The sequence below is a fragment of the Sphingomonas sp. GW821-FHT12D09 genome, from assembly GCF_058807215.1.
Genome location: NZ_JBXAQL010000003.1, coordinates 500,345 through 608,312 on the forward strand (window position 1 = coordinate 500,345; position 107,968 = coordinate 608,312).

The following is a 107,968-nucleotide window of genomic DNA, read 5'->3' on the forward strand; positions in this document are numbered from 1 at the left end:
CAGGTCGCGGTTATAGACCGCGTCTGCGTGATAGTAGAAACCGCTGACATAGGCGTTGAAGCCGTCGCGATCGAGATCGCCGGTGCCGGCAGTGACCGAGAAGCGCTGGGTGGCGGCAACGCCGTCCTGCGAGACGCCAGCTTCGGCGCGGGCCGAAACGCCCTGGAAGCTGCGCTTGGTGATGACGTTGACCACGCCGGCGATCGCATCGGCGCCGTAGCTCGACGAAGCGCCGTCCTTCAGCACTTCGACGCGGTCGATGATGTCGTCCGGAATCGTGTTCAGGTCGACGAAGTTGCGCGTCGCGTCGTCGGCCAGCGGATAATAGGCGGCGCGCATGCCGTCGAACAGCACCAGCGTCGAGTTGCTCGACAGGCCGCGCAGCGAGATCGCCGAGGCACCGCCGGCGAACGCGCCATTGGCCGTGAAGCTGTTGGTGAGCGCCGGGCCGTTATTGGCAGAGAGGCGCTGCAGGCCGTCCTGGACGGTGCTGATGCCGCGGGCATCGAGCGAATCCGCGGTGACGGTGGTGACCGGCGAGGCCGTGATCTTGGTGCGGAACAGCGAGCCGGTGACGACGATTTCGGGGGCTTCGTCGGTCTGCGGCGCGGCCGGAGCGGCCTGGCTGTCGGTGGCGGTGGGAGCGGTGTCCTGCGCGAAGGCGGGGACGGCGACCAGGCTGGCCAGGGTGAGTGCCGAAAGGGCAGTCCCGGCACGGAGCGTGCGGGCGAGATTACGCGTGAACATGGTACCCTACTTTCATACTGCTCCCCGGGCGAACATTGCCGGGGGACGAACACGCGCACGCCTGACGACGCGCGCGGGGGACCGATGCGAGCGGGAGATTCACACGTAAAGCAGAGGGTTTCATGACAGCATGGTTTCGCTTCAGCCTGTATCCGCAAAGGCACGGATCTTGGCTGAAACGTTTCCGCCGCGTTGCAATGTAACAGCTTTGTTTCGGCCCGGCGGCTGGCTGTCGCCGTCCGGGCCCGACTCGCCGGACGTTATGCCTTGAACAGGGCCGCGGCTTGCTCGGTGGCGGCGCGCGTATCCGCCACCAGCCGTTTCACTTCGCCCGCGACCACCGCGAAGCCGCGCCCGGCATCGCCGGCGCGCGCCGCCTCGATCTCGGCATTGAGCGCGAGCAGGTTGATGCGCGACGCAATCTCCTGGATCGAGCCTACGATCGCAGCGAGCTGGGCCCTGGCCTCGGCCTCGTGGGTGCGCGCTGGCGTGATGTCGGTGGCGATCTTGATCACCTTCTCGACTCGGCCGGCCGGATCGACGACCGGCGTGTAGGTCGCCTCCATCCAGATCTCGCGCCCGCCGCGTGCGCGCCGGCGGAACTCGCCCGACTGGAACTCGCCGCGTGCCAGTGCCTGCCAGAAGGCGGCATAATCGGGGCTGGCGACGTACGCCGCTTCGCACAGGATGCGGTGCGGAAGACCGATCAACTCGTCGGCGGCATAGCCGGTGGCCGCGAGGAAATTGGCGTTGGCGTGGAGGATCGTTCCGCGGGCATCGAACTCGGCAACGAGAAGCGAACGGTCGATGGCATCGAGCTTGCCCTGCTGGGCGGTCAGGTCTGGCATATACATGGAAGCGCCAGCGCTAAGCCAAGGATTCCCCTACGTCATGCGCCTGGACGCGCATCCTACTCAAAATGGCGAGTTCAGCCCAGGCGGCGGATCAGCTCCTGCGCCCCGGCGGGCGCGCGCACCTTGCCGCCATGGATGAAGAAGACGAAAGTCTCGCGCGGGGTGACCGGCGGATCCTTGTCCTCGACATAGGGGAGCCCTTCGGGCCGGCCGCCAGACGCCCAGGTCCTTGCCGCCTCGGTCCAGCGCGGCAGCGCGTCTTCGGGATAGCAGAAGGGATTGTCGTCCTCGCCGGCTTCCAAGCGGGCGTAGACGAAGTCGCCGGTGATGTCGGCGATCGCGGGATATTGCGGCGAATCGGCATAGACGATCGCGACGCCGGCCTTGCGGCACAGGTCGATGAACTCGGGGACGGCGAAGCTTTCATGGCGGACCTGGACCGCGTGGCGCAGCTTCACGCCTTCATGCGTGTGCGGGAGCAGATCGAGGAAGGCGCCGAAATCCGCGGCGTCGAACTTCTTGGTGGCCATGAACTGCCACATCAGCGGCCCGAGCCGGTCGCCCAGCTCGATCACGCCCTGGCCGACGAAGCGCGCGACCGATTCGCCGGCTTCGGCGAGCACCTTGCGATTGGTGCAGAAGCGCGAGCCCTTCACCGCGAAGACGAAGCCATCGGGCACGGTCTTCGCCCAGCCCTCGAACGTCGCGGGCTTGAAGGTGGAATAATAGGTGCCGTTGACTTCGATCGCGGTCAGCTGGCGGGAGGCATATTCCAGCTCCTTCTTCTGGGAGAGCTTCTCCGGATAGAAGGTGCCGCCCCGCCAGGGCTCGAAGGTCCAGCCGCCAATGCCGACTCGTATGGGTGCCGTGTTCATGCGCGGACCCTAGCCGCTCTGCGCGGCGCCGCCAGCCCGAAGGCAGCTCTCAAAGGCGGATCAGCGGACCCGCGACCAAGTCTGCGCCTTGCAAATGATGCCGAACAGCACGCAGCCCTTGCCGACCATCTTGTTGCCGTCCTGGAATTCGATCGTGCCCGAGAAGGTCTGGCGGATGTCGGGAACGAACACCTTGCCAGTCCACTTGCCCGGGCCCGAAGGCTTGAGATCGCGGAACAGGCGGGTCCCGATCAGGTTGTCGGTGCCGCCGCGCTTCGCATCGGCGATAGCCTTGTCGCTCGCCCAGGTGATCGTGCCGCATACCGCACCGCCGCACTGGTCGATGCGAACATGGACGCTGTTGCTGGGATTGCGCCATTCGCTGGCGATCGGCGCCACGTCGGGCGGAGAACCGGCCGATGCGGGGACTGCGACAGAGAAAAGCACGAACGCGGGCAGAATCGCCCGAATGAATTTACCGAACATGATGGGGCTTCTTGCGGTTGGAACCTGTATGCCGCCTGAAATGGAAAGCCGGCCGTTTCAGGACAAGATCATGTTCGGGAAACGCAGCGTTCGCGAATCCGTCGATTCAATTCACTATGGGATTCGAGACCAGGTCTGCGACTTGCAGCCGACGCCGAGCAACAGGCAGCCGCGGCCGATCATCTTGTCGCCCTCGATCGTCACGGTGCCCGAGAAGGTCTTGCGGATATCCGGCACATATACCTTGCCCCGCCAGCGATTCGGCCCGTCCTTGTAGAAATTGCGGAAGATCTGGGTGCCGATCAGGTTTTCGGCGCCGCCGCGCTTCGCATCGGCCAGCGCCTTGTCGCTCGCCCAGATCACCGTGCCGCAGATCGCACCCTTGCCGCAGGGCTCATAGCGGATGTGCACGCTGCCCCGCGGATTGGCCCAAACGCCCTCGATTCCGTCCGGAAGCGGGGCAGCAGAGAGGAGGAGAGCGGCGCCCAGCGCCAGGACGAGCCGTGCGATCATTATGCGCCTTCTGTCATCCGACCCGGCGTCTGCGCAAGCCATCCAAAAGGGTAGTCGCAGCCGAACGCCGTCCGGCTTCGGGAAGGATTTCGGAGTTTCTCGGATAACCGCCTGAAAACGGTTGAGAAACGCTGGAGCGGGCGAAGGGATTCGAACCCTCGACCCCGACCTTGGCAAGGTCGTGCTCTACCCCTGAGCTACGCCCGCTCGGCGTTCTAGACCGGGGCGGCAAGCGCACCGGGCTGGGTGAGGCGCGGCCACTAGCACCGGGTTTGGGGGTGGGCAACCCCATGCGCACAACTTTTTTAGAGGCTTGGCGCATCGCGCGTGAAAGCCCACATAACGCGCTGACCCTAATCGTGCATTTCAGGAGCGCTATCTTGGCTACGCTTGGACTCACCCCCGCGGAGAAGGAAGCCGTCGACGCGTTCCGCCGCGATGTCGTCGAGCCCTCGATGACCGCCCTGGTCATCATCGATTTCTGGGCCGAATGGTGCGGCCCCTGCAAGGCGCTGACACCGGTGCTGGAAAAGGTCGCCGCCGACTATGCCGGCAAGGGCGTCGCGCTCGCCAAGGTCGATGTCGACGCGAATCAGTTCATCGCCAACCAGTTCCAGGTCCGCTCGATCCCCACGGTCTATGCGATGTTCCAGGGCCAGCTGGTCGCCGACCTCAGCTCGGCGCGGACCGAATCGCAGCTGCGCACGATGCTCGACCAGATCCTGCGCCAGCTGCCGGTGGAGAGCAGCGATGCCCAGGCCGAGGCCGAGCTGGAGCCGCTGATCGCAATGGGCGAACAGGCACTCGCCGAGAATGACGCGGAACGCGCGCTCTCGATCTTCGAGCAGATCGCCGAACTCGCGCCGGAGCATGCCCAGGTGATCGCCGGCCGTGCCCGGGCGCTGCTGGCGCTGGGCCGCACCGACGAGGCCGAAGCCGTGCTCGCCACCCTGCCGGAAGATGCCAAGGGCGCCGAGATCGACCAGGCCCGCGCGGCGATCGCGCTGGCGAAGGAAGCCCAGCCAGTCGAAGACCTGTCCGGCCTGGCCGCCCAGGCGGCGACCGGCGACATGGAAGCGCGCTACGAGCTGGCCGGCGGCCAGATGGCGACGGGCGACCGCGATGCCGCCGCCGAGACCCTGCTCGCGATGGTGCAGGACGACCGCGAGTGGAACGAAGGCGCCGCCCGCCAGCGGCTGCTCAAGCTGTTCGAGGCGGTGGGGCTGGAAGACCCCTGGGTCTCCGCCCAGCGCCGCAAGCTCTCCGCGATCCTGTTCGGATGAAGCCTTCGGGGAAGATCACGCGCCTTTCGGTGTTCCCGCTGGGTGGCGCGTTGCTCTTGCCCCGGATGCATCTGCCGCTGCACATCTTCGAGCCGCGCTACCGGGCGATGGTCTCCGACGCGCTCGCCCGGGACCGGCGGATCGGGATGATCCAGCCGCGCGACGCGAGCAATCCGCCCGGGCTGTTCGAGATCGGCTGTGTCGGCCGCATCGCCGAAGTCGAGGCGCTCGACGACGGGCGCTTCGACATCGTGCTGGAAGGCCTGGCGCGCTTCACGATCGTGCGCGAGCTCGACGTCACGACGCCGTTCCGCCAGGTCGAGGCCGAGCTGGAAGTGCTCGGCGAGAGCGAGATCCTCGCGTTGGCCGAGCGCGCCGCGCTGGAGATCGAATCGCGACGCTTCGCGGAAGGTCTTGGCTATGCGGTCGACTGGGAAGCGGTCTCGCGGCTCGACGACGAATCTCTGGTCAACGGCATCGCCCAGATCGCACCGTTCGACCCGGCTTCGAAGCAGGCATTGCTCGAGGCCGATTCGCTGAGCGAGCGCTCGGAGCTGATCGTCCAGCTGATGCAATTCTATGGGCGGCACGACGGCGACGAGGTCGGGACGCTGCAATAGCCGTTACCGCCGATACACGCCGGTGAAGCTCACATTGACGCCGCCGCAGCGCAGATTGTCGCGGGCGACCAGATAGGGTCCGAGCAGCCGCATCGCGACGCGGCAGCCTGGATCTTCGGAATCGGCGAGTTCAAGCCGGCCGCCGCCCGGCGCGGGCAGGTCCGCGCTGAAGCCACCATAGTTGACGCCGCCGCGCTTCACCCGTTCGGGATCGTGCGAACCCCAGGTCGCATTGCCGCTGAAGTGGAGCGTGCCCGTCCGCGCGCCGGGGGTGATGTCGATGGCCGATTCCCAGACGCTCCAGCTGCCGAGCCAGTCGGCTGTGCGCGGCGGTGCCACGGCCACATGGCGTAGCGCGGCGCTCTCGATCCAGCCTTCGGCCGGCCGGTTGGCGCCCGGGGCCAGATACGTAACCCGGGTGAGCGGGCCCCTGGCTTCCCAGGCGATCAGCCTGTCGCCGGCGACGACATAGCCGCGCCGGCGACAGGCAGCGGTGAGGGTCGGGCAGCCACTCCGCTCGTCACCGTCATGGAAATAGCGTTTCGGGCCGGGGACGATCTCGACCAGGTCAGCGGCGATCGGCCCAGGCGCATCGGTTTGGAGTAACAAGGCCAGCAACACGAGCATCGGCGGCTCCCGGGAAAGCTAGGCAGTGATGCCCTGCAGAAGCTTGGGCACGTCGCCGCTTTCGCCGCGGGCCTCGGCCATGAACCAGTCCTTGAGCGGCGGCAGCTTGTCGACCGCGGACAGCCCGAAGCGGCGGACGGCGCTGGCGGCCTTGCCGGGGATGCCAAACAGCCGGGTGAGCCCGTCGGTGGCGGCGGCGACCATGAAGGTGTCGAGCCCGCGCCAGCGCTGGTAGCGCGCGAGCAGCTGCGGATCGCCCATGTCGAGGCCGAGCCTCTTTCCATCCACCAGCACCTCGACCAGCGTGGCGACGTCGCGGAAGCCGACATTGACGCCCTGGCCGGCGATGGGGTGGATGCCGTGCGCGGCGTCGCCGACCAGCGCCAGCCGGTCGCTGGTGATCCAGGCAGCGTGGTGGAAGCCCAAGGGGTGGCTGAAGCGCGCGGTGAGCGGGCCGAGCTTGCCGAGGAACCCACCCATCCGCTTCTCGGCCTCGGCCAAATAGGCGCGCTCGGAGATCTTCATCATGCCGGCGGCATCGCGGGCGTTGACCGTCCACACCACCGCCGAGCGATGGCCGTTCTCGTCATCGAGCAGCGGCAGGATCGCGAACGGTCCCTCGGGATAGAAGATCTCGAAGGCGATATTCTCATGGCTGCGTGCATGGCCGAGCGTGGCGACCATGGCGGCATGATCATAGCTCCAGCGCGCGGTGCTGAGGCTGGCGGCTTCGCGGGTGGGCGAGTTGCGGCCCTCGGCACCGATCAGCAACTGGGCGTGGACCGTCGTGCCGTCGCTGAGCTGGGCGGTGACGCCGAATTCGTGGCGTTCCACGTGGAAAGCCCGGGTCTGCATGCGGACATCCGCCAACGGCGCGGCGACCGCGGCTTCGTAGAGCGCGGTGCGCAGGATTCGGTTCTCGAACATATGGCCGAGCGCGCCATCGCCTTCGCCCGGAGCGAAATCGAGCTTGCCGGGCGCCAGCCCGTCCGAGACGCGGATGCCCTGGATCGGGCAGCCCTTGCCGGCCAGCCGCCCGGCGACACCGATCGCTTCGAACATGCGCATCGGCGCGCTGGCGATCGCAGAGGCGCGGCCGTCATGCTTCGCTGCAAGGATCGTCGCCGGATCGGCGGGATCGATGACGATCGAGGAAATGCCATGCGCATCGAGCGCGGTAGCCAGCGCCGAGCCGACCAGCCCGCCGCCGAGAATGAGGACATCTGCGCTATCCATGGGAGTGCCGTAGCGCCTGTCTCATCGTTCGTCATCCCCGCGCAGGCGGGGATCCAGCGTAACAGAGCGACGTCCTTCGTGACTCTGTATCCCCGCCTGCGCGGGGATGACGAATAAGGTGGTGCGGCGGGCCCGGATCCATAGGAACGTGCGGGGAACGCTTGACGGCGGAGTCCCGGCAGGCGATTAACCGGGTTGCACCCCCTGAAATTCTGGAGGCTGGGCCATGGCGTCCCGGGCACAGGCGCCGATTTGGCGCGAAACAATGAAGGCCGGCGCGCGCCGCAGCGGCGCGGTGATCGGCGGAGCAGCCCTGTTTCTGGGCGTGCTGGCGCTCGGCGTCGCGCTGGGCAGCTATCAGCCGACCGATCCGTCCTGGAATACCGCCGCGGCAGGCCCCGCGCGCAACTGGATGGGCGAGCCCGGCGCATGGACCTCTGACTTCCTCTATGCGCTGTTCGGCCCCGCGGTGTGGCTGTTCCTGCCCGTCGGGCTGATCGTCGCCTTTCGCCTGCTCAAGGACCGGCCGACCGGCAATTGGGCGACGATGCTGCGCGGGGTGGGGATCGGCGTGATCTTCGCCGCCACCGCGCTTGCCTTCTTCTCGACCGACGCGGTGCTCTCGCTCGCCGGCGGCTGGGGCGGCATCATCGGGCTCAGCATTGCCGGGCTATTCAACTGGGCGATCGGCTTTGCCGGCGATCCGGGCGTGAGCTGGTGGGCGGGACGCGGGCCAGGGCTGGTCTGCGGCCTGATCGGCCTGTTTATCTGGTGGCGCAGCCTCGACTTCACGTTGCCCGAGCGTGCCATCCGCATGCCCAGCATCCCGAGCCTGAAGGGGCCGGGCAAGACCCAGCTACTGGGCGCGCCCGAGCCGCGCGAAGCGCGTGAGCGCGAGGTGGCGGAGCCGAAGATCCGCGAGGGCCGCGAGCCGCGCAAGACGGTGGTGCCCGACAATCGCCCCGGCCCGGTGATCGCCGACCGCATGATCGCGCCATCGCCGGCGCGGACCAAGCCGCCGGCTCAGACCAGCCTCGACTTCAAGGACAGCTACCAGCTGCCCCCGATCGACCTGTTGAAGGCGCCGCCGGTCAACAAGAATGCCGGGATCGACAAGGCCGCGCTGGAGCGCAACGCCCGGCTGCTCGAAAGCGTGCTCGACGATTTCAATGTCAAGGGGCAGATCGTCGAGGTCCGGCCCGGCCCGGTCGTCACCATGTACGAGCTCGAGCCCGCCGCCGGCATCAAGGCGAGCCGGGTGATCCAGCTCGCCGACGACGTGGCGCGCAACATGTCCGCCACATCGGCGCGCATCGCGACGATTCCGGGGCGCAGCGTGATCGGCATCGAGCTGCCCAATGCGGTACGCGAGCCGGTCAACCTCCACGAACTGATCGCCAGCCAGGCCTTCGAGGACCAGGGCGCGACGCTGCCGCTGGTGCTGGGCAAGAATATCGGCGGCGATCCCGTCATCGCCGATCTGGCGCCGATGCCGCATCTGCTCGTCGCCGGCACCACCGGCTCGGGCAAGTCGGTCGGCCTCAACTCGATGATCCTGTCGCTGCTCTACCGGCTGACGCCCGAGCAGTGCCGGATGATCATGATCGATCCCAAGATGCTCGAGCTGAGCATGTACAAGGACATCCCCCACCTCCTTGCCGATGTGGTGACCGAGCCGGCCAAGGCGGTGCGCGCGCTCAAATGGGCGGTCGAGCAGATGGAGGACCGCTACCGGATGATGGCGCATGCCAATGTCCGCAGCCTCGCCTCGTTCAACGACAAGGTGCGCCAGGCCAAGGCCAAGGGCCAGAAGCTCGGCCGCAAGGTCCAGGTCGGCTATGATCCCGACAGCGGCAAGCCGATCTACGAGGAAGAAGCGCTCGACCTGCAGCCACTGCCGCAGATCGTGGTGATCGTCGACGAGCTCGCCGACCTGATGATGACCGCGGGCAAGGAAGTGGAGTTCCTGATCCAGCGGCTGGCGCAAAAGGCGCGCGCGGCGGGCATCCATCTTATCATGGCGACGCAGCGCCCCTCGGTCGACGTCATCACCGGCGTGATCAAGGCGAACTTGCCGACCCGCCTCTCCTTCTACGTCGCCAGCAAGATCGATTCGCGCACCATCCTGGGCGAGCAGGGCGCCGAGCAGCTGCTCGGCAAGGGCGACATGCTCTATATGCCCGGCGGCAAGCAGCTCGTCCGCGTGCACGGCCCGTTCGTCAGCGACGATGAAGTGCAGGCGGTCGCCGATTTCTGGCGCAGCCAGGGGACGCCCGACTATATCACGGCGGTCACCGAGGAGCCCGAGGATGGCGGGTTCAGCCTCGACGGCGCACCCGAGGGCGACGATTCGCCGGAGGACCAGCTCTATCGCCGTGCGATCCAGTTGGTGGCGGAGAGCCAGAAGGCTTCCACCTCGTGGCTGCAGCGCCAGTTGCGCGTCGGGTACAACTCCGCCGCGCGCCTGGTGGAGCGGATGGAGAAGGACGAGCTGGTCTCGCGTCCCGACCATGTCGGCCGCCGCGAAGTGTTGATGGATACCGACGGGCGCCAGCTCTAGAGGATCGAATCACAGGCTCTACGGGTTCAGGAGGCATTCAAGCCCCTGCCCCCAGGGGCATTCCCCCGCAATCTGGAGAATGACACGTGTTTGCACGGCCCCTCGCCTTCAGCCTCGCGCTCGCCGCGCCCGGGCTGGTCTCGGCCGCCGACCCCGCGAATGCGCTCGTACAGGTGCAGCAGCATCTTGCCGGCGTGACGTCGATGACCGCCGGCTTCGCGCAGACCGACCGCAATGGCCGCACGCTCACCGGCACGATGACGCTGAAGCGTCCCGGCAAGATCCGCTTCCAATATCAGAAGGGCGTGCCCCAGCTGATCGTAGCGGACGGAAGCAGCCTCTATTTCATCGATTATCAGGTGCGCCAGGTCGATCGCTGGCCGATCGGCAACTCGCCGCTGGCGGTGCTGCTCAATCCGAAGAAGGACATCACCAGGTTCGCCAAGCTGGTGCCGACGGGCAATCCCCAGCTGGTCTCGATCGAGGTCCATGACAACGACCATCCCGAATATGGCCGGATCACGATGATCTTCCAGAAGAACGGCGCAGCACCGGGCGGGCTGATGCTCCAGGGCTGGGTGGCGCTGGATTCGCAGAATAATCGCACCACCATCCGGCTGTCGAACCAGCAGTTCAACGCGCCGGTGAGCGACGGGGCGTTCCGCTGGAACGATCCAAGGAAGCAGGGGCCGCGCTAAGCTGAACACCGTTCATGCTGGCGACAGGAAGCGGCGCCTAGAACCTGTCTTGCGGATGTGAGGGCGTACCCGGGATTTTCCCCCTGTTGCTCGGGATCTTCACACCCCGCCTGCGTGACGAACGCTAGGTCGGCCCTCGTTCCAATGCCCCCGGAGCGAGGGCCTTTCCTTGTCCGGTGCCGAGGCACTGGCAGAGTTGGCAAACACCTCCTAAATCCGGCGCGATGAAGATCGCCTCCTGGAACATCAACTCCGTCCGCTTCCGCATCGAGATCGTCGAGCAGTTCCTGCGCGAAGAGGCTCCCGATGTGCTGTGCCTGCAGGAAACCAAGGTTATCGACGGGGACTTCCCCGAAGGGGCCTTCCGCGCGATGGGCTATGACTACATCATCAAGCACGGCCAGCGCATGCACCACGGCGTGGCGATCATCGCCCGCGTGCCGGTGGTGGAGGACGACCGGTTCGACTGGCAGGCCAATGGCGAGGCGCGGCATGTCGGCGTGCGGTTGCCGAACGGCGTGCGGCTCGAGAATGTCTACGTCCCTGCCGGCGGCGATATCCCCAACCGCGAGCTGAACCCCAAGTTCGGCCAGAAGCTCGATTTCCTCGAGCGGATGATCGGCTGGTCGCAGGGGCTCGACGTCCCCTCGATCCTGACCGGCGATTTCAACGTCGCGCCGCTGGAGAGCGATGTGTGGAGCCACAAGCAACTGCTCGACGTGGTCAGCCATACGCCGATCGAAGTCGAGACGCTCGCCCGGCTCCAGGCGGCGAACGACTGGGTCGATCTCGGCCGGCATTTCGTGCCGGCGCCGGCACGCTATTACAGCTGGTGGAGTTACCGGGCGAAGGACTGGGCGGCATCGGACCGCGGCCGCCGGCTTGATCATATGTGGGCGAGCCCGGATGTGGCGGAGAAGGCAGTGGCGCATAAGGTATGCGAGCCGTGCCGCTCATGGCTCAAGCCTTCCGATCATGTGCCGCTGATCACCGAGTTCGCCTTTTGAGCGCGCACGCCGCCGCCCGCGCGGTCGATGCGCTGCGCCGCGGCTGGCCCGTGGCGATCGGAGACCTCGCATTGCTGGCGGTGGAGACGGCCGATGCGAAGCGGCTGGAGGCGTTCGACCAAGGCGGCCAGGCGGACCTGCTGCTTTCCGCCGGGCGCGCGGCGACGTTGAAGCTCGCGAACCAGCGCGATGCCGCCACGCCCGACGCGCCCGTGCTGGTCGAACGCGCGCCCTGGCTCGATTTCGATACCGCGACGGCGCTGGCCGACCCGCAGTTCGACTTGGCGACGCCCTTGAAGGGGCCGTTCCGGGCGATCCCCCTGGTCGAGCGCGAGCTGGCCGCCGCCGCATTGCGCCTGGCCCGGGTCGCGGGGCTGCTGCCGGCCTTCTTCGTCCGCGCCGCCGCGGGCGAGGAGACGATCACCCCGGCCGATATCGACGCACATGAGGACGCGGATCGCCTGCGCATCGTCGCCCGGGCGCATCTGCCGGTTGCCGATGCCGAGGACAGCGAGATCGTCGCCTTCCGCACGGACGAGATGCCCGGCGAGCATGTCGCGCTGCTGATCGGCGAGCCGGGCGGCAATCCGCCGCTCGTCCGCCTGCACAGCGAATGCCTGACCGGCGACGTGCTCGGCAGCCTCAAATGCGATTGCGGGCCGCAGCTCCAGGCGGCGATCCGCGAGATCCGGGCGAGCGGCTGGGGAATCCTGCTCTATCTGCGCCAGGAAGGGCGCGGTATCGGGCTGATCAACAAGCTGCGCGCCTATGCGCTGCAGGACCAGGGCTTCGACACGGTCGACGCAAATACCCGACTCGGCTTCGCGGTCGATGCGCGCAACTTCGCGACCGCCGCCAAGATGCTGTCGCTGCTCGGCCAGCGCCAGGTGCGGCTGCTGACCAACAATCCGGACAAGGTGGCGGCGCTGGAAGCGGCGGGGATCAAGGTCGCCGAGCGCGTGCCGCACCTCCTGCCGCCCAATCCGCATAACGAGCGCTATCTCGCCACCAAGCGCGATCGCACCGGGCACCAGTTCTGAGGTACTTTCTCGACACCGAGTTCAACGGTTTCGGCGGGGCGCTGATCTCGCTGGCTTTGGTGCCGGAGGATGGCGGGCTGCCCTTCTATGCAGCGCTGCGCTGCGCCGATCCCACGGACTGGGTGGCGGAGCATATCCTGCCGGCGCTGGGCGCGTCGCCGATCAGCCGCGAGGCGATGGGGCGCGCCTTTGCGGACTATCTCGGCGACGATCCCGATCCGCTGCTAGTCGCCGACTGGCCGGAGGACATCGCGCATGCCGCAACGCTGCTGATCGCGGCACCGGGACGGCGCCATCCGATCGACCGGATCCGCTTCGAGCTATGCGACGCCTTTGGCTTCGACAGCGCGGCGCTGAGCAAGCGGCCGCACAATGCGCTGAGCGACGCCATGGCGTTACGGGATTATCTGCTCGCCCGGGAGGCGAAGGGGTTTTAGGCGACCAGCCGCTGAACCTCGTCGAAGTCATGCGCGATCAGCCTGACGCCCAGCGCACGCAGTCGCTCGGCATGATCGGGCGCGCAATGCGATCCAGCGCACAGGCCGATCACATCGGCGCCGGATGCCACCGCGCCGGTGACGCCCACCGGCGAATCCTCAAGGATCACGCAGCGCTCGATCGGCACGCCCAGGGCCGCCGCGGCGTGGAGATACAGGTCCGGTGCCGGCTTGCCGCGCGTCACATGCTCGCGGCCGCTATAGATATGGTCGCCGAACGCCGCCCGGATGCCGAGATGCTCGAGATGGCGGCTGATCCATTGGGTCGAGCTCGACGAGGTGATCGCCCGGGGCAGAGATGCCGGCAGTTCCTCGACGAAGCGGATCGCGCCGGCCACCGCCGGCAGGCCCTCGGCCAGCACGCGCGCGTCCTCTTCGGCGCGAATCGCATGGAAGTCGTCGGGGATCGCGCGGCCGATCCATTTCTCGACGGCACCGAGAAAGTCGGCGCCGGCCAGGCCCATGAAGTTCGCCATCGAATCTTCGGGACTTGTCGGGTGGCCGATGCTCGTCAGGTACGCGGCGATCTGCCGGTTGCCGGCCGCTTCGCTCTCCAGCAGGACGCCATCGAAATCGAACAGGATCGCATCGTACTTCATGCGCGGGTTCCAAAAAGTGCAGTGCCGACGCGGACATGCGTCGCGCCGATCGTGACGGCGGTCTCGAAATCGCCCGACATGCCCATCGAGAGGCCGGTCAGTCCGTGATCGCGGGCGATCTTGGAGAGCAGCGCGAAATAAGGCGCCGGCTCAAGTTCGAAGGGCGGGACGCACATCAGGCCCTGCACGGGCAAATCGGCGGCGCGCGCCTCGGCAAGCAAGGCGGGCAGATCGGCGACGGAGCAGCCGCCTTTCTGGTCCTCGTCGCCGATATTGACCTGGAGGAAGCAGGCGGGGCGCTTGCCGGCCTTGTCCATCGCCTTGGCGAGTGCGCCCACCAGCGCGGGGCGATCGACCGAATGGATCGCGTCGAACAGCGCTACGGCCTCGTCCGCCTTGTTCGACTGGAGCTGGCCGACCAGGTGGAGCGCGATGCCGGGAGTCGTCTCGCGCAACTTCGGCCACTTCGCCTCGGCCTCCTGCACGCGGTTCTCGCCGAACACGCGCTGCCCGGCATCGATCAGCGGCTGGATCGTCTCGGCATCCTGCGTCTTGGAGATGGCGATAAGCGTGATGCTGTCGGGTTCGCGGTCGGCGATCTTCGCGGCACGCACGATTCGGGCGCGCACATCGGCAAGGCGCTGGCTGGCTTCGTCTATCGGCATGACCCGCGCTATAGGCAGGGCGATGTGCCGCCGCCACCCCCTCCCGCGCCTTTGGCTGATGACCGACGAACGCATGGGGGAGGCCCTGTGGGACGCTCTGGCGCGGCTGCCGCGTGGCAGCGGCGTGGTGTTCCGGCATTATGGTCTGCCAGCTGTGGAACGGCGGGCGCTGTTCGCCAGGGTGCTGCGGATTGCCAAGCGGCGACGGCTGGTGCTGGTCCGGGCGGGTGCGGAGCGGATGCGCGGCGAAGCGGGAGCGCATGGCCGCCGATCGCGGGGCCTGCATACCGCGCCGGCGCACAATCGCCGCGAAGCCGTCGCGGCGTTGCGCGCAGGTGCCGATGCGCTGTTCGTCTCGCCCGCCTTCCCTACCCGCTCGCATCCCGGTGCACGGGCGCTGGGCCGCGCAAGATTCGGGTTATTGGTGCGCGGACTCGAGGTGCCGGTGATCGCGCTGGGCGCAATGGATGCAGCCAAGGCCAGAAGCCTCAGGCAGTTCGGGATTCACGGCTGGGCGGCGATAGATGCCTGGGCCAGAGCTTAGGGATTTAGGCCTTAGATCCCGGCCTCCGCCGACGTGGCGGCTCCGCCGTCAGAAGCGGAAGGCAGTGCCCACATAGACTGCCTGGCTCTCGCGACGGCTCTCGTTGAGCTTGGGCAGGCGATCATCCTCGCTGCGATAGCGCACGCCGGCAGTCACATCGAGGTTGCGGGTCAGCGAATAGCTGCCGCCGACATCGATCGAGTAGCTCGGCTTGTCGCCGATCAGCACCGGGGTGTTGGCCAGCGGACGATCGGCAGTGGCGCTGACCCGGCCGCTCACGCGCTTGCCCGTGTAGCTCACGCCGATATCGGCGCGCTCACGGCTGCCCGGCTGATCGACCAGCTCGACGCGGGTCACGTCGCCCGAAACGGCGAGACGCTTCCAGCCGACCGAGAGACCGAGATTATAGGAGATCGGCGCGAGATTGACCGGTGCCGCCGAAGCGACTTCGCGCGCCACGTCGCGGCTGCGCGTGGCACGGCTCGAGCTGGCGCGGACCGCTACCGTGACGCCGCGGGCATTGCCGCGCGATTCGGACGGGGTGAAACGGAAGGCCCCTTCGGGCAGGCCCGAACGGGCGAGCACGGCGGCGAGCTTGGGATCCGCTGCGGCAGGGGTGAAGGTACCGATGTCACCGCGGGCCGGCAGCGCCGCGCGCTTGGCAACGGCCGCACGCTCGTTCTTGCTGGTCTGGGCCTGAATCGAAGGCGCGAGCAGGAGACCGGCAGCGCAGAGCGCCCCCAGTGCAATTCCTGTCCTCACGTGCCCGACTCGCATCAGCATGTTCCCCTAGATAATTTGCCCTACCATGATTCAGAACCGAGGTTCCACCGGTGGTACAAATTTCGTCACGGTGTTGCCCAAGACCCACAGAATCCGGTTTTTGCCGGCTTAACCAGACTGTCTCAACGCGCGAAACGCGTCGCGGCTTCCCGCCTTGCTCCCGCCACATGAGCCCCTATAGATGCTCCGGACTTTTTTTCCTGGTAGGAATGTGACGATGAACCGCCTGTTGCGCACCGCGATCCTGGGGTCGCTCGCTCTTTCGATGGCCGCGTGCGGCGGCCACAACAAGCGGCCCGAGGCCGATCTCGCCGCGTCCAAGGTGACCACGATCGGCGTGAATTCCTATCTGTGGCGCGCCAGCCTCGATACGCTGAGCTTCATGCCCCTGCTCCAGACCGATTCGAACGGCGGCGTGATCGTTACCGACTGGTATGTGAATCCGAATGTCCAGACCGAGCGGATGAAGGTGACCGTGACGATCCTCGACCAGGATCTGCGCGCCGATGCGCTGCGCGTGGCCGCGCTTCGCGAAGTCAACCGCAGCGGCGCCTGGGTTGCAGCACCGGTCCAGGCCGCGACGGTGCAGAAGCTCGAGGACATCATCCTCACCCGCGCCCGTGACCTCCGCCGCGCCGCGGTTGCCACCAAGTAATTCATAATGGCGGTTCCTGCCTGCTCTCCCGCCCGGCGAAGCAGGCCGGCATCGCGAGAGAATAGCAGGAAATGATTTGTCTCGCTTCAACCCGTTGAAGGCGGATGCGACGTGGCAGAAGGTGTGGGAAGAGAACCGCACTTTCGCCGCGCGTGACGATTCGCCCAGGCCCAAGAGCTTCGTCCTGGAGATGTTCCCGTATCCGTCGGGGCGCATCCATATGGGCCATGTCCGCAACTACACGATGGGCGACGTGCTTGCGCGCTTTCGGCGGATGAAGGGCATGGAAGTGCTCCACCCGATGGGCTGGGATGCGTTCGGCATGCCGGCCGAGAATGCCGCGATGGAGAAGAAGGTCCATCCGGGCAGCTGGACCCGCGCCAATATCGCGACGATGAAGGCGCAGCTGAAGCGGCTGGGCTTCGCGCTCGACTGGACCCGCGAGCTCGCCACCTGCGAGCCCGATTATTACGGCCACGAACAGGCGATCTTCCTCGATTTCTTCGAGAGCGGGCTGGTTTACCGCAAGGAATCGGCAGTCAACTGGGATCCGGTCGACATGACCGTGCTCGCCAATGAGCAGGTGATAGACGGCCGCGGCTGGCGCTCCGGCGCCCTGGTCGAGCGGCGCAAGCTGAGCCAGTGGTTTCTCAAGATCACCGCGTTCGCCGACGACCTGCTGGAGGGCGTGCGTGGGCTCGAGCATTGGCCGGACAAGGTCAAGCTGATGCAGGAGAACTGGATCGGCAAGTCGGAAGGCCTGCAGTTCCACTGGACGCTTTCGGACGGCGAATCGCTCGAAGTTTACACGACTCGGCCGGACACGATCTTCGGCGCGAGCTTCATCGCGGTGGCGGCGGACCATCCGATCGCGCAGAAACTGGCCGCTTCGAACCCGGAAGTTGGCGCGTTCATCGAGCGGTGCAAGCAGGGCGGCACCACCGCGGCCGAGCTGGAGACGCAGGAGAAGCTGGGCTTCGACACCGGCCTCACCGCGACGCATCCCTTTGATAACGCTTGGCAAGTACCGGTCTACATCGCCAATTTCGTGCTGATGGACTATGGCACCGGCGCGGTGTTCGGCGTGCCGGCACACGACCAGCGCGACTTCGAGTTCGCGAGCAAATATCGGCTTCCGATCCGTCGCGTCGTCTCCGAAGGCGACAAGACCGAGTCCGCATTCCACGATGCGGAGGCCTATACCGGCCCGGGCACGCTGGTGAACTCGCACTTCCTCGACGGGATGGATGTCGCCGATGCCAAGCGCGCGGTGATCGCCCGCGCCGGGGAAGGCGGCTGGGGCAAGGGCCAGACGGTGTGGCGCCTGCGCGACTGGGGCGTCAGCCGCCAGCGCTATTGGGGCACGCCGATCCCGATCATCCATTGCGAGAGCTGCGGCGTCGTGGGCGCTCCCCGCGAGTCGCTGCCGATCGTGCTGCCCGAGGACGTGTCGTTCGACATTCCCGGCAATCCGCTCGACCGGCACCCGACCTGGAAGCATGTCGACTGCCCCAAATGCGGCGCACCCGCACGGCGCGAGACCGACACGCTCGACACCTTTGTCGATTCCTCCTGGTATTTCATCCGCTTCGCCAGCCAGCCCATGGACAAGCCGTTCGACAAGTCGGTGGCCGAGCAATGGCTGCCGGTCGGCCAGTATATCGGCGGCGTCGAGCATGCGATCCTGCATCTGCTCTATGCGCGCTTCTTCACCCGCGCGCTGCGCCATATCGGCAAGCTCGACGTGGCCGAGCCGTTCCAGGGCCTGTTCACCCAGGGCATGGTGACGCACGAGACCTACAAGTCGCTCGACGGCCGCTGGCTCTCCCCGCAGGAGATCCGCAAGGACAGCGCCGGCGCAGTGGAGCTCTCCTCGGGAGACGTGATCGAGATCGGCCGCATCGAGAAGATGTCCAAGTCGAAGAAGAACACCGTCGACCCCGAGCCGATCGTCGACCAGTATGGCGCCGATGCGGTGCGTTGGTTCATGCTCTCCGACAGCCCGCCCGAGCGCGACCTGGAGTGGAGCGAGAACGGCATCGAAGGCGCCTGGCGCTTCGTGAATCGGCTCTGGAGGCTGTTCGACAGCCTTTCGGACGCGGAAGTTGGCACCGGAGAGGACGCCAAGGAAGATCGGGACCTCGACAAGCGCCTGCACCGTACGATCGCCGGTGTGGCCGAGGATGTCGAGGCGCTGACCTTCAACAAGTCCGTGGCAAAGCTCTACGAACTCGTGGGGGCCATCGAGAAGGCGCAACCTTCGGCGTCCAGGACGTCTGCAATCCGCACCCTCGCCCGCATCGTCGCGCCGATGGTGCCGCATATCGCCGAGGAAGCCTGGGCCGGGATGGGCAATACCGGCCTGATCGCCGACGCCGAATGGCCCGAGGTGGACCCTGCCCTGCTCGTCGACGATGAAGTGACGATCGCCGTGCAGGTGAATGGCAAGCTGCGCGATACGCTGTTAATGCCGAAGGGCGCGGCCAAGGATTTGGTCGAGGCCGCGGCACTTGCCAGCGAGAAGATCGTTCGAGCGCTCGAAGGCAACCAACCAAAGAAGGTGATCGTCGTGCCCGATCGTCTGGTGAATATCGTCGCATGAAGCGTGTAGCGCTCCTCGCCGCCGCTGCCCTGGCAGTTTCCGGGACCCTGTCGGGCTGCGGCCTGCGCCCGCTCTATGGCGGCGGGCCGGACGGCGCGGTGCGCTCCACCCTCGCCGCGATCGAAGTCGCCCCGATCCAGGGCCAGTCGGGCTGGCTGGTCTCCAATGCGCTCAAGGACCGCCTCGATCATGGCGGCACGGCGCGCTTCCGGCTCGACGTGCAACTCGATGACCAGATTTCGGGCCTGGGCGTGCGGCGCGACGACTCGGTGACACGTGAGCGGCGCATCCTGCGCGCACGCTATCAGCTGGTCGATCTCAGCAACGGCAATGTCGTGCTCGACGCCACCGCCGGCTCCGATGCCGGTATCGACGTGGTCGGCAGCGAATACGCCACGATCGCAGCCGAGAAGACGGCGCTCGAGCGGCTTTCCGGCATCGTCGCCGACCAGATCGTCGCGCGCGTCGCCCGCTATGCGCAGACCGCGCCCGCGGCGGGCGGCCAGTGAAGGCCAACGCGACGCAGATCCGCGCCGCGATCGAGAAGCCCAAGCCCGAGACGCGGCTCTATCTGTTCCACGGCCCCGACGAAGCCGGCGCCGCCGATCTGGCCACGAAGCTCGGCCAGGCGTTGGGTCCCGATGCCGAGCGCGTCGATCTCGACATGAAGGCCCTGCGCGAACAGCCTGGACGGTTGGCCGACGAAGCCGCATCGATGTCGCTGTTCGGCGGCACTCGCTTTATCCGGCTGCTCGGGGCCGAGGAAGGCGCGGCCGAGGCGATCGGGCTGCTGCTCACCGCCGAGCGGGCCGGCAATCCGGTGGTGGCGATCGGCCCCGGCCTCAAGGCGAGCGGCAAGCTGGTCAAGTCGGTGATCGCCGCGCAGAACGCCTATGCCCATGCCTGCTACGTGCCCGAAGGCATGGACGCGACGCGCTTGGCGGCGAATGTCGCGCGTGAGCACGGCCTGCGCCTGATGGGCGACCTGCCCCAGCGGCTGGCATCGGCCTGCGCCGGCGACCGCGCGATCCTGGCCCGAGAGATCGAGAAGCTGGCTTTGTACCTCGATGCCGCCCCGGAGCGGCCCAAGGACGCCGATGGCGCGGCACTCGATGCGATCGGTGCCGACCTGGGCGATTCGGACCTGAGCGACGCGATCGGCGCGGTGGTCGATGGGCGGGTGCGCGATATCGGCACCGAGCTTGCCCGGCTGGGCGAAGGCATCGGTGTGCCGCTAATGCGCCAGCTCGCCCGCCGGCTGCAGGGCATGGCGGACATGCGGATCGATCTCGACCGCGGCGGCGATCTCGAAGAAGTGCTTGAAAAACATCGCGTTTTCTTCCGGGAAAAGGCCGCGACCGGCCGCGCGCTGCGCCGCTGGAACGGCGTGCAGCTGGCCCGCGCGATCGACCGGGTACGCGAGGCCGAGCGGGCGCTGATGCATTCGGGCAGCGCCGGCGAAGTGCTGGCCGATGCCGAGGCGGTGACGATCGCCCGCCAGGCGGCGCGGGCGAAGGGTTAGCCATTTCCCGTCATCCCCGCGAAGGCGGGGGAAGACGGATTAAGGTGCATGCGCGTGGTACGAGATCCCGGCTTTCACCGGGATCGCGGCATTACCGTCAGATTCGCTCGCCGGTGAGCCGCTGGCAGACCATGTCGAGCTGGTCGAGGGTCGAATAGGTGAGCGTCAACGTGCCCCCCTTGGCGCTGTGCGCGATCTTGATGTTGAGGCCAAGGACGTCGCCGAGCTGCGATTCGAGCGCCATGATATCCGCATCGCGGATCTTGGGATCGCTGCCCTTGCGCTTGGCATTCGGCTTGGCGTGGCGCGCCAGCTTCTCCGTCTCGCGCACCGACAGCCCCTTGCTCGCGACCTCGCGCGCGAGCTTCTCCGCCTCGGGCGCACCGATCAGCGCGCGGGCATGGCCCATGTCGATATCGCCGAGCACGACCATCGTACGCACGCCCTCGGGCAGATCGAGCAGGCGGAGCAGATTGGCGATATGGCTGCGCGACTTGTGGACGAGTTTGCCCAGCGCTTCCTGGCTGTGGCCGAACTCGCGGATCAGCCGGGCATAGGCCTCGGCCTCTTCGATCGCATTGAGGTCCTGGCGCTGGATATTCTCCACCAGCGCGATTTCCATCGTCTCGGTATCGTCGAAGTCGCGAACGATTACCGGGACTTCGTGCAATCGGGCGCGTTGCGCCGCGCGCCAGCGGCGCTCGCCGGCGACGATCTGGTAATTATGGCCGAAGGGGCGAACGACGATCGGCTGGATCAGCCCGCGCTGCTTGAGCGACTGGGCCAGCTCTTCGAGCGCCTCCTCGTCGAAATGGCGGCGCGGCTGGTCCGGATGCGGTACCAGCGAACTGACCGGCAGCATGCGCAGGCCCGAATTCGCCTCGGGCGTGCCCGAGACCGGCGCTTCGGGGACATTGTCGCCAAGCAGCGAGGAGAGCCCGCGGCCAAGGCCGGGGCGTGGCTTGCGGGATGCTTCGGTCATGCGGCTTTCTTGAGCTTGGGCAGGCGATCGATCACTTCGCGGGCAAGGGCGATATAGGCCTCGGAGCCGGGGCAGCGATGATCGTAGATCAGGGCCGGCAGGCCGTGGCTTGGCGCTTCGGAAAGGCGGACGTTGCGCGGGATCACCGTGTCGAACACGACGCGGCCGAGCACGGCGCGGACATCGTCCGAAACCTGGTCGGTAAGCCGGTTGCGGCGATCGTACATGGTGAGCACCACGCCGAGGATCGACAGGCCGGGGTTGAAGCGGCTGCGGATACGCTCGACCGTATTGAGCAGTTGGCCCAGGCCTTCGAGCGCGAAGAACTCGCACTGGAGCGGCACGAGCAGCGCATGCGCGGCGACCATCGCGTTGACCGTCAGCAGGCCGAGCGAGGGCGGGCAATCGATCAGGATCACGTCCCAGCGCTGCGCATGATGGCGCGCGATCGCCGCGTCGAGCCGGTGGGTGCGCGCCTCAAACTCGATCAGCTCGATTTCGGCGCCCGACAGATCCTGCGTCGCGGGGACGATATCCAGGCCCGGCACCTTGGTGGGCGAGGCGACATCGACCAGGTCGACATCGGTGACGAGCAGATCGTAGCTCGAATGCTCGCGCTCGGCGCGGCTGATGCCGAGGCCGGTCGAGGCATTGCCCTGGGGATCAAGGTCGATCAGCAGCACACGCTGGCCGGTCGCGGCGAGCGCGGTGCCGACATTGATCGCCGTGGTGGTCTTGCCCACCCCACCCTTCTGATTGGCGATAGCGATGACGATCATCTCGGGCGTACCTTTCGCGCGACCACGATACCTGATTCAGGCGAGGTGATGCTTGGTTCCACGTGAAACACACCCTGCCATTTCGTACGCGCGGCTTCTACCTCCGAATGCGCGCTGCGGCCCTTGGGAAGCAACCAGATTGTGGACGATTCTGTGCAATGGGTTGTGGATTTGAACAAATCGGGCAGCGAGGCGACGGCGCGGGCAGAGACGATCGAGGCTTTATGCCTCGGCTTGTAGCCCTCGATCTTGCCATGCTCGACGGTGGCGCGATCGCCGATGCCGAGCTTCTCGACGGCGGTTCGAAGGAATTCAACCCGGCGGATTCGCGGCTCGACCATCACCACCGGGCGATCGATCAGCAGCGCAACGACAAGCCCGGGCATTCCAGCGCCGGTGCCGACATCGACCCACGCACCTTCTCCCGAGTCGGCTGCAAGCGGGATCAGCTGTGCGGAATCGACGAAATGGCGGGTCCACAGTTCATCAAACGATGCCGCGGAGATCAGGTTCTGCCGCACCGATTCTTCGCGCAGGATCGCCTCGAACCGCTGTAGCTGCGTTTCACGTGAAACATTGAAATGTGCACGGATCCAATCGCGTGCTTCGTCTTCGGTCATGCCGCGCGTCGTCTCGCGTGAAGGAGGATGGCGGACAGCGCCGCCGGAGTGATACCACGAATGCGCGCGGCTGCACCGATTGTCTCAGGGCGCGAGGCAGTGAGCTTCTCGACCATCTCGTTGGAGAGGCCGGCGATCGCGGCGAAATCCATGCCCGCGGGCAGCTTCACGGCGTCATTGCTGCGCAGCTGGGCGACTTCGGCTTCCTGGCGCTCCAGATAGGGGGCGTAACGGGCATCCTCGATATACTCGGCGAGCAGGGCAGGATCGGCGTCCGGATGGACGTCGAGATGCTCCAGCTCGATACCAGGGAAACGCAGCCAGTCGCGCGCCGGCCGGCGGGCGCCGTCCCGGGCGACCGGGGCACCACGGCTGCCAAGCGCACTGGCAGTGCGCTCGGTGGCGAAGATCCGGTCGAGCTCCGCCCTTCCTTCCTCCCGGGCGCGAAGCCAGGCCAAGCGTTCCGGGCCGAGGCAGCCCAGGGCCGCAGCGATCGGGCCAAGGCGGGTGCCGGCATTGTCCGCACGCAGGCGCAGGCGGAACTCGGCGCGGGCGGTGAGCATCCGGTACGGCTCGGTAACGCCCTGCAGGACGAGATCGTCCACCATGACGCCAAGATAGGAAGTCGCTCGGTCGAGAGTCAGGGGGACAAGGTCACAAGCATGGGCAGCGGCGCTGAGGCCGGCGACGAGCCCCTGCCCCGCCGCTTCCTCATAGCCGGTAGTGCCGTTGATCTGCCCAGCGCACCACAGGCCCGGGATAGCGGGCAGGCCCAGCGTGGCGTCGAGTGCCCGCGGGTCGATATGGTCATACTCGACGGCATAGCCAGGCGTGACGATCACCGCCTGCTCCAGGCCCGGGATCGAGGTCACCATCGACACCTGTACATCGACCGGCAGCGAGGTCGACATGCCGTTCGGATAGATCAGATGCGTGTCGAGGCCCTCGGGCTCGAGGAAGATCTGGTGGCCGTCGCGGTCGCCGAAGCGGTGGATCTTGTCCTCGATCGACGGGCAATAGCGTGGACCCTGCGCGTCGATCGCGCCGGTGAACAAAGGCGAGCGGTCTAGGCCCGAGCGGATCGCGTCGTGCGTGGCGTGGGTGGTCCGGGTGACACCGCAATGGAGCTGGGGGAGGACGCGGGCAGCAGTGAGGGGCGACATCGTCCAGGGGTCGCGGTCCGAGGGTTGCTCCTCGATCCGTGCCCAGTCGACCGTGCGGCCATCGAGGCGCGGCGGGGTGCCGGTCTTCAACCGGGCCATGGGAAGGTCGAGCGCGCGTAGCTGTTCGGCCAAGCGGATCGCGGAGCCCTCGCCTACCCGCCCGCCGGTCTCGCGCTCCTCGCCGCGGAAGATGCGGCCGCCGAGGAAGGTGCCGGTGGCGAGGACCACTGCGCGGCAATTCAGCGACGTGCCATCGGCCAGACGGACGCCGGCGACCTTGCCGCCCTCCAACTCCAGCGCTTCTGCCTCACCCGCTACAAGGTAGAGATCGGGCTGCTCGGCCAGCATCTTCTGGATCGCCGCGGCATAGCGAACCCGGTCGGCCTGGACGCGCGGGCCCTGGACGGCGGTGCCCTTGGAGCGGTTGAGCATACGGTAATGGATGCCCGCGGCATCGGTGGCGCGGCCCATCAGGCCGTCGAACGCATCGACTTCGCGGACGAGATGGCCCTTGCCAAGACCGCCGATCGCCGGGTTGCACGACATCGCCCCCAGCTTCGTCAAATCGAAGCTGAGCAGCGCCGTGCGCGCGCCGCGGCGGGCCGAAGCGGCGGCCGCTTCGGTGCCGGCGTGGCCGCCGCCGATGACGATGACGTCGAAATCCATTGTCCGCGCGCTACAGAATCGCGCGCCGCGCGTCAAAACCGTTCCACGTGGAACAGCCTATTTGCCGATGCAAAAGCGCGCGAATAGCGCGTCGAGCATCGCTTCGACCCCTGCCCGGCCGGTGATCGCGTCGAATGCACGCATGGCGGAACGGAGATGCTCGGCGATCAGGAGCAAGTCGCTCTCCTGCCCGACCGTGCGCAGGGAAGCCGCAGCAGCCTGGCAAAGTTCCCGCTGGCGTGCGTTTAGCGCCATCTGATCGGGCGGCGGTAGCAAGCCAGCGGCGAGGCCTGCCATCGCTTCCCATAGCCCCTCCATGCCCTCGCCCGTGCACGCTGATAGCGATGTTCGGCCCGCCTCCCCCACTCTCCCCGGCAGGTCGGCACGGGGATTGAGCCAGAGAAGATGGTCATGCGCAGGCGGCGCCTCGTCCCCGAGCCAGAGCAGGATATCCGCTTCCGCCTGGGCAGCTTGGGCGCGGGCGATGCCGATCGCTTCGATCGCATCGCCCGGCGTCTCGGCCAGGCCCGCGGTGTCGATCAGCAGCCAGGCGATTCCGCCGCGCACTACGGGCGCCTCGATCCGGTCGCGCGTGGTGCCCGAGATCGGCGAGACGATGGCGGCATCGCGCCCGGCCAGGGCATTGAGTAGCGACGACTTGCCGGCATTGGGCGGGCCCGCGAGCACGACGCGGATGCCATCGCGCAGCCGCTCGACCGGCGGGCGATCCGCCACCGCTTCGATATCCGCTGCCAGCGCCGCGGCTCCGGAGCGGATCGCCGGGAGCAGCGCCGCATCCGCGACGTCATCCTCATCGCTATGATCGAGCTCGGCCTCAACCCGTGCGGCGAGCGCGAGCAACCGGTCGGTCCAGCCTTCCACTGCACGCCGCACCGCGCCCTCCGCCGACCGGATCGCGGACCGGCGCTGCGCCTCAGTCTCGGCCATCAGCAAATCGCCGAGGCCCTCGGCTTCGCTCATGTCGATCCGGCCATGGAATAGCGCCCGCCGAGTGAACTCGCCTGGCTCGGCCGACCGGAACCCCGGTCGGGCAGCGAGCGCCGCCTCGACCGCACGGACCACGGCGCGCCCGCCGTGAAGGTGGAATTCGGCTAGATCCTCGCCTGTCGCACTGCGCGGTCCGGGAAAGCATAGGACGAGCGCGCGATCGAGCAGCGTGCCGTCCGCCGGATCATGCAGCGCCCGCACCGCGGCACGGCGCGGCGCCGGCAGATCGCCCGAGAAATCGCGCACCACTGCGAACGCCTGCGGGCCGCTGACGCGCAGCACCGCGATCGCGGCGGGCGGTGCGCCGCTGGAAACCGCGTAGATCGTGTCCATTACTTCGCGGTCTTGCTCCCGGCGTCGAACATCGCGCGCCACATGCCCATGCCTGCCTCACCCATCGGCGACCAGCTTTGCAGCATCTGCTGGAACGCTTCGGGGCTGGCCTGCTTGTCGATGGCATCGACCATCATCGAGACATAGCGCTCATGCACCGGCGCGAGATCGGGCAGCCCCATGGCGCGGCGAGCTTCCTCGGGCGTGCACTCCACCTCGACATTGATCTTCATGGCCGTCTCCGTTGCGCGCGCCGCATCGCGGCTGCTAATCCAAAGCCATGTATGCGCGCGACCATGGTGTGATCGCAACGCCCATCGGGCCGGTCCGGGTCGTGGGCGGCGAAACTGCGCGCGTCTCGGTTCAGATCGGCGAAGGTTCACCCTGTCCGGGCAGTGACCCGCCCGTCCGCCTAACGCTCGCGCAGCTCGAAGCCTGGCTCGCCGGGGAGCGTCAGGATTTCGGCCTGACACGCACACCTTTGCCCACTCCACGTGGAACAGCGCTGCGCCACGCGATGATGGCGATCCCCTATGGCGAGACGCTGAGCTATGGCGCGTTCGCCTGGCGGACCGGCTCCGGCACGCGCGCTCGGGCAGATCTGCGCGGACCTTTCCTATCCTCGCCCTGCCACCATGTGCTCGCCGATGGCGGCAAGCTCCGGCAATCATTCGGGTGGCTACGGGCCCAAGATCAAATCCTGGCTGCTCGAGCATGAGCGCCGCCTCTCCAAAAGGACCCTAGTATGAGCGAGATGATCAGCATCGGCACGATTGACGGCAGCGGCAACTTCCAGGCCTATGTCGCCAAGCCCGAAGGTACGCCCAAGGCCGCGATCATCGTGATCCAGGAGATATTCGGCGTGAACCCTGGCATCCGCCAGAAGTGCGACGATTGGGCCGCGAAGGGCTATCTGAGCCTAGCCCCAGACCTGTTCTGGCGCCTTGAGCCCGGCATCCAGCTCGACGCCGATGTGCCCGAACAATTCCAGCACGCGCTGGGACTGATGGGCAAGTTCAACCAGGACGCCGGCATTCGCGACATCGAGGCGACGATCCGGGCGGCGCGCGCCATGCTCGGCGAGGACGGCAAGGTCGGCGTGGTCGGCTTCTGCCTGGGCGGGCGCCTGGCGTTCATGACCGCGACGCGGACCGACAGCGATGCCAGCGTCGGCTATTATGGCGTCGGCATCGACAATCTGCTGGGTGAGAAGCACGGCATCTCGCGCCCGGTACTCATGCACATCCCGCAGGCCGATCACTTCGTCAGCCCCCAGGCGCAAGAGGCGATGCATGCGGGGCTGGACGATCATCCCAAGGTCACGCTGTTCGATTATGCCGGCGAAGACCATGGCTTTGCCGATACCTTCGGCAAACGGCGTTCGGACGAAGCAGCCAAGCTCGCCGATGCGCGGACGGCGGAGTTCTTTGCGAAGAACCTGGGCTAAGCATCGATAATATAATCTGAAAGGGGAAGATATGCGGGGATTCGTCGCCCTGAGTCGCACAGCCTGCGCGCTCGCCATCTGGCCTGCGCTCGGCGCTGCGCCTCCGTCCCCGCCCCCGACCCTCGACGCCGTGCTGGCGCGCTGGGACCAGGATGAACATCCCGACCTGCGCGGCGTCGTGGTGCTGCATCACGGAAAGCCCGTCGCCGAACGATATTATAACGGCGCGACCGCGGCCGAACTTCACGACATCCGTTCGGCCGGCAAGAGCATCACTGCCCTGCTTGTCGGCATCGCGATCGATCGCGGCGCGGTTCGATCGGTGGACGATCCCGTCGCGCGCTACTGGACGGATGCGGCCGGCAGCGCGATCGGCCCCGTGCCGCTGCGCGATGTGCTGACCATGCGCTCGGGCCTTGCCGCATTCGATGAGGACCCGGCCTCACCCGGCAACGAAGACCTGATGGACGCGTCGCCCGACCCGCTCGCCTTCGTTCGCGCCGTCCCCGGCGAGACCGCGCCGGGCACGCGCTATCGCTACAATTCCGTCACGGCCTATGTCGCTGGGATCGTAGTGGCGAAGGCGGCCGGCCAGACCATGGCGAGCTTCGCCGGACAGCGGCTGTTCGCGCCGCTCGGCATCACACAATCGCGCTGGGACGCCGACGCCTCCGGCATGACCAAGGGCCAGGGCAATCTCCGTCTCGCCACCCGCGATCTGGCGCGCATCGGCGAGATGGTCCGCAACCAGGGTCGGTACCAAGGCCGCCGGATCGTCAGCGCGGGCTGGGTATCGGCAATGCTCGCGCCGCGCGTGAAAATCGCCGCCGAAGATCCCTATGCCGACCACTATGGCTATTTCTGGTACCGCAAGGCGCACCGGATCGACGGCACCGCGATCACCGTGTCCTTCGCCTCGGGCAATGGCGGCAACAAGATCTATATCGCGCCGGCATGCGACCTGGTGGTGGCGATCACTTCGTCCGCCTATGGGCGCGGCTATGGCCAGCGCCGCTCGGAAGCGATCCTGAAGGCCATTCTCGCGGCAGAGGTCTCTGCGGGCAATTGCCGGTCCGGATAGCCTCAGAAGAAGCTGGTGATACCCGGCGTCTCGGGGGTGCCGACCCAGCCTTCATGGATCATGCGGACTGCGACGAAGACGATCACCGCCAGGCCGAAATAGGCGATCCACGGATAGCGGTTTATCAGGCGCGCGATGAAGTTGGCGGCGAGGCCCATCAGCGCGACCGAGAGCAGCAGGCCGACGACCAGGATGCCGGGATGCTCGCGCGCCGCACCCGCAACGCCCAGGACGTTGTCGAGGCTCATCGACACATCCGCCACGGCGACGGCCCAGGCGGCCGCGGCGAAGCTCCTGGCGGGCTTCAGGCCTGATTCGACTTCGTGCGCATTCGCCCCGCCCTCTCGAATCTCTCGCCAGAACTTCCAGCTCACCCAGAGGAGCAGCAATCCGCCGGCGAAGATCAGGCCGACAATGCCCATCAGCCAGCTGACGACCAGCGCGAAGATGATGCGCAGGACCAATGCGGCACCGATGCCGATCAGGATGACCTTCTTGCGCTCGTCCGCCGGCAAGCCCGCCGCCAGCGCGCCGACGACGATCGCATTGTCGCCGGCCAGCACCAGGTCGATCATCAGCACCGAGCCGAACGCGGCCAGCGCAGCCGGCTCGGTGATATTCGAGAAATCCGCGACGATGTGGTGCCAGATGTCGAGCGGGGAACCGATTCCCGAGGCGGCGGCGCTGAGGAGCATGTCGAGCATTGCCAAGCCCTAGCGCGACGCGGGCGGCATGCAAGCTTTGGCAGGAACGCAAGCACATGGCGGAAAAAAGAAAAGGCCGGGCATCGAGCCCGGCCTTTCCTAACCCACCCCTTGCCCCTCCCTTGGAAGGGAGGGGTTTGGAAGGTCACTGATTCATGCTGTCGAAGAAGTCCTCGTTGGTCTTCGAGTCCTTCATCTTGTCGAGCAGGAACTCCATCGCGTCGATGGTGCCCATCTGCATGAGGATGCGGCGCAGGACCCACATCTTGGTTAGCTTGGCCTTGTCGACCAGCAGCTCTTCCTTGCGGGTGCCCGACTTGCCGACGTCGAGCGCCGGGAAGATGCGCTTGTCCGCCACCTTGCGGTCGAGGACGATTTCCGAGTTACCGGTGCCCTTGAACTCTTCGAAGATGACTTCATCCATGCGGCTGCCGGTGTCGATCAGCGCGGTCGCGATGATCGAGAGCGAGCCGCCCTCCTCGATGTTGCGCGCGGCGCCGAAGAAGCGCTTCGGGCGCTGCAGGGCGTTGGCGTCGACACCGCCGGTCAGCACCTTGCCCGAGCTTGGAACCACGGTGTTGTAGGCGCGGCCGAGGCGAGTGATCGAGTCGAGCAGGATTACCACGTCCTTCTTGTGCTCGACCAGGCGCTTGGCCTTTTCGATCACCATTTCAGAGACTTGCACGTGGCGCTGGGCCGGCTCGTCGAAGGTCGAGGAGATCACCTCGCCCTTCACCGAGCGCTGCATGTCGGTGACTTCCTCGGGACGCTCGTCGATGAGCAACACGATCAGGAAGACTTCGGGATGATTGTCGGTGATCGCCTTGGCGATGTTCTGCAGCATCACCGTCTTGCCGACGCGCGGCGGGGCGACGATCAGCGTGCGCTGGCCCTTGCCCTGCGGGCTGACGATGTCGATGACGCGCGCCGACTTGTCCTTCTGGGTCGGGTCGAGCTGGTCGAGCGTCAGCTTGCTCTCAGGATAGAGCGGCGTGAGATTGTCGAAATTGACCCGGTGACGGACCGCGTCGGGATCGTCGAAATTCACCGAGACCAGGCGGACCAGCGCGAAATAGCGCTCGCCGTCCTTGGGGCCGCGGATCTCGCCTTCCACCGTATCGCCGGTGCGCAGGCCGAACTTGCGGACCTGGTTGGGCGATACATAGATGTCGTCGGGGCCGGCGAGATAATTCGCCTCGGGGCTACGCAGGAAGCCGAAGCCGTCGGGCAGCACTTCGATCGTGCCCTCGCCCATGATCTGGTCGCCATTCTCGGCCTGCGCCTTGAGGATCGCGAAGAGCAGGTCCTGCTTGCGCAGCGTCGACGCGCTCTCGACGCCCAGTTCCTCGGCCATCGAGACCAACTCGGCGGGCGGGGTCTTCTTGAGTTCCTTGAGGTGCATTTGGAGTCCGGATGTTGATCTGGGGGGAGCGTCGGTCGGCGGTAAGGTCGCGCGCGAAGTACGATGCTTGGAGGAGGGATGGCCCGGTGACCCGGTCCACAGCGTCGAATTAGGAGTGGCCCACCCCCAAGTCAACCGGGATCGGCGGTCTGGGATACGCTTTTGCGACGGGCTTCAAGTTGCGGGCGACGAGAATCTGGCGCAATTTTGTTACGCCAGCGCTCAGAAGGGCTTCACCACCGCCAGGATGACGATGAGGATCACGGCGAGCGCAGGGAGCTCGCCGATCATGCGCAGGCGCCGCGGCGCGAGTTTGCCCTGACCCGCGGCGAGCTTCTTCGAATAGCCGACCGCCCAGCCCTGATAGCCCGAAAGCAGCAATACGATCAGCAGCTTGGCATGGAGCCAGCCGAGCCCGGCCCCGCCTTCGAACAGGCCGATATTGGCAGCGAGCGCCAGGCCGAGCAGCCAGACCATGACGATCGAAGGGCTGAGGATCATCTTGCGGAGCAGCGCCTCGCGCTTCTCCCAGGCGGCCGCCTCGGGCGTGCCCAGCGCTTCCTGGTGATGGACGAGATAGCGCGGCAGCAGGAAGAGGCCGGCCATCCAGAAGATCACGAAGATGATGTGGAACGCCTTGACCCAAAGATAGGCATTACCGAGCCAGCCCGCCATCACTTATCCCCTGATCCGCTTCAGCAGTTGCTCGACATGTTCGATCGGCGTGTCCTGCTGGATGCCGTGGCCGAGATTGAAGACATGCGGGCGGGTTGGGAAGGCCGAAAGGATGCGGTCGACTGCGCGTTCGAGCGTCTCGCCGCCGGCGATCAGTGCCAGCGGATCGAGATTGCCCTGCACGGGCATGCCTTCGGGAAGCACTTCATCGGCCCAGTCGGGATCGACGGTCTCGTCGAGCCCGAGCGCATCGACACCGGTCTCGCGGGCATAGGCCGGGAGCTTGCCGCCAGCACCCTTGGGGAATCCGATCACGGGCGCCTTGCCCTTCACCGCAGCGGCGATGCGCGCGGTCGGCGCGATCACCCAGCGCTCGAACTGCTCGGGCGAAAGGCTGCCGGCCCAGCTGTCGAACAGCTGCACCGCCTCGACACCCGCGTCGATCTGCGCGGTGAGATAGTCGATCGTGCAATCGGCGATGCGATCGATCAGGGCCTGCATGAGTCCGGGATCGTTGTAGGCAAGGCGGCGTGCCTCGGCCTGCTCGCGGCTCCCTTGGCCGGCGATCATGTAGGTAGCGACGGTCCAGGGGCTACCTGCAAAGCCCAGGAAGGTCGTCTTGGAGTCGAGGGCGGCGCGTACCTGCCGGACGGTGGCATAGACCGGCTGCAGGGCCTCTGGACGCGATTCAAGGCCATCCAGGATGCCGCGGGCGGTCACCGTCGGGGCCAAGCGCGGGCCTTCGCCGGTTTCGAACCAGAGCTTCTGGCCGAGCGCCATCGGTACCATCAGGATGTCGGAGAACAGGATCGCCCCGTCCATGCCGAAGCGGAGGATCGGCTGGAGGGTGATCTCGGCCGCGGCGTCCGGGTCCAGCGCGAGGGCGAGGAACCCGCCTTTCTCGACCCTCAGCGCGCGATATTCGGGCAGATAGCGTCCGGCCTGGCGCATAAGCCAGATCGGTGGGGTCTCCTGTCGAACGCCCTTCAGCGTCTCGAGCAGCGGCTTGGGGGCAGGGACGGTCAGGGCCTCATCCTAATACTAGTAAGAATGAATCTAGAGATTGTTGGAGTTAGTAGGGGCGTGAAAGCCGGGGCTTATGCGCTCGTCCGCGACTTGCCAACAGATTGACTCCAACCGCCCCACGGGAGTCCGCGGATTCGCCGGCTCCATCCCCGTTTTCCACAGACTGTGCATCGGAACGACAATCTGGGGACGCGGTTGTGGACGAATCACGAGCGAGAGTCCCGGATTTGACTCGATTGGTTCGTGCGGCCGGTTGCGCTAGTGACTGTGGGGCATGTTCTCCACAGATTCACCAACGGTGTGATGCGCCTACACCTTCACCTCCTCTCCGACTCCACCGGCGAAACGCTGGAGAACATCGCCAAGGCGGCGCTCGCCCAGTATGACGATGTCGAGACGCTGCGCCATTTCTGGCCGATGGTGCGCAGTGAAGCGCATCTCGAGCGGATCCTCCAGGAGATCGCGCAGAACCCCGGGCTGGTGCTGTTCACCCTGGTCAATCCCGAGACCCGCCGCACCCTCGAGAGCCGCTGCCGCGCCATGGGCCTGCCGGCGATCGCGCCGCTCGATCCGGTCAACCACGCACTCTCCAACCTGCTGGGCCAGGAAGCCAAGGCGCGCCCCGGGCGGCAGCACACATTGGATGCCGCCTATTTCGCGCGCGTCGATGCGATCCAGTTCACCATAGCGCATGACGATGGCCTGCTCGCCGAGGATTGGGAAGAAGCCGACATCCTGCTGGCCGGCGTATCGCGCTCGTCCAAGACGCCGACGTCCATCTACCTGGCGAACCGCGGCTACAAGACCGCCAACATCCCGATCGTGGTCGAATCACCGCCGCCGCCCGAGCTGTTCGGGCTCAAGCATCCGCTGATCGTCGGCCTCACCACCAGCGCCGACAGGTTGATCCAGATCCGCCGCAACCGGCTGCTCTCCCTGAACCAGGCGACCGAGACCAGCTATGTCGAGCAGGACGCAGTGACGCGCGAAGTCGCCTTTGCCCGGCGGATGTTTGCCGACAATGGCTGGCCGGTGATCGACGTGACGCGCCGCTCGATCGAGGAGACCGCCGCGGCGATCATCCAGCTCTGCAACGAGCGCACATTGGAAAAGGGCAGACAGTGAAACTAGTTCTCGCGTCGCAAAGCGCCTCGCGCCGCGCGATGCTCAACGACGCCGGCGTGCCGCATGAGGCCGTGACGGCACAGGTCGACGAAGCATCGGCCAAGGAATCGCTGCTCGCCGATGGCATCTCCCCGCGCGACCTGGCCGATGCGCTGGCCGAGCTGAAGGCGCTCAAGGTGTCGGGCCTGGTGCCAAGCGCCCTGGTGCTGGGCGGCGACTCACTGGTCGCGCTCGACGACGGCTCGTTGCTCGACAAGCCCGAGAGCCGCGAACAGGCTGCCGACCATCTTCGCCGCATGTCGGGCAGGACGCACGATATCTACAGCGCGGCAGTGATCGCCGAGGGCGGCCGCGCGGTGTGGCGCCATGTCGATCGCGCCAAGCTCCATGTCCGCCCGCTCTCCGAGAAATTCATCGGGCAATATCTCGATGTGGAATGGCCCGCGATCGCCGGCTGTGTCGGCTGCTTCCGGATCGAGGGGCCGGGCGTCCAGCTGTTCAGCCGCACCGAGGGCAGCCAGTTCACCATCCTCGGCATGCCGCTGCTGCCGATCCTCGACTATCTGCGTACCCGGGGGATTTTGACGTCATGACTGCCTATGCCGAAGTGATCGGCGATCCCATCGCCCAGTCCAAGTCGCCGCTGATCCACGGCTTCTGGCTGAAGCAACTCGGCATCGAGGCGGAGTACCGCCGCGCCCATGTCACGCCCGAGCAGCTCGCCGGCTATTTCGAATCGCGCCGCGACGATCCCGATTGGCGCGGCTGCAACATCACGCTTCCGCACAAGGAAGCCGCGCTGGAATTCGTCGAGGATCGCGGCGGCATCCGCCGGTCGATCGGGGCGATCAACACGGTGCTCCGGGCCGAGGATGGCGCGCTGATCGGCACCAACACCGATGCCGGCGGCTTCTATGCCCCGATCGCCGGGCTCGATCTCGACGGCAAGCACGCCGTGGTGATCGGCGCGGGCGGCGCGGCGCGGGCGATATTGTTCGCGCTCTCGAAGATCGGCATCGGCCGGGTGACCCTGCTCAACCGCAATGTGTTGAAGGGTGCCGCGCTGCTCTCCAGCTTCGGGATCAAGGGCGATGCGCTGCCGCTCGGCACCAAACTGCCCCCGGCGGCCCTGCTGGTGAATGCCAGCGCACTTGGCATGGTCGGTCAGCCGCCGCTCACGATCGACTTGTCGCCGCTACCTGAGGATGCGGTGGTCTATGACGCAGTCTATGCGCCGCTAGAGACCGAACTGCTCGCCCAGGCGCGCGATCGCGCGCTCGATACGGTGGACGGGCTCGAGATGCTGGTCGGCCAGGCCGCGCTTGCCTTCGAGCTGTTCTTCGGCGCCGAGCCCCCGCGGGACCGCGACGAGGAGCTGCGCGAGCTGCTGCTTCAGTGAGTGATCCTCTCTCCGTCATCCCGGCGAAGGCGGGGATCCAGAGTCGCAAGGGACATCGCTCCGTTACCCTGGATCCCCGCCTTCGCGGGGATGACGAAAAGGGAAAAAAACGATGATCGTTCTCGGCCTCACCGGATCGATCGGCATGGGCAAGTCGACCGTCGCGGCGATGTTCCGCGACGAAGGCGTACCGGTGTTCGACGCCGACGAGGCGGTGCATGCGCTGCAGGGGCCCGGCGGCCGGATCGTCGCGGCGATCGAGGAGACCTTCCCCGGGACCACCGGCCTGGACGGGGTCAACCGACCGGCGCTGCGGGCCCGGGTGTTCGGTGACGAAGCCGCCTTCGCCTGGCTCGAATCGATCGTCCATCCCGCGGTCGGCGAAGAGCGCGAGGCTTTCCTGGCGCGCCACGCCGAGTCGGACCTGGTGGTGCTCGACGTGCCCCTGCTGTTCGAAACCGGTGGCAATTCGCGAGTCGACCGAGTCGCGGTGGTATCCGCGCCGCTGGACGTCCAGCGCGAACGCACGCTTGCCCGGCCCGGCATGACGGCGGAGCGCTTCGAGGCAATCCTCGGCCGCCAGATGCCCGATGCGGCCAAGCGCGCCCGGGCCGACTTCGTGATTCCGACGGGTGGTTCGCTGGACGAGACGTGCGCCGCGGTGCGCGATGTCATCGCTTGCCTCAAGGCGTCCACGGGAGGATAAGTGACAAATGCGTGAAATCGTGTTCGACACCGAAACCACCGGGCTCAGCTTCTCGGGAGGCGACCGGCTGGTCGAGATCGGGTGTGTCGAGCTGGTCAACCGGGTGATGACCGGGCGCCATTTCCACGCCTATGTGAATCCGCAGCGGCCGATGCCGATCGAGGCGTTCAACGTCCACGGCCTGTCGGAAGTGTTCCTCTCGGACAAGCCGCTGTTCCACGACGTGTGCGAGGACCTGCTCGAGTTCATCGGCGACAGCCCGATGATCGCGCACAACGCCAATTTCGACTTCGGCTTCATCAATGGCGAGTTGACCAAATGCGGCCGGCCGATCGTCGATCTTTCGCGGATGGTCGATACCCTCGCAATTGCGCGCGTGAAGCACCCCGGCGCCAAGCATACGCTGGACGCGCTATGCTCGCGCTACGGCATCGACCTGACCCAGCGCACGCTGCACGGCGCCTTGATCGACGCGTCGCTGCTGGCGCAGGTCTACGTCGAGCTGACCGGCGGGCGGCAGATTACCTTGGGGCTGGCGGTGGACACGCCGGTGATGCGCGAGACCCTGGCAGAGGCGCCGATGCGGGTACATGTGCGCCCTGCGCGACAATTTGCGCCTAGCGTGGCGGAACTTGAGCGCCACGCAGCCTTTCTCTCTAAGATGGAGGAGCCGCTCTGGGGCGCCGCCGCAGCCAGTTGAACCCGGCTTTGGCCCGGATCAAAGGGCTGGGACCCCGCCCCAGCTAGCGTCCTCGCAATAGCGGAGGTGAAGATGGACATCCGGGTTTCTGGGCATCAGGTCGAAACGGGCGCTGCGCTCAAGGCGCAGGTCAACGAACGGCTCCAGGGGATTGCGGGCAAATATTTCTCGCGTGCCATTTCCTCCCAGGCGACCTTCGGCAAGGGTCCGCACGACAATGGCTTCACCTGCGACATCGTGATGCACGTGACCCAGGGCTTGGTGCTCAAGGCGACGAACAAGGGCATGGAGGCGCATGGCGCCTTCGACGGTGCCGCCGACCGGATCGACAAGCAGCTGCGCCGCTACACGCGCCGGCTAAAGGATCGCCAGGCCGGCGTGGTCAGCGCGCTGGCCGAGAACGGCGCCTATGACAACAATGCCGGCTACACGCTCTTCCAGGAGCATGCCGAGGAGGAAGAGCCGGCCGATGCGCCGCTGATCATCGCGGAAACGCGCGTCGATGTGCCCGATGCCACTGTTTCGGACGCAGTTATGATGCTGGATCTCCGGCACACCAATGCGCTGCTGTTCCGAAATAGCGCGACGGGCGCCCATAACATGGTCTATCGGCGCGGCGACGGGACGATCGGCTGGGTGGAACCCAATCGCGCGGCCTGAGTATTAGGCAGGCCCTTGGGGGGCGGACCTCAACTGGACTATCGATGACGACGATCACTGAATTGCTCGTGCCGGAGGCTGTGCTCTCCGGCGTGAGTGTTGCGAGCAAGAAAGCGCTGTTCGCAGCGCTGGGGGCTGCCGCCGCCGAGGCCTATGGTCTCGACGCGCGCGCCGTGGCGGAAACGCTTGCCGAGCGCGAGAAGCTGGGTTCGACCGGCTTCGGCGCCGGCATCGCGATTCCGCATGGCAAGCTCGACTCGATTCGCCGCGTGTGCGGCGTGTTCATGCGGCTGGAGAAGCCCGTCGATTTCGGCGCGGTGGACGAGCTTCCCGTGGACCTGGTCTTCATGCTGCTCTCGCCGGTGGGTGCGGGTGCCGATCACCTGAAGGCGCTGGCCTGTGTTTCGCGCGCGCTGCGCGACAAGGGCATTGCCGCCAAGCTGCGCGGCGCGGGGTCGCGCGATGCGCTCTATGCGCTGCTCGCCGGCGTGGAGGCGCGTGACGCTGCCTAACGAGATTCGGCCCGAAGCGATGGGCCCCGAGGCCACCGGAGCGGAGGCGCATTTCCGGGCGCTGGAGTCGCTTTACGCCGCGGCACCGATCAACCAGCTGTTCGATTCGGTCCTGGAGATTCCGGAGTCCGGCGTCGCGCGCATCCGCTTCACCATCGACGAACGCTATTTCCACGCGGCCGGAGCGGCGCATGGCACGAGCTATTTCAAGATGCTCGACGATGCCGCCTTCTATGCCGTGAACAGCCTCGTGACCGACCGCTTCATCCTGACCACCCAGTTCAACCTGCTGCTCACCAAGCCGCTCGGCCCAGGGCCGGTGGTGGCGGAAGGACGCTGGGTGAGCGGACAGCGTCGCGTGTTCGTCGGCGAGGCGCGGCTGATCGATGCGACCGGCGAGGAAGCGGCGCGCGGTACCGGCACGTTCATGCGCTCGCGCATCCCGCTTTCCTCGCTGCCCGGCTACACCAAGGGATGATGCCGCGGCTGGCCACCGGCATGCTGGTCAACGCGTTGATCCGGCGGGCCGAGGGTGCGGGGGGCGGTGCGATGGTGCTTGCCAAGGGCGATGCGACGGCAGGCGCGATCCTGTTGCTGCTGGTCGAGCGCGGGGCCAATCCCCGCTTCGTCGAGCGGGGCCTGGGCGCGGACGGGAACGCCGCGCTGATCCCCGCCGGGCCTCGCGAATTCGCCGATGACACCGAGGTCACCGGCTATTGGCGCCGCCGCCGCGGCAACGATTCAGACCTATGGGTGGTTGAACTGGACATCCCGGAAGGGGAACGCTTCGCCGCTGAAACGCTGGCGGCGAATTGACTTTGCGGGCGCGCGCGGCGAAAGGCGCCTCCACTATCAATCGCGTTGTGCTGCCCGGGGTGTGAAGTCGGTCGGTTACGCAGTCGGGGGGAAGTCCGGCGGCCCATAGATAAACAGGGCCGGCCGCGCGCCAACCGCACAGTAACGAAGTTTGATGAAGCTCATTCACCGCGTCGCGGCTTTCGCGACGGCGACTTTTTGCGCAGGTGCGCTTGCGAACGCCGCCACGCTCGATGTGACGCTGAACCAGGATACGCCGGTTCAGATGGTCAACACGCTGGAACACCAGGTTGTTCCCACCCCGGCCCCCCAGGCCGCGCCGCTCCCCATCAAGGGGGAGTTCGTCCAGCAGATCCCCAATGCGGATGCGGACGATGATGATTTCGACTCGCTCTCCGAAGCCGTGGCAGCGCAGGACGCGCCCGCATCGCTCGATAGTGAGCTCAATTGCCTTGCCGTGAGCGTCTATTACGAAGCGAAGAGCGAGCCGCTGGCCGGCCAGCTCGCCGTGGCGGACGTGGTTCTCAACCGCACCGAATCGGGCCGCTTCCCGCGCTCGGTCTGCGGTGTCGTGACTCAGCGCGGCCAGTTCTCCTTCGTGCGCAGCGGCAAGCTGCCGACCCCGCCGGCCAACGGCCAGTGGAAGAAGGCGCTCGCGGTCGCCCAGGTCGCGATGAAGGAACAGTGGAATTCGCCGGTTCCCGAAGCGCTCTATTTCCATGCGCGCTATGTGAAGCCTAGCTGGAAGCGCCCGCGCGTCGGCTCGGTCGGCAATCACGTTTTCTATCGTTGATCGCTTCCAGGCGCCCGCGCCGAAGCCCAAAAAAGCGCGTCGCGGGCTTCCCCGCGTTCGCCTAATGTTCTAAGCAGCCGGGGATGAACTCTCCGGCTGTTTCGATTCAGGAAGACCCGTTGCCAGATGGGCCATTGATCGCCGCCGATGTCGCGCGCGGCGTCACCCGGCTGCTGCTCCGCCACGATTGTGTCGCGCTCGCCGAAGTGCCGCTCGAGGGTGGGCGCCGTGCGGACCTGATGGCGATCGATTCGCGCGGCAACATCGTCATCGTCGAGATCAAGGTGTCGCGCGCCGACTTGCTCGGCGACGGCAAATGGACCGATTATCTCGCGCATTGCGACCGCTTCTTCTGGGCGGTGCCCGCGGGGTTCGACATGCGCCCGTTCGAGCAGGAAGGCTTCCTGCCCGCCCGCGCCGGGATCATCGTCGCCGATCGCTATGATGCCGCGGTGATGCGCGAGGCGGCGACCGTGCCGCTGCCGGCGCCCACCCGCAAGAAGTGCACCCTGGCCTTTGCCCGGCGGGCGGCGCGCCGGGTCATCCAGATCCTCGATCCGGACGCCGAAGCGAGTTTCTAGAGCTTGGGGCCCGCAGGCGCGAGCGCGCCGCCCGACTTGGAGCCCTTGGGCGCGTCGGCGAGCAGCTTGGCGATCTGCGTGTAGCGCGTCTCGTCCCGGGCATAGTCGCGCGCAGACTTGCCGGTGACATTGTCGGTCCGGTCCGGATTGGCGCCGGCGGCGAGCAACTGGCGGACGACTTCGATGTCATGGACCTGGACGGCGCGGATCAGCGGCGTTTCGCCGCTCGAATTCGCCTGGTTCACATTGGCATTATATTTGAGCAGGATCGTCACGCCTTCGCCCCAGCCGCGCTCCGCGGCGATGAGCAGCGGCGTATTGCCGCGAGCGTCCTGCAGGTTCGGGTTGATGTCGTCCTGCTGGAGCAGCACGCGCAGATAGGTGGAATCGTTACGCCGCACCACGATGTGCAGCGCACCGTCGCCGGTCTGCTTGTCCTTGGTGTTGACGATGCGGAGCGACTTGTTCTCCAGATACTTGTTCACCTTGGTGCCGTCCGTCTCGCGGATGGCGTTCAGGAAATTGTAGCTGTCGGAGAATTGCTGGGCCGATGCCGGCGCGGCGGCGAGCATCAGCAGTGCGGCGCCGGCGGCACCGAATACGCGAACCATCATGTCTTTGCCCAAACCCCATTGCGGCAGTGCTTGCAAGCCTCGGACTATCAGATCATGGCTGGCGATACCATGAGCAGGATATTTCAAAGCTTTGCGCCTTTGCTGCTGCCGATGCTACTGGTCGTGTCGGGCTGCAGCGGCGCATCCGAGGAGCCGCCGCTCGCCGGCGCGCGGATCGGCGGCCCGTTTACCCTCACCAACCCGGCCGGCAAGCCGGTGCGCGACAGCGATTTCGCCGGCAAATATCGCATCGTCTATTTCGGCTATACCTATTGCCCGGACATCTGCCCCACCGACATGCTCAAGATCGGCCAGGCGATGAAGCTGCTCGACAAGCAGGCGCCGGCCAAGGCGGCGAAGATCGTGCCGATCTTCATCACCGTCGATCCCGAGCGCGATACCCCGCAGGTAGTGGGCGAGTTCGTCCGCAACTTCGATGACCGGGTGATCGGCCTCACCGGAAGCCCGGCGGCGATCGCGGCGGTCGAGAAGCAATATGCAGTCTACGCGAAGAAGGAGGCGCCCGGTGCGGGCGGCGGCTATCTGGTAGGTCACAGCCAGATAGCCTATCTAATGGACCGGGACGGCAAGCCAATCACGTCGCTGCCGATCGAGAAGGACGCTGCCGCCCTTGTGGAGCAGCTCGACCATTGGGTGAAATGACCGGTAAATTCTGGGAAGACCTGCCGCTGGAAAAGCTCGACCGTGCGCAATGGGAAGCCCTTTGCGACGGCTGCGGCAAATGTTGCATCCACAAGCTGGAGGATGAGGAGACCGGTGAGCTCCTCGCCACCAATGTCGCCTGCCGCCTGCTCGACCGGCGAATGGGGCGCTGCTCGGACTATAAGCACCGCCACGCCTATGTCGCCGAATGCGTGCGGCTCAATTCGAGCAATGTAAGCAAGATCGAGTGGCTGCCTTCCACTTGCGCCTATCGCCTGCGCGGCGAAGGCAAGCCGCTGCACGACTGGCATTATCTGGTGAGCGGCGACCCCGAGTCCGTCCATGCCGCGGGCCAGTCGACGCGCGGCTGGACCGTGAGCGAGGACGATGTCATCGACTTCGAGCATCATCTGGTGGACCGCGAGCTTTGAGCGAAGCCGAGATCGAGGTCGTCCGTCACGCCAGAGCGCGGCGGATGCGGCTCTCGATCGATCCGCGCAGCGGCAAGGTGAAGCTCACTTTGCCCCCGCGTGCTTCGCTGAAAAAGGCCATGGACTGGGCGCGCGAGCAGCAGGGCTGGATCGCGGTGCAGCAGGCCAAGATGCCCGAGGCGCGGCCGTTCGAGCCTGGTGCGAAGATCCCGCTCGGCGATGCCGAGGTCGAGATCGTCTGGCCCGCCCCCGGTGCCGGCCGCACCCCACGGCTCGACGGCGATCAATTGCTCTGCGGCGGCCCGCGCGAAGGACTGGAACGGCGCATCGAGCGCTGGTTCCGCCAGGCGGCGCTCGACCTGCTGAGCGAAGAGACCGCCGAATATGCCGAGCGCGCCGGGGTGAGCGTCACCAAGGTCTCGATCGGCGATCCCCGCGGCCGCTGGGGCAGCTGTGCGTCGTCAGGCCAGATCCGTTACAGCTGGCGGCTGTTGCTCGCGCCCAGCCATGTCCGCCGCTCGACCGTGGCGCATGAAGTGGCGCACCGCATCCACATGAACCATTCGCCGGCCTTCCACCGCGTGGTGGCGGAGCTGTTCGAAGGCGATCCCGACCGTGCGCGCATGTGGCTGCGGCGGAACGGCGCCGCGCTGCACTGGTACGGGCGATAAGCGTCTAGCCCTAGGTTCGTCCTCCCCGCGAAGGCAGGGAGGACAACCAATCTGTCAGTCAGAAGGTTACTGTTCGCCCCGCGGCGCCTCATTGCGCGGTGCCGGCGCCGGCTGGCGGGGCGCATCGCGCGGAACGTCCCGCGGATCGCGCTGGGCAGGCGCCGGTGCCGGCGTCCGCTTGCCGGTCATCCGGTCGATCCAGTCCTGGTCGAGCTGCTCGTCGCCCTGGCCCTGCTGTTGCCCCGGCACCGGCTGCACCTGTTGCTCGGTGCCATCGCTGCGCGGCTGCTGGTCATCAGATAGCGGATTGCCGTCCTGGTCGACGAACATGCCGTTGTCCGGCTCGCCATAGGCCGAATTCTCTTCGTCGAGCTGATACTCGGGCAGTGTCACCTGGGTGTCGAATGCCTCGGCTGGCCGCTTCGCCACTGCCTTGACCATGAAGTCGTGGAAGGCGCGCGCCGGCGCCGTGCCGCCCTGCAGGCCGGGAACGACCTTGGCATCGTCGCGGCCCATCCACACGCCGGTGGTGATCCCGCTCGAGAAGCCGACGAACCAGCCATCCTTGTTCGACGTGGTAGTGCCGGTCTTGCCCGCGACCGGGCGGCCGATCTGCGCGGCGCGTCCGGTGCCGGTGGCGACCGCCGTCTGCATCAGGTCGGTCATCTGCGCCGCCACATAAGGCGCGACCAGGACATGGCTGGTGTCGACTTCATGCTGGTAGATCACCGCGCCGTTCGCCGTGACGCGGGTGATGCCATAGGGCGTCACCGCCACGCCCTTGTTCGCCACCGAGGCGAAGGCGCGGGTCATGTCGATCAGGCGGACGTCGGACGTGCCGAGCACCATCGCCGGGTGCGTGTCCACCGGCGTGGTGATGCCGAAGCGGCGGGCCATGTCGGCAATAGCGCCAAAGCCGACTTCCTGGCCGAGCTTCGCCGCGATCGTGTTGACCGAATAGGCGAAGGCGGTGCGGATGTTCATCTCGCCACGGAACGCGCCCGAGCTGTTGCGGGGCGACCAGCCGTTGATGGTCACCGGCTCGTCGACGACCAAGTCGTCGGGCTTATGGCCGAATTCGAGCGCGGTCAGGTAGACGAACAGCTTGAAGGCCGAGCCCGGCTGGCGCGTTGCCTGGGTCGCACGATTGTAGATCGACGCGACATAATCCTTGCCGCCGACCATCGCGCGGACGGCGCCGTCGCGGTCGAGCGCGATCAGCGCACCCTGCGCGTTCTTCGGGGCGTTGGTGCGGATCGCGTCGTCGGCGGCGCGCTGCATCGACAGGTCGAGCGTGGTCCACACTTCGAGCGGCGCCTCGGTCTCGTCGATCAGCACTTCGAGCTGGGGCAGCGCCCAGTCGGTGAAGTAGCGCACGCTGTTCTGCTTAGGCTCGGGGGCGAGCGCGACGGTGTGCGGATCGGTCGCCTTTGCTTGCGATTCGGTGATCTTGCCGGTCTCGGCCATCAGGTCGAGCACCACGCTGGCGCGGCCGATCGCGGCCTCGGCATCGGCGGTGGGCGAATAATGCGAGGGTGCCTTGACCAGGCCGGCGATCACCGCCGCCTCGGCCAGGGTCAGGTTGGTCGCGGGATGGCCGAAGAACTTCCGGCTCGCCGCGTCGATGCCATAGGCGCCGCCGCCGAAATAGACCTTGTTGAGATAGAGCTCGAGGATCTCGTCCTTCGAGAATTTCCGCTCCATCGCCAGCGCGATCACGCCTTCGCGCACCTTGCGGCCGAGATCGTACTTGTTCGACAGGAAGATGGTGCGCGCCACCTGCTGGGTGATGGTCGAGCCGCCCTGCAGGCGCCGGCCCTCGTCGTGCAGCTGCTTGGCGCGCCAGAAGATGCGGGCGACGCCGACCGGATCGACGCCCCAATGCGATTCGAAACGGCGATCCTCGGTCGCGATGATCGCGTCCTTCATCACCTGCGGAATCTTGTCGTACTTGATCCACTCGCCATAGCTCGGCCCGAGCGAGACGAGCACGGTGCCGTCGGCGGCATGGACGCGGATCATCTGGCCGCTCGGCGACCGCTTGAGCTCGTCGAAGCCGGGCAGCGTCGACTTGGTCGAATAGACGGCGATCAGCAGTGCGATGAAGGCGAGCAGCGCCACGCTGCCGCCGCCGATCAGCGACCAGAAGACGACGCGCTTCCAAAAGGCGAGGTCACGCCATTTGGACCTGCGGATGACTGCGGGCAGATTGGATGCCATCGGGGGGGTCGATTAAGCCCTATTCGGCCTGGTCACAAGGATCAGGCGCCGGTGGAGTCGCTAGCCGAGGGCGGGTTGCCGCCACGTGAACGGAAATCGAGGCTCACCGAGTTGATGCAATAGCGCAGCCCCGTCGGCGGCGGGCCGTCGGGGAAGACATGGCCCTGATGCCCGTCGCAGCGCGCGCAGCGCACTTCGACACGGCGCATGCCATGGCTGGTGTCGGCATGTTCGGAAACATTGGCCGAGTCGATCGGCTGGGTGAAGCTCGGCCAGCCCGAACCCGAGTCGAACTTGTCGAGGCTGTCGAACAGCTCGAGCTTGCAGGCGGCGCAGACATAGACGCCGTCGGCCTTGTTGTCGGTATAGCGGCCGGCAAAGGCGCGTTCGGTACCCGCCTCGCGCAGCACGTGAAACTGTTCCGGGGTCAGGCGCTTGCGCCACTCGGACTCGGGGAGGTTCAGATGCTCCATATCCCTCAGCATGTGTGCGCGGTCGGGGTCCGCGTCAATCCGGGTTCGCGCGGAAGCGGGCCAAACCGGCGTTGACCTTCAATTGCCGCTTCAATTCCTCGGCCGGCGGCGCCCAGAGAAAGCCGAAGCTGACGGCACCCTGCTTCGACTCGACGACGTGGTGCAGCCGGTGCGCCTGGACGATTCGCTTCATATAGGTCGAGCGCGCCACGTAGCGGTGCCTGAGTCGCTGATGGACGATCACGTCGTGGAAGCCGAAATAGATCGCGCCATAGCCGGCGATCCCCGCCCCGATCCAAATGAAGCCCGGCCACCAGCCCGCCTGCACGCCGCCATAAAGCAGCACGATCGAAGGCACGGCGAAGATCACCGCATAGAGGTCGTTCCACTCGAACCAGCCGCCGCGGGCGCGGTGGTGGCTGGCGTGGAGGAACCAGCCGGGCCCATGCATCACCCAGCGGTGCATCGCCCAGGCGAAGGCCTCCATCGCCGCGATGGTCGCGCAGAACAGGGCAAGGCTGATCCAAGGGGGCATGGGCTCTAGATAGGCGCTCGCGCTCAGAAGGCGAAGGTGCCGTCGCATTGGGTCGGCGTCAGCGTGTATGCCGCGAAGACCTTCTCGCTGCCGTCCGGCTTGCGCGCGGTAATCGTCCATCGCCAGCCCTTGCCCCGCGGCTCGAAGCGGTTGGCATAGAGCGCGTCGGGATAGGCATAATCGATCGCGATCGTCCCCTGCGTCACCTGCCCCTTGCCGACGGCACTGTAGCCGGCGCCGAAACTGTCCATCCACCAGGCGCTCAGCTTGTGGCCGTCATGGTCGCCGATCGTGATCGCGGCGTCATAGGGATCGGCGGGATCCAGCCCGTGCGACTCGAGCAACAGATAGCGCCCGCCCAGCCGCCAGGCGCCGCGCACGCGAGTCGCGACTCGCTTGCCCATCACTTCGCCGGGCGCGTCCCAGCAGCCGCCGAGCTTGTCGAGTGCGGCATGGGCGGAGTCGGGAGCGAGGAGCAGCGCGGCGACAAGGGCGAAAATCATGGGGCCAGCGCTAGCGGCGTCGCTCCCGGAGCGCTATAGCATCGCGTCTATTGCAATTATGTCGCACTCGCATTTACGTGGAAAAGATTTGGATTCGCGCGCGCGTCGTGCTTAAGGCACGCGCAAACCCCCTTCCCGCCACAACCACAAGGGCGCGCTCCCCATGAACATCCATGAATATCAGGCCAAGGAACTGCTCGCGAAGTATGGTGCGCCGATCGCCGCCGGCTTTGCCGCCTTCACCGTCGAGGAGGCCGTCGAGGCCGCCAAGAAGCTGCCTGGGCCGCTCTATGTCGTGAAGTCGCAGATCCATGCCGGCGGCCGCGGCAAGGGCAAGTTCAAGGAGCTCGCGCCGGAGGCCAAGGGCGGCGTCCGCCTCGCCTTCTCGCTCGACGAAGTCCGCGCCCATGCGACCGACATGCTCGGCAACACGCTGGTGACGATCCAGACCGGCGAGCATGGCAAGCAGGTCAACCGCCTCTACATCACCGATGGCGCCGATATCGCCAAGGAGTTCTATCTGGCGCTCCTCGTCGATCGCGCCACCAGCGAAGTCGCCTTCGTCGTCTCGACTGAAGGCGGCATGGACATCGAGGAAGTCGCGCATTCGACGCCCGAGAAGATCCACAGCTTCTCGGTCGATCCCGCGACCGGCTTCATGCCGCACCACGGTCGTGCCGTTGCCGCGGCGCTGGGCCTGACCGGCGATCTCGCCAAGCAGGCCGCCAAGGTCGCCTCGTCGCTCTACGCCGCGTTCCTCGCGACCGATGCCGAGCAGATCGAAGTCAACCCGCTGGCGCTGACCGAGCAGGGCAACCTCCTCGTCCTCGACGCCAAGGTCGGCTTCGACGGCAACGCGATGTTCCGCCACAAGGACCTGGCCGAGCTGCGTGACGAGAGCGAGGAAGATCCCGCCGAGCTCGAAGCCTCGAAGTACGACCTGGCGTACATCAAGCTCGACGGCGACATCGGCTGCATGGTCAACGGCGCCGGCCTGGCGATGGCGACGATGGACATCATCAAGCTGAACGGCATGTTCCCGGCCAACTTCCTCGACGTCGGCGGCGGCGCTTCGAAGGAGAAGGTCACCGCGGCGTTCAAGATCATCCTCGCCGATCCGAACGTGAAGGGCATCCTGGTCAACATCTTCGGCGGCATCATGAAGTGCGACATCATCGCCGCCGGCATCGTCGCCGCGGCGAAGGAAGTGAACCTCGCGGTGCCGCTGGTCGTCCGCCTCGAGGGCACCAACGTCGCCGAGGGCAAGGAAATCCTCGCCAATTCGGGCCTCGCCATCGTTCCCGCGAACGACCTGGGCGATGCCGCGAAGAAGATCGTCGCCGAAGTGAAGAAGCTCGCGGCCTGAGCGATCCGACTGGCTGACAGTCGTCACCGATAGAAGGGCGGAAGAGACCGGCGCTGGTTTCTTCCGCCCTTTTTCGTCAGCGCGGGCGAGTCGACGAAACACCCTTCTCGCTGATGCTCTTCTCCGTCGCCGGTGCGACCGTCTTGGCCGTGGTCGGAGTCATCGACAGGCGCGACGGCATGGTCCCGGTCATCAGCTTGGCATCCGCCGCGGGCGCGGCGTCGTTGCGGCGGCCGCCGGTATAGGTCCGGCCCTTGCCTTCAGCGGCTTCGGCCTGGCTGGTGGCGGGGCAATTGCCCTCAGATTCGGGCGCGGCGGTCTTCCCGGTCGGATTGGAGCCGCCCTTCACTATGACCCCCTTGATCGGCTGGCCCGGCGTGCAGCGGGCATAGCTCGACGAAACAGCGCCGCCCGGCTTAGCCACCGTCGAGGACGCGGCGGGCGTCTTCTTCTCGGCAGCAGCAGGAGCATCCTGTGCGAAGGCCGGAGTCGCAGCCACGATCACCGCCATCATGGCGCAGAGCGCTATGTCATATTTCCCCATATTCCCTCTCCTTTCTGCATGAAGCTGCAGCTTCTCTCCTGAATTTGCGGTGAACTCGTGGCACCACCGTAACAAGGCGGTTCGACCCGCATTTTCGAGCTTTGGGTATGCTGGAAGCGCTTTGGGGCTGGACTTGAATCGATTCTCGGGCATTAGCGATTGGCATTGCCGATCTTCCAGCGATGGAGAGGATTTCGATGAAGGTGCTGGTGCCGGTCAAGCGTGTGCTTGACTATAACGTGAAGCCCCGCGTGAAAGCGGACGGGACGGGCGTCGATCTGGCGAACGTCAAGATGAGCATGAACCCGTTCGACGAGATCGCGATCGAGGAAGCCGTGCGCCTGAAGGAAAAGGGCGCGGCGACCGAAGTGGTCGTGGTCACGATCGGCGTCGCCAAGGCGGAGACCGACGTGCTGCTCACCGCGCGCGCCATGGGCGCCGACCGCGCGATCCTGATCCAGACCGATGACGAGATCGAGCCGCTGGCCGTCGCCAAGCTCCTCGCCAAGGTCGCCGAAGAGGAGCAGCCCGGTCTGATCATCCTCGGCAAGCAGGCGATCGACGACGATTCGAACCAGACCGGGCAGATGCTGGGTGCGCTGCTCGGCTGGCCGCAGGGCACCTTCGCCTCGAAGGTCGAGCTGGGCGGCGAGGGCGTACAGGTTACCCGCGAAGTCGATGGCGGCCTCGAGACGGTCGATCTGAAGCTCCCCGCGATCGTCACCACCGATCTGCGCCTCAACGAGCCGCGCTATGCGACTCTGCCCAACATCATGAAGGCCAAGTCCAAGCCGGTCGCGAAGAAGACCGTAGCGGATTACGGCGTCGACGTGGCCCCGCGCCTCAAGACGCTCAAGGTCGTCGAGCCGGCCAAGCGCTCGGCGGGCATCAAGGTGGGCTCGGTCGACGAGTTGGTCGAGAAGCTCAAGGCTCTGGGAGTCGCGAAATGAAGACGCTGGTTTGGGTCGAGCACGACAATCAGAACCTCAAGGACGCCACCCTCGCGGTGGTCACCGCCGCGGCGAAGCTGGGCGAAGTCCATCTCCTCGTCGCCGGCAAGGGCGTCGACAATGTCGCCAAGCAGGCAGCGGCGATCGAGGGCGTGGGCAAGGTCCATGTCGCCGACGACGCGGCCTATGAGCATGCGCTGGCCGAGAATGTCGCGCCGCTGATCGTCAGCCTGATGGCTGATCACGACGCGGTCCTCTTCCCCGCGACCACCACGGGCAAGAACGTCGCGCCGCGCGTCGCCGCAGGCCTCGACGTGATGCAGATCTCGGACATCCTCTCGGTCGAGGGTGCGGACACCTTCACCCGCCCGATCTATGCCGGCAACGCGATCGCCACCGTGCAGACCAGCGACAAGAAGCTGGTGATCACCGTGCGCGGCACTGCCTTCGCCAAAGCCTCGGCCACCGGCGGTTCGGGCACGATCGAAGCGGTGGCCAGCCAAGGCGACAAGGGCCTGTCGAGCTTCGCAGGTGCGGAGATCGCCAAGTCCGAACGTCCCGAGCTGACCAGCGCCAAGGTGATCGTCTCGGGCGGCCGCGCGCTGCAGAACTCCGAGAACTTCCATGACGTAATCGAGCCGCTTGCCGACAAGCTCGGCGCCGCAGTCGGCGCCTCGCGCGCCGCGGTCGATGCCGGCTATGTCCCGAACGACTATCAGGTCGGCCAGACCGGCAAGATCGTCGCCCCCGAAGTCTATATCGCGATCGGCATCTCCGGCGCGATCCAGCACCTCGCCGGCATGAAGGACTCCAAGACGATCATCGCGATCAACAAGGACGAGGACGCCCCGATCTTCCAGGTGGCGGACTATGGCCTGGTCGGCGACCTGTTCAAGGTCGTGCCGGAGCTGACCGAAAAGCTCTGAGGCCGGTCGTTCCAAGAAAAATGGAAGGGGCGTTCCTGCGGGAGCGCCCCTTTTCATATGCAGGGCGCGCTATGCGCCCGGTTCTGCTCGGGCGGCTTCCAGCGTCTGCACGTCGAGAACGCGATCGGGGGTGAGGCGCTCGATCGGTTCGCGCGCACTCGCGATCATCCCGCCCACCGAAGCGAGGCTGGAAGCCGGAAGATAGCGGATGCCGTCGGACCAAGGCCTGGCCAACGGCGTCACGGTATCCAGCGCGACGATACCCTTCACGGTCGCCTTCGGTTTCTGCCCACCGAAGCGAGCGAGCAGGCCGACACGCGGGGCATCGTCGACCACCAGAACCGCATCGGCGGCGGGCGGAATCACGGTCGGCACGCCTAATGTCCATACGAAGGTGCGCTGCGCCGCGCCGCCATCGGCGAAGAGCATCAGCGAAGGCACGAATATGTCTTCGCTGAGTTGCCGCTGCAGCGTCGCCCGCGCGAAATTCCAGCGCCATGCCGCATCATTGTCCGCCATCGGCAAAGTAGCGGGTGGTTCGATGCTGTGCTGGAAGATCGTCTGATATCCGAACTGGTTGGCGCGGCGCCATCCGGCCATGAACTCCGCCTCGGTGCAACCGTCGGCGCCGCGCTGCGGATCGTACAGGAAGAAATCGGCTTCGAGATTCAGGGCTGCCAGTTCGGCTGCGGCCTCGCGTACGAAGAAGTCCGGCCGGAAGACGTTCAGCACCAGCGCGAAATGCCGGCGCGCGAAGCATGGGTCGGCGGCTGGCTCTTCATCCGCTTCCTCGGGATCGGGCTCGACGAGCTCGAATATGAAATACACGCCGCTGTCGGGGTTCTGGTAGACCGCCTGCCCCTGCGCGATCTCGTAATGCAGTCGCCCCGCGAAAAGCCGCTCGAAGCTCGGCAAGTCGATATCGCCGCCATCGCGCGCGAAGAAATACAGATCGAAGCTCATCGAAATCCCCCCGCTCCAAGCTGGGCGAAGGGCGCGGCGCAAGCAAGCCTGTCGGCGCTTCTAGTCCGCCCCCATCGGCCGCGGCGGCGTGACTTCCCGAAGCGGCAACGGCGGCACGGTGGAGAGCTTCGCTGCAATTCCCAGCGCGATCAGCGTCAGCACCCCGCAATAGAGCGCCACCCCGGTCCAGCCCCAGCCGGTCCAGGCGACGCCGCCCGCCGAGCCGAGCAGGCTCGATCCCAGATAATAGAAGAACAGGTAGAAGGCCGCCGCTTGCCCGCGGCTCGCCCGGGCGCGCCGGCCGACCCAGCTCGAGGCGATCGAGTGCGCGCCGAAGAAGCCGATGGTGACGATGCCGATTCCCGCCACCACCAGCGCGAGCAAATGCGACGCGGTCAGCGCGGTGCCGATCAGCAGCATGGCCGTCGGGATCCAGAAGATCAGCCGGCGCCCGCGCTTTTCCGCCAGGTGCCCGAACCAGGTCGAGCTCACCGAACCCAATAGATAGAGCAGGAAGATCGCACCGATCGCGGCATGGCCCAGGCCGAAGGGCGGGGCGAGCAGCCGGAAACCGACATAATTATAGACGGTGACGAACACGCCCATCAGCAGGAATGCCTCGGCATAGAGCAGGGGCATTGCGCGGTCCTTGAACAGTTCGCGCCCGGCGGCGAGCACGGCGGTCGGATGGACCGGCTGCGCCACGAAGCGGCGTGACGGCGGGGCGAGGCGGCGGAAGCCCTCGGCCATGGCCAGTCCGACCAGTCCGACGACGATCAGCCCCCAGCGCCAGTCGACCAGGCTGGTGACCAGGCTCACGCCCAGCCGCCCGGCCATGCCGCCGATCCCGCTGCCGGCGATATAGAGCCCCATCGCCGGTCCCACCGAGTGCGGCTCGATCTCCTCGCTGACATAGGCCATCGCTACCGCGGGCATGCCGGCGAGCGCGATGCCGGTGAGGAAGCGCAGCACGAGCAACGCGTCCCAGCCCGGCGCCAGCCCGGTGAACATAGTCAGCAGCCCAGCAGCGAACATCGCGAACACCATCAGCGGGCGCCGGCCGAGCTTGTCGGAGAGCATGCCGGCGAACACGATCGCCACGGCGAGCGGCCCGGTGGCGATCGAGATGGCCAGGCTCGCCACTTCTGCGCTCAACCCGAATTCGCTGGCGAAGAGCGGCAGCAGCGGCTGCGCCGAATAGAGCAGCGAGAAGGTCGAAAAGCCCGCGAACAGCATCGCAATGGTCAGGCGCCGGTATCCGGGGGTGCCGCGCGTATAGCCGCCAGGTTCAGTCATGACTGGCCAACGCGCCTGCGCCCTTCCGGTGCAGCGCGCACCTGCATTTTTCGCAGCCAGCCCTCCAAAACGCGCAAGCCTCCATAGGTACACTTATAGGAGATGCCGGTTGACGCTGCAGTGCAGCATGGCCACTTGCACGAAATGCACGCACCCGCTCCCCATACCCATGCTGTCGGCCTCGTCCATTTCGCCCTGGCGATGGGCGGCTTCGCGATCGGCACCACCGAATTCGCGACGATGAGCCTGGTGCCCTACATGGCGCAGGGATTGGGCATCGACGCGCCGACCGCGGGCCATGTCATCAGTGCCTATGCGCTGGGCGTGGTGGTCGGTGCGCCGCTGATCGCGGTCGGCGCGGCGAAGCTCTCCCGGCGGCTGGTGCTGATCCTGCTGATGACCGCCTTCGGGCTGTTCAACACGCTGAGCGCCCTGGCTCCCGATTATCACTGGCTGCTGCTGTTCCGCTTCCTTTCCGGCCTGCCGCACGGCGCCTATTTCGGCATTGCCGCCTTGGTCGCCGCCTCGCTGGTGCCGGCGAACAAGCGTTCCCAGGCGGTCGGGCGGATGATGCTCGGCCTCACCGTGGCGACGATCCTCGGCGTGCCGCTCGCCAACTGGCTGGGCCAGGCAGTCGGCTGGCGCTGGGGCTTTGTGGTGGTCGGCGTGCTCGCGCTGGCGACGGTGGCGTTGGTCGCCCTGCTCGCCCCGCGCGATCCGCCCCAGCCTGGCGCGAGCCCGCTCAAGGAGCTCGGCGCGCTCGCCAATGGCCAGGTGTGGCTTACCCTGGGGATCAGCGCGATCGGCTTTGGCGGCATGTTCTGCGTCTACACCTATGTCGCCTCGACGATGCTCGAAGTGACCAGGACCTCGCCGGGCATGATCCCGATCGTTCTCGCGATCTTCGGCTTGGGCGCGACGCTCGGCAGCATCATCGTGCCGAAGTTCGCCGATCGCGCGCTGATGCCCACCGGCGCGGTGCTGCTGCTCGGCAGCGCCGTTGCCCTGGCGCTCTATCCGTTCGCGGCGCGCCAGCTGTGGAGCATCGCGCTCGACATCTTCGCGATCGGCTTTCTCGGTGCATTGGGTGCCGTCCTGCAGACCCGGCTGATGGACGTGGCGGGCGAAGCGCAGGGCCTCGCCGCGTCGCTCAACCATTCGGCATTCAACTTCGCCAATGCGCTCGGCCCCTGGCTGGGCGGCCTCGCCATCGCCGCCGGTTATGGCTGGACGTCGACCGGCTGGGTCGGGGCGCTGCTTTCGCTTGGCGGGTTCGGCGTGCTGGTGGTAGCGGTGCTGGTCGAGCGCAGGACGAAGTAACCGGCCAGCGCCGACAGGATCGAGCCGGCGAGCACGCCGATCTTCACTTCGTCGCTCAGCAATGCGTTGTTCGGAAAGGCAAGCCCGCCGATGAACAGGCTCATCGTGAAGCCGATCCCGGCGAGCAGCGCCATGCCGTAGATCTGGCTCCAGCGTGCCTCAGGGCGCGGCGCGATGCCGGCCTTCACCGCCACCCAGATGCTGCCGAACACGCCCACTTGCTTGCCGAAGAACAGCGCCAGCGCGATGCCGAGCGGCAGCGGCGCGATCAGCACCTCGGGTCCCAGGCCGGTCATCGACACGCCGGCATTGGCAAAGCCGAACAGCGGCACGATGGCGAAGGCCACCCAGGGGTTGAGCACATGCTCCAGCTGGTGGCCGACACCGCGCGGGATCGCCATCGCCGCCGCCACTCCCGCGATCGTCGCATGCACGCCCGAGGCGAAGACGAGCAGCCAGAGCAGCACCGCCAGCCCCAAATAGGGCCAGGCCCGAGTCACCCTTGCGCGGTTGCACCCGGCCATAACGGCGAGCACCACGCCCGCTCCGGCCAGCGCGAGCAGGTTGAGCTTGGCGGTATAGGCGACCGCGATGATCAGCACCGCGCCCATGTCGTCGACGATGGCGATCGTGGTGAGCAACAGCTTGAGCGAGGTCGGCGCGCGCTTTCCGAGCAGCGCCATCAGCCCCATCGCAAAGGCGATGTCGGTCGCCGCCGGGATCGCCCAGCCGCGCAGCAGTTCCGGCGTGCCGCCGGCAACCGCGAGGTAGATCAGCGCCGGCACCGCCATGCCCGCCACCGCGGCGATCACCGGCAGGGTCCGTTGCGACCAGCTCGACAGCCGGCCGGCCGTCACCTCCGCCTTGATCTCCAGCCCTACGAGCAGGAAGAACGCCGCCATCAGCGCGTCGTTGATCCAAGCATGCGCATCGAGCGGCCCCAGTTCCACGTGGAGCATGTGGAAATAGGCGGGCGCCAGCGGCGAGTTCGCCACCGCCAGCGCGCATGCCGAGGCGACCATCAGGGCGATCCCGCCAGCCGCTTCGCTGGCGATGAAGTCCCGCATGGTCGAGCGCAGGCTCATGTCCGGGCGAGCGCCTCGGCGATCAGCTTGCGGCTATTCTCGATACCGTAGAGCGCGATGAAGCTGCCCATGCGCGGGCCCTGCTCGCTGCCCAGCAGCGTCTCGTAGAGCGCCTTGAACCAGTCGCGCAGATTCTCGAACGCGCCCGATTTGCCGATCTCGTAGACGATGTTCTGGATGTTCTCGGCCGAGGCGTCCTCGGGCAGTGCCGCGAGCTGTTCGTCGAGCTGGCGCAGCGCCCCCGCCTCGGCTTCGCTCGGCGGGCGCCGTTGTAGAGTCGGCTCGACGAAGTCGCGGGCATAGCGGATCGCATAGCCCACCATGCGGTCGAGCTCGGGATGCGATTCGGGCGACAGGTCCGGCGAATAACGGCGCAGGAACCCCCAGATCGTCTCGCGATTGCCCACCCCCGGCAGGCTGACCAGGTTGAGCAGCAGCCCGAAGGTCACCGGCAAAGTCTCGGCCGGCACCTGCCCGTTATGGATATGGTGCACCGGGTTGCCGAACTTCTGCGCGATCTCCTGCGTCGGATAGTTCGCGCGGAACTGCCAATATTCCTCGATCGCGCGCGGGATCAGCCCGAGATGCAGCGACTTGGCCTTTTTCGGCTCGCGGTAGATGTAGAACGACAGGCTCTCATCCGGCCCATAGGTCAGCCACTCGTCGATCGACAGGCCATTGCCCTTGGACTTGGAGATCTTCTCGCCCTTGGCGTCGAGGAACAGCTCGTAGATCAGCCCCTCGGGCTTCCGCCCGCCGAGCACCTGGGCGATCTTGCCGCTCTGAATGCCGCTGTCGATCAGGTCCTTGCCGTACATCTCGTAATCGACGCCGAGCGCCGCCCAGCGCATGCCCCAATCGGGCTTCCACTGAAGCTTGGCCTGGCCGCCGAAGATGGACTGCTCGATCGTCTCGCCTTCATCCTCGAAACGAATGATCCCGGTCTCGGCATCCACCACTTCCACCGGCACCTGCAGCACGACGCCGCTCTTCGGGCTCACCGGCAGCACCGGCGAATAGGTCGCCGCGCGTTCCGCCCGAAGGGTCGGCAGCATCACGTCCATGATCGCCTGATAGTTGCGCAACACCGTGCGCAGCGTCGCGTCGAACCGGCCCGAGCCATAATATTCGGTCGAGGAGGCGAATTCATATTCGAAGCCGAATCGATCGAGGAATTCGCGCAGCATCGCATTGTTGTGCGCCGCGAAGCTGTCGAACTTCTCGAACGGATCGGGGATGCGCGACAGCGGCTTGCCGAGATGTGCGGCGAGCAGCGCCTGGTTCGGAACATTGTCCGGCACCTTGCGCAGCCCGTCCATGTCGTCGCTGAACGCGATCAGCCGCGTCTTGTGGCCGGTCATCTCTTCATAGGCGTGGCGCACCATGGTGGTGCGCAGCACTTCCTGGAAGGTGCCGATATGCGGCAGGCCCGAGGGGCCGTATCCGGTCTCGAACAGCACAGGCGATGCGTCGGGCTTGCCGTCCGGATAGCGTTTGACGAGCTTGCGGGCCTCTTCATAGGGCCAGGCCTTGGACTCGAGCGCGGCGGCGCGCAGGGTAGCTTCGTCTGTCATGATCGCCTGCGCGTGCGCGAACGGGCGGATTTTTGCAAGCTACCCTGCGCGAAGCGTCACTCGATCGTCACGCCCACCACGCGCCAGGCATCGCCCTCGCGCTCGAGCGTGACGGTCTCCATCGCCTCGGCCTTGTTGGCGAAGCTCGTGCGGAACTTCACCACCTCATAGCCAAAAGGCGGCGCGGGAAGATTTTCCTGGCTGAGGAAGCTACGCGAGATCGTCGCGCCGAGCGGTACGCGCACCTTCTGCGACGTCGCGGCCCAGACCTGCACGGTGTTCAGCTTGCGGAACGCCGCGCCGGTCGTCCGGTAGCTGTCGTCCCATTTTCCCTGATCCACCAGGGTCAGGAACTGGCGTGCCGCGTCCACCACCTTCGCATCCGGTGCGGTGCGGGAAAGCATCGGCGTCTGCGCCGTGGTGGAGGCGACATGCGGCAAGGCGGTGAGAGCCAGCAGGCCAAGAGCGAATGTCATGAGGACGACTCCGATGAGGATCCAGGGATGGCGATGCGCCAGCCCCACGCCGCGGTTCGGCGTGGCGGCCTGATCCATCGGGGGATGCGCCGCGTCTTCCCCGATTCCCCTGTCCCCAAGCAAATTGTCCCCAGGCAAAACGGGAGTCGCCAGACCGGCAGCGTCGCCTTCGGCCGCCAGCAACAGCCGCGCCGCCTCGCGACTGCTCGACACCGCCAGCTTGCGCCGCGCATCGCGCAGCCGTTCGTTGATCGTATGGACGGAGAGATCGAGGCTGCGCGCGATCGACTTCGCGTCATGGCCGCGGACGATCAGGCGGAGCGTCTGCTTCTCCTTTTCGGTCAGCGCCCAGAAGCCGGTTTTGACCTGCATGTTCATACCCTTGCCGACCTAGGCCAGTCGAACGCGTCGCAGCTACCCCGAAAAATTCGTATCTCCGCGCGGAATATGCAGGGACCTCGCGACAGGATTCTTGCCTCTTCCAAAATAGGATTTCGCCTGAGATAGACTCGTGGATGGACGAGTCGCACAAGATCATAATCCCGTATTTCACGCCGGTCCCGCTGGCGCGCAACCGCAAGGATGGCTGGACGCCGGCGCGCCAGCGCATCTTCCTCGCCGCGCTTCTCACCACCGGCCTGGTCTCCCGCGCGGCCAAGGCGGCGGAGATGGGCGTCACCTCCGCCTATGCCCTTCGCAAGCGCAAGGGCGCGGAAAGCTTCGCCGCCGCCTGGGACCAGGTAGAGCGCACCGCGCGCGACCGGGCGCTGTCCTATGTCATCGAGCATGTGATGCACGGCGAAACCTGCCCGCGCTTCTATCGCGGCCGCTTCGTCGGGACGATCCACAAGGTCGATCAGAAAGTTGCGCTCGCCGCCGTCCGCGCGATGTTCACCGAGCCGCCCGGACGGTGTCGCGACGGATGGCGGCCCAAAGTGAAATGATTTTGCCCGACTCCCTTCACTTTACCGAGCGCGGCACAGGCATTTCGTTGCTCTTTCGTTCCGCCTTGGGCAGTAAGGGCACGTGACCGCCCTTCCCGAGACCCCCGATGATCACCGCACAGCCAGGCGTGCAGGCGCCGCGCTCTGGGAAGGCCGGCAGGCGCTGACGGCAACGCTAGCGCTGCCGTTTATCGTGATGGTAGTGAGCTTTCCCCTCTGGGGCATCGCGCTGGCCACCGTCCTCGAGCCTTCGGTTGGGTCGGTCTTCGCATCGTTGCGCGAAACCTGGGGGCAGGATCTGCCCAATCCGCAGCTCTCGCGATCGGCGCATATCGCCTTGCTGGTGATGCTGATCGTCCCGCCGCTCGTCGCGCTTGCGACGTTGGTCGAGGGGCTGCGGCTGCGCTACCGGGTGGACCGTCTGGGCGTGGAAGTCTGGCGGGGCACGCGCCTTCGCCAGCGGATTCCGCTGAAACAGATCGGCCATGCCGCGCTGCGCCCCTGGATCGGCATGTCCACGCTAAGGGTTCAGCGCGCGCCGCGAGGCAAGATCGAGATGAAGCTGCGCGCGGGCGAGGCCGAGCGCCTCCGCGCGGTGCTGCGGAGCCTCGACGTGGCATGCGGTCGCGCCGGACCGGACCCGGTTCCACCGCTCGCCGCGGATGAGACGGTGCGCTGGCAGGGCCGACCCGGCGTCGCGACGCTCGAATGGGCGCGCGTGCTGCTCGCCCATATCGTGCTGCTGCCGGCGCTGATCTTCGCGCTGCTGCTCCACGCAGTCTGGAGCAGCAATCCTCCGATCGCGTTCGGCATCCTCCTATCGCACGGCGCGTTGCTCGTGTTCGGCCTGCCGGGGGCGGTAGCGCTGGGCGCCTATGGCGACCGGCTGCTCGCCTGGCGGCGCGATGCCGCGGGCAATGTCTTGGTTACGGACCGGCGTATCGCCTGGCAGGCGGCAAGTTCGGGCCGGCTCTACCGCGAGATCCCGCTGCCCGAGCTGGTCGACGCTTCGATCGTCGAGGAAAAGAGCGATCGCGCCTGGGTGGGACTGACCGTCCGCCGCGGGAGCGACAATGTCCGGGAGGAGAATCTGCGCGGCATTCCCGATGCCGACGGCTTCCTCGCGGCCCTGCGTATTCCCGCATGAGCCTGCCCTACCCCGCCCTCCACGCCAGTCATGGCGGCGTCTGGCTCGCCACGCCGGAGGAGACGCGCGCGATCAGCCGGGGCGAGGCGATCCGGATCGCGGCGGACACCCCGGTGGTCCTGCTCAACGCGCCGCTGATCGGCCAAAGATTGGGCTATTCCGAGCTGTCGGGGCTCGACCTGCTCGAGCTGTTCGCCTTCCTGCGTCCCGCGCAGTTCATGGTGCCGACGCCCAAGGGCCTTGCCCGCGTCACCGGGCTCGAACCGCCGGCCGAGGACGCCGAAGTCGCCGGTTTCCTGCGCCAGGCGGCCGAGGCGTTGCTCACGCTGGCCAAGGGCGACTGGCCCGAGCGCGAAGGTGCCTGGCACGGCGTGCAATCGCTGTTCCGGCTGCGCTGGCCTTGGGCGCCCGCACTTTCCCAGGCGATCGCCAAGCCCGAGCGCGCCGAGCGCTGGCTGTTCTCCCGCCTCCCCGAATGGACCGAGCAGCCGCCGCGCGTGCCGCCGCGCACCGTGACGCTGGCCGATACGGACATCGCCGATCGCCTCGCCCGCCTCACCGGCAGCGAGGCCGAGCGCCGACAGGGCCAGCGCGACTATGCCGCCGCCGCCGCCGGCGCCTTTGCCCCGCGCGACATGCGCGAATCGCCCAATGTCGTGCTGGCCGAGGCAGGCACCGGCATTGGCAAGACGCTCGGCTATCTCGCCCCCGCCTCGCTCTGGGCAGAGCAGGCCGGCGGCGCGGTGTGGGTGTCGACCTTCACCAAGGCACTGCAACGCCAGCTCGGCCATGAAGGCGAGCGGCTGGTGCCCGATCCAGAGCTGCGCAAGAAAAAGATCGTCACGCGCAAGGGCCGCGAGAATTACGCCTGCCTGCTCAACCTCGAGGATGCGCTGCAGGGTGGCTTCACCGGGCGTGCCGCAATACTCGCGCAGCTGGTGGCGCGCTGGGCGGCCTATACCGCAGATGGCGACATGATCGGCGGCGACCTGCCTGGCTGGTTGCCCACCCTGTTCCGCCGCAACGGCTCGACTGCGCTTACCGATCGCCGCGGCGAATGCATCTATGCCGGCTGTCCGCATTATCGGAAATGCTTCATCGAGCGCGCCGCCCGTGCGTCGGCCGATGCGGATATCGTCATCGCCAACCACGCGCTGGTGATGGTCAACGCGGCGCGCGGCCGTGAGACCGCCAGCCGCCCGACGCGCTATGTCTTCGACGAGGGGCATCATCTGTTCGATGCCGCCGACGCGATGTTCGCCGCGGCGCTCACCGGGCAGGAAGCGATCGAGATCCGCCGCTGGGTGACGGGGCCCGAATCGGGCTCGCGCGGAAGGCGCCGCGGGCTCGCCGCCCGGCTTTCCGATGTCGCCAGCTATGACGAGGAAGGCGGCCGCGCGATCGTCGACGCCGTCGATGCCGCGCGCGCCTTGCCGAGCGACGGCTGGCTCCAGCGGTTGAACGAAGGCGAGCCCTTCGGTCCGGTCGAGCATCTCCTCGCGGCGGTGCGCGGCCTCGTCTATGCCCGCGACACCAACGGCGCCGCCGACGCCGGCTATGGGCTGGAAACCGAGCTGGCCGAGCCCGATGGCGTCTTGGTCGAGGCGGCGGGGCCGGCGGGCGAAGCGCTCGACGCCCTGCTCCGCCCACTCGTCCATCTCGGCCGCCGGCTCGAGGCGGTGCTCACCGAGGCGCCCGACTGGATGGACAGCCAGGCGCGTGCCCGGATCGAAGGGGCGGTCGCTTCGCTCGGCTGGCGCGCCGATACGGTCGGCGCCTGGCTCGCCTTGATCGCGCGGATCGGCGGCCCGGCCGATTCGGCGTTCGTCGACTGGCTCGCGGTCGATCGGGTCGAGGGACGCGAATATGATGTCGGTTTGCACCGCCATTGGCTCGATCCGTCCAAGCCTTTCGCCGAGACCGTGCTCAAGCAGGCGCATGGCGCGCTGGTCACTTCGGCGACGCTGCGCGCCGGCGGCAATTGGGAGGTCGCCGAGGCGCGCTCCGGCGCGGTCCATCTGATGCGCCCGGCCCAGCGTTTCGAGGCCGTCAGCCCGTTCAACTATGCCGAGCAGGCCGAAGTGCTGATTGTCACCGATGTGAAGCGCGGCGACATGCCTGCGCTTGCAAACGCTTATGCCCGGCTGATCGTCGCGGCGGAGGGCGGCACGCTTGGCCTGTTCACTGCGATCCGCCGCCTGCGCGCCGTCCATGCCCGCGTCGCCGATCGGCTGGCGCGTGAAGGCCTGCCCCTGCTCGCCCAGCATGTCGATCCGATCGATACCGGCACGCTGGTCGATATCTTCCGGGACGATCCGCGCGCGTCGCTGCTCGGCACCGATGCGCTGCGCGACGGGGTCGATGTGCCCGGCGATTCGCTGCGGCTGGTGGTGATGGAGGGGATTCCCTGGCCCAAGCCGAGCGTGCTCCACGCCGCGCGGCGGCTCGCCGGCGGCGGCACCGCCTATGACGACCGCATCGTCCGCGCGCGCCTGGCGCAGGCGTTCGGCCGGCTGATTCGGCGCGCCGATGACCGCGGCACCTTCGTGCTGCTCTCCGCCGCCAGTCCGTCGCGGCTGCTCGACGCCTTTCCCGTGGGCACGCGGGTGACACGGGTCACCCTCGATCAGGCAGTCGAGCGGGTTCTGCTTTCCTTGTCCGCCAAGCTGGGGCAAGAGGCCCCCGCGAACGCCTGACCGGGGATTCCATGAAGACGCTCACCCTGCTCCGCCATGCCAAATCCGGTTGGGACGATCCCGTCGCGCGCGACTTCGATCGCCCGCTCAATCCCAAGGGCCAGCGCGCCGCCGCGATGGTCGGGCGCCACATGCGCGCCGAGGGTCTGGAGTTCGACCATGTCCTCGCCTCGCCGGCGGTGCGCGTGATCGAGACGCTGGCGCAGGTCGCCACCGGCTATGGCAGCGATCTCGCGCCGCATTGGGACCAGCGGCTCTACCTCGCCTCGGAAGGGACCTTGCTCGATCTGGTCCATGAACTGCCGGGCGGCGCCGATCGCGTGCTGTTCACCGGGCACAATCCCGGGCTGGAGGAACTGGTGCTGCGCCTCGCCGGCGAGAATGGCCTGCGCGATTCGGTCGAGGTGAAGTTCCCCACCGCGAGCCTGGCCGAAATGCGCTTCGACGTGCCGAGCTGGGCGGATGTGACGCCGGGGACTGGCGAGCTGGTCCGCTTCACCCGTCCGCGGGACCTCGATCCGACATTGGGGCCGGACTACAACTAGCTCAGCTGTCCTCGTCCAGCGCCTGGGCGAGCGAGTCGCGGACTGCCTGGAGCCCTTTCCTGTCCTCGCTCGAGCCTGCGGTGGCGGTCCCCGCAGCGGCGCGGGCAGTAAGGCTTCCCTTTTCCGCCACGAGCAGCTTCTGCACGCCGCGGATCGTGTAGCCCTGGTTGGAAAGCAGGTCGTGGATGCGCCGCACCAGCGCGACATCCTCGGTCCGGTAATAGCGGCGATTACCCGCCCGGGTGAGCGGGCGCAGCTGGGGAAAGCGCGTTTCCCAATATCGCAGGATATGTTGGGGGCGCCCGATCTCCTGGGCGAGTTCGCCTATCGTCCTCAGCGCGCCAGCAGCCTTTTCTGGCCCTGGCATCGCCGCGTTCCTCAGTCAGCCGAGACGATGCGGTCACGCATCATCTGGCTGGCTCGGAAGGTGAGGACGCGGCGTGGGGCGATCGGCACTTCGACGCCGGTCTTGGGGTTGCGGCCTACGCGCTCGCCCTTGTCGCGCAGGATGAAGCTGCCAAAGCCGGAGATCTTGACGTTTTCGCCCTTGGACAGCGCTTCGCACATATGGCTGAGGATCTGCTCGACCAGCCGCGCGGCATCGGCACGCGAGAGTCCAACTTCGCGATGGAGCGATTCGGCGAGATCGGCTCTGGTCAGCGTGCCCGCAGCGATCATGCTGCAACTCCCCCTTGCATCCAACTGTGTCGAGTCGGTCGTATCAGATTGTTTCGACACAGCAAACGGGAACATTGTGGTTCCGAAATGATTATCTGCGATTTCGCGCAGACGTTAGAAACGCACTACAGCGGCGCCCCAGGTAAAGCCGCCACCCATCGCTTCCAATACCAGCAGGTCTCCTTGCTGGATACGCCCGTCGCGCACCGCCGTATCGAGCGCGAGGGGGACAGAGGCGGCAGACGTGTTGGCATGTTGATCGACCGTGACGATCACCTTCTCGGCGGGCAGGTCCAGCTTGCGCGCGGTCGCGTCGAGGATGCGGGCATTGGCCTGGTGCGGCACCACCCAGTCGACGTCGCTCGCCTGGAGCCCCGCGAGCGCAAGTGATTCCGACATCACGGAGGCAAGATTGACCACTGCGTGGCGGAACACTTCGCGGCCCTTCATGCGCAACTTGCCCACCGTCTGGGTGGTCGAAGGGCCGCCATCGACATAGAGCATGTCGTTGTAGCGGCCATCGGCATGGAGTTTGGTCGCCAGGATGCCGCGACCGCCTTCGTCCGCCGTGTCCTGGGCCTCGAGCACGATCGCGCCCGCGCCGTCGCCGAACAGCACGCAGGTCGCGCGGTCTTCCCAGTCGAGGATGCGGCTGAACGTCTCGGCGCCGATCACCAGCGCGCGCTTGTGGACGCCGGCGCGCAGCATCGAGTCGGCGACCTGCACGGCATAGAGGAAGCCCGAGCAGACCGCGGCGACGTCGAACGCCACGCAGTCGGGGATGCCGAGCATCGCCTGCACCTTGGTGGCAGTGGCGGGAAAGGTCTGGTCCGGCGTCGCGGTGGCGAGGACGATCAGGTCGATGTCCGCGGCGGCGATGCCTGCCTTGGCCAGCGCGGCCTTGGCGGCCTCGGCGGCCAGCGTGCCGGTCGTCTCGTCCGGCCCCGCGATGTGGCGGAAACGGATGCCTGTGCGCTCGACGATCCACTCGTCGCTCGTATCCACTTCCTGGGCGAGTTCGGCGTTGGAAACGCGGCGGGGTGGCAGGGCGGAACCCGTGCCGATGATGACGGAACGCAGGGTCATCTTGAGGTGTCTAGGCCGCCTTTGCTTCGAAGTTCCCGAGATCCTCGGCGATGCGGCGGTTGAGATCGTCGCGCAGCATCTTAGCGGCGAAACCGATCGCAGTGTCGACGCCGAGCTCGTTGGCGCTGCCATGGCTCTTCACGACGATGCCGTTCAGGCCGAGGAAGACTGCCCCATTATGGTTGTTGGGATCGAGATGCGTGCGCAGCAGCTCGGTCGCCGGCTTGGAGATCAGGAAGCCGATCTTCGAGCGAGTCGAGCTGGAAAAGGCGCGCTTGAGCAGGTCCGCCACGAAGCGGGCGGTGCCTTCGATCGTCTTCAGCGCGATATTGCCCGAGAAGCCGTCGCACACGATCACATCGACATCGCCGCGCGACAGCTTGTTGCCTTCGATGAAGCCACGGAAATCGAGGCGAAGATGCTTGGCATCGCGCAACTCGGCCGCGGCGTCGCGAATCGAGTCGGTGCCCTTCATTTCTTCGGTGCCGATATTGAGTAGCGCGACTCGGGGATTTTCCAGGTCGAGCGCAGTACGCGCATAGGCGGCGCCCATCACTGCGAACTGGACGAGGTTGCGTGCATCGACTTCGGTGTTGGCACCGAGATCGAGCATCACCGTATCGTTCTCGCCCAGGCTCGGCAGTAGCGCGGCCAGCGCGGGCCGATCGATCCCCGGCATGGTGCGCAGCGAAAGCTTGGCCATTGCCATCAGCGCCCCGGTATTGCCCGAGGAGACGGCAGCGCCAGCCTTGCCCTGCTTGACCAGGTCGATGGCGATTCCCATCGATGTCGTCTTGGCGCGCCGAATCGCCGCGCTCGGCTTCTCATCCGAGGCGACGACGCCGGGTGCGTGGACGATTTCAGAGGCGGCCGTCAGGTTCGGGTGGCTCTGCAGACCCTCACGAATCTGCGCCTCGTCACCGACGAGGATGAACTGCATGCCCTCGAACCGACGGCGCGCGCGGGCAACACCGGCGAGCATCACCGCAATTCCCTCGTCACCGCCCATCGCATCGACGGCGATTCGAGAGGAATTCGTCATGCCCGCATGCCCCCGCGCGATTCGGCCCAATCGTTGCCGATTAATCTTCGGCCGAAACGATCTCGCGGCCGTTATAGTGGCCGCACGAACCGCACAGGATGTGCGGACGCTTCAGCTCGCCACAGTTCGGGCACTCCTGGAACGCCTGCGGCGTCAGGGCGTCATGAGCACGACGCATGCCACGCCGCGACGGCGAGGTCTTTCTCTTGGGAACGGCCATTTCGGCACCTTCTAACGAAACCAAAGTCAAAATCGCGATACGCCCACAGGGTCCAGCGGGCAAGCGACGGAAGATCCGGCGCTCGCCGGACCAGGGAACGGTCACGAAAGCGAGTGCGCGCGTATAGCGATTCTTGCAGGGGAAGCAAGGGAGTGTAGGGAGGTATCCTCTGGAGGGGATACCTTATATGATCCTATTACCCGTAACGCTCTGCACCGCCGGCGCCGCCGCGGTCATCAATTTCTGGCTCGGCTTGCGAATCAGCCGGCTGCGACTCGCCGAGAAGATCTTCGTCGGCGACGGCGGCGACGATCGACTCGTCCGCCGGATGCGCGCGCAACTGAACTTCGCCGAATATGTGCCGCTGATTCTCGTCCTGCTCGCGCTGGTCGAGCTCGCGGTCGGCACAAGCATCTGGCTGTGGGGCGTCGGCGCTGCGCTGATCCTCGGGCGTATCTGCCACGCCTTCGGCATGGACGGCTGGGGATTGGGGCGCCGCATCGGCATCGCGCTCACCATGCTGACCATGCTCGGCCTCGCCGCCTATGGTATCTATATCGCCCAAAATCCCCTGGCGCCCGTCACCGTCTTCAAGATCGGGCCGAAGAACTAGGCCTTCGCGAGCACCGAATCGGCCACGAAGGGATTCGTCTTCCGTTCGTGGCCGAAATTACTGAGCGGCCCATGGCCCGGCACGAACACCGTCTCGTCGCCGAGCGGCCAGAGCCGGGTGGTGATCGCGTCGATCAAATCCTGGTGGTTGCCCATCGGAAAGTCGGTGCGGCCGATCGAGCCCTGGAACAGCACGTCGCCCACCGTCGCGAGCTTCGATTCGGGATGGTGGAAGACGACATGGCCCGGCGTGTGGCCGGGGCAGTGATAGACGTCGAGCGTGAGATTGCCGACGGTCACCTGGTCGCCATTCACCAGCCAGCGATCGGGCTCGAACACAGTGCCGCGGATGCCATAGTTTCGCCCGTCCTCGTCGAGTCGCGAGATCCAGAAGCGGTCGGCCTCGTGCGGCCCTTCCAGCGGCACGCCCAGTTCCTTGGCGAACTCGCCGGCGGCGCCGCAATGATCGATATGGCCATGGGTGACCAGGATCTTCTCGATCGTCACGCCGTGCTGCTTGGCGGCGGCACGCAGCTTGTCGAGGTCGCCGCCCGGATCGACGAAGGCGCCGCGCATCGTCTCGGTGCACCACAGGAGCGAGCAGTTCTGCTGGAGCGGCGTGACCGGGATCACGGCGGCGCGCATCGGGGGATTGGACATGGGGCGGAGATAGGGCGCGCGCTCTTGCGCCGCAACATGGGCTTGCCGTGGCGGCCACGGGGTTGCATGCGGAGCCCGGCATGACCTTGCCCGACACTCCCTTCGTGCTGCTCGACGACGCCCGGCCGGGCGGCGCGGGTGCGCGACTCTATTATAAAGCGCAGGAAATCATCCGCGCCGATGCGCCGGGCGAGGTCGCGAACACGCTCGCCAATCTGCGCGCCGGCGATGGCCATCTCGCCGGCTTCCTCAGCTATGAAGCTTCGCCGGGCATCGAACCGCGCGCGGTAGCAAGGGATGCGACGGCCCCATGCCTGTGGTTCGGCCGTTTCGAGATTCGCGAGACGGTGGACCTGGAGACGCTGCTTCCCGATCCCGCCGGCGCCTGGGCCGGTGCGCCGATCCCCCGGATCACTCGCGCCGACTACCAGGGCCAGTTCGTCCGCATCGCCGACTATATAACCGCCGGCGACATCTATCAGGCCAACCTCACCTTCCGCGCCGACGTGCCGTTCGCCGGCCACCCCGCCGCGCTCTACGCGCTGCTTCGCACGCGCGCGCGTGCGGGATATGGCGCGCTGGCCTTCACCGGTGCGGCCTGGATCCTCTCCTTCTCGCCGGAGTTGTTCTTCACGCTCGACGCGACCGGTTTCACCGTGAAGCCGATGAAAGGAACCGTCCGCCGGGGTGCCACGCCGGCCGAGGACGATGCCCTCGCCGCCGATCTCGCCGCCGATCCCAAGCAGCGTGCCGAAAACCTGATGATCGTCGACCTGATGCGCAACGACCTGACCCGAGTCGCTCGCCCGGGCAGCGTGCGCGTGCCGTCGCTGTTTCAGGTCGAGCGCTATCCGACGGTCCACCAGATGGTCTCGACTGTCGTAGCGCAACCCGCCGACGGCGTGACGGCGATCGACGCGCTCTCCATGCTCTTCCCCTGCGGCTCGGTCACCGGCGCGCCCAAGCTGCGCGCGATGGAAGTGATCGCCGAGGTCGAGAAGGATGCCCGCGGCGTCTATACCGGGGCGATCGGCGCGATCGAGCCCGACGGTTCGGCGCTGTTCAACGTCGCTATCCGCACGCTCACCATAGATCAGGGGGCGACACGCGCGCTGCTCGGGTTAGGATCGGGCGTGGTTGCCGATTCGAACGCTGGTGAGGAATGGGACGAGTGCCTGGCAAAGGGCGCCTTCGTCACGGCCGACGAACAGCCCTTCGACCTGATCGAGACGATGCGCTTCGATCCGCTTGCCGGCCTGCCCCTGCTCGAGCGCCATCTCACGCGGATGAAGGCCAGTGCCCAGGCCTTCGGCTTCGAGTTCGATCGCCATTCCGCGCGTAACGAGCTGCAGGCCGCCACCTTCCGTCTCCGCGCGCCCGCGCGCGTGAGGCTGCTGCTCGCCCCCTCCGGCGCCATCGCCATCGGCATCGCGCCCTTACCAGAGGCGCCGGCCGGCCCGGTCCAGGTCGCGATCCAGTCGCGCAAAGTCGCGCGGGACGACTTTCGCCTCGCCCACAAGACCAGCCGCCGCCGTTTCCATGACGAAGCGCGCAAGCAGTCGGGCGCCTGGGAAGTGCTGTTCACGGACGAAGCGGGCTATCTCACCGAAGGCAGCTTCACTTCGATCTTCGTCGAGCGAGACGGCACATTGGTAACCCCGCCGCTCGCCCGCGGCCTCCTTCCCGGCGTGCTGCGCGCCGAGCTGATCGAGAGCGGCCGCGCGGTGGAAGGCGAGCTCACTCCAGCCGATCTCGCGGGCGGCTTCTACGTCGGGAATGCCCTCAGGGGATTGGTTTCAGCCGTAACGGTTGCGGAAGCGTAGAACGGGGCCCTATAGGCGCGGCGTCTCCCTACCGGAAAAGGCGTATTCATGCAGACCTCGGCCGCGCTCAATCGCATCCAGCCCTCCGCCACGCTCGCGATGACGAGCCGGGTGTTCGAGCTGAAGCGCGCCGGCATCGACGTGATCGGCCTGGGCGCCGGCGAGCCCGATTTCGACACGCCCGACTTCGTCAAGGAAGCCGCGATCGAAGCGATCCGCGCGGGCAAGACCAAGTACACCCAGGTGGACGGCACGCCCGAGCTCAAGCAGGCGATCGTCGCGAAGTACGCGCGCGACAACGGCCTCAGCTACGCCGAGAACCAGATCAGCGTGAACTCGGGTGGCAAGCACACCTTGTTCAACGCCTTTTGCGCGACGATCGACGCGGGCGACGAAGTGATCATCCCGGCCCCCTATTGGGTGAGCTACCCCGACGTCGTCGAGTTCGCCGGTGGCAAGCCGGTCTTCATCTCGGCCGGCGCGGAGCAGGGCTACAAGGTCAAGCCCGAGCAGCTCGAAGCCGCGATCACCGCCAAGACTAAGTGGGTCGTGCTCAACTCGCCGTCCAACCCGACCGGCGCTGCCTATAGCGCCGCGGAGCTCAAGGCGCTCGGCGAAGTGCTCGAGCGGCACCCGCATGTGCTGATCTATGCCGACGATATGTACGAGCACATCCTGTACGACGGCTTCGAATTCGCCACGATCGCCCAGGTCTGCCCGTCGCTCTACGATCGCACGCTGACCGCCAATGGCGTGTCCAAGGCCTATGCGATGACAGGCTGGCGTATCGGGTATGCCGGCGGCCCGGCCTGGCTGATCAAGGCGATGGGCAAGCTCCAGTCGCAGTCGACCTCGAATCCGTCGAGCATCTCGCAGGCCGCTTCGGTCGCGGCGCTGAACGGCGACCAGAGCTTCCTCGCCGAGCGCGTCGCCGCCTTCCAGGGCCGTCGCGATCTCGTCGTGTCGATGCTCAACCAGATCAACGGCATGACCTGCCCGCGTCCGGAAGGGGCCTTCTACGTCTATCCCGAGTTCAGCCAGCTGATCGGCAAGACCACGCCCAAGGGCGCGAAGATCACCACCGACGAGGAGATGGTCACCTATCTGCTCGACGATGCGCGCGTCGCGGCGGTGCACGGTGCGGCGTTCGGCTTCTCGCCGGCGCTTCGCATCAGCTATGCGACGTCCGAGGCTTTGCTCACCGAGGCTTGCGGCCGAATCCAGGAGGCCTGCGCGGCCTTGCGCTGAGGCCCGACAGGCACGACATTGCGGCCATGCTCAAATGGTCGCTTCCTGTTGCCGCGCTTCTCGGAGCCGCGCTGTTCTTTTCGTCCGCCTCGGGCGCCGTCGAACGCGCCGTGCCGGTGCCCGTGCCCGCGCTCGACGTGAAGCCGAGCAAGGGTGAGCAGGTCGCCGTGTTCGCCGGTGGCTGCTTCTGGGGAATGGAAGCGGTCTTCCAGTCGGTGAAGGGCGTGCATTCGGTGACCTCGGGCTATGCCGGCGGCACCGCTAAGACCGCCACCTATGCCCAGGTCTCGACCGAGCGGACCGGCCATGCCGAGGCGGTGCGCATCGCCTATGATCCCAAAAAGGTCAGCTACGGCACGCTCTTGCGCGTCTATTTCTCGGTAGCGCACGACCCGACCCAGCTCAACCGCCAATATCCCGATAGCGGGCCCAGCTACCGCTCGGCGATCTTCCCGCAGGACGAGGAGCAGCGCAGCGTCGCCGCAGCGTACATCGCGCAGCTGACCAAGGCCAAGGCGTTCGCCAAGCCGATCGTCACCAAGCTGGAGACAGGCGGCTTCTATCCGGCGGAGGCCTATCATCAGGACTTCTTCTGGCGGAATCCGACGCATCCCTACATCGTGCGCTGGGACAAGCCCAAGGTGGCGGCATTCCGCAATGCGTACCCGATGCTGGTGAACTGAGAATATCGCCGTCATCCCGGCGAAAGCCGGGACCCAGGGTTTCTCTGCCGGGTCGTTCGTGACTCTGGGCCCCGGCTTTCGCCGGGGTGACGGGATTATATAAGCCCCAGCCCGGCCAATTCCCCCATCAGCGCAGGTGGCAGCTCGTCCATTCCCGTCCCGGCTTCACCCAGGTCCAGCGGCGCGTCCGCGCCTTCCAGATAGCGCCAGCCCTGGTGCGCCCGCTTCGGCCGTGCGGCGACGAGAATCAGCCGCGGCTCCATCAGGATCGCGGTGCGCCCGCCCTCGGCCTCGCCGAAGCCGACGATCGGGGTGCGTCCGATCAGCTGGTGTTTGAGGATCCAGAACAGCGAGCCCTCCCCGCCGATTTCCTCGTGCCGCTTGGGCAGATAGCGGGTGGTCAGCCCCCAGGTTCCGCCGCGCGAGGCGAGGCGCTGGGCGAGATACTCTACGGAGTCGCAGCCAAAGGCGACTTTGGTCAGGTGAAGTGGCACGCGTTTAATCTGGTGCGTGCCGGCGCCGGGATCAACCGACCAGCCCGCTCGCGCTGGCGAGGCCGAGGAACGCGAGGAACCCCATCGAATCGGTGGTCATCGTCACGAAGATCGAGCTGGCCACCGCCGGATCGGCCTTCAGGCGGTCGAGCGTCAGCGGCACCACCACCCCTGCCAGCCCGGCGATGAAGATGTTGGTCATCATCGCCGCCGCGATCACGCCGCCCAGCGCGGCATGGTGATAGAACAGGCCCACCGCCGTGCCGATCACCACCGCTACGGTGACGCCGTTGAGCAGCGCGATCGAGATCTCGCGCTGGATCGCACGCAGCGTGTTCGACTGGGTCAACTGGTTGGTGGCGAGCGCGCGCACCGTCACGGCCATGGTCTGGGTGCCGGCATTGCCGCCGACGCCCGCGACGATTGGCATCAGTGCCGCCAGCGCGACCATCTTCTGGATCGTGCCTTCGAACAGGCTGATGATCGTCGCCGCCACCAGCGCGGTCAGCAGATTGGTGAGCAGCCAGCGCACCCGGCCCTTGTACGAATCGAAGACCGGCTCGTTGATGTCGCCTTCGCCGGCACCCGAGAGCAGCAGCGCGTCCTCGCCCGCTTCCTCGGAGATGATGTGGACCATGTCGTCCACCGTGATCATGCCGACTAGGCGCCCGCTCGGATCGATCACCGCCGCGGAGATCAACGCGTATTTCTGGAAGCGCAGCGCCACTTCCTCCTGGTCCATGTCGACCGGGATCAGCGTCTGCTCGCGCTTCATCACATCGCCCATCGCGACGACACGCGGCGTGCGCAGGATCCAGGAGAGCTGGCAGGTGCCGACCGGCTTGTGCGCCGGATCGACCACGAAGATCTCCCAGAAATCAGTGGTGAGGTCCTCGTTCTTGCGCAGATAGTCGAGGACGTCGCCGACGCTCCAATGCTCGGGCACCGCGATCAACTCGCGCTGCATCAGGCGGCCGGCGGATTCCTCGGGGTAGGAAAGCGCTTCCTCGATCGCGGCGCGGTCGTCCGGATCGAGCGCGCGAAGCACTTCGCGCTGATCCTCGACGTCCATGTCCTCGATGATCGCGACGGCGTCATCGGTATCGAGCTCGGCGGCGAGGTCCGCGACCTGGGTGGCGGTGAGCGATTCGACCAGCGCCTCGCGCACCCAGTCGTTCATCTCCGCCAACACGTCGCCATCGATCAGGTCGGCGATCGCGGCGACCAGCGCGGCGCGCTCCTCGCTTGGGGCGAGTTCGACCAGGTCGGCGATGTCGGCGGGGTGGAGCGGTTCGGCCAGTTCGTGCGCGCGGGCGGAGTCGCCGGCATGGACCGCCTCGAGCACCGCATCGACGAACTGCGGCCGCAGCCGGTCCTCCGCATCGAGCTGGGGCTCGGGAGCCAGGCTATCCGCTTGAAGTTCGGTCTCGCTCATCGTCCGACCTCCCTGTTTGGCCCCTGTCCCGGCGCTGCCACCCTATCCGCCGATTTGCAAGTCGCCGGAAGGCCGCTTAGGTGCAGTGCAAATTGTTCTCAGGAGTATTCACGTGTCCGAACCCACCAAGCTCGTCCTCACTCTCGATACCGGTGACGTGCATATCCAGCTGCGTCCCGACCTCGCGCCCAAGCACGTCGAGCGCATCGCCACGCTCGCGGACGAGGGTTTCTATGACGGCGTGATCTTCCACCGCGTGATCGACGGCTTCATGGCCCAGGGTGGCGACCCCACCGGCACCGGCATGAGCGGCTCGAAGCTGCCCAACCTCCCCGCCGAGTTCAGCCGCGAGCCGCACGCCCGCGGCGTCTGCTCGATGGCGCGCACGATGGACCCGAACAGCGCCAACTCGCAGTTCTTCATCTGCCTCGACGACGCGACCTTCCTCGATGGGCAGTACACCGTCTGGGGCGTGGTCACCGAAGGCATGGAGCATGTCGATGCGCTTCCCAAGGGCGAGCCGCCGCGCGAGCCCGGCAAGATCGTCAAGGCACGCACCGAGGCGTAATGCCAACTTGATTCCCCTCCCCGCAAGGGAGGGGCTAGGGGTGGGTAGTGTCCTGGAGATACTGAGAACGCCCGCGTGACCTCAACGTATCGCGTGCCAGGACCCACCCCAACCCCTCCCTTGCAGGGAGGGGCCTTGGATCACTCCACGCTCTCCGCGTGCAGTGTCGCGATCAGCCAATCGTGGAACAGCTTCACCGGCCGCGTGGTCAGCGCGCGCGGGCGGCAGACGAACCAGTAGCTGTAATCGCTCTCCACGGTCAGGTCGAACAGCTGGACCAGCCGCTCGTCGCGCGCCGCCTCGAAATGCGATTCGAGCATGAAGGCGACGCCCAGACCCTGCGCCGCCGCCTCGAGCATCAGCGTGCCCGAATCGAAATGGTCGACCGCGGCCGGCTCGATCTCCAGGTGCGACAGGCCTGCTGCCGCGCGCCACGCCGTGAACGTGTCTGCCATGTCGCGGTGCACCAGCGCGGTCAGCTTCGACAATTGCTCGGGCTTGGTGATCGGATCGGGGCCGTCGAGCAGCGAACGCGCGCCGATCACATAGACGCGGTTGCGGTCCAGCCGCTTCGAATAGAGTGTCGGATCGATGTCGCGCGCCACCACGATCGCCGCATCCAGCCCGTCGCCCAGCCGCGCCACCGCATGCGCGCCGGTATCGACGTCGAGGTGCAGTTCGGGATGCCTGCGCTTGAGGTCGCCCATGTGCGGCATCAGCCGCTGCGTCGCGAACAGCGGCAACAGGCCAAGGCGCAGGCGCAGCAGTTCGGTGCCGCTGGTCATCATCTCCACTGCATCGGCCATGGTATCGAGCGCCGGGGCGATCATGCCGAGCAGGCGGTCGCCATCGTCGTTGAGCTTGAGCGCCTGGTGGCGCCGCTCGAACAGCGGCTTGCCGATGAAGCGCTCGAGCGCTTGGACGCGCCGGCTGAGTGCGGGCGAGGATAGCGCAAGCTCCTCGGCGGCGGCCTTGATCGAGCCCAGGCGCGCCACCTGCACGAATGCCTCGATTGCCGTCAGCGGGGGAAGTCTCCGCATATCGCTCCCTTTATGTTGCGCTGCGTCATTACCCTTGGCGTGCGTTTCGCCCCACGCCAATGCCCTTTTGGGTGTTAGGCATATATCAGCCCAGTTATTCGCGATTGCAAGTTATGCACGCACGACCGGTTCTTTTCGCACTTGCACAAAAACCGGCCGCACTGCACAAAGATCGGGCCTTTCAGGCATCCTCTCCTAAAACTTTCCCGGCCGGTCCTCGTGACCGGCCTTTTTTTTGTGCAACCGATCCCCACGTTCCGCGTCTCACACGCCTGGGGAGAATCAGAACATGGCGGACGAAGAAGCGCAGCCGGTCAAGCTGCAGGTTGCCAATGCCCGGCCCGAGGATAGCGGCCGCGGCCTCGCGCATCTGCCGCGCGCGCTCATGGCCCGGCTCGGCCTTGCCGAAGGCGATGTGATCGAGATCATCGGCAAGCGCACCACCCCGGCGCTGGCCGTGCTGCCCTATGCCGAGGACGAAGGCCTCGAGATCCTGCGCATCGACGGACTCCAGCGCGCCAATGCCGGCGTCGGCTCGGGCGACTTCGTCGAAGTGCGCAAAGGCGTGTCCAAGCCGGCCACGCGCGTCGTGTTCGCGCCCGCCCAGCAGAATCTCCGTCTCCAGGGCAGCGGCGAGGCATTGAAGCGCGTCTTCTTCCAGCGCCCGCTGGCGCAGGGCGACGTCGTCGCCACCGCCGGCCAGCAGCGCGCGGACATCCCGCCCCAGGTCGCCCAGTTCCTCCGCGCGCCCGCCTATGCGCTGCAGGAGATCCGCCTCACCGTGGTCTCGGCGACTCCCAAGGGCATCGTCCATATCGACGAGAATACCGAAGTCGAGCTGCGCCCCGAATATGAGGAAGCGACCGGCGACGCGCGCCGCGCCGACGTCACCTATGACGATATCGGCGGCATGGCCGCCACGATCGACCAGCTGCGCGAGATGGTCGAGCTGCCGCTGCGCTACCCCGAGCTGTTCCAGCGCCTCGGCGTCGATCCGCCCAAGGGCGTGCTGCTCCATGGCCCGCCCGGCACCGGCAAGACGCGGCTCGCCCGCGCCGTCGCCAATGAATCGGACGCGCAGTTCTTCCTGATCAACGGGCCCGAGATCATGGGCTCGGCGTACGGCGAATCGGAAGGACGCCTGCGCCAGATCTTCGAGGAGGCCGCCAAGGCGGCGCCATCGATCGTCTTCATCGACGAGATCGATTCGATCGCCCCCAAGCGTGGCCAGGTCTCGGGCGAGGCGGAGAAGCGCCTGGTCGCGCAGCTGCTCACGCTGATGGACGGGCTCGAATCGCGAGCCAACATCGTCGTCATCGCCGCGACCAACCGCCCCGATGCGATCGATGAAGCGCTGCGCCGTCCCGGCCGCTTCGACCGCGAGATCGTCGTCGGCGTGCCGGACGAGCGCGGCCGCCGCGAGATCCTTGGCATCCACACCCGTGGCATGCCCCTGGGCGACCGTGTCGATCTCGGCGAGCTGGCGCGCACCACCTATGGCTTTGTCGGTGCCGACCTGTCCGCGCTCGCCCGCGAGGCAGCGATCGAGGCGGTGCGCCGGATCATGCCCAGGCTCGATCTCGAGAAGGGCACGATCCCGCCCGAGGTGCTCGATACCCTGGCCGTCACCCGCGAGGACTTCCTCGAGGCATTGAAGCGCGTCCAGCCTTCGGCGATGCGCGAAGTCATGGTCGAGGCGCCGCGCGTCCGCTGGGAGGATGTCGGCGGGCTCGACGATGCCCAGATGCGCCTCAAGGAAGGCGTCGAGCTTCCCTTGAAGGACCCCGACGCGTTCCGCCGCCTCGGCATCCGCCCAGCCAAGGGCTTCCTGCTCTATGGGCCCCCCGGCACCGGCAAGACGCTGCTCGCCAAGGCCGTCGCGCGTGAGGCGGAGGCGAACTTCATCGCCACCAAGTCGAGCGACCTCCTGTCGAAATGGTATGGCGAAAGCGAGCAGCAGATCGCCCGGCTCTTCGCCCGCGCCCGCCAGGTCGCGCCCTGCGTGATCTTCATCGACGAGCTCGATTCGCTGGTCCCCGCGCGCGGCGGCGGCCTGGGCGAACCCCAGGCGACCGAGCGGGTGGTCAACACGATCCTGTCCGAGATGGACGGGCTCGAAGAGCTGCAGTCGGTGGTGGTGATCGGCGCGACCAACCGGCCGAACCTGATCGACCCCGCGCTGCTGCGCCCGGGCCGGTTCGACGAGCTGGTCTATGTCGGCGTGCCCGATGCCGCCGGGCGCGAGCGGATCCTCAAGATCCAGACCGAGAAGATGCCGCTCGCCTCGGACGTCGATCTCAAGGCGATCGCCGGCCAGACCGAGCGTTATACCGGCGCAGATCTCGAGGACGTGGTCCGCCGCGCCGGCCTGGTCGCGCTGCGCCAGTCGCTGCAGACCAAGGAAGTGACCCAGGCACATTTCGACGAGGCGTTGAAGGACTCGCGCGCCACGGTCACGCCCGAGATGGAGGAGGAGTATCTCGCCATGTCGGGCCGGCTCAAGCAGCAGGCCTCGGCGCTGCAGCCGCTCGGCTTCATCGCCCCGGGCATGCTGCGCGGGCACGGGCCGAAGGGCGAGGGCTGACGCTTTTCACGCCCCTCCCTTTTAGGGAGGGGTTGGGGGTGGGTAGCGTCCGGGCGATACGGGAGAGGTAGACTTGCCTCGCAGTATCGCCAGGCCTCAACCCACCCCTCGATCCCCTCCCTGCCAGGGAGGGGAAGCGCTATGCGGGACGCCGCGTCGCCACCCACGCATAAACCAGCAGACACCCCAGCCACCCCGCCGCCGTGAGATACGGCAGTGGCCGCCACAGCTCGTACAACCCAACACCCAGCGAAGGCCCGAGCACGAACGCCGCGCCGTTCACCGACGTGACCTTGCCCGCCACCGATCCCTGCGCCTCGGCACCCACGCCCAGCGACGCGCCGGCGGTGAAGCCGGGCCGCGCCAGCCCCATGCCGAGCGCGAGCAGCGCATAGCCCAGCGCGATGCCGTAGAGCGTAGTTGCCGTCCCCGTCGCCACGCACCCCGCTGCGCCCAGTGCCGCGCCGGTCAGCACCAGCGCGCGCGGCTTGAGGTCGAGCATCGGGATCAGCCCCCATTGCGCGAGCAGCGAGGCGCCGGCGCCCATCAGCAGCACCAGCCCTGTCGGCTGGATCGCGTCGATCGGCGCCAGCTGCATCCGGTCGATGATCAGGAAGCCGATCGCCTGGCCGGTCATTGCCTGGGCATGGCCGATGATCAGCCCGGCGACGATCCAGGGCCGGATGCGCGGGTCGAAATAGCCGACATTCTCGCTGGTCTCGGCAGTGGCGGCGGTGATCGTCGCGCCGGTGCCCTGTCCGCCGATCGAGGGATAGGAGGCCGCGGCGCCATGCGCATTGCCTTCGTCCTTGGAGAGCCCGCGCGCCGCCGCGATCCAAATCACCACGCCCACCGCGCTCGCCGCGAAGGCGGGGCCGGCAAGCCCGATCAGCGGCCCGCCCGGCCAGAGATGCTCCATCACCAGATAGGGCGCGATCGCCGGGCCCAGGATGGTGCCGAGCCCGAAGGCCGAGGCAAGCAGCGTCAGCGCCTGGGTCCGCTCCTCGCGGCTGGTCCGCCCCGCCACGATCGCCTGCACTGCGGGCGGTGCGGCCGATCCGAAGGTCCCGTAGATCACGCGGCCGCCGATGAAGGCGATGAAGGTCGCAGCCGGTCCGAGCCACCCGTTGATGCCCAGCGCCAGGCACAGTCCGCAAAGTCCCAGCGAGACGGTGAAGCCGGCAATGCCGACCAATACCATCGCGCGCCGTCCATGCCGGTCGGACCGGTTGGCCCAATAGGGCGCGGCGATTACCCAGAGCAGGGCGGAGACCGAGAAGACTGCGGCGACGGCGCTGTCCGGCGCATGCAGCGAGCGGCCCAGCGCCGGCAGCACCGATTGCAGCGCGGTGTTGCCCGCCGCGATGACGAGCATCACGGTGAAGAGCAGGCCGAAGGTCCGGTCGAAATGCCGGAGCCTCATGGCCGCTCCCAGCCATAGCTGCGCCCGATCGCGGCGACATGGAGCATGTACCATTTGTACCAGCGCCCACGCCCGGCCTCGCGGATTTCGGCATGCTCGGGATGCTTGCGCCAGGCCACGGCGCTGGCCTCGTCCGCCCAATAGCTGATCGTGATCGCCTGGCCGTTCGCGTCGCCGACATGATCGACCCCGCAATAGCCCGGCTGCTGCGCGGCCAGTGCGTCCATCGCCGCTGCGGCTATCGCATAGCCTTGGGCGTCGTCCCCCGTGCGCTCCGAAATGAACATGACGGCGGTTTGCCCGCTTCGATCCTCTGCCATGGGCCACCCGATTAGGCAGTTTGTGCGCCTGAGCAAACCCGCTACGCGCTGGCGTCATGATCACCGATTGGAATTTCTATGTGCTCGCCGTGCCTGCGGTGATCCTGCTCGGCCTCAGCAAGGGCTGGTTCGCCGGCATGGGCGCCCTTTCCCTCCCCCTGCTCGCCTTCGCGATCGATCCGGTGCGCGCCGCGGCGATTACCTTGCCGATCCTGATCGCGCAGGACGTGGTCGGCGTCTGGGCCTTTCGCCGCACCGTCGACTGGCGGCTGCTCGGCTGGATGCTGCCCGGCTCGGTGCTCGGCATCGTGCTGGGCTATGCGTTCGCGGCGAGTGTCTCCTCGGCCGCGGTGATGGCGGCGGTCGGCGGCATCTCGATCCTGTTCGGCGCCTATCGGCTCTGGGCCGCCAGCCACGCTGCGCCCAGCGACACGGCGCGCTGGCCCGAGTGGATCGGATCGCTGTTCGGGGTGGCCTCGGGCTTCACCAGCCAGATCGCCCATGCCGGCCAGCCGCCCTTCCAGCTGTGGGTGCTGCCGCGCAACTTGCCGCGCGACCTGCTCGTCGGCACCACCGCGCTGTTCTTCGCCGCGACCAACTGGATCAAGGTCCCCGCCTATTGGGCGCTCGGCCAGTTCACCGCCGCCAACGTCATGACGTCAGCTGCTCTGCTGCCGCTGGCGCTCGTCTCCACGGTCGCCGGGGTGTGGCTGGTGCGCCGGGTCGACGCGGCGCGCTTCTACACCGCGATCTATGTGCTGATGATCCTGGTCGGCGCGGCGCTCGTCGCCGAGGCCGCACTTTAGGCTTTCAATGTAGGATTTTGGGTGTTCTGGTCGTCGTGATGACCAGCGCCGCGCCTCTCGCCCGTTTCACGCGGCGGCGAGGCAGAAGTGGCAAAGTGAAAGAATGTTGGTCGACTCCCTTCACCTTGCCCGCATCGGACTCAGTCGAACAGCGACGACACCGAGCTCTCGTCCGCGATCCGCTTGACCGCTTCGGCCAGCAAGGGCGCGATGGTCAAATGGCGGATCTTGGTGCTCTCGGCAATCACGGCGTGGTTGCCGATCGAGTCGGTGATGACCAGCTCGGCCAGCGCCGACCCGTCGACGCGCGCCACCGCGCCGCCCGAAAGCACGCCGTGGGTACAATAGGCGACGACATCCTCGGCACCCGAGGCCTTGAGCGCGGCAGCGGCGTTGCAGAGCGTGCCGGCCGAATCGACGATGTCGTCGATCAGGATGCAGAAGCGCCCTTCGACATTGCCGATGATGTTCATCACTTCCGATTCGCCCGGCCGCTCGCGGCGCTTGTCGACGATGGCGAGCGGGGCGTTGTCGAGCCGCTTGGCCAGCGCGCGGGCGCGGACCACGCCGCCCACGTCGGGCGAGACGACCATCCACTGCTTGCCGGGGAAGCGGCTATGGATGTCGGCGCTCATCACCGGTGCGGCGAAGAGATTGTCGGTCGGGATGTCGAAGAAGCCCTGGATCTGCCCGGCATGGAGGTCGACCGAGAGGACGCGGTCGGCACCGGCGGTGGTCACGAGGTTGGCGACCAGCTTGGCCGAGATCGGCGTGCGCGGACCCGGCTTCCGGTCCTGGCGGGCATAGCCGAAATAGGGGAGCACCGCAGTGATGCGGCGGGCCGATGCGCGCTTCAGCGCATCGATCATGATCAGCATCTCCATGAGGTTGTCGTTCGCCGGGAACGAGGTCGACTGGAGCACGAACACGTCCTCGCCGCGGACATTCTCGAGGATCTCGACGAAGATCTCCTCGTCGGCGAAGCGGCGGACGTTCGCCTGGGTCAGCGGAATCTCGAGATACTCGGCGATCGCCTTGGCGAGCGGCGCGTTCGAATTGCCGGCCAACAATTTCATCGAAGATCTCCCGCGTTCCCTCGACGCCCCCTTTGTCAGCCGATCCCCGGCGGGGCAAGCCGGGGATGTGGCTTATGCACGGCAAATGCGCCGTGGCGCGGGCCGGGCGGCGGGGCTAAGGGCAGCGCATGACCGTCACGACCCGTTTCGCGCCGAGCCCCACCGGCAATCTGCACGTCGGAAACCTGCGCGCCGCGCTTCACAACTGGATGTATGCGCAGGCGAAGGGCGGGCGCTTCCTGCTGCGCATCGACGACACCGATGCCGAGCGTTCGCAGGAATCCTATGTCGAGGCGATCCGCGCCGATCTTGCCTGGCTCGGGCTCCACCCCGACGGCGAGGAGCGCCAGTCCGCGCGCTTCGATCGCTACGAGGCCCGCTTCGAGGAATTGAAGGCCGCCGGCCGCGTCTATCCGGCCTATGAGACCGCGCAGGAGCTCGATCTCAAGCGCAAGGTTCTGCTCGGCCGCGGCCTGCCCCCGGTCTATGACCGCGCCGCGCTGGCGCTCACCGTCGAGGAGCGCGCCAAGCTTGAGGCTGACGGGGTACGCCCGCACTGGCGCTTCAAGCTCGATCATGACGCCATGATCGAATGGAGCGATCTGGTCCGGGGCCCCCAGCGCTTCGACCCGAAGACCATGTCGGACCCGGTTGTCCGCCGCGCCGACGGCTCCTGGCTCTATCTCCTCCCCTCGGTGATCGACGATGTCGACATGGCCGTGACCCAGGTCGTGCGCGGCGAGGATCATGTCTCCAACACCGCGAGCCAGCTCCAGATGTTCGCCGCGCTCGGCGCCGCCGCGCCGGCGTTCGCGCATGAGGCGTTGCTCACCGGCGCGGAAGGCAAGCTCTCCAAGCGCTTGGGCTCACTCGGTATCGCGCATTTCCGCGAGGAAGGCATCGAACCCCAGGCGCTGATCGCGCTGCTCGCCCGGCTCGGTACCAGCGATCCCGTCGAGCCCTTCACCGATCCCGCGCCTTTGATCGCCAGCTTCGACTTCGCGCGCTTCGGCCGCGCGCCCGCTCGGTTCGACGAGGAGGAGCTGGCCCAGCTCAACGCCCGCATCGTCCACCAGTTGGACTATGCAGCCGTGAAGGAGCGCCTTCCCGCAGGCATGACCGACGCCGGCTGGGAAGCGATCCGTCCCAATCTCTCCCGCGTCGCTGAGGCGGCGGACTGGTGGCAGGTGGTCGAGGGGCCGATCGATGCGACGATCGCCGGGGAGGACCGCGAATTCCTCGCCCAGGCCGCACAGGTCGCCGAGACTCTCGACTGGTCCAACCCCTGGCCCGAACTCACCGGCGCGCTCAAGGAAGCGACCGGCCGCAAGGGGCGTGCACTCTTCCTGCCGCTGCGACTCGCGCTCACCGGCCGCGAACACGGTCCCGACATGGCCGCCCTGCTCCCGCTCATCGGCAAGGAAAATGCCCTGGATCGTCTCCGTAGCGGCTGATTCGGGAACTATTTACGCAGTATATGTAATGATGTATCATCACTGGCGCCGGCCCCAGACCGGCGGTGGAGATGGAGTGCAACGCCATGTATGCCGATACCCGCTACCAACCCCGCAAGCCTCGGGCCGCCAGCCTGGGTGCCGCTTTCCTGATCAACGGGGCGATCATCGCCGGCATGATCTATTCGGCACCGAACATCGCCACGAAGCTCCCACAGATATTCATAGCGAAGCCGATACCGATCGATCCGGTGCCGCCGCCCGACCCCAAGCCGATCGAGAAGGCGAAGCTCGATCCCAAGCCGACAACCCAGCCGCCGATCACTGCGCCCGATCCGCTGGTCAAGACCAACAGCGACGTGGTTCTCAAGACCTCGCCCGACATCCCGCCGACGCTGCCTGACAATATCAAGCCCGCCGATCCCGGCCCGATCCCGCATGTCGAGCCACGAGTCGAGCCGGCACCGCTCTTTGTGGGTGCGGTGCGCGACAAGCGCTTTGCCGACGATTTCCAGCCCGCCTATCCCGCGTCCGAGCTGCGCGCAGAGCGCGACGGCAAGGTTTCGGTCAGGGTGCTGGTCGGCACCAATGGCCGGGTGAAGGCGGTCGAACAGCTCAGCGCGACCAGCGCCGCCTTCTTCGACGCGACGAAGCGCCAGGCCCTGTCGAGCTGGCGTTTCAAGCCGGCGACGCGCGGCGGCGTCGCCGAAGAGACCTGGCTGACGCTCAGCGTCACCTTCCGGATCCAGGACCAGTAACAGGGACTGGCGGCGCGCGGGGGCTGGCTCTCGGGCCCCCGCGCTCCTATCTCTGCCGCGAGATGACCTTTCTGAAGCATATTTCCCCGCTGCGTGCGATCCGCGACCTCCGGCGCTTCCTGGCCCAGCGCAAGCAGCATGAGCTGTGGTTCATGATGCTCGCCATGGCGATTACGCTGGTGATCTTGTGGGCGTTCGTGAAGGATTCGAGCATCCCTCGGGTGTACAAGCGCGACATCATCTATGTGCAGCAATGGCGGCTCGATCGCACCGATGCGGACATCAAGGCGCAGCAGGCAAAGGACCTCCCCGCCGAACTGAAGGCCAAGGCCGATTTCAAGGCGCGCCAGGAAAAGCGCGCCGCCGAATTCAAGAAATACGACGATTGGCTGACCAACCACGGCTTCTGAGCGATGCGCGCCTGATGGGCGCCGCGCTCGCGCTGGCCGAGCGCGGGCAAGGGCGAACTGCGCCCAATCCCAATGTCGGCTGCGTGATCGTCCGTGACGGAATCGTGGTGGGCCGCGGCTGGACCCAGCCCGGCGGGCGTCCGCACGCCGAAGCGGTGGCGCTGTCGCAAGCGGGCGAAAAGTCGCGCGGCGCAACTGTCTATGTCACGCTCGAACCCTGCGCGCATGAGTCTGCCCGCGGCCCGGCCTGCTCGAACCTGCTGATAGAGGCCGGCGTCGCGCGCGTGGTAATCGCGCTCGGCGATCCCGATCCGCGCACCAATGGGGCAGGGGCCGCGCGGCTCCGCGCCGCCGGCATCGAAGTCGTCGAAGGTGTTCGCGTCGCCGAAGCCCGCCGCTCGATGGCCGGTTTCCTGACGCGGCTGGCCAAGGGCCGTCCCTTCGTCACGCTCAAGCTCGCCACTTCGCTCGACGGCCGCATCGCGCTCGCCTCGGGCGAGAGCCAGTGGATCACGGGTCCCGAGGCGCGTGCCCACACCCATCTCGAACGGGCCCGGCACGAAGCGATCCTGGTCGGCCGCCGGACGATGGAGGCCGACAGTCCCCGGCTCGACGTCCGTCTCCCCGGGCTGGAGGACCGCTCGCCCCGCCGGCTGACCCTGTCCTCCACCGGCGAATTGAGGCATCCAGAGGATATCGCCACCCTCCAGGGCGTCGATCATCTCTTCGTCGAAGGGGGCGCCGAAACCGCCGCGTCCTTCCTCCGCATCGATCTGGTCGATCGCCTGCTGCTCTATCGCGCACCGATCCTGATCGGCGAGGGCAGGGCGGCACTGGGCGAAATCGGACTTACCCGGCTGGGCGATGCGCATGGCCGCTGGAAACTGGCAGACAGCCGCATGCTTGGCAGTGACAGGATGGAGGTCTACGAGCGCGCCTCATGAGTAAAAGTGGCAACCGGTTTTCCGCCCGCATGCGGCGCTACAAGGACTCCTGATGTTTACTGGAATCGTCACCGACATCGGCACGGTCGAGGCCACGGAGAAGCAGGGCGACCTGCATGTCCGCGTCTCCACGGCCTATGAAACCGCAGGCATCGACCTTGGCGCCTCGATCTCCTGCTCGGGCGTGTGCCTGACGGTGGTCGATAAAGGCGTGGAGGGGGGCACCAGCTGGGTCGCGTTCGACGTCTCGGGCGAGACGATCGGTCGCACCGCTCAGGGCATGTGGACTTCGGGCCGAAAGCTCAACCTCGAGCGCGCGCTGCGCCTCGGCGACGAGTTGGGCGGGCATATCGTCACCGGCCATGTCGATGGCATCGGCACCGTCCAGTCGATCGAGGAGAGCGGCGGCTCGCACCATGTCGTGATCCTCGCCGGCCCCGAGCTCGCACCCTATGTGGCGCCCAAGGGCTCGATCACCGTCGACGGCGTCTCGCTCACCGTGAACGCGGTGCGCGATACGGCCGAAGGCGTAGAATTCGACCTCAACATCATTCCCCACACTGCCGCCGTCACTACATTCGGGGCATTGGAAGCCGGCCAGGCCGTCAATCTCGAGATCGACGTGCTAGCCCGCTATCTGCAGCGTATGGAGTCCCTTCGTGGCAAAGCCTGAGCAGTCAAATCCCCTCGCCCGTTTGAAGCACGGCTTCCTCTCCTCGCCCGAGGAGCTGATCGACGAGGCCCGCAACGGTCGGATGGTGATCCTCGTCGATGACGAGGACCGCGAGAATGAAGGCGACCTCGTCATTCCCGCCCAGATGGCGACGCCCGACGCCGTCAACTTCATGGCGCGCTTCGGGCGCGGGCTGATCTGCCTCGCGCTCACCGCCGAGCGCGGCCGCCAGCTCCAGCTCGAGCCGATGGCGCGCGTCAACGGCACGCCGCTCGGCACCGCGTTCACCGTCTCGATCGAGGCGAAGGAAGGCATCTCGACGGGCATCTCCGCCGCCGACCGCGCGCGCACCGTCGCGGTGGCGATCGATGCCGCCAACGGGGCCGATGCGATCACGTCGCCCGGTCATGTCTTCCCGCTGATCGCGCGCGACGGCGGCGTCCTCGTCCGCACCGGCCATACCGAGGCGGCGGTCGATCTGGCGCGGCTCGCCGGGCTCAATCCGTCGGGCGTGATCTGCGAGATCATGAAGGACGACGGCACGATGGCCCGTCTCGACGACCTCGTCGCCTTCGCGCAGTTCCACAATCTCAAGCTCGGCACGATCCGCGACCTGATCGCCTATCGCCGCCGCTACGACCATCTCGTCGAGAAGCGGGCCGAGACGCGCTTCACCAGCGACTGGGGCGGCGAGTGGACCGCGATGACCTTCTGGAACAAGGCGACCGAGAGCGAGCAGGTCGCCTTGGTCAAGGGCAAGATCGATCCCGCCAAGCCTACTTTGGTGCGCATGCACGGTCTCTCGCCCTTCTCCGACCTGTTCGGCGAAGGGGGCGCGCGTGGCGGGCTGCTGCGCCGCTCGATGGAGCTGATCGCCGAGGAAGGCGCCGGCGTGGTCGTCGTGATCAACAAGCCGCGCCCGGACCAGTTCACCCTCGCGCTTCAGGCCCGCGCCGGCACGCTCGAGGCCAAGGACATGGACGAGCTGCGCGATTACGGCGTCGGCGCGACGATCCTCACCGAACTCGGCGTGCAGGACATGATCCTGCTCACCAACACCCACCACACGCTCGTGGGGCTCGACGGCTATGGCCTGTCGATCGTCGGCGAGCGTCCCATCGACACCGGAGAATGACTTGGCACGTGTACTGATCGTCGAGGCGCGGTTCTACGCGCACCTGAACGACCTCCTCCTCCACGGCGCGCGCGCCGCGATCGAGGAAGCGGGGCATAGCCACGAGACCATCACGGTGCCGGGCGCGCTGGAGATCCCCGGCGCGGTGGCGATGGCCGCCGAAACCGGCCGCTACGACGCGTTCGTCGCGCTCGGCGTGGTGATCCGCGGCGAGACCTATCATTTCGAGATCGTCTCGAACGAAAGCGCCCGCGGCCTGATGGCGCTGGCGATGGACTCGCTGCCGATCGGCAACGGCATCCTGACGGTCGAGAACGAGGCCCAGGCGCTGACCCGCGCCAAGCCCGACGAGAAGGACAAGGGCGGAGAAGCCGCCAAGGCCGCGCTGGCGATGCTGGCGCTCAAGAGCAAGTTCGGCTGATCCGATGGACATGCCCCCGTCCCGCTACCGCGTAGTGGAACAGGGGCGCCGTCTGGTCGTGATCGACACGCTGGCGGGCGAGGCACCGGTTCGTCCGATCGTCTCGCCGCTGCCGGAAATGCCGGGCGGGGAGCGCCGCAAGATGGTCCCCCCGCGGCCCACGCGCTCCGCCCGCCCCGAGCCGCGTGGCCGCCATGCGGGCGGGGAGGGGGTCAGCTTCACCACTGCGCGCTGGTTCGACAATGAAGGCCCACGCACCATCCGCATCAACCAGGACGGCCAGACCCAGCTGCTGACGGTCGGCATCGTCCTGCTCGGCGTCGGCGCGCTGCTCATCGCGCTGTTCCAGTGGGTGCTGCTCTTCCCGCTCGCCTTCATCCTGCTCAACGTCAAGGTACGCGGCGGCCTCCGCACTGCCGCCACGACCTGGATCACCGCCCTGAACGCGAACGAAGGCTAGGCCGCCACGGGATAGTCCGTGTAGCCCTCGGCCCCGCCGACATAGAACAGCTCCTCGCGCTGCGGGTTGAGCGGCAGGCCTTCGCGCAGCCGGCGTGGCAGGTCGGGATTGGCCAGGAACGTGCGGCCATAGGCGATCGCATCCGCCTCGCCGGCATCGAGCGCGGCCTGGGCGTCCTCCAGATGATAGTCCGAATTGAGGATCAGCGGGCCCTTGAAGACCTTGCGCATCCCCGGATGCACGGGCGGATGATCGGGCACACCGCGTGTGCCCGTCGGCCGCGGCTCGCGCATCTCCAGGAAGGCGATGCCGATCTCGTCGAGCGCCGCGGCGGCGGCCTCGAACAAGGGCGCCGGGTTCGAGTCGTTGACGCCCTGCACTTCGCCGTTCGGGGAGAGTCGCACGCCGGTGCGGTCGCCGCCGATCGTGTCGACCACCCGCTGGGTCACTTCGCGCAGCAGCCGCACGCGGTTGGGGATCGAGCCGCCATAGTCGTCGTCGCGGAAGTTCGAGTTGTCGCGCAGGAAGGTGTCGATCAGATAGCCATTGGCGGCATGGACCTGCACACCGTCGAACCCGGCGCGGATCGCGTTCCGCGCTGCCCGCGCATAATCGTCGAGCAGGCCCGGAATCTCGTCGGTGCGCAGCGGACGAGCCTGGCCATAGGGCCGTTTGATCTCGCCGCTCTCCTCTGCCGGATAGGTGCGCACGCTACCCGGCGCGGTGTTCGCCGAAGCCGCGACCGGCGCTTCGCCGCCCAGGAAGTCGGGATGGACCAGCCGGCCCATGTGCCAGAGCTGCGCGACGATCCGCCCGCCGGCCGCATGCACGGCCTCGACCACCGGCTTCCAGGCATCGGTCTGCTCGTCGGTCCAGAGACCCGGCGCATAGGCCCAGCCCATGCCCTGCCGGCTGATGCCGGTCGCCTCGGAGATGATCAGGCCCGCGCTCGCGCGCTGCGCATAATAGTCCGCCATCACCGGCGTCGGCACATGCGCGCGCGTCGCGCGGCCGCGGGTCAGCGGTGCCATCAACATGCGGTTCGGCGCGTGGATCGCACCCAGCTGGATCGGATCGAACAGGCTCGGCATTGTCGCAAATTCCCTAACGACTGTGACGCCGGGAAATAGGGCGCTAAGGGGCGGCATGCATCGCCCCGACACCCCAAGAAAAGCTATTCCTGCCCAAACCGCCAATGCGTTGCCGATCCTCGCGCTGCTCTGCGGCAATATCGCGCTCGCCTTCGGCCCGTGGTTCGTGCGGCTCACCGATGTCGGCCCGGTCGCGGCGGGCTTCTGGCGGATCGCGCTCGCAGCGCCGATCCTCGTCGCGCTGGCCTTTGCTGGGCAGAAGCGCCCCTTCGCGGCGGCACGCGGGCTGTGGCTGCCGATCGTGTTCGGCGGCATCGCCTTTTCCGCGGACCTGGCGAGCTGGCATGTCGGCATCCTCAAGACCACGCTCGCCAACGCCACGCTGTTCGGCAATTCGGCGACGCTGATGTTCCCGATCTACGGCTTCTTCGTCGCCCGCGCCTGGCCCAGCAAGACGCAGGGCCTCGCGCTTGCGCTGGCCGCCGCCGGCGCGGCGCTGCTGCTCGGCCGCTCCTTCCAGCTCTCGCCCAAGCATCTGGTCGGCGACTTGCTCTGCCTGCTCGCGGGCACGCTCTACACCGTCTATTTCGTGCTCATGGCCAAGGCGCGCGAAGCGATGGCGCCGATCCCCACGCTCGCGCTGTCCACCCTCGCCAGCGTGCTGCCGCTGCTGATCGCCGCGCTTCTGCTCGGCGAGAAGGTCATGCCCGAGCATTGGGGAATCCTGATAGGCCTGGCGCTGGCCAGCCAGGTGGTGGGGCAGGGACTGATGATCTACGCGATCGGCCATCTCTCGCCGCTGATCGTCGGCATCGCCCTGCTCACCCAGCCGGTCATCGCCGGCACGGTCGGCTGGATCGCCTATGGCGAGACGCTGGGGCCGGCGGACTTTGTCGGCGCCGTGCTGGTCGCAATCGCGCTCGTCCTGGTGCGCAGCGGCGGCCCACGGGTTGCGCAGGAAGCCGGGGAGGCTAAACCGGCATGATGGACTTGGCAGACGCGACTCTCGACGAACTGCGCGCCGCGCTCGCCCCGCAAGTGGCGGCCAACGCGGCGTTCGACGGCTGGAACAACCGCGCGCTCGACGCAGCAGCGGACAGCCTCGGGGTAGATCATGACGTCGCCCGCCTCGCCTTCACCGATGGCCCGGTGGCGATGATCGATGCTTGGTTCGCGTCGATCGATGCCGCGATGCTCGCCGGCTTCACCCCCGAGCAGCTTGCCGCGATGAAGATCCGGGCCCGCATCACGGCCCTGGTCGAGGCGCGCCTCGTGCTCGCCGCGCCCCTGCGCGAAGCCTTGCGCCGCGCGCTCGCCATCCTCGCCATGCCCCAGAACGCCGTGCGCGGTGCCCAGCTCGGCTGGCGCGCCGCCGATGCGATCTGGCGCGCCGCCGGCGACACCGCGACCGACTACAACCATTATTCCAAGCGCATGACGCTCGGCGCCGTCTATGCCTCGACGATCGCGGTGTTCCTCGACGACGAGAGCGAGGGCCATGCCGACACCCGCGCCTTCCTCGCCCGCCGGATCGAGAACATCATGCAGTTCGAGCGCGCCAAGGCGAAATGGCTCGCGCCGCCCGAGCACCGCTTCAGCCTGTCGCGCTTTATCGGCCGGCTCCGATACCCGGCGGTCTAGTCCAGCGAAGAAACGCGGATTGCGTCGCCCGGGCTTTGATGCTTTCCTGTCGAAGAACAGGGGGATGCCATGAAGATCGCAGCAATTCTTTTGAATTTCTTCTTCCCGGGGGTCGGCACGCTCGTCCTCGGAAAGGTCGGCACCGGCATCACCCAGTTGCTGCTCTATTTCGGCGGATGGATCCTCACCATGACGGTGATTGGTGCGATCATCGGCTTGCCGATGAGTCTTGCCGCCTGGATCTGGTCGCTGGTGACGGCCGCCAGCTATCAGGAGCAGCCGATGGAGGTCCGCATCGTCCACACCAACGTAGCCGGGCAGGTGCTCGATCCGGCGAGCTTCTCCGATCCGGCGAACCGCTGAGACGCGCCGCACCCCCGGGATAAGTCGCGGGTGACGATAGAGGTGGGGGAGCCATGGGACATATCCTACTGGCGCTTCCCCCGCCCAATTGATAATGACTCGCAGCATGAATGCCCCCGCCGCGATTCCCATGGCCGTTCCGCTCGCCAGCATGCCCCGCCACAAGCCCGCTGCCGTCACCAGCGTCGACTGGAGCAAGCTGAGCGAGCCCGAAAGCCGGCGCCTGCGCGAACTGGGGCTCGATGAAGGCGTCGAAGTCGAGCTGCTTCACAAGTCGGGCCTGCTCGGCCGCGGGCCGATCGCGTGCCGCATCGGCCGGATGATCGTCGCGCTGCGCCGCCACGTCGCCGCTGCCATTCACGTCAGCCCCGGCGCATGAACCCCGCCCCGCTGGTTGCGCTGGTCGGCAATCCCAATGCCGGCAAGAGCGCCCTGTTCAACGCGCTCACCGGCGCGCGGCAGAAGGTCGGCAATTATCCCGGCGTCACCGTCGAGCGCCATGCCGGCCGGCTGTCTCTGCCTGATGGCCGCCCGGTCGAGCTGCTCGACCTGCCCGGCACCTACAGCCTCGATCCTTCCTCGCCCGACGAAGCGGTGACCCGCGACGTGCTGTTCGGCAAGCAGCAGGGCGAGCGCCTGCCCGACGCGATCATCGTCGTGGTAGATGCCACCAATCTGGACAACCACCTGCGCTTCACGCTCCAGCTGGCCGCGCTCGGCCTGCCGATGGTGGTCGCGCTCAACATGGTCGACATGGCCGCGCGCGACGGGCTGGTCCTCGACGCCGAAGCGCTCGAGCGCGAGCTCGGCGTGCCGGTGGTCGCCACCGTCGCCGTGCGCAAGCGGGGCCTCGATACGCTCAAGGCGCGGCTCGCCGAAGTGACCAGGGGCGGCCACAGGCTGCGCGAAGGCGCCGGCCTCCAGCACGACATCGTCGTGCTCCAGCGCCGTGCCCGCCAGATCGCCACCGCGGTCACCGTCTCGGAGACTGCCGCGCGCCGCTGGACGCACCGGATCGACGCGATCGTGCTTCACCCCGTCGCCGGCCCGCTCATCCTGCTCGCGCTGATGTTCGTCATGTTCCAATCGGTCTTCGCCTGGGCCGCCGCGCCGATGGACGCGATCGAGGCGGGCATGGCCTGGCTCTCCGATACCGTGGCCGGCGCGCTTCCCGACGGCTTCATCCGCGATTTCCTCGTCCAGGGCCTGATCGCGGGCGTCGGCGCGGTGGTGGTGTTCCTGCCGCAGATCCTGATCCTGTTCGCCTTCATCCTGGTGCTCGAGGCGACCGGCTACATGGTCCGTGCCGCGATGCTGATGGATCGGGTGATGGCCAGTGTCGGCCTGTCGGGCCGCGCCTTCATCCCGCTGCTCTCCAGCTTCGCCTGCGCGGTGCCCGGCATCATGGCGACGCGGACGATCGCCGACGACAAGGAGCGCCTGACCACCATCCTGATCGCGCCGCTAACCACCTGCTCGGCGCGCCTGCCAGTCTATGCGATCGTCATCGGCGCGGTGATTCCGGAGCGCAGCGTGTTGCCCGGCATCGGGCTTCAGGGACTGGTGCTGTTCGGCCTCTACGTGCTGGGCATCCTCGGCGCCTTCTTCGCCGCGCTGCTGCTGCGCCGCACGGTCACCAAGGGCGCGACCTCGGGCTTCATGATGGAGATGCCCAAATACCAGATGCCGCGGGTGCGGGACGTGCTGCTGGGTCTGTGGCAGCGCGCCGAGATCTTCCTCAAGCGTGCCGGCACCACCATCGCGCTCACCGTTGCGATCCTTTGGCTGCTCGCCACCTTCCCCCAGGCGCCGGCGGGCGTGAAGCAAAGCGAATATTCGATCGCCGGCCGCATCGCGAGCGGGATCGAAGTCGTGGTCAAGCCGATCGGCTTCAACCACGACATCGCGCTGGCCCTGCTACCGGCGATGGCGGCGCGCGAGGCGGCGGTGGCGGCGATCGGCACCGTCTATGCGGTCGACAATCCCGAGGATGCCCGGGGCGAGGCGACGATCACCGAGAATCTGCGCGCCCGCTGGACCCTGCCCACCGCGCTCGCCTTCCTGATGTGGTTCGTCTTCGCGCCGCAGTGCATCTCGACGATCGCAGTGACCCGGCGCGAGACCAATGGCTGGAAATGGCCGCTGTTCATGATCGGCTATCTCTTCGCGCTCGCCTATGTCGCGGCAGGGCTGACCTATTGGAGCGCGGTGGCGCTGGGGCTGTAGCCGGCGGCTTGCCCCCCTACTTGCAATGTAGGATTTCACGTGTTCTACCTTCGTTCCGAAAGGGGAGTCGGCGTGGAGCAACGGATGCGCGGGAATATTGCACGGGAGCCATCGCCGGCGAAGTCCGGGGAGGCGAAACGGGGGCCCCGTGGCGTAAACTTCGTAAACTTCCAGCCGGCGCTCAATCGCGCTTCGCGTTGTCCAGCGTGCGCGCGATCCGCGCCTTCTCGGCGGCCTCGGCCTGTTTCTCGGCCTTGGTGCGGCCGAAGCGGGCGCGATTTTCCTGTGCACGAACCGGCTTCTCGGCCTTCGCCTTGGCCTTGCGCGCCTTGTTGAAGTTGATGATCTCGGCCATATCGTCACCCAAGCATTTACAGATATTGAAGCGGAGTTTCCATGGCGGGCAGCGTCAACAAAGTGATCCTGGTGGGCAATCTCGGGCGTGATCCCGAAAGCCGCAGCTTCCAGAACGGCGGCAAGGTGGTCGAGCTGCGCATTGCCACGTCCGAAAGCTGGAAGGACCGCAACTCGGGCGAGCGCAAGGAAAAGACCGAGTGGCACACGGTCAAGGTCTTCAACGAAGGCCTCGCCACCGTTGCCGAGAAGTATCTGCGCAAGGGCAGCAAGGTCTATATCGAAGGCGCGCTGACCACCCGCAAGTGGCAGGATGCCCAGGGCCAGGACCGCTATTCGACCGAAGTCGTGCTCCAGGGCTTCAACTCGGTGCTGACCATGCTCGACGGCGCCCCCGGTGCCGGCGGCGGCGCATCGCGCAGCGGTGGCGGCGATGATTGGAACGCGGGCGGCGGCGACGAGTTTGCTGGTCAGTCGTCCAGCCGTGGCGGCGGCAATTTCAACAGCGGTGGCCAGCGCTCGGGCGGTGCTGCGGCCGGTGGCGGCAACAGCTTCGGCGGCGGTTTCCCCGGCGACGATCTGGACGACGACGTTCCGTTCTGAGCCCCGGAGATGAGCCGATGCGTGGTGTTGTGATCGGGCTGGCATTGCTGGCCGGGGCCTGTGGCGGCCCCAAGACGACCAGCGATCCCGCCGCGCAGAACGTCATCGACGCGGCCTCGCGGGGCACGCCTGCCGCAGTTGCCGCGGGCACCTGCAACAGCAAGCCCGATTTCGTGCCGGTGCGCGAGGATGCCAAGTTCATCAGCTGCACCTCGGGCAAGGCGCTCGAGCGGACCAGCGGCACGGTGATCTACACCAGCACCGCGGAGCCTAGCTCGGTGATCAGCTGGGCCAAGGAACAGGCGATCCGATCGTCGCTGTCGCTCCATATCGAAGATGGCGGTTCGTTCACCGCCGGCGACACAAAGCGCAGTCTGCGCGTCGCCGCCGAGCCGGGCGAGGCCCGCACCACGGTTCGGATCAACTGGGGCGTCGCGAACTGATCAGGAGCCTTGGGCTTCGACGATCTCGGCGACGCCGAACTTGCCGGCCTGATAGTCATGGAACGCCTGGCGGATCTCGGCCTCGCTGTTCATCACGAAGGGCCCATGCGCCACGATCGGCTCGTCGATCGGCTCGGCATGGCCGAACAGGAAGAGAGCCGGTTCGTCGGCGGTGATCGTCACCGCATCGCCCGGGGTCAGTTCTGCAAGATGGAAATGCGGTACTGCCGTGCCTTCCACGTGGAACACGCCCCGCGCGCCGTAGAGAAACACGTCGCGCCCTTCGAGCCCGTCAAAGGCGACGCTGCCGCCCGGCTGCAACTCGACCCAGGTCAGGAACACGCCGGTCAGCGACTCGATCACGCCCTTTGCCCCGCCATGCTCGCCGGAGATTAGGTGCACCGTTGCGCCGTTCGCCGTCACCGCCGGGATCGCCTCGGCCTGCGCCCCGACATAGCGCGGCGCCGTCATCTTAAGGCGGGCGGGTAGGTTCACCCAGAGCTGGAGGATCTCCATCGGCCCGCCGTCGCGCTTGAAGTCCGGTGGCGAAATCTCGGCGTGGACGATCCCGCTGCCCGCCGTCATCCACTGGATGCCGCCGGCGCGGATGATGCTCGAATGGCCGGCGCTGTCGGCATGCGCCAGCTCGCCTTCGAGGATGAAGGTCACCGTCTCGAAGCCGCGATGCGGGTGCGGGCCGAAGGGGAGTCCGCGATTATTCGGCGGATAGGACTGCGGCCCGTGATGGTTGAGGAACAGGAAGGCGCCGACATGGCCGATCGCCGGCCCGGGCACCGGGCGCCGCGTGACCAGATCGCCGATATCGTCGCGAAAGGCCGGATGGATCTGCTTCACCGTCCGCATCGCATCACCTCCTCAGCAGGAATACCGCATGCTCGGCGAATATATTCGCCATCGCAGATCTGCAGTGCTGGTCTCCGGACAGGAACCAGCTCCCCTCGATCGTGATTCCGCGCTCGTGCACCAGCGCCCGGAAATCGTCGACGGTCACATGGTGGATGTTGGGCGTGGCGTACCAGGCGATCGGCAGCAGCCGCGTCACCGGCATCCGCCCGCCGAACAGCAAGGAGGCACGCACCCGCCAATGGGCGAAATTCGGAAAGGAGACGAAGGCGTGCTTGCCGATGCGCAGCAGGTTCTCCAGCACCACGTCCGGGCGGCGCGTGGTCTGCAGCGTCTGGCTCAATATGGCATAGTCGAAGCTGCCCTCGGGATAGTCGGCTAGGTCGGTATCGGCATCGCCCTGCACCACCGATAGTCCGCGCCCCACTGCGGCGGCCACATCGCCCGCATCGAGCTCGAGCCCGCGCGCATCGACCTGGCGGGTGTCACGAAGTGCCGCCATCAGGGCGCCGTCGCCGCAGCCCACGTCGAGTACACGGCTGCCGGCCGCCACGTTCGCCGCGATGATCGCAAGATCCGGGCGCAGGGTCATCGTGTGTACAGGTCCACGTCGTGCCGCTCCATGCAGCGCTCGGGATGCGGGATCTGGGTCCAGCCGAGCTTGGCGTAGAGCGGCTGCATGTCGCGGGTGAACAGCAGCCAGCGGCGCAGGCCCGCCAGTTCGGGATGCGCCTGCACTGCCTCGAGCATCTGCACCGCGACGCCCTTGCCCCGGTGCGCCGGCAGCACGAATACATCCGCCAGATAGGCGAAGGTCGCGAAGTCGGTGATCACGCGGGCAAAGCCTACCTGCTCGTCCTGGCCTGCCTCGTCCTTGGCGAACACGGCGGCGCAGAAGGAATGGCGGATCGCATTCTCGACGACGTGCCGCGGAATGCCCTTGGCCCAATAGGAGCCGCTCAGGAATGCGTGGATCAGGTCGAAGTCGAGCTCGGCCTTGTCGAACGAGATGCGATAGTCGCTCATGCCGCCCCCGCCTGCAGGAAGCCGCGCACCACCCGGTCGAGCTCGGGGCTCTCGAGCAGGAAGGCGTCGTGGCCGAAGGGGGACTTCAGCTCGACGAAGCTCGCCCGCGCACCGGCTGCGTTCAGCGCATGGACGATCGTGCGCGATTCGGCCGTGGGGTAGAGCCAGTCGGTGTCGAAGCTCACCACGCAGAAGCGGGTGTCGGCACCCTTGAACGCATCGGCGAGCAGCCCGCCATGCTCTTCGGCCAAGTCGAAATAATCGAGCGCACGGGTGATATAGAGATAGGAGTTCGCATCGAACCGATCGACGAACGCCAGCCCCTGGTGGCGCAGGTAACTCTCGACCTGGAAGTCCGCATCGAAGCCGAAGGTCTTGGTTTCCCGGCTCTGCAGCTTGCGCCCGAACTTGGCGGTGAGCCCCGCTTCGGAGAGATAGGTGATGTGCGCCGCCATCCGCGCCACGGCCAGGCCGGCGACGGGCGCGTCATTGCCCTCGTAATAATCGCCACCGCGCCACTTGGGATCCGCCATCACGGCCTGGCGGCCGACTTCGTGGAAGGCGATGTTCTGCGCCGAATGCCGCGCCGCGCTGGCGATCACCACGGCGGAGGCGACGCGATCCGGGAAGGTCGCGGCCCAGCTCAGCGCCTGCATGCCCCCCATCGATCCGCCGACGACCGCGAACAATTTCTCGACGCCGAGATGGTCGAGCAGCATCGCCTGCGCCCGCACCATGTCGCGGATCGTGATCACTGGGAAACTCATTCCCCAGGGCTTGCCGGTGGCGGGATTGACCGTCGCCGGGCCAGAGCTGCCCAGGCAACTGCCGAGCACGTTCGAGCAGATCACGAAATAGCGGTCGGTATCGATCGGCTTGCCCGGCCCGACCATGCGCGTCCACCAGCCGGGCTTGCCGGTGCGCGGGTGCTCGGAGGCGACATGCTGGTCGCCGGTCAGCGCATGGCAGACCAGGATCGCATTGCCGCCGTCCGGGGCGAGGTTGCCATAGGTCTCGTAGCCGATGTCGAGCGGCGACAGTAGCACGCCACCGTCGAGGCGCAGCGGCCCCGGCAGCGTCACCGTGCGGGCAGGGCCAAAGCGCGGATCGTCGGACATGCCGGACTCGTTAGGGGCGTGCGCCCCCCGGTTCAAGCGACCTTGGCGTCGATCCGCTTGCCGAGGATCGCGCCCGCCGCCATCCGCCCGGTCTGCGCGGCCCCGTTCATATAGCCAGGGAAGGCGTCGGAGAGATGCTCGCCTGCGAACCAGATCCGCCCGGCATGCGGTAGTTGATTGCCGCCTTTGTCCTCGACACAGAGCAGCTTCGAGAAGCGCGTGAGCTGGCCGGGGGCATAGTTGCAATAGGCGCCGAGGGTGAGCGCCTGGGCATGCCAGTTGGTGCGGGTGAACGGACCGGTGGCGGCTTCGATCAGCCCGGGAATCGCCGGGGCGGCGCTGGCGGCGAAGCGGGCGGCGAGGGCGGAGGGCGCCTCGCTCTCGGCACGGAGCACTTCGTCGCCGCCCAGGAACCAGGTCCAGACCGGCGAAATCCCGTCCTTGCGGTGCACGCTGCCGTCCCAGCCGAGTGCCCAGCCGGCATCGGCATCGGTCTGCCACAACTCGCCGCCGACCCCCATCGGCCCGCGCCACGGCGTCCCGTTGGTGCCCGACTGGACCTTCTCGTTAAGGCCCAGCTCCATCTCGCCGATAAAGGCGCGCCACTCTGCGGGCAGCGGCACCCGGAAATCGATCTGGCGCGTGACCGGGCCGGGCACGGCGACGATCAGCGTATCCGCCGCCGCGACCGAACCGTCGAGGAAATGAAGCTTCAACCCCGATTCGACGCGGAGCAGGCGCTTGTTGGTCGCGATGCGGTCGGCGTAGTGCGTGGACATCGCCTCGACCAAGGCCGAGCTGCCACCCTCGATCACATAGCGTTCGTCGGCACCGCCCAATACTTCGGCGCGTTCGCCATCGACTGTCGGCAAGTTGAAGATCAACTCGATCGCCGAGGCTCGGGCAGGCTCGACGCCATATTCGGTGCGGCTGGTCGCTTCGAGCAATTGCCGCAGCCACGGCTCGCGAATCAGCGCGGCATGGCGATCGAGATAATCGCGGATCGACATGCGATCGAGATCGGGGGCGACGCGCGCCTGGTCCTTGTCGAGACGATCGGCATCCTTGCCGATCTGCGCCGCTATGGGCCGCAGCGCTTCGGCCAGTTCGTGATCGGTGATCAGTCGCCCACCCGTCAGGATCAATGTGTCGTGGGGCTCGTCCTTGCGGTCGAGCAGCGGGATGTCGAAGCGCTTCAACAGCGCATGCATGTCGTAATGATCGGTGTTGACCAGCTGCCCGCCCACTTCGAACGTCCAGTCGCCCGACTTGTGCGTGTACATCCGCCCGCCGGTGCGGCCGCGACCTTCGTAGAGGAAGGCGTCCACACCTGCCTGGCGAAGATGATGCAGAGCGGTGAGGCCCGCGATACCCCCGCCGATAATCGCCACGCGACCGCCGGGACGGGCCGCTGCCGGCTGGGGCAGGGCGCTTGCGATACCGCCCATGGCCATCGCCTGGAGCACCGCGCGCCGCGTCGCACCGCTTGCGCCGCGCACCGGCATCGCCTCTCCGGCGGCCTCAAGATTGCGTCGTCGCGCCGTTTCCAGTGCGCGCCAGACGATAGCATTCCCCCGCATTGCCCCTCCTCGGCCTCCGCTTAACCATGAAGCCCTAGTGCGTGACCCTTGCCATCCGGTAACCATTCCGCCAAGCCGCGCGGCCATGACCGCACCCGTTCCCAAGCACTGGATCATGGAAATCGCCCCCTATGTGCCGGGGCGCTCCACCACCGATGACGGCCGCAAGGTCACCAAGCTCTCGTCCAACGAGAATCCGCTCGGTACCTCGCCCAAGGCGCGCGAGGCGTTCCTGACCGCCGCGACCAGCCTCGAGCGCTATCCCGATGCCAGCGCCAACGAGCTGCGTGAGGTGATCGCGGCGAAATACGGCCTCGATCCCGCGCGCATCATCTACGGCAATGGTTCGGATGAAGTGCTCCACCTCGCCGCCGGCGCCTTCGCCGGGCCGGGCGAGGAGATCATCTACGTCCATTACGGCTTCACCGTATACCCGATCGCGACTCGCCGCGTCGGCGCGACCCCGGTGGTGGCGCCCGATAAGGAATACGCGACCGACGTCGACGCGATCCTCGCCTCGGTGACCGACAAGACCAAGATCGTCTTTGTCGCCAACCCCAACAACCCGACCGGCACCTATGCGCCGCGTTCGGAGATCCTGCGCCTCCACGCCGGCCTGCCGAGCCACGTGCTGCTCGTACTCGACCACGCCTATGCCGAATATATCGAAGGCGATGACGATGATGGCGGCATGGAGCTGGCCCGCAACGCATCCAATGTGCTGGTGACGCGCACCTTCTCCAAGATGTACGGCCTCGCCGCCGAGCGGATCGGCTGGGGCTATGCTTCGGCGCCGATCATCGAGGCGATGCACCGCATCCGCCTGCCCTTCTCGATCACCATCGCGGGCACCGCGGCGGCAGTCGCGGCGCTGGGAGACACCGACTTCGTCGCCCACACCAAGGCGCATAATGCCGAGTGGCGCCGCTGGTTCGCCGACGAAATCGCCAAGCTCGGCAATGCCGGCCTGCGCGCCGTGCCGAGCCAAGCCAACTTCGTCCTCGTGCTGTTCGAGGGCCAGCTCACCGCCGAGGCGGCGTACAAGGGGCTGATGGACGCGGGCTATATCGTCCGCTGGCTGCCCGGCCAGGGGCTCCCGCACGGCCTGCGCATCACTATCGGCACCGAGGAGGAGACCCGCGGCGTGATCGCGGCGCTGCGCGGACTGGCGGGCGAGGCCTGATGTTGCCCTTTGCGCGCGTTACGGTAATCGGCCTGGGCTTGATCGGCTCGTCGATCGCGCGCGCAGTGAAGCAGCACATGCCGAGCGTGCGGGTGACCGGCTATGATGCCGATCCTTCCGTCCGTGAGACGGCGGTGCGCATCGATCTCTGCGACGATGTCGCGGATACCGCCGGCACTTCGGTAATCGATGCCGATTTCGTCATCCTCTGCGTTCCCGTCGGTGCGATGGGCGCGGTCGCGGCGGATATCGCCGCGGATTTGCCCGCCGATGCGATCGTCAGCGATGTCGGTTCGTGCAAGGAAAGCGTGGTCGAGGCAGTGCATGCCGCACTTCCCGACGCGGTATTCGTCCCCGCCCATCCCGTGGCCGGCACCGAGAATAGCGGTCCCGAATCCGGCTTTGCGACGCTGTTCCACGGTCGCTGGTGCATTGTCACGCCGGTCGAGGGAACCGCGCCCTTCGCCGTGGAGCGCGTCCTCGAATTCTGGCGGCGTCTCGGCGCCCAGGTCGAGACGATGGCGCCCGATCATCACGACCGGGTCCTCGCCGTCACCAGCCATTTGCCGCACCTCATCGCCTATACGATCGTCGGCACCGCATCGGACATGGAGGAAGTCACCCAGTCCGAAGTGATCAAATACTCGGCCGGCGGCTTCCGGGACTTCACCCGCATCGCGGCGTCGGACCCGACGATGTGGCGCGACGTGTTCCTCGCGAACAAGGAAGCGGTGCTCGACATGCTCCAGCGCTTCTCCGAGGACCTGACCGCGCTCCAGCGCGCGATCCGCTGGGGCAAGGGCGATGAGCTGTTCGAGCTGTTCAGCCGCACCCGCACGATCCGCCGTTCGATCATCGAGCAGGGCCAGGACGATGCCGCCCCCGATTTCGGGCGCTCTCACGACTAGGCGCCTACAGACTCGCACCGAGCGACTCGGGGAAGTTCACCAAGTTCACGACCTTGACGGGGTCTGCGGCGCGCTATTTTCCCTATTTTCCCGGAAATGCCCCGCATCGCGCAACTTCCTTGCGCGTTCGGGATCCTATTTTCCGACAAAACAAAGAGCGGCGGAACGCAGGTTCCGACCGCCCGAACCAACCAGACGAAATCCTACATTAAAAGCCGGGCGGCGCGTCAGCCGTTCAGCGCGTTGATCCCTTCATGCACGCGCGCTTCCGCCTCAGCGCGGGGCAGGCCTTGCGGGATGGGCTCCAGGAAGCGGAAGATCACCACGCCGGGCTTCTTGATCCCGTGCTTAGGCCAGACATGGCCGCTGCGCACCGCGACCGGTACCACGGGCAGGCTCAGCATCCGGTAGAGCCCGGCAAAGCCAGAGCGCAGTTCCGGCTGCTCGCCAACCTTCACGCGCGTACCTTCGGGAAAGATCAATACCGATCGCCCCTGCGCCAGCGCGACCTTCGCGTCCTTCATCATCGAACGCAGCGCCGCGGCATTGGCGGTACGGTTGACGATGATGACGCCATAGCGCCTGGCGGCCCAGCCCCAGAGCGGGATGCGCGCCAGCTCGCGCTTCATCACCGTGGCGGGGGAGCCGAGTAGCCGGCTGAGCTCCAGCGCCTCGAAGATCGCTTCATGCTTGGCCGCGAACAATACCGGGCCCTTGGGAATCGTGCCTTCGATCTGCACGCGGATCCCGAGGATCCACCGCGCCAGCCAGGTCATCACGCCCACCCAGGCCATCGCATAGGTGCGCAGCGCATCGCCGCCCAGCAGCGCGACCAGCGGCACCAACAGCACCAGCACGAGCGAGGCGCCGTAAAATGCGATCGTGAAGAGGATCGTACGAATCAGGTTCATTCAGTTCGCGCCGAGCAGCAGTGCGATCCGCCGCACCAGATATTTGTGATATTCGCGAAACAGCATCGCGAAGCCCGGCTGGCTGCGCACTGGATCGCCGACCACCTCGACGCCGTTCAGCGCGTGGGCGAGCTCCATCCGGGCGCGCGGCATGTGCCAGTCGGACGTGACGAGGCGCACCGTCTTGTACTTGTGTTCGCGGACCCATTCCGCCGTCTCTTCGGCGTTGGAGCGGGTATCGACCGCCTGCCAGCCGAGATCGACGCAACAGCGCATCAGTTTGCGGTCGATCTTGTATTCGGCCGCGAACTCGCCGGGGCGCACGTCCGGATCGACGCCGCTCACCAGCAGGCGCTGGGCATCGCCGGCGCGCAGCACCTCGAGCCCGCGGTCGATCCGCTTGGGGCCGCCCGTGAGCACCACGATCGCATCGGTCTTGCGGCCTTCCAGCGGCGTGCCGAGCGACAGCATGAACGCCGCGAAGCCGAGCAGCCAGGCGATCACCACCAAAGCGAGCAGGCGCAGGATCACAGCGTGCGGCCCAAGGCGCGCAGCACGGTGCGACGGGCTGCGAAGGTGGCGAGCAGCGCGAAGCCGAGCGGCAGCAGCAGGAGCAGGAACCAGTCGCGCTGCTGCAGGGCCACGCCGCTCAGCATCTCCGAGCCGACCAGCGCCATGCGCGATTGCAGGAACCAGACCAGCCCCAGCGCCGCCCCGGTGCCGAGCAGGCCGCCGAGCAGCGTGTCGAACGCGATCCGCCGCTGGAACAGGCGGGCGATCTGGACATCGGTGGAGCCGAGCATGTGGAGCACATCGATGGTGTCGCGGTGCGTGTCCAGCCCCGAACGCGCGGCAAGCAGCACCACGGCCGACGTCGCGGTGGCGATCAGCAGCATCAGGCCGACGGCGAGCCAGCTCATCGTGGTCATGAAGGCGCGCACCGGCGAGAGCCACTGCGCGTGCCGGTCGATGCGGGCGCCGGGCACGATCTGGCGCGCCGCGTGCTCGACGGCGGCCGTGTTGACGCCGCGCGTCTCGACATCGATCATCGCCGGCATCGGCAGGTCGGGATCGAGCCCGGTATCGCCGAGCCAGGGCTTGAGCAGCTCGGCAAGCCGCTGGCGGTCGACTTCCTGTGCGCGCACTACACCGGGCAGCTTCGAAACCGCGGCCGTGAGCGCGGCTGCCTGGCTGTCGCGCAGCGCGGCATTGGGTTCGACGATCTGGATGGTCAGCCGCCCGGCAAGCTGGCGGTCGAGCTGCGCCGTCGCGGCGAACATGCCCAGCCCCAGCGCACCGGCCAGGACGGTGAGGAACAGCATGATCGCCATGATCCAGGTCATGGCGCGCGTCCGCCTGCTCTCGTCGAGCAGGCGGCGATCGGGCGCATTGGGGTTGAGACTGAGCTTCACAGCGCGCCTCGCGGCGGGTTGCGCAGCGCACCGGTCGGATCGTTCAGCCGCCCCTTCTCCAGCCGCATCATGTGCGCGTTGGGAATCCGGTTGAGCAGGTGGAAGTCATGCGTCGCCACCACCACGGTGGTGCCCAGCCGGTTGAGGCTGTCGAACAGGTGCAGGAGGCGTTCGGCCATATCGGGATCGACGTTGCCGGTCGGCTCGTCGGCGACGAGCAACTCGGGCCGGCCGATCACTGCGCGGGCGATGGCGATGCGCTGCTGCTCGCCGCCCGACAGCGTCGGCGGCTTGGCGCGCCCGCGATCGGTGAGACCGACCCAGGCGAGCATCTCACGCACCGGCGCCTCGATATCGCTTTCCGACACGCCCGCCACGCGCAGGGGCAGGGCGATATTGTCGTAGGCCGAGAGGTGCGGGACGAGGCGGAAGTCCTGGAACACCACGCCGATCCGCCGGCGGAAGCCTGGCAGGCGGGCGCGGGGCAGGGCGCCGGCATCCTCGCCGAACAGCCGAACCGTGCCGCGGCTCGGCCGCTGCGCGAGATAGAGCAGCTTGAGCAAGGACGTCTTGCCTGCGCCGGAAGGGCCGGTGAGGAAATAAAAGCTGCCGGTGTTCAGCGAAAAGCTGACGTCCGAGAGAGTCTCGTCGCCCGAACCATAGCGCAGGCCGACATTCTCGAATTGAACGATGCTGGCCATCTGGCTCCCGGCGCTTCCCCAGAGCCAGCCATCGCACAGGCATTTGACGGGCTCAAGCGTCGCAAGAAGCTGGGGATACCGGGGAATGGGACTCTTGTAGCTGTGAATCGATAGGTCTAGAATCGTGACAATCGGGCGACAGGGCGCCTAGTGGCGTGAGACGCGTATGATCCTCGAATGCAACCAGTGCCGAACACGCTATCTGGTGCCCGACAGCGCCATTGGTGCCGATGGGCGCACGGTACGCTGTGCAAGCTGCAAGCACAGCTGGTTCCAGGCGCCGGTCGCGGCCCTCGACCTGACGACGCGCGCCTCGGTGAGCGACGGTCCGGTCACTGCGGCGCCCCGGCGCGAGGCGGAGACGCCCAAGCCGCGCGTATTCGACGATGCCTCGATCACTACTGCGGCGTCCGCGGGGCCTGCGCCGGACTATGACCCCTTCGCGACCCAGCCACCGTTCAAGCCGCGCAGGAATCCGGCCCGGCGCTGGACCGCCGCCGCCTTTGTCGCCGGCTTCTCGATGCTGCTCGGCACTGGCGCGATCCTCTATTCGGGTGCGCCCGGTCTCGCCGCGCAGCTGGGCCTGGGTCTCGGCGCCGAAGTCGATACGCCACTGCTGTTCACCGACAAGAATGTCGAATTGAAGCCGCAGACCAATGGCAGCGAGCTGTTCATCATCTCGGGCAAGGTGGCCAACCCCACCGCCGACAAGCAGCACGTGCCCGATATCCGCATCGAGCTGAAGGATGAGCAGGACCGGCTGGTCTATAGCTGGCGGGTGACTCCGCAGGTGCGGGAGCTCGGCCCGAAGCAGACGATCGATTTCAATTCGGCGCAGCTCGACCCGCCGCGCAGCGCACGCTCGGCGCGGCTGACCTTCGCGACTGAAATTGGCGGCTGACCGCCACTAGCGAAATCGGCGGCTGACCCGCCACAGCCGCGCGCCATGAAGCGCGGCGGCTATCACCATCCCGCTGCCCGATGCCAGGACCAGGCCGAACGCGCCCCAGCCGGCGAGATGGACCAGCGCCAGCCCCGCGCCGCCGGTGACGACGAAGAAGGCGATCACCGAGTTGATGCCGGCCGCGACCTGGTCGCCCAGCGAGCGCAGCGCATAGACGAACACCACCTGCATCCCGTCGAACAGGATGAAGGGTGCCCAGACCGGCAGCATGGCGAGCGCCAGCACATGGACCGGGGGCGCTGCCGGAAACAGCGCGACAAAGGGCCAGGGGACGAGGATCAGCAGCAATGCGAGGCCGCCCGTCGCCAGGGCGGAGAGTGCCGCGGCGATTGCGGTGCGCCGGCCCGCGGCCTCGGGCACGCCTTCGCCCACGGCATTGCCCACGCGTACGCCTGCCGCCGATCCCAGCCCCAGCGCCACCGAGAAGGTGACGTTGTGGATCGAGAAGACGATCTGGAAGGCATGGGTGGTCACGTCGCCCAGCTCGGTCGACAGCGCGATCAGGACCGAGAAGCCGATCAGCTCGAGTCCGGAAGCTATGGCGGGGACGAGGCCGAACTTGGCGAGGCCCATTGCGCCGCGCAGCGATTCGCGGCTGAAGATGCCGGACAGGTCGTGGACGCAGCGCTGCTTCGCCCGCGGCAAGGTCCAGGCCGCGCCGATCATGCCGGCGGCGCCCAGCGCGGAGGCGATCGCGGTGGCCAGCGCCGCACCGGTCGCGCCCATGGCCGGCAGTCCCAGACGGCCGCCCGAAAGCGCCCAGGCGAGCACGGCGTTGATCGGCAGGATCGCGAGATTGACCACGGTCACGCGCTGCGGGCGGCTCACGCCCTCCAGGAAGAAGCTGCCGGTGACGATGAGCAGCTGGAAGGGATAGGCCAGCGCCATCACCCGGACGACATCGGCGGCGAGTGGCGCGACTTCGCCCGCTACGCCGATGCCGAGCAGCATAGGCTCGGCGAACGCGAAGAGCAGCAAAGCGCTGACCAGCCCCAGCGCGATCGCGAGCAGCATGCCCTGATGCAGCACGCGGCCGGTGCCGGGCAGGTCCTTGGCGCCATCGGCACGCGAGACATGGACGAGCACGCCGGTCAGTGCGCCAAGCCCCATCACGATTCCCGGGAAGGTCAGCACGCGGCTGGCGCCCAGCGCCGCGACCTGCTCGGTACCGGTCAGCCCGACCACCACCACATCGGTCACATGCAGGATCGTCCAGTTGAGACTGGTGAGCATCACCGGCCATGCCAGGCTCAGGATTCGGCGCGTCTCGGCGGAAAGGGCGGGGGACAGCCACATGGGACGGCGGGCTTACGGATTTCGATGCGTTTCGCAAAGCGCGGCGTATTGGCTTGCATTGCCCGAAACGCGTTGCTAGGGGCCGCTGCCTTACCAGCCGTCGGTATCCCAACTGACGGATTTCACGTGCGGTCGTGGCGGAACTGGTAGACGCGCAACGTTGAGGTCGTTGTGGCCGAAAGGCCGTGGAAGTTCGAGTCTTCTCGACCGCACCACTGAAAAATGCAGGCACCCGGCGACCCCGCCGCGGTGCCGCAATTTTTTCGGAACCCCGGCACATTTCTGCGACATGTCGCGGTTAGCCACGCACCGTTCAGGCAAGCGGTGTCAGGTGCGCCGCGGGGTTCGCGAAACAGAGTGGGGAAATCGATGCGTTCGAAGTTGATGCTGGGTGCCGCGGTTGCCGGGTTGCTCGTCGGTGCGATGCCGGGCGTGGCGCTGGCCCAGGCACAGCAGCCTACGCCGGCTCCCACCCCGACGCCGACGGCGCAGCAATCGCGCCCGGCCCCGCAGGAACAGAGCTCGGAAGAGGCGGGCGACGAAGGCGCGATCGTCGTCAACGGCGTATTGCCGGGCGCGGTGAAGACCGATGTGAAGCCCGAGATCCAGCTCAACCCCGCCGATATCCGCGCATATGGCGCCTCGAACGTCTCGGAGCTGATCACGGCCCTCCAGGCCCAGCTCGGCAGCGGATCGGGCCGCGGCGACGAGCAGCCGGTCATCCTGATCAGCGGCCGCCGTTCGAGCATGAACGAAGTCCGCGACCTGCCGACCGAGGCGATCGACCGGATCGACATCCTGCCTGAGGAAGTTGCGCTGCAATATGGCTATTCGGCCACGCAGAAGGTGATCAACTTCGTCCTGCGTACGCGCTTCCAGGCGGTCACCACCGTTCTTGAGGGGCAAATGCCCACCGCCGGCGGCAATTCCACCCAGAACGCCAACGTCAACATCCTCAAGCTCAACCGCAACGGGCGGGTGACGCTGGATGTGAAGTACAACCAGAATTCGGGCATCCTGGAGAGCGAGCGCGGTGTGAGCCGTGGCAGCAACGCACTGTTCGACACGGTCGGCAACATCACCGGCTATGCGGGTGCCGAGATCGATCCGGCGCTCAGCGCGCTGGCGGGCACGCCGGTCACCGTTGCGGGCGTGCCGGTGGGTGCCACGGGCGGCCCGCTGGGACTCGGCGCCTATGCGGCCAATGCCAATGATCCCAACGTCACCGATCTCAGCCCCTATCGCACGCTGGTCAGCCCGGCGAAGAATCTCAGCGTCAGCGGCATCTACAACCGCGTGCTCTCGCCCAAGGTTAGCGCCACCGCCACGCTGAACCTCGACGTGACCGAGAGCGAATCGCTGCTCGGCCTGCCGAGCGCGACGCTGCGCCTGCCCGCCGGCAGTCCCTGGTCGCCGTTCAGCCGCGACGTCCAGCTGCTGCGCTATTACGACAATCTCAACCCGCTCTCGCGCGGCAATGGCAGCCAGTCGCTGCGCGGCGAAGTGACGGTCAATGGCGACAGCGCGCCGTGGATCAAGAGCTGGCGCTGGTCGGTCAACGCCAATTACCAGCAGACTGGCAGCGACCAGACCACCACGGTCGGCTTCAATCCCGCCCAGATCCAGGCGCGGCTCGACGCGCGCGATCCCAATTTCAATCCGTTCGGCCCGGTCCCCTACGAACTGCTCGGCAACCGGCCGGACAGCTGGAACGAATCGACCACCAAGGTCGGCAATATCGAATTCCTGACCAACGGCTCGTTGTTCAAGCTGCCGGCGGGCGACGTGACCACCAGCCTGCGCATCGCGGGGCGGACCAACGATCTGTCGACCACTGCCTCCCGCCTCGGCCTGGTCATGGCGGGCGCCGTCTCGCGCGATACCGGCGCGGTGCGCGGCAATATCTCCGTCCCGATCGCCAGCCGCCGCCGCGCGGTGCTCGATGCGATCGGCGATTTCTCGATCAACGCCAATTTCGAAGTCGAGCAGCTTTCGGACTTCGGGCGGCTGACTACCACCGGCTATGGCTTCAACTGGTCGCCGATCACCCAGGTCCAGGCGATCGTCAGCTTCATCGACGACAGCAACGCGCCGTCGCCGGGCCAGCTTGGCAATCCCACCGTGGTCACGCCGAACGTGCGCGTCTTCGACTATGTCCGCAACGAAAGCGTGGACATCACCCAGATCACCGGCGGCAATCCCACGCTGGCGGCCGACAGCCGCAAGGTCTTCCGGGCCGGGCTCAACATCCGCCCGCTCAGCGAGACCAATCTCGGCATCGTCGTGAACTACACCAACACGCGCTACCGCAACGCGGTGCAGAGCTTCCCGGGCGCTTCGGCCGAAGTCGAGGCGGCGTTCCCCGATCGCTTCGTGCGCAATGGTGCCGGCGAGCTGCTCAGCGTCGACTATCGCCCTGTCAATTATGATCGCACCGAGCACCAGGAATTGCGCTGGGGCTTCAACCTGTTCCTGCCGATCCCTTCACCCCAGGCGGCCAGGATGCGCGCGCGCCGCGAGGCGTTCATGAAGGCGCGCGAGGAATCGCGCCGCACCGGCCAGCCGATGCCCGCCGAAATGACCGCGATGTTCGACCAGTTCCGCAAGCTCGGCCAGCAGTCGAGCCTGTTCGGTGGCACGCTGAACAGCCAGTTCGGCGGTGGCCGCCAGGGCCAGGGCCAAGGCCAGGGCGAGGGACAGCGGCGCGACCAGGGCCAGCAGCAGAACCAGACGCAGACGACCCAGACCCAGGATACGGGCCAGGCCCGCGTGACCGACGCACCCGCGCAGGGCGGCGCGCCTGCGGGCGGTGGGCCGGGTGCTGGCGGCCCGGGTGGCGGTGGCCGCGGCTTTGGCGGTCCCGGTGGCGGTGGTCGCGGCGGCTTTGGCGGCGGCGGTGGTGGCAATCGACTGATCTTCAGCGCCTATCACACTTGGGTGCTCACGGACGAAGTGATGATCCGGCCGGGCCTGCCGGTAATCAACCGGCTCGACGGTTCGAGCGCGCAGACGATCGCGGCGCATCGCATCGACGTGATTGCCGGGATCAAGCGTGACGCGCTGCTGTTCCAGCTCAACGGCAATTGGCAGAGCGGCACGCAGACGACCACCGGCACGCCGGGCAACACCAGCCAGCTCGATTTCGGCAGCCTCGCCAAGGTCGGGCTCCTCACCGAGTTCAACCCGGGCCAGGACATCGATTTCCTGTTGAAGCACCCGTGGTTCCGCGGCTCGCGGATCCAGCTGCGCGTCGACAACATCTTCGATGCGCGCCAGCGGGTGACCGATCAGAACGGCCTGACGCCGGCGGCCTATGCGCCGAATTTGCGCGACCCGATCGGCCGCACGGTGAAGCTGACCTTCCGCAAGCAGTTCTTCTGATTAGTTGATCAGTGCTGCCCCAGCGGCGCGCCGGCTTCGCGGCTGGCGCGCAGGCCCGGGCGAAAGCGGCCCTGCTGGTCTTGGTCCATGATCCGGCGATAGAGCAGGGTGATCGAGACGCGGCGGTTGCGCGGGTCGGCGGGGTTCTCGACGATCAGCGGCTCGCGGTCCGCCACGCCCTCGATCCGCTCGAAGCGCGTCTCGGTGACCGTGCCCGAGAGCAGGCGGCGACGGGTCGCTTCGGCGCGGCCGCTCGACAGCATCCAGTTGTTCATCGCCAGCGGATCGCCATAGCCCAGACTGTCCGTATGGCCGCG

General features: G+C 67.0%; 119 protein-coding genes and 2 tRNA genes (2 of these 121 cut by a window edge). 64 read left to right on the forward strand and 57 right to left on the reverse strand.

The features are described from left to right. The 6 genes from AC1RPL_RS16055 to AC1RPL_RS16080 form a co-directional block, all read right to left on the reverse strand. A protein-coding gene (locus AC1RPL_RS16055; RefSeq protein ID WP_493070565.1) for a TonB-dependent receptor domain-containing protein crosses the window boundary here: on the reverse strand, nt 1-747 show its start. 2,211 nt of this gene lie to the left of the window's left edge; the window shows 747 of its 2,958 coding nt (coding positions 1-747); it begins with the start codon at nt 745-747; the stop codon falls past the left edge of the window. Nucleotides 748-1,007: 260 nt separating this feature from the next. Beyond that, nucleotides 1,008-1,601, reverse strand: coding sequence for a methyl-accepting chemotaxis protein (locus tag AC1RPL_RS16060; RefSeq protein WP_493070567.1), 594 nt, complete (start codon nt 1,599-1,601; stop codon nt 1,008-1,010). 74 nt (nt 1,602-1,675) lie between these two features. Then, on the reverse strand, nt 1,676-2,476 hold the full coding sequence (locus AC1RPL_RS16065) for a DUF72 domain-containing protein (protein ID WP_493070569.1): 801 nt from the start codon (nt 2,474-2,476) through the stop codon (nt 1,676-1,678). A 60-nt stretch (nt 2,477-2,536) separates the two neighbouring features. Next, a complete protein-coding gene (locus AC1RPL_RS16070) occupies nt 2,537-2,875 on the reverse strand; it encodes a DUF2147 domain-containing protein (protein WP_493070571.1) in 339 nt (112 codons plus the stop codon). A gap of 201 nt (nt 2,876-3,076) precedes the next feature. Then, nucleotides 3,077-3,475: a DUF2147 domain-containing protein gene (locus AC1RPL_RS16075; protein ID WP_493070573.1), complete on the reverse strand. Its 399-nt coding sequence runs from the start codon at nt 3,473-3,475 to the stop codon at nt 3,077-3,079. Between the two features lie 132 nt (nt 3,476-3,607). Continuing rightward, a tRNA-Gly gene (locus tag AC1RPL_RS16080) sits at nt 3,608-3,682 on the reverse strand. 173 nt (nt 3,683-3,855) lie between these two features. Here AC1RPL_RS16080 and AC1RPL_RS16085 point away from each other — a divergent pair. After that, nucleotides 3,856-4,758, forward strand: coding sequence for a tetratricopeptide repeat protein (locus AC1RPL_RS16085; RefSeq protein ID WP_493070575.1), 903 nt, complete (start codon nt 3,856-3,858; stop codon nt 4,756-4,758). Then, entirely contained in the window at nt 4,755-5,378 is a 624-nt protein-coding gene (locus AC1RPL_RS16090; RefSeq protein ID WP_493070576.1) for an LON peptidase substrate-binding domain-containing protein, read from the forward strand. Before AC1RPL_RS16085 ends, AC1RPL_RS16090 begins: the two co-directional genes overlap by 4 nt. A gap of 3 nt (nt 5,379-5,381) precedes the next feature. Here AC1RPL_RS16090 and AC1RPL_RS16095 read toward each other — a convergent pair whose 3' ends face one another. Together AC1RPL_RS16095 and AC1RPL_RS16100 are read right to left on the reverse strand one after the other, a co-directional pair. Continuing rightward, complete coding sequence (locus AC1RPL_RS16095; RefSeq protein ID WP_493070578.1) at nt 5,382-6,005, reverse strand: hypothetical protein; 624 nt, start codon at nt 6,003-6,005, stop codon at nt 5,382-5,384. Nucleotides 6,006-6,023: 18 nt separating this feature from the next. After that, nucleotides 6,024-7,241, reverse strand: coding sequence for a UbiH/UbiF/VisC/COQ6 family ubiquinone biosynthesis hydroxylase (locus AC1RPL_RS16100; protein WP_493070580.1), 1,218 nt, complete (start codon nt 7,239-7,241; stop codon nt 6,024-6,026). 226 nt (nt 7,242-7,467) lie between these two features. Between AC1RPL_RS16100 and AC1RPL_RS16105 the strand changes: the two genes are divergently transcribed. The 5 genes from AC1RPL_RS16105 to AC1RPL_RS16125 all read left to right on the forward strand — a co-directional run bounded on the left by AC1RPL_RS16105 (nt 7,468) and on the right by AC1RPL_RS16125 (nt 12,983). Continuing rightward, a complete protein-coding gene (locus tag AC1RPL_RS16105; RefSeq protein WP_493070582.1) occupies nt 7,468-9,801 on the forward strand; it encodes a DNA translocase FtsK in 2,334 nt (777 codons plus the stop codon). Nucleotides 9,802-9,887: 86 nt separating this feature from the next. Further along, the gene (locus AC1RPL_RS16110) at nt 9,888-10,499 is read left to right on the forward strand and encodes a LolA family protein (protein WP_493070584.1); all 612 of its coding nucleotides are present in this window, start codon (nt 9,888-9,890) and stop codon (nt 10,497-10,499) included. A gap of 224 nt (nt 10,500-10,723) precedes the next feature. Continuing rightward, on the forward strand, nt 10,724-11,506 hold the full coding sequence (locus tag AC1RPL_RS16115; protein ID WP_493070585.1) for an exodeoxyribonuclease III: 783 nt from the start codon (nt 10,724-10,726) through the stop codon (nt 11,504-11,506). Continuing rightward, the gene (ribA, locus tag AC1RPL_RS16120) at nt 11,455-12,546 is read left to right on the forward strand and encodes a GTP cyclohydrolase II (RefSeq protein ID WP_493070587.1); all 1,092 of its coding nucleotides are present in this window, start codon (nt 11,455-11,457) and stop codon (nt 12,544-12,546) included. Before AC1RPL_RS16115 ends, ribA begins: the two co-directional genes overlap by 52 nt. 59 nt (nt 12,547-12,605) lie before the next feature. Beyond that, nucleotides 12,606-12,983: a hypothetical protein gene (locus AC1RPL_RS16125; protein WP_493070944.1), complete on the forward strand. Its 378-nt coding sequence runs from the start codon at nt 12,606-12,608 to the stop codon at nt 12,981-12,983. Here AC1RPL_RS16125 and AC1RPL_RS16130 read toward each other — a convergent pair. Then, on the reverse strand, nt 12,980-13,642 hold the full coding sequence (locus tag AC1RPL_RS16130; protein WP_493070589.1) for an HAD family hydrolase: 663 nt from the start codon (nt 13,640-13,642) through the stop codon (nt 12,980-12,982). The genes AC1RPL_RS16125 and AC1RPL_RS16130 overlap by 4 nt on opposite strands. Beyond that, the gene (locus AC1RPL_RS16135; protein WP_493070591.1) at nt 13,639-14,307 is read right to left on the reverse strand and encodes a YggS family pyridoxal phosphate-dependent enzyme; all 669 of its coding nucleotides are present in this window, start codon (nt 14,305-14,307) and stop codon (nt 13,639-13,641) included. The genes AC1RPL_RS16130 and AC1RPL_RS16135 overlap by 4 nt, the downstream gene beginning before the upstream one ends. A gap of 58 nt (nt 14,308-14,365) precedes the next feature. Between AC1RPL_RS16135 and AC1RPL_RS16140 the strand changes: the two genes are divergently transcribed. After that, nucleotides 14,366-14,851 carry a thiamine phosphate synthase gene (locus AC1RPL_RS16140; protein ID WP_493070593.1) on the forward strand — a complete coding sequence of 162 codons (486 nt, stop codon included), beginning with the start codon at nt 14,366-14,368 and terminating at the stop codon, nt 14,849-14,851. A gap of 48 nt (nt 14,852-14,899) precedes the next feature. Here AC1RPL_RS16140 and AC1RPL_RS16145 read toward each other — a convergent pair whose 3' ends face one another. Continuing rightward, complete coding sequence (locus AC1RPL_RS16145; protein WP_493070595.1) at nt 14,900-15,613, reverse strand: hypothetical protein; 714 nt, start codon at nt 15,611-15,613, stop codon at nt 14,900-14,902. A 238-nt stretch (nt 15,614-15,851) separates the two neighbouring features. Between AC1RPL_RS16145 and AC1RPL_RS16150 the strand changes: the two genes are divergently transcribed. From AC1RPL_RS16150 to holA, 4 genes are all read left to right on the forward strand, one after another. Further along, nucleotides 15,852-16,289 carry a DUF3576 domain-containing protein gene (locus AC1RPL_RS16150; protein WP_493070597.1) on the forward strand — a complete coding sequence of 146 codons (438 nt, stop codon included), beginning with the start codon at nt 15,852-15,854 and terminating at the stop codon, nt 16,287-16,289. Nucleotides 16,290-16,365: 76 nt separating this feature from the next. After that, entirely contained in the window at nt 16,366-18,891 is a 2,526-nt protein-coding gene (gene leuS, locus AC1RPL_RS16155; protein WP_493070599.1) for a leucine--tRNA ligase, read from the forward strand. Further along, on the forward strand, nt 18,888-19,400 hold the full coding sequence (lptE, locus tag AC1RPL_RS16160; RefSeq protein WP_493070601.1) for an LPS assembly lipoprotein LptE: 513 nt from the start codon (nt 18,888-18,890) through the stop codon (nt 19,398-19,400). Before leuS ends, lptE begins: the two co-directional genes overlap by 4 nt. Beyond that, nucleotides 19,397-20,413 carry a DNA polymerase III subunit delta gene (gene holA, locus AC1RPL_RS16165; RefSeq protein ID WP_493070602.1) on the forward strand — a complete coding sequence of 339 codons (1,017 nt, stop codon included), beginning with the start codon at nt 19,397-19,399 and terminating at the stop codon, nt 20,411-20,413. The genes lptE and holA overlap by 4 nt, the downstream gene beginning before the upstream one ends. 97 nt (nt 20,414-20,510) lie before the next feature. Here the strand turns inward: holA and AC1RPL_RS16170 are convergent, their stop codons facing one another. Genes AC1RPL_RS16170 through AC1RPL_RS16195 form a run of 6 tightly spaced genes read right to left on the reverse strand, consistent with a single transcriptional unit; the run spans nt 20,511 to nt 26,197 of the window. Continuing rightward, nucleotides 20,511-21,395 carry a ParB/RepB/Spo0J family partition protein gene (locus AC1RPL_RS16170; protein WP_493070603.1) on the reverse strand — a complete coding sequence of 295 codons (885 nt, stop codon included), beginning with the start codon at nt 21,393-21,395 and terminating at the stop codon, nt 20,511-20,513. Beyond that, nucleotides 21,392-22,174, reverse strand: coding sequence for a ParA family protein (locus AC1RPL_RS16175; protein WP_493070605.1), 783 nt, complete (start codon nt 22,172-22,174; stop codon nt 21,392-21,394). The genes AC1RPL_RS16170 and AC1RPL_RS16175 overlap by 4 nt, the downstream gene beginning before the upstream one ends. Next, on the reverse strand, nt 22,171-22,794 hold the full coding sequence (rsmG, locus tag AC1RPL_RS16180) for a 16S rRNA (guanine(527)-N(7))-methyltransferase RsmG (RefSeq protein ID WP_493070607.1): 624 nt from the start codon (nt 22,792-22,794) through the stop codon (nt 22,171-22,173). Before rsmG ends, AC1RPL_RS16175 begins: the two co-directional genes overlap by 4 nt. Continuing rightward, nucleotides 22,791-24,623, reverse strand: coding sequence for a tRNA uridine-5-carboxymethylaminomethyl(34) synthesis enzyme MnmG (gene mnmG, locus AC1RPL_RS16185; RefSeq protein ID WP_493070609.1), 1,833 nt, complete (start codon nt 24,621-24,623; stop codon nt 22,791-22,793). Before mnmG ends, rsmG begins: the two co-directional genes overlap by 4 nt. A 57-nt stretch (nt 24,624-24,680) precedes the next feature. Further along, complete coding sequence (gene mnmE, locus AC1RPL_RS16190; protein ID WP_493070611.1) at nt 24,681-25,964, reverse strand: tRNA uridine-5-carboxymethylaminomethyl(34) synthesis GTPase MnmE; 1,284 nt, start codon at nt 25,962-25,964, stop codon at nt 24,681-24,683. Next, entirely contained in the window at nt 25,964-26,197 is a 234-nt protein-coding gene (locus tag AC1RPL_RS16195; protein WP_493070612.1) for a DUF6489 family protein, read from the reverse strand. The genes mnmE and AC1RPL_RS16195 overlap by 1 nt, the downstream gene beginning before the upstream one ends. A 47-nt stretch (nt 26,198-26,244) precedes the next feature. Between AC1RPL_RS16195 and AC1RPL_RS16200 the strand changes: the two genes are divergently transcribed. The 3 genes from AC1RPL_RS16200 to AC1RPL_RS16210 are packed head-to-tail and all read left to right on the forward strand — an operon-like array spanning nt 26,245 to nt 28,492. Continuing rightward, nucleotides 26,245-26,682 (forward strand): MGMT family protein, encoded by a 438-nt coding sequence (locus tag AC1RPL_RS16200; RefSeq protein WP_493070614.1) that lies wholly within the window; start codon nt 26,245-26,247, stop codon nt 26,680-26,682. A 27-nt stretch (nt 26,683-26,709) separates the two neighbouring features. Next, entirely contained in the window at nt 26,710-27,411 is a 702-nt protein-coding gene (locus AC1RPL_RS16205) for a dienelactone hydrolase family protein (RefSeq protein WP_493070616.1), read from the forward strand. A 31-nt stretch (nt 27,412-27,442) separates the two neighbouring features. Then, a complete protein-coding gene (locus tag AC1RPL_RS16210; protein WP_493070618.1) occupies nt 27,443-28,492 on the forward strand; it encodes a serine hydrolase domain-containing protein in 1,050 nt (349 codons plus the stop codon). 2 nt (nt 28,493-28,494) lie between these two features. Here AC1RPL_RS16210 and AC1RPL_RS16215 read toward each other — a convergent pair whose 3' ends face one another. The 4 genes from AC1RPL_RS16215 to hemE all read right to left on the reverse strand — a co-directional run bounded on the left by AC1RPL_RS16215 (nt 28,495) and on the right by hemE (nt 32,299). Next, on the reverse strand, nt 28,495-29,196 hold the full coding sequence (locus AC1RPL_RS16215) for a TerC family protein (protein ID WP_493070620.1): 702 nt from the start codon (nt 29,194-29,196) through the stop codon (nt 28,495-28,497). Between the two features lie 145 nt (nt 29,197-29,341). Further along, the gene (rho, locus tag AC1RPL_RS16220; protein WP_493070622.1) at nt 29,342-30,598 is read right to left on the reverse strand and encodes a transcription termination factor Rho; all 1,257 of its coding nucleotides are present in this window, start codon (nt 30,596-30,598) and stop codon (nt 29,342-29,344) included. Nucleotides 30,599-30,820: 222 nt separating this feature from the next. After that, nucleotides 30,821-31,273, reverse strand: coding sequence for a CopD family protein (locus AC1RPL_RS16225; RefSeq protein WP_493070624.1), 453 nt, complete (start codon nt 31,271-31,273; stop codon nt 30,821-30,823). 3 nt (nt 31,274-31,276) lie between these two features. Continuing rightward, nucleotides 31,277-32,299, reverse strand: coding sequence for a uroporphyrinogen decarboxylase (gene hemE, locus AC1RPL_RS16230; protein ID WP_493070945.1), 1,023 nt, complete (start codon nt 32,297-32,299; stop codon nt 31,277-31,279). Between the two features lie 303 nt (nt 32,300-32,602). Between hemE and AC1RPL_RS16235 the strand changes: the two genes are divergently transcribed. The 11 genes from AC1RPL_RS16235 to AC1RPL_RS16285 all read left to right on the forward strand — a co-directional run bounded on the left by AC1RPL_RS16235 (nt 32,603) and on the right by AC1RPL_RS16285 (nt 39,591). Next, on the forward strand, nt 32,603-33,424 hold the full coding sequence (locus AC1RPL_RS16235; RefSeq protein WP_493070626.1) for a pyruvate, water dikinase regulatory protein: 822 nt from the start codon (nt 32,603-32,605) through the stop codon (nt 33,422-33,424). Further along, nucleotides 33,421-34,017, forward strand: a complete 597-nt coding sequence (locus AC1RPL_RS16240) for a Maf family protein (protein WP_493070628.1) — start codon at nt 33,421-33,423, stop codon at nt 34,015-34,017. The genes AC1RPL_RS16235 and AC1RPL_RS16240 overlap by 4 nt, the downstream gene beginning before the upstream one ends. Next, complete coding sequence (gene aroE, locus AC1RPL_RS16245) at nt 34,014-34,823, forward strand: shikimate dehydrogenase (RefSeq protein ID WP_493070629.1); 810 nt, start codon at nt 34,014-34,016, stop codon at nt 34,821-34,823. Before AC1RPL_RS16240 ends, aroE begins: the two co-directional genes overlap by 4 nt. Nucleotides 34,824-34,935: 112 nt before the next feature. Next, on the forward strand, nt 34,936-35,529 hold the full coding sequence (coaE, locus tag AC1RPL_RS16250; RefSeq protein ID WP_493070631.1) for a dephospho-CoA kinase: 594 nt from the start codon (nt 34,936-34,938) through the stop codon (nt 35,527-35,529). Nucleotides 35,530-35,536: 7 nt separating this feature from the next. Further along, nucleotides 35,537-36,229 carry a DNA polymerase III subunit epsilon gene (gene dnaQ, locus AC1RPL_RS16255; RefSeq protein ID WP_493070633.1) on the forward strand — a complete coding sequence of 231 codons (693 nt, stop codon included), beginning with the start codon at nt 35,537-35,539 and terminating at the stop codon, nt 36,227-36,229. 72 nt (nt 36,230-36,301) lie between these two features. Beyond that, nucleotides 36,302-36,889, forward strand: a complete 588-nt coding sequence (hpf, locus tag AC1RPL_RS16260; protein WP_493070635.1) for a ribosome hibernation-promoting factor, HPF/YfiA family — start codon at nt 36,302-36,304, stop codon at nt 36,887-36,889. 44 nt (nt 36,890-36,933) lie between these two features. Next, nucleotides 36,934-37,401 (forward strand): PTS sugar transporter subunit IIA, encoded by a 468-nt coding sequence (locus AC1RPL_RS16265; RefSeq protein ID WP_493070637.1) that lies wholly within the window; start codon nt 36,934-36,936, stop codon nt 37,399-37,401. Nucleotides 37,402-37,420: 19 nt separating this feature from the next. Further along, nucleotides 37,421-37,879 (forward strand): PaaI family thioesterase, encoded by a 459-nt coding sequence (locus tag AC1RPL_RS16270; RefSeq protein ID WP_493070947.1) that lies wholly within the window; start codon nt 37,421-37,423, stop codon nt 37,877-37,879. Continuing rightward, nucleotides 37,876-38,217 carry a DUF1491 family protein gene (locus AC1RPL_RS16275; protein WP_493070639.1) on the forward strand — a complete coding sequence of 114 codons (342 nt, stop codon included), beginning with the start codon at nt 37,876-37,878 and terminating at the stop codon, nt 38,215-38,217. Before AC1RPL_RS16270 ends, AC1RPL_RS16275 begins: the two co-directional genes overlap by 4 nt. A 154-nt stretch (nt 38,218-38,371) precedes the next feature. Continuing rightward, nucleotides 38,372-39,010, forward strand: a complete 639-nt coding sequence (locus AC1RPL_RS16280; protein ID WP_493070641.1) for a cell wall hydrolase — start codon at nt 38,372-38,374, stop codon at nt 39,008-39,010. 83 nt (nt 39,011-39,093) lie between these two features. Beyond that, nucleotides 39,094-39,591, forward strand: coding sequence for an MmcB family DNA repair protein (locus AC1RPL_RS16285; protein WP_493070643.1), 498 nt, complete (start codon nt 39,094-39,096; stop codon nt 39,589-39,591). Here the strand turns inward: AC1RPL_RS16285 and AC1RPL_RS16290 are convergent. Continuing rightward, the gene (locus AC1RPL_RS16290; RefSeq protein ID WP_493070645.1) at nt 39,588-40,205 is read right to left on the reverse strand and encodes an ankyrin repeat domain-containing protein; all 618 of its coding nucleotides are present in this window, start codon (nt 40,203-40,205) and stop codon (nt 39,588-39,590) included. The two genes, AC1RPL_RS16285 and AC1RPL_RS16290, sit on opposite strands and share 4 nt — an antisense overlap. A 69-nt stretch (nt 40,206-40,274) precedes the next feature. Between AC1RPL_RS16290 and AC1RPL_RS16295 the strand changes: the two genes are divergently transcribed. Genes AC1RPL_RS16295 through AC1RPL_RS16305 form a run of 3 tightly spaced genes read left to right on the forward strand, consistent with a single transcriptional unit; the run spans nt 40,275 to nt 41,970 of the window. Next, nucleotides 40,275-40,868, forward strand: a complete 594-nt coding sequence (locus AC1RPL_RS16295) for an SCO family protein (protein WP_493070647.1) — start codon at nt 40,275-40,277, stop codon at nt 40,866-40,868. Beyond that, on the forward strand, nt 40,865-41,299 hold the full coding sequence (locus tag AC1RPL_RS16300; protein WP_493070649.1) for a YcgN family cysteine cluster protein: 435 nt from the start codon (nt 40,865-40,867) through the stop codon (nt 41,297-41,299). The genes AC1RPL_RS16295 and AC1RPL_RS16300 overlap by 4 nt, the downstream gene beginning before the upstream one ends. Before the next feature lie 44 nt (nt 41,300-41,343). Further along, entirely contained in the window at nt 41,344-41,970 is a 627-nt protein-coding gene (locus tag AC1RPL_RS16305) for a M48 family metallopeptidase (RefSeq protein ID WP_493070949.1), read from the forward strand. 66 nt (nt 41,971-42,036) lie between these two features. On the opposite strand, the gene AC1RPL_RS16310 is transcribed toward AC1RPL_RS16305, so the two are convergent. From AC1RPL_RS16310 to AC1RPL_RS16325, 4 genes are read right to left on the reverse strand one after another with little or no spacing between them, the layout of a single operon-like run. Further along, nucleotides 42,037-44,190: a transglycosylase domain-containing protein gene (locus AC1RPL_RS16310; protein ID WP_493070651.1), complete on the reverse strand. Its 2,154-nt coding sequence runs from the start codon at nt 44,188-44,190 to the stop codon at nt 42,037-42,039. Between the two features lie 41 nt (nt 44,191-44,231). Then, a complete protein-coding gene (gene msrB / locus AC1RPL_RS16315; RefSeq protein ID WP_493070951.1) occupies nt 44,232-44,663 on the reverse strand; it encodes a peptide-methionine (R)-S-oxide reductase MsrB in 432 nt (143 codons plus the stop codon). A 34-nt stretch (nt 44,664-44,697) separates the two neighbouring features. After that, nucleotides 44,698-45,198 carry a sterol desaturase family protein gene (locus AC1RPL_RS16320; RefSeq protein WP_493070652.1) on the reverse strand — a complete coding sequence of 167 codons (501 nt, stop codon included), beginning with the start codon at nt 45,196-45,198 and terminating at the stop codon, nt 44,698-44,700. Nucleotides 45,199-45,221: 23 nt separating this feature from the next. Further along, nucleotides 45,222-45,701 carry a hypothetical protein gene (locus tag AC1RPL_RS16325; RefSeq protein ID WP_493070654.1) on the reverse strand — a complete coding sequence of 160 codons (480 nt, stop codon included), beginning with the start codon at nt 45,699-45,701 and terminating at the stop codon, nt 45,222-45,224. Between the two features lie 163 nt (nt 45,702-45,864). Between AC1RPL_RS16325 and sucC the strand changes: the two genes are divergently transcribed. After that, nucleotides 45,865-47,067 carry an ADP-forming succinate--CoA ligase subunit beta gene (gene sucC, locus AC1RPL_RS16330; protein ID WP_493070656.1) on the forward strand — a complete coding sequence of 401 codons (1,203 nt, stop codon included), beginning with the start codon at nt 45,865-45,867 and terminating at the stop codon, nt 47,065-47,067. Between the two features lie 76 nt (nt 47,068-47,143). On the opposite strand, the gene AC1RPL_RS16335 is transcribed toward sucC, so the two are convergent. Beyond that, nucleotides 47,144-47,611 carry a hypothetical protein gene (locus AC1RPL_RS16335; RefSeq protein WP_493070658.1) on the reverse strand — a complete coding sequence of 156 codons (468 nt, stop codon included), beginning with the start codon at nt 47,609-47,611 and terminating at the stop codon, nt 47,144-47,146. A 197-nt stretch (nt 47,612-47,808) separates the two neighbouring features. On the opposite strand from AC1RPL_RS16335, the gene AC1RPL_RS16340 reads away from it, so the two are divergent. Both AC1RPL_RS16340 and AC1RPL_RS16345 read left to right on the forward strand, forming a co-directional pair. Then, nucleotides 47,809-48,561 carry an electron transfer flavoprotein subunit beta/FixA family protein gene (locus AC1RPL_RS16340; protein ID WP_493070660.1) on the forward strand — a complete coding sequence of 251 codons (753 nt, stop codon included), beginning with the start codon at nt 47,809-47,811 and terminating at the stop codon, nt 48,559-48,561. Beyond that, the gene (locus tag AC1RPL_RS16345) at nt 48,558-49,487 is read left to right on the forward strand and encodes an electron transfer flavoprotein subunit alpha/FixB family protein (RefSeq protein WP_493070661.1); all 930 of its coding nucleotides are present in this window, start codon (nt 48,558-48,560) and stop codon (nt 49,485-49,487) included. Before AC1RPL_RS16340 ends, AC1RPL_RS16345 begins: the two co-directional genes overlap by 4 nt. A gap of 69 nt (nt 49,488-49,556) precedes the next feature. Here the strand turns inward: AC1RPL_RS16345 and AC1RPL_RS16350 are convergent, their stop codons facing one another. Continuing rightward, a complete protein-coding gene (locus AC1RPL_RS16350; protein ID WP_493070663.1) occupies nt 49,557-50,450 on the reverse strand; it encodes a hypothetical protein in 894 nt (297 codons plus the stop codon). 60 nt (nt 50,451-50,510) lie between these two features. Continuing rightward, on the reverse strand, nt 50,511-51,746 hold the full coding sequence (locus AC1RPL_RS16355) for an MFS transporter (RefSeq protein ID WP_493070665.1): 1,236 nt from the start codon (nt 51,744-51,746) through the stop codon (nt 50,511-50,513). A 144-nt stretch (nt 51,747-51,890) separates the two neighbouring features. On the opposite strand from AC1RPL_RS16355, the gene AC1RPL_RS16360 reads away from it, so the two are divergent. Further along, nucleotides 51,891-53,066 (forward strand): MFS transporter, encoded by a 1,176-nt coding sequence (locus tag AC1RPL_RS16360; RefSeq protein ID WP_493070667.1) that lies wholly within the window; start codon nt 51,891-51,893, stop codon nt 53,064-53,066. Here the strand turns inward: AC1RPL_RS16360 and nhaA are convergent. The 3 genes from nhaA to AC1RPL_RS16375 are packed head-to-tail and all read right to left on the reverse strand — an operon-like array spanning nt 52,967 to nt 56,579. After that, a complete protein-coding gene (nhaA, locus tag AC1RPL_RS16365) occupies nt 52,967-54,151 on the reverse strand; it encodes a Na+/H+ antiporter NhaA (RefSeq protein WP_493070669.1) in 1,185 nt (394 codons plus the stop codon). The two genes, AC1RPL_RS16360 and nhaA, sit on opposite strands and share 100 nt — an antisense overlap. Beyond that, the gene (locus AC1RPL_RS16370; RefSeq protein WP_493070671.1) at nt 54,148-55,725 is read right to left on the reverse strand and encodes a lysine--tRNA ligase; all 1,578 of its coding nucleotides are present in this window, start codon (nt 55,723-55,725) and stop codon (nt 54,148-54,150) included. The genes nhaA and AC1RPL_RS16370 overlap by 4 nt, the downstream gene beginning before the upstream one ends. A gap of 56 nt (nt 55,726-55,781) precedes the next feature. Beyond that, a complete protein-coding gene (locus tag AC1RPL_RS16375) occupies nt 55,782-56,579 on the reverse strand; it encodes a helix-turn-helix domain-containing protein (protein ID WP_493070673.1) in 798 nt (265 codons plus the stop codon). Between the two features lie 137 nt (nt 56,580-56,716). Here AC1RPL_RS16375 and AC1RPL_RS16380 point away from each other — a divergent pair, with 137 nt between their 5' ends. The 4 genes from AC1RPL_RS16380 (at nt 56,717) to AC1RPL_RS16395 (ending at nt 61,533) form a co-directional block, all read left to right on the forward strand. Continuing rightward, nucleotides 56,717-57,145, forward strand: coding sequence for a hypothetical protein (locus tag AC1RPL_RS16380; protein WP_493070675.1), 429 nt, complete (start codon nt 56,717-56,719; stop codon nt 57,143-57,145). An 82-nt stretch (nt 57,146-57,227) separates the two neighbouring features. Continuing rightward, nucleotides 57,228-58,292 (forward strand): hypothetical protein, encoded by a 1,065-nt coding sequence (locus AC1RPL_RS16385; RefSeq protein WP_493070677.1) that lies wholly within the window; start codon nt 57,228-57,230, stop codon nt 58,290-58,292. After that, complete coding sequence (locus tag AC1RPL_RS16390) at nt 58,289-60,988, forward strand: ATP-dependent DNA helicase (protein WP_493070679.1); 2,700 nt, start codon at nt 58,289-58,291, stop codon at nt 60,986-60,988. Before AC1RPL_RS16385 ends, AC1RPL_RS16390 begins: the two co-directional genes overlap by 4 nt. Nucleotides 60,989-60,999: 11 nt before the next feature. Further along, nucleotides 61,000-61,533, forward strand: a complete 534-nt coding sequence (locus tag AC1RPL_RS16395) for a SixA phosphatase family protein (protein WP_493070681.1) — start codon at nt 61,000-61,002, stop codon at nt 61,531-61,533. Between the two features lies 1 nt (nt 61,534). Here the strand turns inward: AC1RPL_RS16395 and AC1RPL_RS16400 are convergent, their stop codons facing one another. From AC1RPL_RS16400 to rpmF, 5 genes are all read right to left on the reverse strand, one after another. Then, nucleotides 61,535-61,900 carry a MerR family transcriptional regulator gene (locus tag AC1RPL_RS16400; protein WP_493070683.1) on the reverse strand — a complete coding sequence of 122 codons (366 nt, stop codon included), beginning with the start codon at nt 61,898-61,900 and terminating at the stop codon, nt 61,535-61,537. Nucleotides 61,901-61,911: 11 nt separating this feature from the next. Then, nucleotides 61,912-62,211 (reverse strand): integration host factor subunit alpha, encoded by a 300-nt coding sequence (locus tag AC1RPL_RS16405; RefSeq protein WP_493070684.1) that lies wholly within the window; start codon nt 62,209-62,211, stop codon nt 61,912-61,914. A gap of 114 nt (nt 62,212-62,325) precedes the next feature. Then, nucleotides 62,326-63,297, reverse strand: coding sequence for a beta-ketoacyl-ACP synthase III (locus tag AC1RPL_RS16410; protein WP_493070686.1), 972 nt, complete (start codon nt 63,295-63,297; stop codon nt 62,326-62,328). A 10-nt stretch (nt 63,298-63,307) separates the two neighbouring features. After that, on the reverse strand, nt 63,308-64,339 hold the full coding sequence (gene plsX, locus AC1RPL_RS16415) for a phosphate acyltransferase PlsX (protein ID WP_493070687.1): 1,032 nt from the start codon (nt 64,337-64,339) through the stop codon (nt 63,308-63,310). Between the two features lie 40 nt (nt 64,340-64,379). After that, nucleotides 64,380-64,559, reverse strand: coding sequence for a 50S ribosomal protein L32 (gene rpmF, locus AC1RPL_RS16420; protein WP_493070688.1), 180 nt, complete (start codon nt 64,557-64,559; stop codon nt 64,380-64,382). Nucleotides 64,560-64,746: 187 nt separating this feature from the next. Here rpmF and AC1RPL_RS16425 point away from each other — a divergent pair, with 187 nt between their 5' ends. Next, complete coding sequence (locus AC1RPL_RS16425) at nt 64,747-65,172, forward strand: MAPEG family protein (protein WP_493070690.1); 426 nt, start codon at nt 64,747-64,749, stop codon at nt 65,170-65,172. On the opposite strand, the gene AC1RPL_RS16430 is transcribed toward AC1RPL_RS16425, so the two are convergent. After that, nucleotides 65,169-65,831, reverse strand: coding sequence for an MBL fold metallo-hydrolase (locus AC1RPL_RS16430; RefSeq protein ID WP_493070692.1), 663 nt, complete (start codon nt 65,829-65,831; stop codon nt 65,169-65,171). The genes AC1RPL_RS16425 and AC1RPL_RS16430 overlap by 4 nt on opposite strands. An 80-nt stretch (nt 65,832-65,911) precedes the next feature. Between AC1RPL_RS16430 and pabB the strand changes: the two genes are divergently transcribed. The 3 genes from pabB to msrA are packed head-to-tail and all read left to right on the forward strand — an operon-like array spanning nt 65,912 to nt 69,585. Next, nucleotides 65,912-67,654 carry an aminodeoxychorismate synthase component I gene (gene pabB / locus AC1RPL_RS16435; protein WP_493070693.1) on the forward strand — a complete coding sequence of 581 codons (1,743 nt, stop codon included), beginning with the start codon at nt 65,912-65,914 and terminating at the stop codon, nt 67,652-67,654. Nucleotides 67,655-67,702: 48 nt separating this feature from the next. Continuing rightward, nucleotides 67,703-68,902: a pyridoxal phosphate-dependent aminotransferase gene (locus tag AC1RPL_RS16440; protein ID WP_493070695.1), complete on the forward strand. Its 1,200-nt coding sequence runs from the start codon at nt 67,703-67,705 to the stop codon at nt 68,900-68,902. Between the two features lie 26 nt (nt 68,903-68,928). Continuing rightward, nucleotides 68,929-69,585: a peptide-methionine (S)-S-oxide reductase MsrA gene (gene msrA / locus AC1RPL_RS16445; protein ID WP_493070696.1), complete on the forward strand. Its 657-nt coding sequence runs from the start codon at nt 68,929-68,931 to the stop codon at nt 69,583-69,585. A 95-nt stretch (nt 69,586-69,680) separates the two neighbouring features. Here the strand turns inward: msrA and AC1RPL_RS16450 are convergent, their stop codons facing one another. Together AC1RPL_RS16450 and mgtE are read right to left on the reverse strand one after the other, a co-directional pair. Next, nucleotides 69,681-70,079, reverse strand: coding sequence for a DUF1489 family protein (locus AC1RPL_RS16450; RefSeq protein ID WP_493070698.1), 399 nt, complete (start codon nt 70,077-70,079; stop codon nt 69,681-69,683). Nucleotides 70,080-70,110: 31 nt separating this feature from the next. Next, the gene (gene mgtE / locus AC1RPL_RS16455) at nt 70,111-71,514 is read right to left on the reverse strand and encodes a magnesium transporter (protein ID WP_493070700.1); all 1,404 of its coding nucleotides are present in this window, start codon (nt 71,512-71,514) and stop codon (nt 70,111-70,113) included. Nucleotides 71,515-71,626: 112 nt separating this feature from the next. Between mgtE and AC1RPL_RS16460 the strand changes: the two genes are divergently transcribed. Further along, complete coding sequence (locus AC1RPL_RS16460; protein WP_493070701.1) at nt 71,627-72,082, forward strand: peptidylprolyl isomerase; 456 nt, start codon at nt 71,627-71,629, stop codon at nt 72,080-72,082. A gap of 140 nt (nt 72,083-72,222) precedes the next feature. Here the strand turns inward: AC1RPL_RS16460 and AC1RPL_RS16465 are convergent, their stop codons facing one another. Beyond that, nucleotides 72,223-73,122 (reverse strand): LysR substrate-binding domain-containing protein, encoded by a 900-nt coding sequence (locus tag AC1RPL_RS16465; protein ID WP_493070703.1) that lies wholly within the window; start codon nt 73,120-73,122, stop codon nt 72,223-72,225. Between the two features lie 289 nt (nt 73,123-73,411). Here AC1RPL_RS16465 and AC1RPL_RS16470 point away from each other — a divergent pair, with 289 nt between their 5' ends. Then, nucleotides 73,412-75,706 (forward strand): CDC48 family AAA ATPase, encoded by a 2,295-nt coding sequence (locus AC1RPL_RS16470; RefSeq protein ID WP_493070705.1) that lies wholly within the window; start codon nt 73,412-73,414, stop codon nt 75,704-75,706. Nucleotides 75,707-75,845: 139 nt separating this feature from the next. Here AC1RPL_RS16470 and AC1RPL_RS16475 read toward each other — a convergent pair whose 3' ends face one another. Together AC1RPL_RS16475 and AC1RPL_RS16480 are read right to left on the reverse strand one after the other, a co-directional pair. Further along, nucleotides 75,846-77,129, reverse strand: coding sequence for an MFS transporter (locus tag AC1RPL_RS16475; RefSeq protein WP_493070707.1), 1,284 nt, complete (start codon nt 77,127-77,129; stop codon nt 75,846-75,848). Next, complete coding sequence (locus AC1RPL_RS16480; RefSeq protein WP_493070708.1) at nt 77,126-77,449, reverse strand: antibiotic biosynthesis monooxygenase family protein; 324 nt, start codon at nt 77,447-77,449, stop codon at nt 77,126-77,128. The genes AC1RPL_RS16475 and AC1RPL_RS16480 overlap by 4 nt, the downstream gene beginning before the upstream one ends. Nucleotides 77,450-77,505: 56 nt before the next feature. On the opposite strand from AC1RPL_RS16480, the gene AC1RPL_RS16485 reads away from it, so the two are divergent. Next, nucleotides 77,506-78,255 carry a sulfite exporter TauE/SafE family protein gene (locus AC1RPL_RS16485; RefSeq protein WP_493070710.1) on the forward strand — a complete coding sequence of 250 codons (750 nt, stop codon included), beginning with the start codon at nt 77,506-77,508 and terminating at the stop codon, nt 78,253-78,255. A gap of 140 nt (nt 78,256-78,395) precedes the next feature. Here AC1RPL_RS16485 and AC1RPL_RS16490 read toward each other — a convergent pair whose 3' ends face one another. Next, nucleotides 78,396-79,331 (reverse strand): ribose-phosphate pyrophosphokinase, encoded by a 936-nt coding sequence (locus AC1RPL_RS16490; protein WP_493070711.1) that lies wholly within the window; start codon nt 79,329-79,331, stop codon nt 78,396-78,398. A 128-nt stretch (nt 79,332-79,459) separates the two neighbouring features. Here AC1RPL_RS16490 and gltX point away from each other — a divergent pair, with 128 nt between their 5' ends. From gltX to AC1RPL_RS16530, 8 genes are all read left to right on the forward strand, one after another. After that, the gene (gene gltX, locus AC1RPL_RS16495; RefSeq protein WP_493070713.1) at nt 79,460-80,785 is read left to right on the forward strand and encodes a glutamate--tRNA ligase; all 1,326 of its coding nucleotides are present in this window, start codon (nt 79,460-79,462) and stop codon (nt 80,783-80,785) included. Nucleotides 80,786-80,871: 86 nt separating this feature from the next. After that, nucleotides 80,872-81,543: an energy transducer TonB gene (locus AC1RPL_RS16500; protein ID WP_493070714.1), complete on the forward strand. Its 672-nt coding sequence runs from the start codon at nt 80,872-80,874 to the stop codon at nt 81,541-81,543. A 62-nt stretch (nt 81,544-81,605) separates the two neighbouring features. Beyond that, nucleotides 81,606-81,953: a hypothetical protein gene (locus AC1RPL_RS16505; RefSeq protein ID WP_493070715.1), complete on the forward strand. Its 348-nt coding sequence runs from the start codon at nt 81,606-81,608 to the stop codon at nt 81,951-81,953. 14 nt (nt 81,954-81,967) lie between these two features. Next, complete coding sequence (ribD, locus tag AC1RPL_RS16510; protein WP_493070953.1) at nt 81,968-82,897, forward strand: bifunctional diaminohydroxyphosphoribosylaminopyrimidine deaminase/5-amino-6-(5-phosphoribosylamino)uracil reductase RibD; 930 nt, start codon at nt 81,968-81,970, stop codon at nt 82,895-82,897. A 52-nt stretch (nt 82,898-82,949) separates the two neighbouring features. Further along, nucleotides 82,950-83,570: a riboflavin synthase gene (locus AC1RPL_RS16515; RefSeq protein WP_493070717.1), complete on the forward strand. Its 621-nt coding sequence runs from the start codon at nt 82,950-82,952 to the stop codon at nt 83,568-83,570. Between the two features lie 22 nt (nt 83,571-83,592). Beyond that, a complete protein-coding gene (gene ribB, locus AC1RPL_RS16520) occupies nt 83,593-84,705 on the forward strand; it encodes a 3,4-dihydroxy-2-butanone-4-phosphate synthase (RefSeq protein WP_493070718.1) in 1,113 nt (370 codons plus the stop codon). Between the two features lies 1 nt (nt 84,706). Continuing rightward, a complete protein-coding gene (ribH, locus tag AC1RPL_RS16525; protein ID WP_493070720.1) occupies nt 84,707-85,126 on the forward strand; it encodes a 6,7-dimethyl-8-ribityllumazine synthase in 420 nt (139 codons plus the stop codon). Between the two features lie 10 nt (nt 85,127-85,136). Further along, complete coding sequence (locus AC1RPL_RS16530) at nt 85,137-85,586, forward strand: hypothetical protein (RefSeq protein WP_493070722.1); 450 nt, start codon at nt 85,137-85,139, stop codon at nt 85,584-85,586. On the opposite strand, the gene AC1RPL_RS16535 is transcribed toward AC1RPL_RS16530, so the two are convergent. Further along, nucleotides 85,583-86,677: an alkene reductase gene (locus AC1RPL_RS16535; protein ID WP_493070724.1), complete on the reverse strand. Its 1,095-nt coding sequence runs from the start codon at nt 86,675-86,677 to the stop codon at nt 85,583-85,585. The genes AC1RPL_RS16530 and AC1RPL_RS16535 overlap by 4 nt on opposite strands. A gap of 55 nt (nt 86,678-86,732) precedes the next feature. On the opposite strand from AC1RPL_RS16535, the gene AC1RPL_RS16540 reads away from it, so the two are divergent. From AC1RPL_RS16540 to feoB, 5 genes are all read left to right on the forward strand, one after another. Then, nucleotides 86,733-87,662, forward strand: coding sequence for a DMT family transporter (locus tag AC1RPL_RS16540; protein ID WP_493070726.1), 930 nt, complete (start codon nt 86,733-86,735; stop codon nt 87,660-87,662). Next, the gene (locus AC1RPL_RS16545) at nt 87,662-88,318 is read left to right on the forward strand and encodes a COQ9 family protein (protein ID WP_493070955.1); all 657 of its coding nucleotides are present in this window, start codon (nt 87,662-87,664) and stop codon (nt 88,316-88,318) included. Before AC1RPL_RS16540 ends, AC1RPL_RS16545 begins: the two co-directional genes overlap by 1 nt. 69 nt (nt 88,319-88,387) lie before the next feature. Then, a complete protein-coding gene (locus AC1RPL_RS16550; protein WP_493070727.1) occupies nt 88,388-88,681 on the forward strand; it encodes a hypothetical protein in 294 nt (97 codons plus the stop codon). Between the two features lie 130 nt (nt 88,682-88,811). Beyond that, nucleotides 88,812-89,060, forward strand: coding sequence for a FeoA family protein (locus AC1RPL_RS16555; RefSeq protein WP_493070729.1), 249 nt, complete (start codon nt 88,812-88,814; stop codon nt 89,058-89,060). Next, nucleotides 89,057-90,907 carry a ferrous iron transporter B gene (gene feoB / locus AC1RPL_RS16560; RefSeq protein WP_493070731.1) on the forward strand — a complete coding sequence of 617 codons (1,851 nt, stop codon included), beginning with the start codon at nt 89,057-89,059 and terminating at the stop codon, nt 90,905-90,907. Before AC1RPL_RS16555 ends, feoB begins: the two co-directional genes overlap by 4 nt. Nucleotides 90,908-91,088: 181 nt before the next feature. Here the strand turns inward: feoB and AC1RPL_RS16565 are convergent, their stop codons facing one another. Continuing rightward, nucleotides 91,089-91,262 carry a DUF4169 family protein gene (locus AC1RPL_RS16565; protein WP_493070733.1) on the reverse strand — a complete coding sequence of 58 codons (174 nt, stop codon included), beginning with the start codon at nt 91,260-91,262 and terminating at the stop codon, nt 91,089-91,091. A 41-nt stretch (nt 91,263-91,303) separates the two neighbouring features. Here AC1RPL_RS16565 and ssb point away from each other — a divergent pair, with 41 nt between their 5' ends. Continuing rightward, nucleotides 91,304-91,864, forward strand: a complete 561-nt coding sequence (gene ssb / locus AC1RPL_RS16570) for a single-stranded DNA-binding protein (protein ID WP_493070735.1) — start codon at nt 91,304-91,306, stop codon at nt 91,862-91,864. A gap of 17 nt (nt 91,865-91,881) precedes the next feature. Beyond that, a complete protein-coding gene (locus tag AC1RPL_RS16575) occupies nt 91,882-92,307 on the forward strand; it encodes a hypothetical protein (RefSeq protein ID WP_493070736.1) in 426 nt (141 codons plus the stop codon). Here AC1RPL_RS16575 and AC1RPL_RS16580 read toward each other — a convergent pair whose 3' ends face one another. Genes AC1RPL_RS16580 through AC1RPL_RS16600 form a run of 5 tightly spaced genes read right to left on the reverse strand, consistent with a single transcriptional unit; the run spans nt 92,308 to nt 96,895 of the window. Next, nucleotides 92,308-93,171: a pirin family protein gene (locus AC1RPL_RS16580; RefSeq protein WP_493070737.1), complete on the reverse strand. Its 864-nt coding sequence runs from the start codon at nt 93,169-93,171 to the stop codon at nt 92,308-92,310. Between the two features lie 4 nt (nt 93,172-93,175). Beyond that, nucleotides 93,176-93,763 carry a methionine biosynthesis protein MetW gene (metW, locus tag AC1RPL_RS16585; RefSeq protein ID WP_493070739.1) on the reverse strand — a complete coding sequence of 196 codons (588 nt, stop codon included), beginning with the start codon at nt 93,761-93,763 and terminating at the stop codon, nt 93,176-93,178. Continuing rightward, nucleotides 93,760-94,197 carry a GNAT family N-acetyltransferase gene (locus AC1RPL_RS16590; RefSeq protein ID WP_493070740.1) on the reverse strand — a complete coding sequence of 146 codons (438 nt, stop codon included), beginning with the start codon at nt 94,195-94,197 and terminating at the stop codon, nt 93,760-93,762. Before AC1RPL_RS16590 ends, metW begins: the two co-directional genes overlap by 4 nt. After that, a complete protein-coding gene (metX, locus tag AC1RPL_RS16595; RefSeq protein WP_493070742.1) occupies nt 94,194-95,315 on the reverse strand; it encodes a homoserine O-acetyltransferase MetX in 1,122 nt (373 codons plus the stop codon). The genes AC1RPL_RS16590 and metX overlap by 4 nt, the downstream gene beginning before the upstream one ends. Nucleotides 95,316-95,347: 32 nt before the next feature. Next, a complete protein-coding gene (locus tag AC1RPL_RS16600; protein ID WP_493070744.1) occupies nt 95,348-96,895 on the reverse strand; it encodes a flavin monoamine oxidase family protein in 1,548 nt (515 codons plus the stop codon). 85 nt (nt 96,896-96,980) lie between these two features. Here AC1RPL_RS16600 and hisC point away from each other — a divergent pair, with 85 nt between their 5' ends. Together hisC and AC1RPL_RS16610 are read left to right on the forward strand one after the other, a co-directional pair. Further along, a complete protein-coding gene (gene hisC / locus AC1RPL_RS16605; RefSeq protein WP_493070745.1) occupies nt 96,981-98,078 on the forward strand; it encodes a histidinol-phosphate transaminase in 1,098 nt (365 codons plus the stop codon). Then, nucleotides 98,078-98,986: a prephenate/arogenate dehydrogenase family protein gene (locus AC1RPL_RS16610; RefSeq protein ID WP_493070746.1), complete on the forward strand. Its 909-nt coding sequence runs from the start codon at nt 98,078-98,080 to the stop codon at nt 98,984-98,986. The genes hisC and AC1RPL_RS16610 overlap by 1 nt, the downstream gene beginning before the upstream one ends. 227 nt (nt 98,987-99,213) lie before the next feature. Here the strand turns inward: AC1RPL_RS16610 and AC1RPL_RS16615 are convergent, their stop codons facing one another. The 4 genes from AC1RPL_RS16615 to ftsE are packed head-to-tail and all read right to left on the reverse strand — an operon-like array spanning nt 99,214 to nt 102,010. Further along, nucleotides 99,214-99,897 (reverse strand): lysophospholipid acyltransferase family protein, encoded by a 684-nt coding sequence (locus AC1RPL_RS16615; protein ID WP_493070747.1) that lies wholly within the window; start codon nt 99,895-99,897, stop codon nt 99,214-99,216. After that, on the reverse strand, nt 99,898-100,428 hold the full coding sequence (locus tag AC1RPL_RS16620) for a YdcF family protein (RefSeq protein ID WP_493070748.1): 531 nt from the start codon (nt 100,426-100,428) through the stop codon (nt 99,898-99,900). It abuts the gene before it with no gap. Next, entirely contained in the window at nt 100,425-101,309 is an 885-nt protein-coding gene (locus tag AC1RPL_RS16625; protein ID WP_493070749.1) for a cell division protein FtsX, read from the reverse strand. The genes AC1RPL_RS16620 and AC1RPL_RS16625 overlap by 4 nt, the downstream gene beginning before the upstream one ends. Next, on the reverse strand, nt 101,306-102,010 hold the full coding sequence (gene ftsE / locus AC1RPL_RS16630) for a cell division ATP-binding protein FtsE (protein WP_493070750.1): 705 nt from the start codon (nt 102,008-102,010) through the stop codon (nt 101,306-101,308). The genes AC1RPL_RS16625 and ftsE overlap by 4 nt, the downstream gene beginning before the upstream one ends. Nucleotides 102,011-102,176: 166 nt before the next feature. On the opposite strand from ftsE, the gene AC1RPL_RS16635 reads away from it, so the two are divergent. Beyond that, nucleotides 102,177-102,911, forward strand: coding sequence for an MJ0042-type zinc finger domain-containing protein (locus AC1RPL_RS16635; RefSeq protein WP_493070751.1), 735 nt, complete (start codon nt 102,177-102,179; stop codon nt 102,909-102,911). 6 nt (nt 102,912-102,917) lie between these two features. On the opposite strand, the gene AC1RPL_RS16640 is transcribed toward AC1RPL_RS16635, so the two are convergent. Next, the gene (locus tag AC1RPL_RS16640) at nt 102,918-104,270 is read right to left on the reverse strand and encodes an MATE family efflux transporter (RefSeq protein ID WP_493070753.1); all 1,353 of its coding nucleotides are present in this window, start codon (nt 104,268-104,270) and stop codon (nt 102,918-102,920) included. Nucleotides 104,271-104,398: 128 nt separating this feature from the next. Between AC1RPL_RS16640 and AC1RPL_RS16645 the strand changes: the two genes are divergently transcribed. Continuing rightward, nucleotides 104,399-104,485 (forward strand) — tRNA-Leu (locus AC1RPL_RS16645). Between the two features lie 154 nt (nt 104,486-104,639). Further along, nucleotides 104,640-107,651, forward strand: a complete 3,012-nt coding sequence (locus tag AC1RPL_RS16650; protein WP_493070755.1) for a TonB-dependent receptor — start codon at nt 104,640-104,642, stop codon at nt 107,649-107,651. Between the two features lie 8 nt (nt 107,652-107,659). Here AC1RPL_RS16650 and AC1RPL_RS16655 read toward each other — a convergent pair whose 3' ends face one another. Next, on the reverse strand, nt 107,660-107,968 hold the final stretch of the coding sequence (locus AC1RPL_RS16655) for a flagellar motor protein MotB (protein ID WP_493070757.1). The gene runs 666 nt beyond the window's last position; 309 of the gene's 975 nt are visible here — the last part of the coding sequence; its start codon lies off the right edge, out of view; the stop codon is at nt 107,660-107,662.

Coding starts and splice junctions, on each gene's coding strand:
- AC1RPL_RS16060 (WP_493070567.1), bottom strand. CDS start 1,601: ATGTATATGCCAGACCTGACCGCCCAGCAGGGCAAGCTCGATGCCATC.
- AC1RPL_RS16065 (WP_493070569.1), bottom strand. CDS start 2,476: ATGAACACGGCACCCATACGAGTCGGCATTGGCGGCTGGACCTTCGAG.
- AC1RPL_RS16075 (WP_493070573.1), bottom strand. CDS start 3,475: ATGATCGCACGGCTCGTCCTGGCGCTGGGCGCCGCTCTCCTCCTCTCT.
- AC1RPL_RS16090 (WP_493070576.1), top strand. CDS start 4,755: ATGAAGCCTTCGGGGAAGATCACGCGCCTTTCGGTGTTCCCGCTGGGT.
- AC1RPL_RS16095 (WP_493070578.1), bottom strand. CDS start 6,005: ATGCTCGTGTTGCTGGCCTTGTTACTCCAAACCGATGCGCCTGGGCCG.
- AC1RPL_RS16100 (WP_493070580.1), bottom strand. CDS start 7,241: ATGGATAGCGCAGATGTCCTCATTCTCGGCGGCGGGCTGGTCGGCTCG.
- AC1RPL_RS16105 (WP_493070582.1), top strand. CDS start 7,468: ATGGCGTCCCGGGCACAGGCGCCGATTTGGCGCGAAACAATGAAGGCC.
- AC1RPL_RS16115 (WP_493070585.1), top strand. CDS start 10,724: ATGAAGATCGCCTCCTGGAACATCAACTCCGTCCGCTTCCGCATCGAG.
- ribA (WP_493070587.1), top strand. CDS start 11,455: ATGGCTCAAGCCTTCCGATCATGTGCCGCTGATCACCGAGTTCGCCTT.
- AC1RPL_RS16130 (WP_493070589.1), bottom strand. CDS start 13,642: ATGAAGTACGATGCGATCCTGTTCGATTTCGATGGCGTCCTGCTGGAG.
- AC1RPL_RS16135 (WP_493070591.1), bottom strand. CDS start 14,307: ATGCCGATAGACGAAGCCAGCCAGCGCCTTGCCGATGTGCGCGCCCGA.
- AC1RPL_RS16140 (WP_493070593.1), top strand. CDS start 14,366: ATGACCGACGAACGCATGGGGGAGGCCCTGTGGGACGCTCTGGCGCGG.
- AC1RPL_RS16150 (WP_493070597.1), top strand. CDS start 15,852: ATGAACCGCCTGTTGCGCACCGCGATCCTGGGGTCGCTCGCTCTTTCG.
- lptE (WP_493070601.1), top strand. CDS start 18,888: ATGAAGCGTGTAGCGCTCCTCGCCGCCGCTGCCCTGGCAGTTTCCGGG.
- AC1RPL_RS16170 (WP_493070603.1), bottom strand. CDS start 21,395: ATGACCGAAGCATCCCGCAAGCCACGCCCCGGCCTTGGCCGCGGGCTC.
- AC1RPL_RS16175 (WP_493070605.1), bottom strand. CDS start 22,174: ATGATCGTCATCGCTATCGCCAATCAGAAGGGTGGGGTGGGCAAGACC.
- rsmG (WP_493070607.1), bottom strand. CDS start 22,794: ATGACCGAAGACGAAGCACGCGATTGGATCCGTGCACATTTCAATGTT.
- mnmG (WP_493070609.1), bottom strand. CDS start 24,623: ATGGATTTCGACGTCATCGTCATCGGCGGCGGCCACGCCGGCACCGAA.
- mnmE (WP_493070611.1), bottom strand. CDS start 25,964: ATGGACACGATCTACGCGGTTTCCAGCGGCGCACCGCCCGCCGCGATC.
- AC1RPL_RS16195 (WP_493070612.1), bottom strand. CDS start 26,197: ATGAAGATCAATGTCGAGGTGGAGTGCACGCCCGAGGAAGCTCGCCGC.
- AC1RPL_RS16200 (WP_493070614.1), top strand. CDS start 26,245: ATGTATGCGCGCGACCATGGTGTGATCGCAACGCCCATCGGGCCGGTC.
- AC1RPL_RS16205 (WP_493070616.1), top strand. CDS start 26,710: ATGAGCGAGATGATCAGCATCGGCACGATTGACGGCAGCGGCAACTTC.
- AC1RPL_RS16210 (WP_493070618.1), top strand. CDS start 27,443: ATGCGGGGATTCGTCGCCCTGAGTCGCACAGCCTGCGCGCTCGCCATC.
- AC1RPL_RS16215 (WP_493070620.1), bottom strand. CDS start 29,196: ATGCTCGACATGCTCCTCAGCGCCGCCGCCTCGGGAATCGGTTCCCCG.
- rho (WP_493070622.1), bottom strand. CDS start 30,598: ATGCACCTCAAGGAACTCAAGAAGACCCCGCCCGCCGAGTTGGTCTCG.
- AC1RPL_RS16225 (WP_493070624.1), bottom strand. CDS start 31,273: ATGGCGGGCTGGCTCGGTAATGCCTATCTTTGGGTCAAGGCGTTCCAC.
- AC1RPL_RS16235 (WP_493070626.1), top strand. CDS start 32,603: ATGCGCCTACACCTTCACCTCCTCTCCGACTCCACCGGCGAAACGCTG.
- aroE (WP_493070629.1), top strand. CDS start 34,014: ATGACTGCCTATGCCGAAGTGATCGGCGATCCCATCGCCCAGTCCAAG.
- coaE (WP_493070631.1), top strand. CDS start 34,936: ATGATCGTTCTCGGCCTCACCGGATCGATCGGCATGGGCAAGTCGACC.
- dnaQ (WP_493070633.1), top strand. CDS start 35,537: ATGCGTGAAATCGTGTTCGACACCGAAACCACCGGGCTCAGCTTCTCG.
- hpf (WP_493070635.1), top strand. CDS start 36,302: ATGGACATCCGGGTTTCTGGGCATCAGGTCGAAACGGGCGCTGCGCTC.
- AC1RPL_RS16265 (WP_493070637.1), top strand. CDS start 36,934: ATGACGACGATCACTGAATTGCTCGTGCCGGAGGCTGTGCTCTCCGGC.
- AC1RPL_RS16270 (WP_493070947.1), top strand. CDS start 37,421: ATGGGCCCCGAGGCCACCGGAGCGGAGGCGCATTTCCGGGCGCTGGAG.
- AC1RPL_RS16275 (WP_493070639.1), top strand. CDS start 37,876: ATGATGCCGCGGCTGGCCACCGGCATGCTGGTCAACGCGTTGATCCGG.
- AC1RPL_RS16280 (WP_493070641.1), top strand. CDS start 38,372: ATGAAGCTCATTCACCGCGTCGCGGCTTTCGCGACGGCGACTTTTTGC.
- AC1RPL_RS16285 (WP_493070643.1), top strand. CDS start 39,094: ATGAACTCTCCGGCTGTTTCGATTCAGGAAGACCCGTTGCCAGATGGG.
- AC1RPL_RS16290 (WP_493070645.1), bottom strand. CDS start 40,205: ATGATGGTTCGCGTATTCGGTGCCGCCGGCGCCGCACTGCTGATGCTC.
- AC1RPL_RS16295 (WP_493070647.1), top strand. CDS start 40,275: ATGAGCAGGATATTTCAAAGCTTTGCGCCTTTGCTGCTGCCGATGCTA.
- AC1RPL_RS16300 (WP_493070649.1), top strand. CDS start 40,865: ATGACCGGTAAATTCTGGGAAGACCTGCCGCTGGAAAAGCTCGACCGT.
- AC1RPL_RS16305 (WP_493070949.1), top strand. CDS start 41,344: ATGCGGCTCTCGATCGATCCGCGCAGCGGCAAGGTGAAGCTCACTTTG.
- AC1RPL_RS16310 (WP_493070651.1), bottom strand. CDS start 44,190: ATGGCATCCAATCTGCCCGCAGTCATCCGCAGGTCCAAATGGCGTGAC.
- msrB (WP_493070951.1), bottom strand. CDS start 44,663: ATGGAGCATCTGAACCTCCCCGAGTCCGAGTGGCGCAAGCGCCTGACC.
- AC1RPL_RS16320 (WP_493070652.1), bottom strand. CDS start 45,198: ATGCCCCCTTGGATCAGCCTTGCCCTGTTCTGCGCGACCATCGCGGCG.
- AC1RPL_RS16325 (WP_493070654.1), bottom strand. CDS start 45,701: ATGATTTTCGCCCTTGTCGCCGCGCTGCTCCTCGCTCCCGACTCCGCC.
- sucC (WP_493070656.1), top strand. CDS start 45,865: ATGAACATCCATGAATATCAGGCCAAGGAACTGCTCGCGAAGTATGGT.
- AC1RPL_RS16335 (WP_493070658.1), bottom strand. CDS start 47,611: ATGGGGAAATATGACATAGCGCTCTGCGCCATGATGGCGGTGATCGTG.
- AC1RPL_RS16340 (WP_493070660.1), top strand. CDS start 47,809: ATGAAGGTGCTGGTGCCGGTCAAGCGTGTGCTTGACTATAACGTGAAG.
- AC1RPL_RS16345 (WP_493070661.1), top strand. CDS start 48,558: ATGAAGACGCTGGTTTGGGTCGAGCACGACAATCAGAACCTCAAGGAC.
- AC1RPL_RS16350 (WP_493070663.1), bottom strand. CDS start 50,450: ATGAGCTTCGATCTGTATTTCTTCGCGCGCGATGGCGGCGATATCGAC.
- AC1RPL_RS16355 (WP_493070665.1), bottom strand. CDS start 51,746: ATGACTGAACCTGGCGGCTATACGCGCGGCACCCCCGGATACCGGCGC.
- AC1RPL_RS16360 (WP_493070667.1), top strand. CDS start 51,891: ATGCACGCACCCGCTCCCCATACCCATGCTGTCGGCCTCGTCCATTTC.
- nhaA (WP_493070669.1), bottom strand. CDS start 54,151: ATGAGCCTGCGCTCGACCATGCGGGACTTCATCGCCAGCGAAGCGGCT.
- AC1RPL_RS16370 (WP_493070671.1), bottom strand. CDS start 55,725: ATGACAGACGAAGCTACCCTGCGCGCCGCCGCGCTCGAGTCCAAGGCC.
- AC1RPL_RS16375 (WP_493070673.1), bottom strand. CDS start 56,579: ATGAACATGCAGGTCAAAACCGGCTTCTGGGCGCTGACCGAAAAGGAG.
- AC1RPL_RS16380 (WP_493070675.1), top strand. CDS start 56,717: ATGGACGAGTCGCACAAGATCATAATCCCGTATTTCACGCCGGTCCCG.
- AC1RPL_RS16390 (WP_493070679.1), top strand. CDS start 58,289: ATGAGCCTGCCCTACCCCGCCCTCCACGCCAGTCATGGCGGCGTCTGG.
- AC1RPL_RS16395 (WP_493070681.1), top strand. CDS start 61,000: ATGAAGACGCTCACCCTGCTCCGCCATGCCAAATCCGGTTGGGACGAT.
- AC1RPL_RS16400 (WP_493070683.1), bottom strand. CDS start 61,900: ATGCCAGGGCCAGAAAAGGCTGCTGGCGCGCTGAGGACGATAGGCGAA.
- AC1RPL_RS16405 (WP_493070684.1), bottom strand. CDS start 62,211: ATGATCGCTGCGGGCACGCTGACCAGAGCCGATCTCGCCGAATCGCTC.
- AC1RPL_RS16410 (WP_493070686.1), bottom strand. CDS start 63,297: ATGACCCTGCGTTCCGTCATCATCGGCACGGGTTCCGCCCTGCCACCC.
- plsX (WP_493070687.1), bottom strand. CDS start 64,339: ATGACGAATTCCTCTCGAATCGCCGTCGATGCGATGGGCGGTGACGAG.
- rpmF (WP_493070688.1), bottom strand. CDS start 64,559: ATGGCCGTTCCCAAGAGAAAGACCTCGCCGTCGCGGCGTGGCATGCGT.
- AC1RPL_RS16425 (WP_493070690.1), top strand. CDS start 64,747: ATGATCCTATTACCCGTAACGCTCTGCACCGCCGGCGCCGCCGCGGTC.
- AC1RPL_RS16430 (WP_493070692.1), bottom strand. CDS start 65,831: ATGTCCAATCCCCCGATGCGCGCCGCCGTGATCCCGGTCACGCCGCTC.
- pabB (WP_493070693.1), top strand. CDS start 65,912: ATGACCTTGCCCGACACTCCCTTCGTGCTGCTCGACGACGCCCGGCCG.
- AC1RPL_RS16440 (WP_493070695.1), top strand. CDS start 67,703: ATGCAGACCTCGGCCGCGCTCAATCGCATCCAGCCCTCCGCCACGCTC.
- msrA (WP_493070696.1), top strand. CDS start 68,929: ATGCTCAAATGGTCGCTTCCTGTTGCCGCGCTTCTCGGAGCCGCGCTG.
- mgtE (WP_493070700.1), bottom strand. CDS start 71,514: ATGAGCGAGACCGAACTTCAAGCGGATAGCCTGGCTCCCGAGCCCCAG.
- AC1RPL_RS16465 (WP_493070703.1), bottom strand. CDS start 73,122: ATGCGGAGACTTCCCCCGCTGACGGCAATCGAGGCATTCGTGCAGGTG.
- AC1RPL_RS16470 (WP_493070705.1), top strand. CDS start 73,412: ATGGCGGACGAAGAAGCGCAGCCGGTCAAGCTGCAGGTTGCCAATGCC.
- AC1RPL_RS16475 (WP_493070707.1), bottom strand. CDS start 77,129: ATGAGGCTCCGGCATTTCGACCGGACCTTCGGCCTGCTCTTCACCGTG.
- AC1RPL_RS16480 (WP_493070708.1), bottom strand. CDS start 77,449: ATGGCAGAGGATCGAAGCGGGCAAACCGCCGTCATGTTCATTTCGGAG.
- AC1RPL_RS16485 (WP_493070710.1), top strand. CDS start 77,506: ATGATCACCGATTGGAATTTCTATGTGCTCGCCGTGCCTGCGGTGATC.
- AC1RPL_RS16490 (WP_493070711.1), bottom strand. CDS start 79,331: ATGAAATTGTTGGCCGGCAATTCGAACGCGCCGCTCGCCAAGGCGATC.
- gltX (WP_493070713.1), top strand. CDS start 79,460: ATGACCGTCACGACCCGTTTCGCGCCGAGCCCCACCGGCAATCTGCAC.
- AC1RPL_RS16500 (WP_493070714.1), top strand. CDS start 80,872: ATGTATGCCGATACCCGCTACCAACCCCGCAAGCCTCGGGCCGCCAGC.
- AC1RPL_RS16505 (WP_493070715.1), top strand. CDS start 81,606: ATGACCTTTCTGAAGCATATTTCCCCGCTGCGTGCGATCCGCGACCTC.
- ribD (WP_493070953.1), top strand. CDS start 81,968: ATGGGCGCCGCGCTCGCGCTGGCCGAGCGCGGGCAAGGGCGAACTGCG.
- AC1RPL_RS16515 (WP_493070717.1), top strand. CDS start 82,950: ATGTTTACTGGAATCGTCACCGACATCGGCACGGTCGAGGCCACGGAG.
- AC1RPL_RS16530 (WP_493070722.1), top strand. CDS start 85,137: ATGCCCCCGTCCCGCTACCGCGTAGTGGAACAGGGGCGCCGTCTGGTC.
- AC1RPL_RS16535 (WP_493070724.1), bottom strand. CDS start 86,677: ATGCCGAGCCTGTTCGATCCGATCCAGCTGGGTGCGATCCACGCGCCG.
- AC1RPL_RS16540 (WP_493070726.1), top strand. CDS start 86,733: ATGCATCGCCCCGACACCCCAAGAAAAGCTATTCCTGCCCAAACCGCC.
- AC1RPL_RS16545 (WP_493070955.1), top strand. CDS start 87,662: ATGGACTTGGCAGACGCGACTCTCGACGAACTGCGCGCCGCGCTCGCC.
- AC1RPL_RS16550 (WP_493070727.1), top strand. CDS start 88,388: ATGAAGATCGCAGCAATTCTTTTGAATTTCTTCTTCCCGGGGGTCGGC.
- AC1RPL_RS16555 (WP_493070729.1), top strand. CDS start 88,812: ATGGCCGTTCCGCTCGCCAGCATGCCCCGCCACAAGCCCGCTGCCGTC.
- feoB (WP_493070731.1), top strand. CDS start 89,057: ATGAACCCCGCCCCGCTGGTTGCGCTGGTCGGCAATCCCAATGCCGGC.
- AC1RPL_RS16565 (WP_493070733.1), bottom strand. CDS start 91,262: ATGGCCGAGATCATCAACTTCAACAAGGCGCGCAAGGCCAAGGCGAAG.
- ssb (WP_493070735.1), top strand. CDS start 91,304: ATGGCGGGCAGCGTCAACAAAGTGATCCTGGTGGGCAATCTCGGGCGT.
- AC1RPL_RS16575 (WP_493070736.1), top strand. CDS start 91,882: ATGCGTGGTGTTGTGATCGGGCTGGCATTGCTGGCCGGGGCCTGTGGC.
- AC1RPL_RS16580 (WP_493070737.1), bottom strand. CDS start 93,171: ATGCGGACGGTGAAGCAGATCCATCCGGCCTTTCGCGACGATATCGGC.
- metW (WP_493070739.1), bottom strand. CDS start 93,763: ATGACCCTGCGCCCGGATCTTGCGATCATCGCGGCGAACGTGGCGGCC.
- AC1RPL_RS16590 (WP_493070740.1), bottom strand. CDS start 94,197: ATGAGCGACTATCGCATCTCGTTCGACAAGGCCGAGCTCGACTTCGAC.
- metX (WP_493070742.1), bottom strand. CDS start 95,315: ATGTCCGACGATCCGCGCTTTGGCCCTGCCCGCACGGTGACGCTGCCG.
- AC1RPL_RS16600 (WP_493070744.1), bottom strand. CDS start 96,895: ATGCGGGGGAATGCTATCGTCTGGCGCGCACTGGAAACGGCGCGACGA.
- hisC (WP_493070745.1), top strand. CDS start 96,981: ATGACCGCACCCGTTCCCAAGCACTGGATCATGGAAATCGCCCCCTAT.
- AC1RPL_RS16610 (WP_493070746.1), top strand. CDS start 98,078: ATGTTGCCCTTTGCGCGCGTTACGGTAATCGGCCTGGGCTTGATCGGC.
- AC1RPL_RS16615 (WP_493070747.1), bottom strand. CDS start 99,897: ATGAACCTGATTCGTACGATCCTCTTCACGATCGCATTTTACGGCGCC.
- ftsE (WP_493070750.1), bottom strand. CDS start 102,010: ATGGCCAGCATCGTTCAATTCGAGAATGTCGGCCTGCGCTATGGTTCG.
- AC1RPL_RS16635 (WP_493070751.1), top strand. CDS start 102,177: ATGATCCTCGAATGCAACCAGTGCCGAACACGCTATCTGGTGCCCGAC.
- AC1RPL_RS16640 (WP_493070753.1), bottom strand. CDS start 104,270: ATGTGGCTGTCCCCCGCCCTTTCCGCCGAGACGCGCCGAATCCTGAGC.
- AC1RPL_RS16650 (WP_493070755.1), top strand. CDS start 104,640: ATGCGTTCGAAGTTGATGCTGGGTGCCGCGGTTGCCGGGTTGCTCGTC.